This window comes from Paenibacillus zeirhizosphaerae, from assembly GCF_030705605.1.
Classification (GTDB): Bacteria; Bacillota; Bacilli; order Paenibacillales; family Paenibacillaceae; genus Paenibacillus; species Paenibacillus zeirhizosphaerae.
In genome coordinates, this window is record NZ_JAPCKK010000017.1 from 56038 (window position 1) to 169388 (window position 113351).

A 113351-nucleotide genomic window follows, 5' to 3' on the forward strand; every position below is an offset into this window, starting at 1 on the left:
TGCCAATACGGATACAACTACGATTATCGGCGTTAGCCTGTCCAACGGACTTGTGGCGCTGTCGGGTGCGTTTATCGCCCAGCAGTCGGGTTTTGCCGACATTACGATGGGTATCGGCATGATTGTGATCGGTTTGGCCTCGGTTATTATCGGGGAAGCGATCTTTGGGGCGCGCACGGTATTCCGTGCCACGCTGGCCGTTATCCTGGGCTCGATCGTATACCGTATCGTTGTTACCTTTGCCCTGCGCATTGACTGGTTTGAAACGTCTGATCTGAAGCTGATTACCGCCATTATCGTCATTATCGCGCTCGTATTCCCTACGGTGCGGCGTGTGCTGAAGCAGAAAAGCATGGCGAAGAAGCGCTCGGCGGAGCTGCTTGGATCGGCCAATCCTAACACGGGAGGCGGACGCTGATGCTGGATATTAAAAATGTGTCCAAGCTGTTCAACCCCGGCACGGTGGATGAGAAAATCGCGCTCATTGGTGCCAATCTGCAGTTGAAGCCTGGTGATTTTGTCACGGTTATTGGCAGTAACGGGGCGGGCAAGTCCACGCTGATGAACATTATTTCAGGTGTGATGAAGCCGGATACCGGTGAGGTCCGCATCGACGGCCAAAATATCAGCCAACTGCCCGAATTCAAGCGCAGCCGCTGGATCGGACGGGTATTCCAGGACCCGATGGCCGGCACTGCACCGACCATGTCCATCGAAGAAAATCTGGCGATGGCCTACATGCGCGGCAAGTCTCGTGGCTTCGGCTTTGGCATCACCGCCGGGAAGCGCACGCTGTTCAAGGAGCAACTGCAGCGTCTTGGCATCGGTCTGGAGAATAGGCTTGGTGCCAAGGTGGGGCTGCTTTCGGGCGGCGAACGGCAGGCGCTGAGTCTACTGATGGCCACGTTCACACGGCCACAGATTCTGCTGCTGGATGAGCATACGGCCGCGCTGGACCCAGCCCGTGCAGAGCTAATCACCACGCTGACGGAGAGCATCGTGCGCGAGATGGAACTGACAACGCTGATGGTCACGCACAATATGGAACAGGCAATTCGCCTCGGCAACCGGCTGATCATGATGGATAAAGGACGCATTATTCTCGATGTGAACGAGGTTCAGAAAAAGGATCTGACCGTGGAGCGGCTGCTCGGCGAGTTCGAGCGGATCAGCGGCGAAAAGCTGGCCGATGACCGAATCGTGCTGGGGTAGATATCAAAATAATAAGATCTAAACCAACCATCGAGAATATAGTGGCATTAGCAGACCCTGGTAAAAGCGCGGTCATACACATGTGGTATGCATTTTGAATCTCATGGTTGGATTTTAAAGTCGATTTTTGCATGATTTAATCATGTAGAGATCGACTTTTTTTCTTTTCAGATTATTATCGACAAGTCACTGCGTAAACTAGGGAACCGCCGTATACCGGACGGTACGTACGGTGGTGTGAAGGTCGGCTATCCAACTAATGGATAGCCTCCTATCCGATTTGGTGGGGGTTAAACACTTGCTTTTGTTATCATCATCATTTTATGGCTAACCGGGTGCTCGATAAGAAAGAAGATAGCATGCTGATCGTATGGGGAGTAAATAAAAAAATATCAAAAATCTACCGGACAGATGGAAAGATTCAAGATTCCTATCCAGCACAAGGAACAGCAACTAAGATCGAAATAGATAGGCATTCGGATCAAGTTAATGAATAAAACGGAGGAGCACATCTATCTGGAGAATACCGGCCGTAACCCGCTGTCTGATGAAGAGCTGGCAAGGCTGCTCGGAGAACGGTTTGATCGGGAAGGAAGAATTTGATCGTTAGACATGCATATGCACGCAGCAGCGGAGAGAACGAAGCAATTCCGGAAAAGCGGAGCGGTCACCTTTGGCCCGGAGGGTCAACAGTGATTGCAGGAATGCTTCGTTCTCGGAGCGCCCTCAGAACATGAAAAATGCAACCCCCCAGTCAATGGTGTCCTGGCATTTGCTATTTTGGTTCCATGAATAGCTGATAGAAATGCACATCATGCCACTCCCCGAACTTCAATCCAACTTCTTTGAAAGCTCCTATGTAGGAAAAGCCGAATTTCTCATGCAACCTCCGGCTCGCCTCATTGCCGCCGACCAGCCCGCTGATGACCGTATGATAGCCGAGAGCCGATGCGCGTTCCAGAATGTCGGTCATCAGAGTGCTGCCGATTCTGCGGCCGCGAAAGCCGGAATCGATATAGATGGATAATTCCGTGGAATAGACGTAAGCCGGTTTGGCCCTGAACGGGCTCAGGCAGGCGTAACCGGCGACCTTGCCGTCCGCCTCAGCCACAATCAACGGATGCTTGTCCCCGTATTTATGAAACCAGACGGTCCGCTCCTCCAGTGTCTGTGCCTCTAGGTCAAAGGTGGCTGTAGAATTCAATACGGCCTCATTGTAAATTGCGAGCATTTCAGGCAAGTCCTGCAGTGCAGCCTCCCGAAGAGTGATCATACGATTTCCTCCAATACGAATAAGTGTCTAGGCTTCGGCTTTGGACAGGGCCAGCAGCGCGTCGATATCCAGCAGCGGAATCATGCTTTCCCCAGATGCCGCAAGGGTTGGAAACACGGCTGTATCCAGCGCTTGCTCCCCGTCATTCTCCCGGATGTCCGTTTCCTCCACCATCAGGGTGTCATCAAACTCCTCGGCCAGAATCGCCACTTTATGCCGGCTCAGCAGTATCATTTTATCCTGCTCGGGCACATCCAGCAGCGACAGATTGAGCATCCTGCGGATATTCAGCACCGTGTACAGCGATCCCCTAACTGTAATCATACCCTCATGCCACGGCTCTGCAAAGGGCATAGGGGTTCCCTTCTTCGCATGCTGAATTTCTTCGATTTCTTGGAAATTTACTCCGTATGGCTTACCAGCCAGCTTAACCACAAGATAAGGTGTCAATGAAAGCACACTCCTTTGTAAAATTTTAATAGGATGCCCTAGGGGCTTGTCTCCAGGTGCTATCGACTGTATATACTACTATTCTATATATCGGCATTTCATCGCTTTCAGTTGATCCTGATTTGATGTTATGATAACAGAGAAACCCAATCCATGTTACAGGAGAGTGAAGGATCATGGCTCGCACCAAAACTCAAAAAGCCATAACCAAAGCAGAGCGTGCGGGAAAGCGCAGCTTTGCGGACAACCGGAGAACGAATGAACAGTACGGCGCGCTGTCGCAGCACGAGCGGACCACCCCAACCAAGCTGGAAAAACTGCATAAGATCAAGCATAAAAAGCGGATCGGAGACGATGGCGCTTTTTTTATTTTTGGGGAAAAGCAAGGGGCATAAAACGCGGAGGGTTTCGTCACTTTCGGGAGAATGTTTGGTCCTGAGCTTGTCCTGAGAAAAAATTTGCTGTAACGCTCCTATAGCAGGGCGGAAAGATGGTATCCTTAATATAATTCATACTGTACAGGAGTGAGTGCTCATGACATTAGCCCGCACCGGGGAGATGATTCCCAGAGAGAAAGTGGTCCTGGACAAAAGATACCCTATTTATATCGCAGATACCATCGGCGTCAGCTCTCCTTACCAGAAGCTGCACTGGCATGACGTGTTGGAGATCAATTATATTAAATCAGGTTCTGGATATTACATTATTAACGGCAAGAGATTTGAATTCCAGCAGGGGGACATTTTGCTGATTAACTCGAATGATCTGCATTGTGCCTATGAGGTGCAGGATCTGGTCATGCAGGTCATTGAATTTGATATGTCCTGGTTTCTCAGCAGCCTGCGCTATGATCCGGAAATCCTTTCGCCTTATAAGGATATGGGCATCCATTTCACCAACCTGCTTGACCGCACCTCGCCGCATATTGAGGAGATGCGCGCGCTTTTGCTTGAGCTGCAGCAAGAACATGAGCAGGCCCTGCCGTCGTATATTTCCATGGTTCATGCCCATCTGCTGCGCTTTCTGTCTTGTGTGAACCGCTATTTCCGCCTGGAGGATGCAAGGCTGATCAGCGCGGGCGTCAGCTCCCAGCAGCTTGAGAAAATGCGTCAGGTCATACACGCCATGGAAGAAAATCTTTCTTACCCATGGACGCTGGAGGAGCTCGCTGCAATTGTATACCTGAGTCCGTCCAGATTCAGCGATATCTTCCGCCGGTCTGTCGGGACATCCCCTCTGGAATACCTGATTCAGCTTCGTTTAGAGCATGCGCTGATGCTGCTGGAGCAAACGCAGATGAAGGTCATGGATATCGCTATGGAATGCGGCTTCCGCAGTCTATCCAATTTCAATCATTTGTTCAAAAAGCACGTCGGCCAATCCCCGAAGCATGCCAGAACACGGCAGAATTAACACACCCTTCACTTCAAAATAAGCATACCTTAATAAAACATCACTCATAGTTAACATATAGAGATAGAATATGCCCCTTTGGGTTCATAACTTTTGAAACTCCAGTAAAATAACGTAACTTTACAGACGTTTAACAGGAGAAAAGAACTGTTTTCGCCCTGTAAAATAGGAAAAAAAGACAGGTTACTTAACGCGGTTGTGACAAGCTGAAGCCGCCGCGAAGTTCCTGTTAAAGGGGGGGACGTTCCTGCAAAGCAGTGTCCGTACAGAGCAGCCATTGGTGGTCGACCCGGAAAGCGAGTCCTATCATAAACCGAGCCTGCTGCTTAGATTCGCTCGGCAGTGGGAAATTCAGTTGATGGTTGTGCCTGCGCTGCTCTTCATTATTGTGTTCAGCTACGTCCCGATGTACGGGGTGCTGATGGCCTTTCAGGATTACAACATTTTCAAGGGTTTTCTGGCAAGTCCATGGGTAGGGTTCAAGCATTTCGAAATGTTCTTCCATGCGCCCGAGTTTTGGAATGTCATGAGGAACACCATCGTCATTAGTTTGCTGAAGCTGCTGATTGGCTTCCCTGCGCCAATTATTTTAGCACTTATGCTGAATGAGATCCGCAGTCGGGTATTCAAGAGGACGATCCAGACCATCAGCTATCTTCCCCATTTTCTGTCCTGGGTCATCGTCTCTGGCTTTGTCGTCTCCTTGCTGTCTACAGATAACGGCAGCCTTAACATTGTGTTGATGAAATTGAATCTGATTGAAGCTCCAATCAATTTCCTGTCGTTGCCCGAATATTTCTGGACCATCCTGGTGACCACCGGAGTCTGGAAGGAGATCGGCTTTGCCTCCATCGTCTATCTGGCCGCGATTGCGGGTGTAAATCCGCAACTGTATGAAGCCGCAGCCATGGATGGGGCAAGCCGTATCCGGCAAATCTTTTCGATTACGATTCCGTCGATTATGCCGGTGATTATCGTATTCATGATTTTGGCCATCGGCAATCTGCTGAATGCAGGCTTTGACGATATCCTGCTCCTTGGCGCCAATCCGGTGCTGCGGGATGTGGGAGATGTAATTGATACTTACGTGTACCGGGTGGGGATTCAGAATTCGCGTTATTCATACGCCACCGGTGTTGGATTATTCAAGGCCTTGATCAGTGTCGGTCTGCTGGCAGCCGCCAACTATGCCGCCCGCAAATCCGGCAACAGTCTGTGGTAATCCGGGAATGGTGCAGGAGAGCCGACAGAGAGGAGGAGATGGATGAAGCTGACCTTAGGAGATAAAGTGATGACGCTTGTCATCTATGTATTATTGACATTGCTCGGGTTTGCCGCTTTTTATCCGTTTTGGAACGCTGCGGTCATCTCGTTTAATGACGGGAACGATACACTGCGGGGAGGAGTTACCTTTTGGCCAAGAGCCTTTACGCTGGAGAACTATGCGGTGGTGTTCAAGGATAAGCGGCTGATTGACGGGTTTATCATTTCGGTGCTGCGGACCGTGATCGGGACGGTACTTTCCATCCTGGCCACTGCAGTTTTCGCCTACGGCATGACCAGGCGAGAGTTGATGGGGCGCAAATTGTATATGATCCTCTGTATCATTACCATGTACTTCAGCGGAGGGCTTATTCCGACCTACCTGCTCATCCGCGAGCTGCAGCTTATCGATACGTTCTGGGTCATGATCATTCCCGGTCTCATCAGCGTATGGAACATGATTATTTTCAGGACGTTCTTTATGGGCATGCCTGACGGTCTCGATGAATCAGCCCGTATTGACGGTTGCTCGCAATGGGGGGTATTCTTTCGGATTATTCTGCCGCTGTCCGGGCCGGTTATGGCGACTTTGTCCTTGTTTACCGCGGTCTATCATTGGAATGACTGGTTCGCCCCTAGCATTTATATCTCCAATCTGGACCTGCTGCCGATTCAGACCAAGCTGCAGCAGATTCTCAACTCGAACATTATGACAGAGCAGATGTCCCAGATGGATTCTGCGGCTGCAAGCCACTTGAGCAAGATGAAGAGTGTGACCACCAAGTCGCTTTCGATGGCTACGATGATGGTGGCCACAGTACCGATCCTGCTGGTGTATCCGTTTGTGCAGAAATATTTCGTTAAAGGGGTCATGATCGGATCATTGAAGGAGTAGCCTGCTCCATCGACGGCGCTTCATTCGGTCTCTGCAAGTGCATACAAGGGGGAAGGTACCATGAACTATTGGAAAAAGAAAACAATGCTGTCTTCTTTGTCAGTTCTGCTTGTCATGATACTCGGTTTAACCGGATGTTCGGGCTCGGGCGGAGGCGAGGAAAGCTCCTCAACCGCTGAAGGTGAACCGGTTACACTGGGGACGGATCCATTGAACTTCTCGTTCTACGGTCATTACGACTGGTACACGATGCCTGTGTGGGGCGAGGATCTGGCGTCCAAGTGGATTCAGGAGAACAAGAAGGTAACCGTTGAGCCGATCAGCTCGGGAGGCAATGCCAAACAAAAGCTGAGCACGATGATCGTCTCGGGTGAGCTGCCTGATGTGATCTGGCTGGAGCGGGGCGCTGATGTTGAGAAGCTGCGCGCAGCCGGCATGCTGGTTCCGCTCGATGATTATCTCGATAAATATCCCAACCTGAAGAAATGGGCGGGCGAATCCACATTGGATATGCTGCGTTCCTCGGACGGCAAGCTGTATCAGTTTCCGAACTGGTATACGACGCAGCCGAACGGCAACGCCGGGTATGTGGTGAACAAGAAAATTTACGAGGATCTCGGCTCGCCTTCGTTGGAAACGACAGATGATTTCTACGCCTATCTAAAGCTGGTTAAAGAAAAATATCCTGATGTCGTGCCATTCGAGGTCGGTGAGAAAGCGGATGGGGTTGATATTCTGATCACCGCCTTTGCTGAAAATCGCCCGTATTTATTTAACACCATGATGGCTGTGCCCAACGGGGACCAACTGACATCTATTTTCAAAGACCCTGCTTTCCGTGAAGGGCTGCAGCTTGCGAACAAGCTGTACCAGGAAGGTCTGATCACCCAGGATGCGTTCACCCAGAAGCCGGAGCAGATTGAGCAGAAGATCCGAAACGGCCAGGTGGCGGTGTATGCCGCATCGAGCCCGACGGAAGACGGAGCTATCGGCAATGCGATCCTGTCGGCTGAGGACCCGGGTGCAGGTTATTTCATGGTCTGGCCGATTCATAAGCAAGGCCTCGACAAGAATAAAGTGTATCCCGGTGATTATAAGCAGCAGGGCTGGAACGTAAGCGTCATCACCCAATCGGCTAAAAACCCGGAAGCCATCTTCGCCTTCCTGGATTGGATGACAGGGCCTGAAGGGCAGCGAATCATTATGTGGGGGCCGGAAGGCACCTTCTGGGATGGTGTTGACGAGGACGAGGCTCCATTGTTTACGGAGAAATACCTCACAGATACCAAGGCGCGTGACGAGTTCATGCACTCGACCGTGGATTTGCAGTGGGTCGGCAATACGGTGTATGTAGATAAGTCGAAGATGAAATTCGAATCGACACTGCCGCCGGAAAAGCAAAACTGGGAGTCTCGCTGGCAGTCTGAGATTACATGGAAGACACAGTACAATGCAACGGAATTTACCAACCTTGATCCTGCTGGGGATTCAGATGAAGGCATTGTAGCGCAAAGCGTACTGGATATTTATGAGAAAGCCTTTGCTTCGGCAGTCATGTCCGCCAAATCCGCAGATGAAGTGCTTGCGGTTCTCGACAAGGCGGAAGCGGACGCTCAGCAGGTCGGATATGACCGGTTGCTGAAATACAAGACAGACAGATGGCAGGAGAATCTAAGTAAGCTGAAATAGGAGAGAGTGCTTTGAACTATTACTTGGGTGTAGACGGCGGTGGCAGCAAGACCCTGGCTGTCGTGTCAGATGAGCAGGGACAGATTGTGGGCAGAGGGATGAGCGGATGCGGCAACCATCAGGTTGGAGTTGAGCTCGCCCGCCGCAGCATCCGTGAATCGGTCACGGAAGCCCTGTCACAGGCAGGGCTGGTGAAGGAGCAAATAGAGTATGCCATGTTCGGGCTTGCAGGAGCGGACCGCGAAGCGGACTTCCGCATCCTCAGACCGATGATGGCCGAGATGAACTTTCCGGCCTACGATATCGTATGTGATACGGTGATTGGTCTTCGGGCCGGAACGCGGCAGCCGGATGGTGTGGTCGTCGTATGCGGCAGCGGTACGAACTGTTTTGGAGTTAATAAGCATGGAGAATCGCTGCAGTGCGGCGGATTCGGTTATACGTACGGCGACTTTGGGGGAGGTGGTGGCCTCGCGGTTGAGGTGTTCCGTACCGTCATCCGGGCCTGGGAAGGCAGGGAGGAGCCCACATTGCTGACTGGAGCAGTGTTGAAGATGCTGGGGTATCCTTCAGTGGAGCGCATGTTCCATGATTTTCTGGACCATGGCAAAGACATACCGAGGCATCTGACCAAGCTGCTGTTCCAGGTAGCGGAGCATGACGAAGCGGCACGGCGTATCCTGCAGCGGCAAGGGGAAGAACTGGGCATCGCGGCTGCTGCGGTTATTCATAAGCTGGATATGATGCAGGACAGCTTTGATCTGGTGCTTGTCGGCAGTGTGCTCACTCGTGGTGATAGCCGGTTCGTAATTCCTTATATCGAAAAAATTGTGAAGACAGCCGCACCAGGCTGCAGTCTGCGCAGATTGGCAATGGAGCCGGCGGCCGGGGCCGTTCTGCTCGCCATGGAGAGAGCGGGGCGCCAGGTGGCCGAGACGGTATATGAACGTCTGGACGACGGTTTGTCGGTGGAGGAGGTTGGAGCATGAACGAACAGTTAAAAATTGCAGTGATTGGCGGCGGATCATCTTACACACCGGAGCTGATTGAAGGATTTATACTTAATTATGAAACGCTCCCTGTGACGGAGATTGTACTGGTGGATATTCCGGAGGGCTTTCATAAACTGACCATTGTCGGACAGCTTGCTGAACGAATGATTGCAGCATCCGGTCTGCCGATCAAGCTCAGAATGACCATGGACCGCCGTTCGGCGCTAGAAGGAGCCACCTTTGTCTCCACACAGATGAGGGTGGGCTTGCTCGACGCCCGTGCCCGGGATGAATCCATTCCGCTCAAGTATGGCATGATTGGACAGGAAACGACTGGGCCGGGCGGCATGATGAAAGCGCTGCGTACGATTCCGATTTTGCTGGATCTCTGCAAGGAGATGGAAGAGGTATGTCCGGATGCCTGGCTGTTGAACTTTACCAATCCGGCCGGAATGGTAACGGAAGCCATACGCAAGCACTCAAGCATCCGCTCGGTAGGCCTATGCAACTCGCCGATAGGAGCTTACAAGTGGCTGTCGTCGCTCTACAATGTCCCAATCAGCCGTATTCACTGTGAATTTGTCGGATTGAACCATCTGCACTGGATCAGTAAGATTACGGTAGACGGCCAATCGAAGCTGGCAGAGCTGCTGGACAACCGTGAGGGCTACTCGGCGAAGAATGTTCCGCAGTTTGCGTGGAACGGTACGTTGCTGCAGTCGATTGGGGCGATTCCTTCCTATTATCTGAAATACTTCTATCTACAGCGTGAAATGCTTGCAGAGCAGATGGAAGCGGCTGCGAAAGGAGAGAGTCGGGCCGAAACGGTGAAGCGTCTGGAGAGCGAGCTGTTCGAGATTTATCAGAATCCGGATTTGAAAGAGAAGCCTAAGCAGTTGGAACAGCGTGGCGGAGCTTACTACTCGGAAGCTGCTGTGCATTTAATGAATTCTTTGTATAATGATGCCGGAGACACTCAAACGTTAAATGTTTCCAATCAAGGAATATTAGACTTTCTGCCAGACGACGCCTGTATTGAAGTGAATTGCACGGTAACGAAGGATGGACCCATTCCTCAACCGCTTACAGTTATTCCGAATGCGGTTAAAGGATTGATCATGGCGGTCAAAACCTATGAGCAGCTTGCTATTGAGGCCGCTGTGACCGGGGACCGGGGACTGGCGCTTTCAGCGCTGGCCCATCATCCTCTGACCAGTTCCGTCAATGACGCCGAACGGATGCTTGAAGACATGTTGGAGCAAAATCAGCAGCATCTCCCGAACTTTTTTCAGAAAATCCATTAAGAAACGGAGTTGTTCGTTATGAAAAAGGGCAAAATTCACCAGAGAATACGCAAAGGATTGGCAGGGGTGTTGGCTTGCAGCAGTCTGCTGCTGGCTGTGCCGGCATCCGCGGCGGGTGCATTTAATGAACCTTTGAATGCAGTGAATGATGATCGCTTTTACACATCGGACGGCTGGGGAAATGGTGATGATTTTGGCGTCTTCTGGCAGGCGGATAATATCGAATTTAGCAATGGCATTATGGCGCTCAGACTGGACAAAACGGGCTGCCCTGCGGGCTGTGACGGAAAGCCCTATGCTTCCGGCGAGTATGCCACGAATGAGGATACCTACGGTTACGGGCGCGTGGAAGCGCGCATGAAGGTGGCCAAAGGAACGGGACTTGTGACTTCACTGTTCACTTATTCTGATCCGACTGGACAAGGCCTGAACGACGAGATTGACATTGAAATCCTGGGCAAGGACACAACGAAGCTGGAGACCAACTATTATACGAACGGTGTGGGAGAGCATAGTACGGTGATTGATTTGGGGTTCGATGCATCGCTTGCTTTCCATACGTATGCGTTTGAGTGGTCTCCGACCTCGATCAAATGGTATGTGGATGGCAAGCTGGTTCATACCGAGAACGGATCACGCGGCAAGCTCCCTTCCAGACCAGGCCATATTATGGTGAATTTCTGGGCTGGTGCGAATGATGCGGCTAAATACTGGACCGGGGACTTCGTTTATCCGGGCTCTCCTGTACGTGCATACTACGACTATATCAAATTTACCCCGGCACCATAATATAATGTGAAGCCTTGTTCAGATTGGACATTGGGAACTGCCCTCCGCGCATCAATAAGACGCGGGGGGCAGTTTTTGTGGGGACGGCTTATGCCGCTGCAATCATCGATCTAGGAGTTTTTGTATCCGGTATGCTAAAATGAATTCATGGGCAAATGAGCATTCATATTGAAATAGCATTGCTCATCGGCTTAATAAACAGCTTTTCGCTTGCGGGATATGGAGGGAATCACATGCAGTTAATCGATCAGGAGCAGATACAGCTTAGGATTGACGCTTTAAAGGATCAGGACATATATCTACATCTTGAAATGACCATGGGAGCGTATGCTTCTCATCTGGACAGCACCAAACATCCTGCAGCCAATTTTATTTCCAACGCCAAAATCCGTTATTCCAACGGAACTATAGCGGGAAGCCGGCCTTTCCGTGTCGGATTGAAGATCGCTGAAGGCTGGGTGTATGCGGAGGGGTTAACCCACTGGGATGAGCAGGAGACCGAGCGGCTTATTTTGGCCGGCCATGATGCCCAGGGTAAGCTGGTTGTCGCACTGCAGTTGAGCAGAACGCCGTTTTGAGAGCAAAGGAGATGAAGCATTCGATGAATCAGCGCATTCTGGTTATACTTCCTCATCCGGATGATGAGGCTTTTGGTCTGGCAGGAACGCTGGCCAAGCGGGTTGATGAGGGCTATCAGGTGACGTATGCTTGCCTGACCTTGGGAGAAATGGGCCGTAATATGGGCAACCCTCCTTTTGCCAACAGAGTAACACTTCCGCAGATCCGCAAACTGGAGCTTGAGGAATCCGCCCGTGCTATTGGCATTCAGGACCTGCGCATGCTCGGTTTTCATGATAAGACGATTGAATTCGAGGACCAGGAGCGGCTGGACGGCGTGATTCGTGGTCTGCTGGAGGAGCTGCAGCCTTCGCTGGTGGTTACCTTTTATCCGGGGTACAGCGTTCATCCGGATCATGATGCGACAGGTGCAGCCGTCATCCGCACGATTCAGGGCTTGCCTGCAGAGCAGCGGCCGGTCGTGCATTGCCTGGCATTTTCGAAAAACTGCCAGCAGGTGCTCGGTCCGCCTGACGTAACTGACGATGTCAATGATTATCTGGAGCCCAAGATGAAGTCTATTCAAGCCCACCGTTCCCAGTTCCAGATCGCCGAGATGCTTGGCGGCAAGAACCCGACTCATGAGGAGATCCAGGCTCGTTTTGGAACAGAGCACTTTTGGACTTACAAATTTGATGTTTAATTAGCGTAGATTGTACACGGCCGGAATGGCCGAAAAGAGGAGCGTATCAGGTCCATTGACCTGGCGCTCCTTTGTTTAATATGTTAATCAACCGACGTTGTGGCATTTATAAGTATCTGGCTTAAAACCAAAAACTCTGGGCCAGGCTACTTTTCGTTCAAGATGGTGGTCGCCCGGACTGCCGCCTCCAGCCGCCGCATTGCTTCCTCTACAGTAGCACGCGTGCAGCCGAGATTCATCCGCATAAATCCGTTCCCGTCTGTACCGAAGGAATCACCGTTGTTCAAACCAAGCTTGGCTTCCGCGATAAGGAACGTGCTGAGCTCCTTTCCTTCCAGGCCGAGGGCGCGGAAATCCATCCACAGCAAATAAGTTCCTTCAGGACGCCATGCCTTTACCTCAGGCAAATGCTGCTGACAAAAATCGCGCACATAATCCATATTTCCCCGTACATGCACCAGAAGGGCATCAAGCCATTCGGCTCCCTCGCGGTAGGCTGCTTCTGCAGCGGCCAAACCGAGGGGTGTAGCGGCACCCAGTGCATGCTTTTCCAGCGCTTGGCTGAACTTGGCACGGAGCTCCTCGTTTGGAATGACCATGTTGGCAGTGTTCAAGCCGGCGATGTTGAATGTTTTGCTCGGGGCGGTACAAATAATGCTGCGCTGCGCCGCATCCTCCGATAAGGATGCGAACGGAATATGGCTCCCGGGCTCAAAAACCAGATCGGCATGTATTTCATCCGATACGACCAGCACATTCCACTTGGCGCATACTTCAGCCAGTTGCTGCAGCTCCTGCTTTGTCCACACACGTCCTACAGGGTTATGGGGACTGCACAGAATCAGCAGCTTGACTTTGCCGCCGGACATCTTATTTTCCATATCTTCAAAATCCATGCTGTACCGTCCGTCCTGCTCCAATAACGGGTTACGCACAAGCTCCCGCCCATGGCTTTCGACGACATGGTAGAATGGCGGATACACCGGGGTTTGAATCATGACCTGATCTCCCGGCTCCGTAAATTCTTCGACAATTAGACTGAGTGCCGGAACGACACCGGGACAGAGCTTAATCCATTCCTGCTCAATGCTCCAATTGTGACGGGTCCGCATCCAGTTGATGATCGATTCATAGTAAGCTGGCGAAGGATAGGTATATCCGAATACGCCGTGTTCCACTCGTTCGCGTATGGCGCGGATTACAGCCGGGGGTGCCTGAAAATCCATATCCGCTACCCACATAGGCAGAACGTCCTCTGTTCCAAATATAGCCTCCCGGTTATCCCACTTATAGGAAGCGGTGCGGGTGCGGTCAATATGCAGATTAAAATCCATGTCTATTCCTCCAGTATTAATGTATGCAGGTTCTGCTTTGTTGAGTGTACTGTACCAGTATAAAGGATTACGGAGGCATTAGGAAAATGGAGAGCAAAAAAATTCTTTACACCATCCCGGGTTTTTCATACAATAGGCATATAACATACTAATCGGGTAGGAATTATTGAAAATCAAAGTTCTCACCGTACAGACGGAGGAACTCCTGAGGCTGCACCGGGCTGGCACGATCCTAGAGATCGGTCGGGATCGTCGTGCTGTCATCAGGATTCTTGCGTCTTTTTTCTGCCTGTACGCAGCAAAATGGGTTCTCTGCAATCAATCAGAGTAACTGGGGGAGAGATTTGTATGAAAAAGAGGTATAAACAAAGCATTTTAATCAGTTTATCGGTCGTAGTAACAGCTTTATTGGCCGCTTGCGGAGGCAATGCAGCGAAAAATGATGCGGCGGCGTCCCCAGAAGGGGCAAGCGGTGCAGCATCTGCAGAAGTAGAGCTGTTAAATGTATCTTATGATCCCACACGTGAGCTTTATGAAGCCTATAATAAAGCTTTTGCAGCCCATTGGGAGCAGGAGGAAGGACAGAAGGTTACTATTAAACAGTCGCACGGCGGTTCAGGCAAACAGAGCCGCTCTGTCCTCGACGGTCTTGAGGCGGATGTAGTCACCCTGGCGTTAGGATATGATATCGACGCGCTTCAGCAGAAGGGGATTATTCAGGAAGGATGGCAGAGTAAGTACGAGCATAACAGCTCGCCCTACACATCAACCATTGTGCTGCTGGTGCGGGAAGGGAATCCGAAAGGCATCAAGGATTGGAATGATCTAATCAAGGATGGTGTCGAGGTGATTACCCCGAATCCGAAAACCTCAGGAGGAGCCCGTTGGAACTATCTTGCCGCCTGGGGCTACGCGTTGAAGCAGAACAACAATGATGAAGCCAAGGCCCAGGCATTTGTAAAGGAGCTCTTTACGCATGTGCCTGTTCTGGACAGTGGCGCGCGCGGCGCGACGACCACCTTCGTGGAAAGGGGAATCGGGGATGTGCTGATTGCCTGGGAGAATGAAGCGCTGCTATCGGTGCAGGAGCTAGGAGACGACAAATTTGATATTGTCTATCCGTCTGTCAGCATTTTGGCGGAACCGCCGGTAGCCGTAGTGGATAAGGTTGTTGATAAAAAGGGCACACGCAACGTGGCGGAGGCGTATTTGAAATACTTGTACAGCGAGGAAGGACAGACGATTGCCGCCGAAAATTACTATCGTCCTACACTGGACAGCGTAGCTGAACGGTTCAAGGACAGCTTCCCGCAGCTTGAATTATTCACGCTGCAGGATGTATTCGGCACATGGCAGGAAACACAGGAAAAGCATTTTAACGACGGGGGCATTTTTGACCAGATCTATGTGCCTCAGTAAAGGCATGCAGTACCGTAAAGGAGTGTTTCCAGAATGAGAGGAGCACACGCTTCCCGCAAAAAGGTGCTGCCAGGCTTCGGTCTCACGTTGGGATACAGTGTGTTGTATCTCAGTCTGGTCGTATTGCTTCCCCTGTCGGCGCTGCTGCTGAATTCAACGGGGCTGACATGGACCGGGTTCTGGGAGGCCGCCCTGGATCCGCGTGTGATTGCATCCTATAAAGTCAGCTTTCTGTGCTCGGCGGCAGCCGCTTTTGCCAACCTGTTTCTTGGCCTGCTGCTGGCATGGGTGCTCGTACGTTATGAATTTCCCGGGAAAAGAGTATTTGACGCTATTATTGATTTGCCGTTTGCGCTGCCCACCGCCGTGGCGGGAGTAGCGCTTACCGCGCTCTATTCACAGAACGGATGGATCGGCTCCATTTTTGAACCGCTCGGCATCAGATTGGCTTTTTCACAGATTGGCATTACGCTGGCGTTAATGTTCATTGGTATTCCTTTTGTAGTACGCACCGTGCAGCCGGTGCTGGAGGAGCTGGAAGCGGACACGGAGGAGGCGGCGGCCACGCTTGGGGCCGGAAGATGGCGCACCTTTCGCAGCGTGATTCTGCCGGAGCTGATCCCTGCGCTGATTACCGGATTTGCGCTGGCCTTTGCCAGAGGGATTGGGGAATACGGTTCAGTCGTATTTATATCCGGCAATATGCCGATGAAAACGGAGATTGCGCCGCTGCTGATCATGTCCAAGCTGGAACAGTATGATTATGCCGGTGCTACAGCCGTTGCGCTGATGCTGCTGGGAATATCCTTCCTCCTGCTGCTCTGCATCAATATGGTTCAGCGGCTCTCCAGGAAACGGATGGTCTAAGGAAAGAGGAGGCTTAAATCCATATGACAGATTCCGCTCAGGTGCTGCCTGGCTCGCAGATCCCGTCGAGGCCGTACGGGAGAAGCGCAACCACCGAGGCCTTATGGGTCAAGTGGGTACTGATTGGAGCTGCCTTTGTGGTGCTCTTGTGGCTGCTTGTGCTCCCGCTTGCGGTCGTGATGTCTGAAGCATTGAAGCAGGGGTGGGAGGTATATGCGGCGGCGCTCCGTGACCCGGACGCGCTGTCTGCGCTGCGGCTGACTCTGCTCGTGGCGGTAATTACGGTTCCGCTGAATACGGTCTTCGGCGTAGCGGCTGCCTGGCTGGTGACCAAATTCAAGTTTCGTGGTAAGGGCATTCTTGTTACACTGATCGACCTGCCTTTTGCCATTTCACCGGTGGTCGGGGGAATGATTTATGTGCTTATTTTCGGAGCGCAGGGCTGGTTCGGTCCGTGGCTGGAGGAGCATGATATCAAAATTATTTTTGCGGTTCCCGGTATCGTCCTTGCCACCTTATTTATTACGTTCCCCTTTGTAGCACGGGAGCTGATTCCGTTGATGGAGGACCAGGGAACTCATGAAGAAGAAGCGGCCGTCACACTCGGAGCTGGGGGATGGCAGGTGTTCTGGAGAGTTACGCTGCCCAATATCAAATGGGGACTGCTGTACGGGATCATCCTGTGCAATGCGAGGGCCATGGGTGAATTTGGTGCGGTATCGGTTGTTTCCGGCCATATCCGCGGTGAAACGAATACGCTGCCGCTTCATGTCGAGATTTTGTATAATGAATATCAATTTTCCGCTTCCTTTGCGGTGGCTTCGCTGCTGCTGCTGTTGGCCCTAGCCACCCTTGTGTTGAAAAGCTGGCTTCAGCGCAAAAAACTCCAGTCCTAAGGCTTGGACACCATTGACACCTGATTTTGCAGCATGTTAAATTATAAACCAAGTATATGGGTTGGATAACAATGTTTTATATAATAAGCAATGAAGGAGGCGGCCGTATGGCAAAACCGCTGAAGGTGAACCAGATTTGGATGAACCGTATTGCTGAGCTGCTGGATGATATGGAATTCGGTTCGCTTCATATTGTTGTCCATGAGGGACAGATCGTCCAGATGGAACGGACGGAACGCAAACGTTTTGGAAACACGGGCCCGGAAGCGTCAAAGCAGGTTCCTGAGCGTACTTCCCCTCGGCCGCTCCGTAAATCAGGCTTGGAATAGCAATCAAACAAGGGTGCCTTGGCAGCGTTTTGGCTGCAGGCACCCTTGTGTTTTTTTCGATTAATTCATTTTTAAATTACAACCAGAACGTACGGCTGATGATAACCAGCAGGATGAACAGAACCAAAATGACACCTGTGGAAGTCCACAATCCACCACATCCTCTACTAACTGCGCTCATTTGTCCTCCTCCTTCCCGTGGGTAATGAGACAGACGGATCAATCATTTCTGCAGGGCATCTCCAACATGCTAGAGAAATGATATGACCAGCAGATGAATGAGTTCAACCAGTGCTCCATTGAAGGTCCAAGGGCCGCAGTCACAACTGACCCAATCCCTTTATTGGCGACCTCTTTATGTGTGGCAAATGCTTAATTCAAAAACAGTATATTCATACGGTGCAAATGCGGAAATCAGCAGGAGTCTATTTTGCGCTGACAAAGATTAAATAGGCGTTCGTGTACTGTTTTGAGGCTGTTCATTTCAGCTTTATCCATTCCCGGCTTAGCCGCATTCTCGAGACGGTCGAAAGGGCATTAATCGTTCATTCGGAAAGGGTTTGACAAGAATGTACGACAGGATTAGGATAAATGCAGCATGAAAGTGAAGGAGAGCATGAATATGACCGTTCCCAAAACATTAACGATTGCAGGCTCCGATACGAGTGGAGGAGCCGGCATACAGGCCGATCTGAAGACCTTTCAGGAGTTCGGCGTTTATGGTATGACTGTTTTAACTACAATTGTAGCGATGGAGCCCAAGACCTGGGACCATCTTGTATACCCGGTAGCCCTGGATGTGGTGGAAGCCCAGTTGAAAACCGTACTTGATGGTATCGGATTTGATGCCATGAAGACCGGCATGCTTGGCTCCGTTGAGATTATAGAGCTGGTAGCTGCATATTTAAAGAAGCATGATCTGAAGCGGATCGTGATTGATCCTGTTATGGTATGCAAAGGCACGGATGAGGTGCTGCAGCCAGAGAATACGGAAGCGATGCTGGATTTGCTTATCCCGGGCGCGGATCTCGTCACACCGAATCTGTTTGAAGCTTCTCAGCTTGCCAAGACAGGACCGATCCGCTCGATCGAGCAGATGCAGGAGGCTGCCGCCATGATTCATGAACGCGGCGCCAAGCACGTGCTGATTAAAGACCGGGGCAAGATCAAGGAAGGCAAAGCGATGGATCTGCTCTATGACGGGCAAACCTTTGAATGGTTTGAAACGGACAGTGTAAATACGAGCTTTACCCATGGAGCGGGCTGCACCTCATCTGCTGCCGTTACTGCCGGGTTGGCCCAGGGCCTTTCGGTACGTGAAGCTGTGGAACAGGCCAAGCAATTTATTACCCAGGCAATTGCCGGCGGGTTCCGTCTGAATGAATTTGTCGGGCCAACGCTGCATGCGGCCCATCGCCTGCAGCAATCTTAAGACGAACGACTTATATGAAGTGCTAGACAGCCACCGGCAAGTTGCCTATGGCTGTCTTTTTTGCGATGGATTTCTATAGCGGATTTTCTCCCATAGCGGCAGGTGTGATAAAATAAAATTTGTTGTTTTGACGAATGGTGGCAATTTTTACTATAGGTTTGACGAAAGAATGGAGGATCTGTTTCCTATGAAAGGATCGACGAGAATGGAAGGCCACGGTAATGGGTTGTCCGGTCAGGAAAAGAGCTTGCTTTATGAGCGAGGGTTATCCTTTATGCGTTACTTTGTGCTGCTGCTTCTGTGTGTGGCCTTATTTGCAGGGAGTAGTAGCCACACTGTGCTGGCACAGTCTGGAGCCATCACGGTGACGGTGGATGGAGCCGAGCAACATTGGAATACGAAGCCTTATATCGCTTACGGAACTACATACGTCCCACTTCGGGAGGCCGCTGGGGCGTTGGGAGCTATTGTACGTTGGAATGCAGGTACGAGTAGTGCCATTGTCCAACTGAACGGTGATGTGATCACGTACAAGCTAGGATCGACGACGGTGGATGTGAACGGTTATGCCTGGCAGCAATCCTCGCCGCTGCGCTATGTGAAGGGCGTATTGACTGTGCCTCTGCGGGGGGTGATCGAGCCGCTGCGCGCCACGGTAAAGCCTGCTAAAACAGCCGAAGGTACGCTGCTAGAGATTCAAAGTGACGGTGAGACCGTGCTGAACAGCACCATGAAGTCGGTGGATGCTTACCTGCGTGGTGAATCTTTCTCCGGTCTGGCTTTGGTAGCGAAGGACGGACAGGTTTTGCTCCGCAAAGGATATGGTCCGGCAGGCGACGGTAAGTTTAACCGTCCTGATATGACGACGCGGATTGCATCGCTGTCCAAGTCGTTCACGGCCGCTGCAGTACTGAAGCTGTCGGAGGCTGGATCGCTGGATCTGCAGGACCCGGTATCTCAATATATTCCCGATTTCCCGCGTGGAGATGAGATCACCCTGCATATGCTGCTGTCGCATACAGGCGGGTTAAGAGCCAACTTTACTCGCACTGAGGGAATGACGCTGCAGGACGCAGTCCATGAAATCAAGCAACTGACAATTCAATGGGAGCCGGGTACGCGTTTTCAATACAGCAACTGCGGATACGTGGTACTCGCTTATATTATTGAGCAGGCGAGCGGTATGAGCTATGGGGATTATCTGGAGAAGAATGTGCTGGGCCCGCTGGGGCTGAAGCATACAGGTCAGGCGACCCCTGCCACCCCAACGATTAAAGGCCACACCTACAACAATGATGTGATGACTGAGGCGCCTTATTATGTATCCGTGGAGGGAACAGGCACGCTGTACTCCACGCTTGATGATATACTGATCTGGAACAGTGAGAACGGATTGGATAAGCTGCTGAGAAGCGAGTCTCTGACACAGATGCTGACCCCATATTCCGAGAAAAATTACGGATACGGCGTGTTGATTCGCCAGGATGAATCCGGCCAGGGTATGACTATTTACCACAATGGAAGCGGGACGGGTTACAAGACTGGCATGATGCGGGATACCGGTACAGGCTTGACCGTTATCCTGCTGGGCAACCGCGACGGGCTTGATACGGTCCCAATGATGGACGAGATCATGACCCGCGCCCATGCTTCCGGACTTTAACAAATACTAAAGGTCAAGAACCGGGAATTTGCTCCGTTTCTTGACCTTTTCTTTGTTTAGTAGTTGGAATACGCACGCAGCAGCGATTGTGGGAATGATTCGTTCTCGGAGCGTCTTAGGACCACATTGCATGCTTAAAAGGCTGGTATATTATAGGAGGCGGGATGTATAATAAATAGCATATTGGGAAAAGGGAGGCCGCGCATATGGTGAAGTTCAGTGAAATGAAATACGAAAGACCGGACATGCCCGAATTTGAGCAGCGGTTTAAAAATCTGTTGGAGCAGTTCCAAAATGCCGAGCAGCCTGAGCAGGGGAAAGCGGTCATTCAGGAGATCAACAGGTTGCGCAGCTATGTGGATACCAACTGCCAACTGGTGGAAATCAGACATTCGATTGATACGACAGATGAGTTTTATAAAAAAGAGAAAGAATACGTGGATGAAATCAAACCCGTCATCCTGGAATACATAACCGACTATTTCCGGGCGCTTGCGGATTCGCCTTTGCGAGGAGAGCTGGAGAAGGAGTGGGGCAGTCAACTATTCAGGCTGGCTGAAGTGTCACTTAAAGCGTTTGATCCGGCAATTATAGAAGACATGCAGCAGGAGAACAAGCTTGGCACGGAATATATGTCGCTGATTGCATCCGCCAAAATTCTCTTTGAGGGTGAAGAGCGCACGCTCCCGCAATTAACCCCATTCCTGCAGTCCACGGACCGCAGCATCCGGCGCATGGCCGCGGAAGCCCAGAGAGAGTTTATGGCTTCTCATGAGGAGCAGTTTGACCGCATTTATGACGATCTGGTAAAAGTCCGTACCCGGATGGCCCGCAAGCTGGGATATGCCAACTTTGTAGAACTCGGTTATGCGCGTATGAATCGGACGGATTATGATGCAGCGATGGTTGCGAACTTCCGCAATCAAGTGGCTGAACATATCGTACCGTCTGCTTCCCGTCTTAAGGAGCGGCAGCGGCAACGAATCGGTGTAGAGACACTTTATTATTATGACGAGAGCTTTAGCTTTCCGACCGGCAATCCTGTGCCTAAAGGCGGACCCGACTGGATCATAGAAAACGGAGCACGCATGTATAAAGAGCTGTCCCCCGAAATGAATGAATTTTTTACCTTTATGATTGATAACGGGCTGATGGATCTGGTCAGCAAAAAAGGCAAGCAGAGTGGGGGTTACTGTACATTTCTTAATGATTACGGCGCCCCATTCATATTTTCGAATTTCAACGGCACCTCCGGAGACATCGACGTACTGACCCATGAGGCGGGTCATGCGTTTCAGGTATATGAGAGCAGACATTTCGATATCCCTGAATATTTCTGGTCAACCTACGAAGCTGCGGAGATTCATTCTATGAGCATGGAGTTTTTTACCTGGCCGTGGATGAAGCTGTTCTTCGAGGAGGAGACGGAAAAATACCATTTTGATCACCTTTCGTCAGCACTGCTATTCATTCCATATGGAGTAGCCGTGGATGAATTTCAGCATGCTGTATACGAAAATCCGGATTGGACTCCGGCGGAGCGGAAGCAAGCATGGCGGTCCATTGAGCGTAAATATCTGCCACATAAAAACTATGAAGAAAATGATTATCTGGAGGGCGGCGGCTTCTGGCATAAGCAGGCGCATATCTTCCAGTCACCGTTCTACTATATTGACTATACGCTTGCACAAATCTGTGCCTTCCAGTTCTGGAAGCGGATGAACGAAGACTGGCAGTCGGCGTGGGACGACTATCTTCGTCTATGCCGTGCCGGCGGAAGCCGGTCCTTCACAGGTCTGGTTGAGCTGGCGGGTCTGAAATCTCCGTTTGAAGCGGGATGCGTCACATCCGTAATCGGTGATATTGAAGCCTGGCTGGACGGTGTGGACGACCGGAAGCTCTAGGCCGTAGATGGATGTCTCAGAATAATCAATAACGGGACTTCCTATTCAAATGGAAGTCCCGTTATTGATTATGATATATAGTGCACTCTGTTATTTTTTTGTATTCAGCGGCTTTAGATTGGCCTCAATATACTCGCGGCGTTCTTCAAGAAATGGTGGGAGGGCAAGCGACTCGCCAAGGTGCTCTGGCTCTTCGTCGGCTGCGAAGCCGGGACCGTCGGTAGCCAGCTCAAACAGTATACCGTTGGGCTCCCTGAAATACAGAGAGCGGAAGTAGAAGCGATCCACGAATCCCGAGTTGCCGATTTGCAGGTCGCGGATACGATCCACCCATTGGCGCAGCTCCTCTTCATCACTTACGCGGAACGCTACATGGTGAACACCTCCGCGTCCAAGCCGTTCTTCTGGAAGATCGGTTCGTTCTTCCAGGTGCACTTGGGCCCCATTCCCGCCTTCAGCCACTTCATAGATAACAATATCCGGTTGTCCTGCGACAGGAGAAGGATACGATCCCGCTTTGCGGAAGCCCATCACTTTCTCCAGAATCAGATCGGTAGCCTCGGCTGCGGGAACAGTCAGCTTGACCGGTCCGAGACCGATAATGCCGTACTCCGCCGGGACGGGGCTTTTGCTCCATGGGTTGCCTGCCCGTACGCCTTGATCATGCTCGTCGGAAATCAGATAGAAGCGCTGTCCTTCAAAATCTTCAAATGGCAGTATCTGATGTCCGCCTTGTTCCGTAATGTCTTCATGCTGTACATTAAACTCCGTAAACCGGTTTTTCCAGTAGGTCAGGGCTTTATCGTTCGGAACGCGCAGGGACAGGGAGGAGATACTGTTATTCCCTCTGCGGTTCTGACCAGCATTCGGGATCTCGAAGAAGGTGAGCTCGGTGCCGGGAGTTCCCACCTCATCACCGTAGAACAAGTGATACACACGGATATCATCCTGGTTGACGGTTTTTTTGATCAGGCGCATGCCGAGCACCTCTGTGTAAAATGCAAAGTTTTTGTCTGCAGCGGCTGTGAGAGCCGATACGTGATGCAGTCCGAGTAATTTCATGATAAGTCCTCCTTGAGTGATTGTTTTATGTTTTGGAAAGGGGGTGAAATTTATTATTTATCTTAACTTAAAGATATATTGTTTTGTGATAATTGTCAATAGCTTAAAATAAAGAAAGTTGTAGTTGCGGAAATTACCGTTGATCTTGAAGAAGCCAGCTTGAATGGGCTGCAAGGATACGATACGATAAACCTGTACATATAACGGGGATTTCACGATGGTAGAAACGATAGGGAGGAGAACGAATTATGAAGAAAAACCGACTCGGATCTTCCGATCTCATGGTCAGCGAAATTGGCTTTGGCTGCATGACGATAGGCACGGAGGGACAAAAGGGTGTCCATCTTATTCATGAAGCGCTTGAAAAGGGGATTAATTTTCTGGATACTTCCGATTTGTATGACAGCGGCCGAAATGAAGAGCTGGTCGGAAAGGCGGTACAGGGACGACGCCAAGACGTTATTATTGCTACCAAGGTTGGCAATCGCCGTGTTCCGGGGCAGGAAGGCTGGGTATGGGACCCGTCGAAAGCCTATATCCTGGAAGCTGTTAAAGCAAGCCTGAGACGCCTTGGCACAGATTATATCGATCTGTATCAACTGCACGGCGGCACGCTTGATGATCCGATCGACGAGACCATAGAGGCGTTTGAGCAGTTAAAACGAGAAGGAGTCATTCGCTGGTACGGTATTTCATCCATCCGGCCGAATGTCATTCGAGAATATGTGAAACGCTCAGCAATCGTAAGTGTCATGAACCAATACAGTCTTCTGGACCGGCGGGCGGAGGAAGAAGTCCTTCCTCTGCTGGAGAAGGAAGGAATCAGCCTGATAGCGCGAGGGCCCGTAGCGAGCGGAGTGCTTGCTGAAGGGGGCGCGTCTAAGGCGGCGAAAGGTTATCTGAATTATGAGGAAGCGGAGCTGCTGAAAGTACGCGAACGCCTGGCTGCGTTCACTGGTGATCAGCGAAGCATGGAGCAGTTGGCGATCCGTTACAGCCTTGCCCATCCAGCCGTGGCGACTGCTATTCCTGGGGCCAGTTCATCAGAGCAATTGCAGCATAACGTGGGCGCCGCTGCTGCCCAGCCGTTGACGGAGCAGGAAATCAGCGAGCTGAGAAGCTTTACCCAAGCCAACCGCTACATACAGCATCGGTAACCCTCGGAGGGAATGAAGCAGTTCCGAAAAAGTGGGGCGTATGTCTTTGTGCGGCAATTGTGGGAATGGTTCGTTCTCGGAGAATTTCAACTTGTAGTCGGCACGGTTTGCAAATGAAGTGATATTGATTAGAATGTAATAATAAGTATACAGTAGGAGGGATGGACGATGGAGCGCATTGAATCACAGCGACAATACGAGGACTTGATCCGAAAAGGGGAACTAACGGTTATTAAATTTGATGCAAGCTGGTGTCCAGATTGCAGGACGCTGGATAGATTTATCGGTGGAGTCATCGAAGAGCATCCCGATAAAGAATTTTATGCAATGGATGCAGAACAGTTTCAATCGATAGCGGAGGAACATCAGGTTCGTGGTATTCCGAGTCTGTTAGTATTCCGCCGCGGGGAGAAGATTGCCCATCTTCACAGCAAATTCGCCAAAACCCCGTCACAGATTTCCGAATACCTGGAGACACTGGAATCGAAGATATAAGCTTGCTGGAACACAATTGGACAAGCGGATCAAAAAAAGGTCAAGAACAGGGGATTGCTCCTGTTCTTGACCTTTTTGTCTTATCAGAGATCATCGCAAGTGTGTTAGCAACGTTCTTCTTACAGAATAATAAAGAAAAATACGGCGGCCAGCACGAAACGGTAGATGGCAAACGAGGTGAGGCTGAACCGCTTCAGCAAACCAAGGAACGTCTTGATAGCCAGCATCGCTACAATAAAGGCGGTAACAAAACCCGCGGCAAATACAGGGAAATCGCCAGAGGACAATTGGTCTATGCTGCTGTACATATCTACAACCGTAGCCCCTAGCATAATCGGCACAGATACCAAGAAGGTGAATTCGGCTGCAGCCGTGCTGCTTACTCTCGCAAACAAGCCTCCGGAAATGGTGGAGCCTGAACGGGAGAAGCCGGGCCACAGGGCAAGAATTTGAAATATTCCAATGATAAAGGCCTGTCTGTATGTAATTTCATCCACTGTTTCCGCGGTTGCCCGCGGATGGAATTTTTCAGCCGCAATCATCAGCAGGCCTCCGGCAACCAGACTGTATACCACCGTTTGAGGACCGAATAAATATTGCTTGATGACATCACGCAGCAGTACGCCCAGCAACGAAGCCGGGATCATAGCGATGATGATATGTAACAGATTGAGACGAGGTCTTAAGGATCGAAGCGTCTGTCTCCGGAAATCGAACATGCCCAGAAACTTTCGGAAATACAATACGACGACCGCAAGCACCGCACCTAGCTGTACGATGACTTCAAACGTCTTGACTGATTCACTGTCCGTGTTAAGATCCAGCAGATGGGCCGTCAAAATCATGTGCCCGGTTGATGAGACAGGCAGAAATTCGGTCAATCCTTCAATAATACCCATAATAATTGCAGACAAAAAGTCCATGTACGTTTCTCTCCTCCCCACACATGAATACAGGGCAACACGGCCAAGCCGGATGCCCTGTCATCTATTTTACACATCTGTGCAGAACGAAGTAAAGTGTACAATGTTTTGCGTTGAATTTCAAACTTAGTCTGTTGCTTCTTGTTCGCTGAGCGACGTTTCCTCGATGATGACCTCAACACGTCTGACACGATTTTTGCCCATTTCGCGTATGATAACCTTCACGTTGCCTTCGATATACTCTTTGCCTACCTTTGGCTCGGGAATACGGCTGTATACCCAGCCTCCCACCGTATCGACGTCTTCCTCTTCCATGTCGAGGCCAGTCATATCGCTGAAGTCGGACAGAATGACTTTACCATCCACCAGATAGCTGTTGTCGGACAGCTTCTCGACTTCCTTGCGCTCGTCTTTATCGAATTCGTCGCGGATTTCACCGACGATCTCCTCCAGGATATCTTCAATCGTGATAATACCGGATGTTCCGCCATACTCATCCACCAGCAGGGCGATATGAACCTGTTCCTTTTGCATTCGTTTCAGCAGGTCATTAACCGGGATCACTTCCGGCACTGTAAGGATCGGGTGGATCAAGGATTTGAAATCCAGATCCGGATTGCGGTCATGCTCCAGAAAGAACTGCTTCGTATTGATCATACCGATAATTTGGTCCTTGCTATCCGTTGCTACCGGGAAACGAGTATACTGCTCCTCGTGAATGGTTTGCATGTTTTCTATTAAGGTACGGTTGGTGAACAAACAAACCATGTCGGTACGCGGGACCATAATTTCTTTGGCCACGGTTTCGTCAAAGGCAAAGATCCGGTTCACGTATCCGTATTCTGTATTGTTAATTTTTCCGCTCTCTACGCTTTCCGACAAGATGATTTGAATCTCTTCCTGGGAGTGCGCTTCCTCATGTTCCGACGCGGGCTTCAATCCGAATACACGGACCAGTCTGTTGGCAGAGCCGTTCAAAAGCCAGATGAAGGGGTACATGATGCGGTTAAACCAGATAATCGGAGGAGAGGTTAACAGACTGACCTCTTCCGCTTTGCGGATCGCCAGTGTCTTAGGAGCCAGTTCCCCCATAACAACGTGCAGGTAAGTCACAATAATAAAAGAGATAATGAAAGCCAGAATATGTCCGAAATCACCCGTGATGCCTAGCTTTTGGAATACAGGCTCCAAAATTTTGACCACAGTCGGTTCACCGAGCCAGCCAAGTCCAAGCGCCGTTATTGTGATGCCAAGCTGGCAGGCGGATAAGTATCCGTCCAGATTGCTGACTACCTTCCGCAAGGCCTTAGCATTTTTGCGGTTCTCCACCACCAGTTGATCCACACGGCTCGAACGAACTTTGATGATGGCGAATTCCGTAGCCACAAAGAAACCACTTAGCACAATTAACAACGCAAACAAGAGTAGACTGACACCTATGTCCATATAATTTTCACTCATCCCTTTTCATTTTAATTTAGGTTCATATGAACTTATTTTAAGAACTTAAAAGAAAAAATACAACTGTTAAAATGAAAGCTGTTAACCCCCTGAGCTCCGAATTTGTTCGAAATAGAGGCAGAATAGACCCCGCTCGCCAGCTTGCTCGTTTTCTTCCTTCTTCCTCTTTACAAGCTCCAGCCTTCGGCGTATGATGAGTTCGCATGAACTTGAAAATGCGATACCAAAGCTTAAGGAGGAAGGCAAATGGAGTCCTTTACCATGACACGCAGCGACATGGCCCATTTGCTGCTCGCGCTTGATAACTGTCAGAGCCAGCAGCCATTGGCTGTACTTCAGGAGGCTTGGAGAAAGAACCACCAGGATCGGCTTCGTGCCAGCAGCACGCTGCCTGCCTTTTTGAGCACTGAAGTGACCCCCGTACTGGAGAAAATTATAAAGGGAAGACAGATCGCAGCCTTTTCCTTACAGGAGATTGCGTCACTAGGCCAGTTGATCGAGTACAGCCATGTCTCGCTGACTTCCATGCAGAACTGGGTGAAGCGGGATTTCAAGGATTTTCTGGGGTCGCCGAAGGTAGGGAAGAAATATTCCATCAATCAGGCAGCTCTTCTGCTTATTATAGAGGATCTCAAATCCAGTCTTGATTTCGAATCGATCCGCAGGTTGTTCCATATCCTGTTTGGCCAGCCTGGGGACGACAGCGACGATCTGATGCAGCCGATGCATCTTTATGCTGCCTACTCGACCCTGTTCGAAGAACTGGACGCCAATGGTGACGGGATGTTTGATATTACCGGTGCCGGATCTGCATCCTCTTTAAAGGATGGCCTTACAGAGGAGATGCTTTTACGAGCAGCAGGCAGGTATACGGATAGTCTTGTCCATCTAAGTCCGAACCAGCGGGAAGCGCTCAGGAATGCCATGCTGGTGGCGGCTGTGTCGATACAAAATTCATATTTCCTGTCCATGGCCCGCAGATATGTTAATGCAACTCTGTTTCTGGACTTTTGACAAGCATGTAAGAGGAATGGTTATAAGCCATTTCTCTTTTTTTAGTTATAAGTTTTCATATGTACGAAAAAGTATACAAAAGTGGTATGTACACTCAAATGATGTCGAAGATAAAATAGAAGTATACAATCCAACAATTGGAAAATAATGCAAGCGAAACGGATATGATTTTTAGGAGGAGATCACGGCATGTCGGATGTCTCTATCATCATTTGTACCCGGAACCGGATTGAAGATTTGACACGCTGTATTCAATCCATTGCCGGGCAGCAGGACATCAAGCATACGGCAATTGAATTGCTGATTGTCGATGACGGCGATATTCCGGTGCACAAGCTGGAAGAGTACCGGGAAATGATCTCTAAGCTGCCGGACGGAGAATTGAAGTACTATAAGAAGGAGCAGCCAGGCGTGTGGTTATCCCGTTATCAGGCCCTGTCCATGGTGAAAAACGAAATTGTGATTTATTTTGATGATGACGCGGAATTGGATGATCGGTTGTACCTCAGACGACTGCTGGATACGTATAAGCAGGATGAAAGTATAGTAGGTGTTGGCGGTGTAGCCAAAGGGCTGAGTACGAGCCGGGCAGGCAAGCTGCTGGGCGTTTTGACATGTCAAATGTCCTCCTCTCCGGGTAAGCTGTCCCCGAGCGGTCTGGCAGGCTCGCTGCTGCAATGGGGAGAGGCCAAGTCGGTATTCCCTACTGAATTTTTTCACGGCTGTAATATGTCCTTCCGCCGTTTTGCATTAAATGAGATGAAGCCCTATCCCTGGATGACCAGCTATGCGGTCGCGGACGATCTTTACATGTGCTATCTTGCAAGCCGCTACGGCAAGCTGGTCATCGATCCGAATCTCAGGATCATACATCACGAGTCCCCAAGCTCGCGGGATAAGGCTGGAAAGGTAGCTAAAGCCACGGCCGTGAATCATTACTATTTCCTGCTCCTGAAACAAGCGGGGATGTGGAATTACATAGCGCTGCTCTGGACACTTTTCTATTCGATGATCAAGCATGCGCTCAAAAGAAACTTTAACGCAGTGTCTGGATATGCACAGGGAATTCTGTTTGTCCTAAATCCGCGCAAGCAGAAATATCATGAATATACGGCCTCCTTGCCCATCGGCGGGAAAGGCCTGACTTAACTGAAGGAGGAAGCCGATGATTGCTTTGTCCATTGCGATATGCACGCGCAACCGGGAGGATGACCTGAAGCGGTGTATTTCCTCCATAGCACAATCCACGCTGCCGGCCTCCGGTCTGCAGGTCGAGGTGTTGATTGTCGATGACGGAGCGCTGACGGATCAGTTCTTGAAGGAGCAGGAGCAAATACTGAAGCCGACAGGAATGGAGCTGCGCTACCACCGCAAAAAACAGCCGGGACTGTGGTTATCCAGAGTAGAGACGCTTGAGGTCGCCAGCGGTGACATCATTCTGTTCCTGGATGACGATGTTGAGCTTCCCGTCGATTATATTCAGAATTTAATGCACACATATGAGGAATATCCCCAGGCTGCAGGGGTAGGCGGGGTCGCGATAGGTATGAGCAACAGCTTCTTCGGCACGATCCGTTGCCTATTGTCCTTTCAGCAGTCGCTCTTTAAAGGAAAGCTGTCTCTCAGCGGGCAATCAGGCTCCATGTATAACTGGCATAAAGCGCGCAAGACGTTCAAAACCGAATTTTTTCACGGCTGCAACATGTCCTTCCGCAAGGAAGCGATTCGCGGGTTGAAGCCGGTTCCCTGGCTGCAGAGCTACAGTGTTGGTGAAGACCTGCTCCTGTCCCGTTTTGCGTTGAAGAGCGGACCGTTATATATTAATCCATTGTTAAAGCTGTTTCATCATGAATCCCCGTCCTCCCGCGATAATATGGAGCATGTAGCTTACATGCGCGTGATGAATCATATTCATCTGCTGAGGGATGAGCAATCCGGTCCGATCAAATACGCGGCACTTTGGTGGACCACGATGTATTTCATGCTCAGGGAGAGACCCAAGAAAAATAACTCTGCTATCAAGGGATATAAAAAGGCGTTAAAAGCGATGTTTTCTAATGAGGTTGCCGGTTAGGTGGCTGATGGGAATGAAGGCTGGAATAGAAGCAGAGCAGGGATGTGAGTGAGATGAGCGCTTGGACGGCGGCCAAAAAAGTCTTTACAGGTGATAGCCTGGCCAAAACCATTATGCGGACTAGTTTTAACAATTTCTTCGTGCTAATCGTCACGACGCTTACTTCGATATTAACCGCGCGAATGCTTGGGGTTGAGGGAAAGGGCGAACTGGCGGCCGTTATTTTCTGGCCAGCGCTGATCGGCAGTGTCCTAAGCTTCGGTCTGCCCACCTCCCTGATCTACAACGTCAAAAAGAAGACAGGCAGCATTGAAGATTTGATCGGATTATCTCTATGGATACAACTCCCCGCATGTCTGTTGGCTGGCGGGATTGCCTGGCTGTTCATGCCGGTCTGGCTGAACGGATATTCACCGGACATTATTCAGCTATCCAGGTTGTACTGTCTGACCGCCATTCCATTGGCGGTGCTCACGGCATTGACGACGGCACTGTCCCAGAGCCTGGAGAAATTCAACATCTATAACGGGTTGCTCTTCCTGTATCCGTTTATCAATTTTGTGGGACTGACTGTGGTATGGCTGCTTGGCTATCTGAATGTGTCTGTTGCGGCGGCCATCAACTTCGCAGCCAGTTTGGCCGCACTGCTGTGGACCTTTTACAAGCTGAGCCAGTCGGTGCAGGTTCGCCGATTTCGTTGGTTTATGGATAAGAAAGTGGTCCGTCCCTACTACAGCTATGGAGCGCGGGTCTACGGCATGGAGCTGATGGGCACGCTGTCCACGCAGACGGACAAAATTGTGATTGTAGCTTTGCTGGCTCCGCGTGATTTCGGATTGTACTCCGTTGTATATGCATTATCCAGAGTGTTCAATGTTGTGCAGAATGCGGTGACCAATGTAACCTTTCCGCGTGTAGCGGGCTTGTCCCAACCGAAAATCATTGAAACTGTCGGCAGAGCCTTCCGCATATCCATGGCGATTATGCTCGTTGTCATTATTCCGAGTCTGTTCATCGGCCGGTATATGCTGGGACTGCTGTACGGGTCCGCTTTTCTGGAGGCGGATGTAACCTTTTATCTGCTCTCACTGGAATGCATCATCGGCGGGGGTTCATGGATTTTGGCTTCCGCATTTAATGCTCTCGGCCGCCCGGGACTGGTGCTCATCCGCCAGATCGCAGCTTATGCGATCACGGTCGCCATGTTCTTCATATTTACACCACTGCTCGGACTGGAAGGGATTGCGCTGGCACTGCTTGCCGGGGCTTGCGTTCGTCTTGCCTTTTCCGTGTTCTCTTTTCCGGTGTTCTTCAAGGTTCCGCTGCGGCGGATCGTGTTCGACAGGGAGGATATGACCTTCCTGATACAGGTCATACAAAAGAAGCGAAAGAAGGGAGATCTGAACGATGGCGAACTTGCATCCAATGGATGAGCTGAAGGAGAAGCTTAAGGCAATTCTTGAGGTGGTGCCTCAGGGCTCGGAAATCATTTATGTGGATTACCCCGTATATAACAACGGCGGGGACGTGCTGATCATGAAGGGAACGGAGGCTTTCTTCCGTGATTACAATATCAAAGTCCGTGCCCGCTACAGTGCGATGGACTTTCCCAAGAAGCTGAGCATTCCGGACAACTGGATTATTGTATGTCATGGCGGAGGGAACTTTGGCGATCTATACGCCAATCACCAGGGTCTCCGGGAGAGAGTTGTACGCGACTTTCCATCTCACCGTATTGTTGTGATGCCGCAGACCATTCATTTTGAAAGTGAGCGCAAGGCAGACATGGCCGCTGCCCTCTTCAACAACCATCCTGATCTGCATATCTTCGTGCGGGATGCGCGCTCCTATGATTTCGCAACGGCGAAGTTCCATAAATGCAAGATCCGCATGTGCCCGGATATGGCGCATCAGCTTTGGCCGCTGAAGCCGACAGCCCGGCCACGGAAGGACGTGCTCTATTTTCTGCGTACAGATATTGAGACGGTTGCTGGACAGCAGCAGTTTGACCGAGAGGCGGATGACAGCAATCGGCTGGATTGGGATACGATGTTTACCCCGATGGAAGTCCGTGGTATTGTCTATTTCCAGAAATTTTACCGTTTGGACAAGAAGCTTGGCGGCCCGCTGCCAACCCGAACCTTCTGGTATAAATATACCGATTATTTGATGAATAAAGCGATCAACCTGTTCAGCTCCTACAAGGAGGTCCGCACCTCTAGACTGCATGGTCATATATTGTCCTGTCTGCTGGATATGCCGAGTGTAGTTATAGATAACTCATATGGTAAAAATTCTCAATATTATGAAGCCTGGACTGCAGGGAATCCTAAAGCCAGCCTGCATGGTGCCTCCGAAAGCAAATTGGAGCAGCCATCCTGACCCCTTCAATTTCTGTTATGCTTTCCATGCGGGCAGTTCCTCATTCGGAGCTGCCCGTTTATTCATAGGAACAGCAGAATGGTCTTCTTATTGCATGTGTCATCCTACCAGATACTTTGACAAACTTACTGAGTCGTCGATATAATTTTACGCAAGGTGAAAAGGTAACTTTTCACAGTCACATCCATATATTTTAGCAGGAAGTTGAGGCAAAAAGGAATGAATAATCTGCCGGTTCCCGAGATGCTTTTAATGAATGATATTGTACGGGAAGGAGACCCTATCCTGCGGCAGCGTGTAGAGTCTGTGCCTTTGCCCCCAAGTGAGGGGGACCGCCGCTGGATGGAGCTGATGCTGGACTATCTCAAGAACAGCCAGCATCAAGAGAAGGCTACCGAATACGGTCTGCGGGCCGGTGTTGGCTTATCCGCCAATCAGATCGGCCTTAACAAGCGAATGTGCGCGATTTATATCCAATCCGGGGAGGCAACGGCTGTGTGCGAGCTGTACAACCCGAAAATTATCAGCCATTCGGCCGCCATGATTTATCTCGAATCCGGGGAAGGCTGCCTTTCGGTTGACCGGTATGTGCCTGGTTATGTGCCGCGTTACGCCAAAATCAAGGTCAAGGCGGCGGATGCGCAAGGGAAAGAGCAAATTTATACGTTTAAAGGCTACACGGCGATCGTGGTTCAGCATGAGCTGGATCATCTGGACGGAGTCATGTTTTACGACCGGATCGCTAAAGACAATCCATATGCGCTTCCACAGGATGTGTTTATAGAGCCTATCTAGAAGTGAACAATTGATATGTATTGCCGGACCTCCTTAATGACGAAATTAAACAGAGATTTGAGACCATTTATGTACTCCTCTGATACGTTTGGTCACTAAGGAGGTTTTTTGGATTATGGCAAAAAGGCTCTGTGCTTTAAGAATTATGAAAGCGCTTATAAAATGGGGGCAGCATTTGTGGGGAGAGTACCGTCCATCATCAACAATATCCGAATGAGGAACAAGCTGCTGTTTTCTTACGTGGTGATCGTGATGATTCCCGTACTGCTGGTCGGGGGAGCCGTGATCGTCTATCTGCGGGAACAGGCGCTGCAAAGCGCAATTGCACAGACCGTCAACAATGTGGAAAAGATCAAGGCGCAGACGGGCAATCTGCTGCGCGTGCCTACGGACATATCCAATCTGCTGATGTTTGACAGCAAATTGAACGCGGTTGTCAACCGGCGTTATGATGGCATGCTGGATTTAACGAAGGCCTACCATGAATTCGATGACTTCAAGGAGTACAGGGAGCAGTACCGGGAAATCGAAAGTTTGCGCTTCTATTCCTTTAATCCTACACTGGTCAACAATCTGGAGTTCATTCCAGTGGATGCCGACACGCAAAATGCCTTATGGTTCAAGGAGGCGCTCACCGGGACGGAGATTCACTGGTACTATATCCGCAATGAAGCAGGCCCTATGCCCAATCTACTGAGCTTGGTCAGACAAGTTCCGTTCCCGGAGCACCGTACAAGCGGTGTGCTTGTTATGGGTATCAATCAGGGGGAATTGAATGCCATGCTTAGCAAGGAGCCTTTTAACACGATGATTGCCGATGAGCAGGGGATCGTGGTTGCCGCCAAAGACCCTGATATGGTGGGCAGGACGCTGCAAGAGCTGGAGCTGGGCTTTGATGTTCATAATAGAGGCAAGGGAACCTACAAAGCTGAGGTCAACGGGGAGTCCGCTAACATTATTGTGGATGAACTGCTGCCGGAGTCCAGCATAAGCGGGCTGACGGTCATATCCATCTTTTCCACGGCTGACATTGTAAGCGGCGCTAATCGTATCAGTTTGATCGGCTTTGTCTGCATTTTGATGGTGCTGGTTACGGCGCTTATATTGGTGACGATGATATCACTGCTGATTACAAAGCGTCTGCAGCGGCTGAGCGAAGATTTGAATGCGGTTGCACGCGGAGATTTAAATGTCGTTACCAGGGTGGATGGCGGCGATGAAATCGGCGATTTATCGCGCCAGTTCAATCGGATGGTGGAGAGCATCAACGAGCTGATGCGGCAGGTGTATGATACGAGTGAGAAAAACAGCAGGCTAGAGCTGGCCCAGAAGGATATTAAGCTGAAAATGATGGCAAGCCAGATCAATCCTCATTTTTTGTTTAATGCGTTGGAATCGATCCGGATGAAGGCTCATATTAGGGGGGAGACGGAGATTGCAAGAGTTGTGAGGCTGCTGGGAAAGCTGATGCGGAAAAATATTGAAATCGGCGGGGGATATACGACACTGCAGGAGGAGCTGGTGATGGTCCGCTCCTATCTGGAAATTCAGAAATTCCGCTATGGAGAGCGTTTGCAATATGAGGTGGCCGTGGATGAGGCCGCGTTGATGGCTCGTATTCCGCCGCTCATCATTCAACCGCTAGTGGAGAACGCCGTTGTGCACGGTCTTGAAAACAAGGAGGAGCCGGTTAGCGTGAAGGTGACCGTCTCTCTGCATGACGGCAGTCTCCATACTGAGGTTGAGGATAACGGCAACGGGATGGAGGCTGCCAGGCTGGAACAGGTGAAGGCGTCCTTCAAAGGAGAAGAAGGGGCGGAAGTGGGGCGGATCGGCATGCGGAATGTGCATCAGCGCCTAACTCTGATGTATGGGGAGCATCACGGAATTCGGATGGACAGCAAGGTGGGAGAAGGAACGAAGGTCCGTTTTACTTTGCCTGTGGAGGAGGAGACCCATTGTATAATGTAATGATTGTGGATGATGAACCGGCGATTCGGGAAGGATTGACTACCATCATGGATTGGGGAGCTCTTGGCTTCAAGGTTGCAGATACGGCTGGCAGCGGCAGGGAAGCTTTGGCAAAGCTGGAGCGCGTACAGCCTGATCTGATCATTATGGACATTCGGCTGCCCGGCATGAACGGGCTGGATGTCATCCGGAAAATACAGGAGGAAACAGCAGGCCTACCGCTCCATTTTCTGATATTGAGCGGATATGCCGATTTCGAGTATGCGCGACAGGCCATCGTCGTCGGAGCGGACGGATATTTGCTCAAGCCTGTCGATGAAGAGGAGATGGCTGAAGAGCTGCAGCGTATATACCGTGTGCTGGAGAGCCAGAGGGCGGCCAATAGAGAGAATGGGGCAAGTGTAGAACAAAGGCGCAGCGATTACCTGGAGCGCTTACTGCTGAATACCTACAAAGGCGGGAACGCAGAGCTCGAATATATTCCCCCGGAACTGCAATGGCCCTCTTACCAGGTGATGCTGCTGGATATTCACCTTCCCGGTGCGGACCAGATGGGCAGAATGGCGGCGGCCAGGGAGCGGTTGTCGGAAATATGCAGTGAGCGGGGCTACGGCTTTGTTTTTACAGCCGGCGCTCATACCGGCATATTGCTGCGACGATCCTTGAAGAGACCGACACAGGCGTCGGAGCTTCTGGAAGAAATCCGTGGGGCCTTGTCCTCCTACGTTGCAGCCGTATATGCTGCGGCAGGTAAGGAAGTGGCTGCACTGGGTCAGCTCAAAGCATCCTGTGATGCAGCGAGTCGTCTTCTCGAACGACGCTTTTTGTTCCGGGGAGACAGGGTATTGCTGGATTCCGACTGGCCAGTCCAGGCATGGGAAGAGCCAAAGAGCTGCGAGCCTGCTGTCCTGGAAGGTGTAGATCAAATGCCGGTGCGGGAATTGGCAGACCGTCTCTATTATGCGCTGGAGGTAGCCAACAAGGAAGCGGTGGAGCGGCTTCTGCAGGACATGGGGAGGGCGTGTTTGTCCCGTGAAAGCAGCGAGCTTACTATAAAAGAGGAATTTGCGCGAATTCTGACACTTGCTTTGAATAAATTTATGGCTGGACATGAACTGGGCAGTTCGTCGTTCGAGCCATCCTCTCTGATTGCGGAAGTCTATGCACAGCGCTCACTTCCTGAGCTGGTAGGGAGCGTGCATCTGAGGCTGAAGCAGCTTATGGCAAGTCTGTGCGCAAGCAGTAAAGAGACGGTTATGAAGCAGATCGTAGATTTCATTCATGCTCACTACCGGGAAAATCTCAAGCTGGAACTGCTGGCGGAAGCTTTCAATTATAACAGTGCCTATCTGGGGAAGTTGTTTAAGAGTTACACGGGTGAATCCTTTAACCTTTATCTGGATAAAGTGAGGATCGAGAGTGCCAAAGAGCTGCTTGTCCAGGGAATGAAAGTTCACAGGGTTGCGAAGCATCTAGGCTATGCCAATGCGGACTACTTCCACGCAAAGTTCAAAAAATATGTGGGCTGTTCTCCTTCCGCCTACCGGAGCTTCAGCCTGAAGAAGGATCAGCCGCGATAGGGGCTGGTGCAAAAGGTCAAGAACAGAGGGGAGTTGCTTCCCTAACGTTCTTGACCTTTTGCGTTGACGAGAGAGGGAATATCTAATTTTGACCGGATTTTTGCTCTAATAAAGCAGGTACAAAATTATAAATGTAAGCGGTATCATTTGAGTAGTATAAAAAGAAGGGGGACAGCTATGAACACGTTAACTCAACCCGCTCCACATAACAAGAGAGAGTCTGGTAACACCTCCAAGAACAAAGCCAAGTCCAAACGGCACAAGGCTGCTTTCTGGAGAACTGTTGTCCAGCAGAAGTATCTGTACCTGATGTCACTTCCTTTTGTCATATGGGTGTTTGTGTTCAGTTACCTTCCACTATGGGGATGGACGATGGCGTTTCAGGATTACAAGCCGGCTCGTTCATTCACCGAGCAGAAGTGGGTAGGCTTTAAGCATTTCGCAGAGCTTTTTCAGGACGAACGCTTTTACCTGGTGCTGCGGAACACGCTGGCCATGAGCGGACTCGGTATTATTTTTGGTTTTGCTGTGCCCATCCTGTTCGCCGTTCTGTTGAATGAGCTGAGGGGAATGGTGTTCAAACGCTTTGTGCAGACCGTCTCTTATCTTCCCCACTTTGTATCCTGGGTAGTAGTTGCAGGTATAGTGACCAAAATGCTGTCGATTGACGGCGGTGTTATCAATGACGTGCTCATGGGACTGCACTTGATTAATGAGCCGATTCAGTTCATGGCAAAGGGCAGTTGGTTCTGGTATATTGTAACCGCTTCCGATGTGTGGAAGGAAACCGGGTGGAACACGATTATCTACCTGGCGGCCATTACGGGCATCGACCAGGAGCAATATGAGGCGGCCCGGGTGGACGGAGCCAGCCGGATCCGGCAGATCTGGCATATTACACTGCCTGGTATCCGGTCCACCATTGCGGTGCTGTTCATTATGTCCATCGGTCACCTGATCAGCATCGGCTTTGAAAAACAATTTTTGCTGGGCAACAGCCTAGTCACGGATTACTCGGAGGTACTCGACCTGTACGCCCTGAATTATGGTCTGAATATGGGCAGGTTCTCCTACGGTACGGCTATCGGCATATTCAACTCGATTGTCAGCATTATTCTGCTGTTCGCGGCGAATGGTCTGTTCAAGAAATTTACGAAAGAAAGCATTATGTAGAGGAGGAGCAACGTTGACAAATAAAGCCTTTAACGCGACGAAATCGGAGAAGCTGTTTGATGTCTTCAATATTTTGTTCATGATGCTGGTGCTGGTCATTACGCTGTATCCTTTTCTTAACGTGCTTGCCATTTCACTGAACAACTCGATGGACACCGTCCGCGGCGGTATTTATATTTGGCCCCGTCAATTTACGCTGGAGAACTACAAGACCATTTTTCAGTATGAAGGACTTATCCAGGGGCTCCAAATTTCAATCCTGCGTACGCTGGTAGGGACGCTGCTTGGTTTACTCAGCGCATCGATGCTGGCGTACACCCTGAGCAGAGTGGATTTTCAAGGTCGAAGATTTATCTCTGTATTTCTGGCCTTGACTATGTACTTCTCCGGTGGCTTGATTCCGGTCTATATTCTGATGCGGGATCTGCACCTGATCGGCACCTTCTGGGTCTATGTTTTACCTGGGATTGTAAGCGCATTTAATGTGTTCGTCGTACGTTCGTTTATTGACGGTCTTCCCTATGCGCTGCAGGAATCGGCCAAGCTGGACGGAGCCAATGACTTTACGGTCTATTGGAGGATTATTCTTCCGCTCTGCAAGCCGGTGTTGGCTACAATCGCCCTTTTTCTGGCTGTCGGACAATGGAATGCATGGTTTGACACGTATTTGTACAACGGTTCAAAAGAACACCTGACCACGCTGCAGTATGAGCTGATGAAGGTGCTTCAGAGCACCCAGCAGGGTGGCAGCGGTGCGGTCAGAAACGCCAACGACATGGCTCAGCAAATGACACAGATTTCGCCGGAATCCATCAAGATGGCCATTACCATTGTTGTTACCGTGCCGATCCTGCTGGTGTATCCTTTTCTGCAAAAATATTTTGTCGGAGGCATGACGCTTGGTGCGGTCAAGTCCTGAAAGCATACTTTGATTTCTGGGAGGAACTAACATAATGCGACAAAAGCTTACCAAATTCGCGGTCGTTCCACTTTTGGCTCTTTCTTTGCTCGCAGGCTGTGGGGGCGGGGCAGAGCCGGATACATCCAGCAGTGGAACCGACCCAGTTACGTTTACCTTTTTCGGTGCCGACTCCAGCCCGCAGTGGAATAACATGAAGGATGAGGTCGGACAGGAAATCATTAAACGAACGGGGGTTACCCTTGATGCGGAATTTGCAATCAGCGACGGCGGTAAAGACCGTATTTCTCTCATGGCCGCCAGCGGCGAATATCCGGATCTGGTGTCGGCCAAAGCGGAAGTGGCCAAGCTGGTGGACGCCGGTGCTATGATCGATTTGACGGATCTGATCAATGAACACGCGCCGAATCTGAAGAAGCTGTATGGCCCCTACATGAACCGTTTGAAATACAGTCTTGAGGATCCCTCTATTTATGTGATTCCTTCCTATGCCGGAATTGATCAGACCTACTTTGATGCTTTAGGGGGATTCGAGATTCAGCACAGGGTGCTGAAGGAGCTCGGATATCCGGAGGTGAGGACACTCGAAGATTTTGAAAACGTCCTGAAAACCTATAAAGAGAAACACCCGACGATTGACGGACAGCCCACGATCCCGCTTACACTGGATGCGGATGACTGGAGAATCATGATTACGGTGACCAATCCGGCGTTTCTGGCGACAGGGGCCCCGGATGACGGGGAGTATTACATTGATCCTGAAACCCATGAGGCCAAGCTGCACTACAAGCGGCCGGAAGAAAAGGAATATTTCCGCTGGTTGAACAAATTGTACAACGAAGGATTGCTTGATAAGGAAAGCTTTGTCCAAAAAAGCGACCAGTACAAATCCAAAATCGCGAGCGGCCGGGTACTTGGCTTGATTGACCAGGAATGGGCTTACCAGGATGCGGAAAATGCATTGAAAACCGCAGGCAAAGCGGATGCTACGTATGCCCATTTCCCGGTCACTCTGTCCGAACAATATAAAGATCGCTCTTTCCAGGATACAGGTTTTACTTCAGGCTACGGTGTGGGCATCACGACCTCCTGCGAAGACCCGGTGCGGGCCATTAAATTCCTTGATTTCCTTGCTTCCGAAGAAGGTCAAGTGCTGCTCAATTGGGGGATCGAGGGCAAGCATTACGAGGTGAAGGACGGCAAGCGGGTCATCCCGGAGGATGTGCAGAACGAGAAGAACAACAATGCCACCAGCTTCCAAAAAAATACCGGCATCGATCTGTATACGTTGATGAGCGGGCATTACGGCGATGGAGTTAAAGATTCCACAGGCAATTACTATACAACCAAGTTTCCGGAGCAAATTATCGCATCCTATTCCGAGCCTGAGAAAGAAACGCTGAAAGCATATGGGGTCAACACCTGGAAGGAGCTGTTCCCGGCTAAGGAGGAATTTCCAGTCAAGCCGTGGGGAGCCGCCTACAATCTGACCGTTGAGACAGGCTCCAATTACCACGTTACCTTCGAAAAAACACAGGATATTATCCGCAAACGCATCCCGGAAGCCATCCTGAGCTCACCTGAAAGCTTTGATGCAGTATACGACGGGATGCTTGCAGAGCTTGACGCGGCAGGTGCGGTTAAAATGGAACAGGAGTACACGAAGCTGATCAAGGATCGAGTTCAATTGTGGAACGGTCACTCTTGACCGGTGGACTTCCTTAGTAATTCTTCTGATAAGGAATTTTTCTATTTTTCTTTCTTCGGGTAAAAAAGGCCGAGAATAGGGTGTACTAACTCCTATTCTCGGCCTTTTTTACTAATTCATGTAATCCAACAAGTTCCTTTTGATTTGGTGATTTCTTTGATTGGGAGAAGCACGGAGCAGCGGAGAGGACGAAGCAATTCCGGAAAAGCGGAGCGTTCGTCTTTACCCCCGAATTTCATCCTCTAAAAATAAAATAGAAATTCGGGGGTATCAGCGATTGAAGGAATGCTTCGTTCTCGGAGCGTCTCAGTATAGGAAAAAGCGGAGCCACCGATCAATGGACTTTTATGATCCATCCCTTTCTTTTGTTTAGTGAGGCTCGCTTTATGTTTAATAAGCGTTACATGGTTTCCATGCTTTTGCGGGATACTTATCAGGTATCGTCGATTTAGAAATGAGCTTCGGAAGGAGGGCTTGTTATGTCTTATAAAACTCAGCCGATTAATAAAGTGGAAACGAAGGACAAACGTATGAAGCAGTCCGTATCGGTCATGACTTCCTTTTTCTGGGTGGCATTAATCATAGGTTTGGTCACAATCATTGTCAACCTGAGCTTCTTTAGTGACCGCAACTTAGGGCTCATGATCGGTATCGGTTTTGTGGTCGGAAGTATATTTATTTACTTTTTGGGGAAATATATGGGTGCTGTGCGCAAAAGGGAAGAGCAGGAGGAAGGCAGCGACCTTCGCTAGAAGATAGAGGTATCCGTAAATTTGTTTTTCATGAATTTTGAAAAGATCTTCGGTGAGCGGAACCGCTGCGTCGGAGGTCTTTTTTAAGATTATAGAATGCATCAGTTTGCAGCAAAGCTGAGCTTTTTCATTACAGAATTTCAAACATAATCCAGAGGTAATTTGCAAGAGAAAAATATTTTTTTGAGATCAAATTCACAAAATCAAAAGAAATATCGACAAATTTGTTAACAACGCAAAAAAACGAGTGATTTTCTGCTATCTTATATAAGGACAGATTGTAATGGGTGCGTAGTTCGAGCACATTTTAAGGAGAGGGGAACATCATGAACAAAAAACCAAAAGCTATTATTGCATTGGTTTTGACCGTGCTCACGGTAGCCTTGATCATTTGGACGTGTTTTTTCTCGGGCGGAAGCTACTGGGTTTTCGATCCACAGGGACCAATTGGCCAAGCGCAAAAAGAGCTGATCATTATCACTACCGTTCTGGCTGCGGTAGTCATTCTCCCGGTTATGATCATGACCTTCGTGATTATCTGGCGCTACCGTGACAGACCGGACAGCAAGGCGAAATACAAGCCGCATTGGGATGACAGCGTGAAGCTGGAAACCATCTGGTGGGGGATTCCGATCATTGTTATTATCGTGATTGCAGTGATCACTGCAAGATATACGTACGATCTGGAGCCTTCCAAGCCTTTAGCTTCTGCAGAGAAGCCGATAACCATTCAGGTTACCTCCTTGGACTGGAAATGGTTGTTTATGTATCCCGATGAAGGCATTGCGACTGTGAACACACTGACTATTCCCGAGGATGTGCCGGTTCGTTTCGAATTGACATCCGATGCACCGATGAACTCCTTCTGGATTCCTCAGCTCGGCGGTCAGATCTATACGATGTCCGGCATGGCTATGACCCTGCATCTGCAGGCAGATCAGCAAGGGACTTATTACGGTTCCGGTGCCAACTTCAGCGGCGAGCATTTTGCGCAAATGAGATTTGACGTGAATGCTGTATCTCGCGAGCAATACGACCAATGGGTGAATGAAGCGAAGCAGGAGAACAACCCGCTTACGGAAGAAGGTTATGCTGCTCTCGCACAACCGGGCGTAGGACAGAAGTCAACTTATTCGGCATTCCCTGAAGGCTTGTTCCAAGAGATTGTTACGAAATACGTTGTAGAAGGTTCCGAAAACCCTCATGGAGGCCACGGAGCGCATGCACCGTCCGAAACGGATACTTCTTCTGAGGAAGCGTCGGTCGACACAGCGTCAGCTTCCGGCAGTGAAGAGGCCCAAGCAAGTCAATCTCATTCAGGACATTAAATGATCTCGGGAAAGGAGGCCCCCAATGCTTGATAGACTGATCGAGTTTGCACAATTCTTTTTCGTTACCGGCGATCCTCTGATTTACGGGGCGATGGTATCAATCGCACTTGCCACAATTGCGATTTTATTCGTGCTTACTTACTTTAAAAAATGGGGCTGGCTCTGGAAAAACTGGTTAACAACGGTTGACCATAAGAAAGTCGGTATAATGTACATCCTGGCATCGATTCTGATGCTGTTCCGCGGCGGTGTGGATGCCCTCATGATGCGTGCTCAAATCGCGCTTCCTGATATTCACTTCCTGCACCCCGAGCATTATAACCAGGTATTTACGACACATGGTACGATCATGATCCTCTTCATGGCGATGCCGTTGATGTTTGGTCTTTTCAATATCGCGGTTCCTCTGCAAATCGGGGCACGCGACGTTGCTTTTCCATTTCTGAACGCCCTCAGCTTCTGGCTGTTCTTTATGGGCGCCATGCTGTTCAACCTGTCCTTCATCATCGGCGGTTCGCCGGATGCGGGCTGGCTGAGCTATCCGCCTCTGTCGGAGCTGTCGCATAGTCCGGGCGTGGGACAGAACTTCTATATCTGGGGTATTCAGATCTCGGGTATCGGTTCCCTGGCAACAGGGATCAACTTTATTGTGACGATTATCAAAATGCGTGCTCCAGGCATGACCTGGATGAAAATGCCGATGTTCACATGGTCGGTTTTCGCATCTTGTGTCATTATCATTTTTGCATTCCCTATTCTGACGGTTACGCTTGCCTTACTGTTCCTGGACCGTTTCGGCGGCGGGCATTTCTTCACGCTTGATCTGGGCGGTAACCCGATGATGTATATCAACTTGATCTGGATGTGGGGTCACCCTGAGGTTTATATCGTGGTGCTTCCTGCTTTCGGTATTTATTCGGACGTTATCAGTACGTTTGCGAAAAAGAGACTTTTCGGTTACAAATCGATGGTGTTCGCGATGCTGATCATCAGCGTGCTGTCCTTCTTCACTTGGGCTCACCACTTCTTCACAATGGGCTCGGGCGCGGATGTGAACGCCTTCTTTGCGATAAGCACGATGGCGATCGCGATTCCGACAGGAGTTAAAGTATTTAACTGGCTGTTTACGATGTACCGCGGTAAGCTGAGCTTCCCGACACCAATGATGTGGGCGATCGCGTTCATCCCGAACTTCCTGATCGCAGGTCTGACAGGGGTTATGCTCGCTGTGGCACCAGCAGACTTCCAGTTCCATAACAGCTACTTCCTGATCGCTCACTTCCACTCCGCTCTGATCGGCGGTGTTGTGTTCGGTTATTTTGCAGGCCTGTATTACTGGTGGCCTAAAATGTTCGGCTTCACTTTGCCTGAAAATCTGGGCAAATGGGCGTTCTGGTTCTGGAATATCGGCTTCTATGTCTGCTTCCTGCCGCAATATTCGCTGGGTCTGATGGGCATGACCCGCCGGATCAGCACGTACGGCTGGGATACAGGCTGGGCCCCGCTCAACTTTGTGTCCACGATCGGTGCGTTCTTGATGGGGATTGCTTTCCTCTTCCAGGTTGCGCAAATCGGCGTTGGCATCAAGAATTACCGCAAGCTGAAGGCATCTGGCGATCCTTGGGATGCACGGACGCTGGAATGGTCCATCCCATCCCCTGCACCTGAGTATAACTTTGCTACCATTCCGCAGGTTACAGACCGCGACGACTGGTGGGAAGAGAAGGAACGCCGCAAACAGGGAATTTACAAGGAAGAACAGCCAATTGAACCGATCCATATGCCGAAAAACTCGGCCATTCCGTTCATTATGTCGGTATGCTGGTTTGTTGCGGGCTTCGGCTTCGTATTCGGCTGGTTGATCTTTATCATTCCAGGCTTGCTCGGTGTTGCGGCTTGTATGATCGCCCGCTCCTTCTACTCGTACGACGCGGATTACTACATCCCTGTGGATGAAGTTAAACGCACTGAAGCGGCTATAAGAGGAGGGTCGGTATAATGGCGCAAGCAACATCACATCATGGCCACGGCCATGACCATGGGCATCACGATCCTCAGGAACTGAAAATGCTCGGCTTCTGGATTTTCCTGGTTACCGACGTTATTTTGTTCAGTACGCTGTTCGCTACGTTCGCCGTGCTGCGGAATAATACGGCCGGAGGACCGGGACCGGAACTATTTAATATGACAGGTGTCATTCTCGAAACATTCCTCCTGCTCACGAGCAGTTTCACGAGCGGTCTGGCCGTACTGGCCATGAATAAAGGCAACCTGAAGCAGCTTCTCGCTTGGCTGGTTGTCACAGTATTGCTCGGCCTTGGCTTCCTGGGGCTTGAAATTTACGAGTTTGTTGAAATGGTTCATGAAGGGGCAACCTTCATGACCAGCGCTTATCTGTCTGCATTCTTTACCCTGGTAGGTACGCACGGTCTGCACGTTACCGTGGGGATCTGCTGGATGATTGGCCTTATGATTCAGTTGAAGCAGCGGGGCATTACCGATGTAACAAGAGGCAAAATCTCCGCGATCAGCTTGTATTGGCACTTTTTGGATGCCGTATGGATTTTCGTACTTTCGATTGTGTATCTGATGGGGGTGATGTAGATGGCACAGCACCACACTGGCGCCGAATCTCATGGGCATGAAGACCACGGCTCCGTGAAATCCTACGTTATCGGATTTATTCTGTCCATCGTTCTGACCATCATTCCGCTGGTTGTTGTTTTAAATGATATGATGGGCCGGACCGGAACCATGGTTATTATTCTGATTACCGCCGTCCTGCAATTTGTCGTACAGCTCTTCTTCTTCATGCATATCCGTGAGGGAAAAGGACCACGCTGGAATGTGATGACCTTGATTCTGGGCATTGTCATTCTCTTGACGATTGTGGGCGGATCGATCTGGATCATGACTTACAATGCGGTAGCTCATTAAGGTTTTTATGCATTCCTAAAGGGGCACCCCAAAGCGATTCTGCTGAGGGGTGCCCCTTTTTTTATATGGAAATCACCGGAGCGGATACGGGAGTATAAATGAATCGAAAGCTTAATACGCTATAGGAGAAAGGCCGCTTCATATATTAGTAAGCGCTTACCTATAACTCTCTTTATTAGTGAGCCGGATCGAAAGGAAGGTGTGTCCATGGAATACGATTTGGGTAAGGGAGAGATGGCAATAAGCAGTGAATCTGTGCCCTTGCTGGTGGAGCTTGCCCAGAGAGGCGTCATAAGCAAAACGGACGCATTGCTCCAGTATTTCCTGGAGGATGTGGTCCGGCAGCATGCAGGCAAAATCTTATTTCAAGCGTCTCATGAAAATACAGCGTTGGACACACTGTTGGGTTGGTGTGACGAATTTCGAGAGCGGCGGCTCCGGTTGAATGCCAATTGGAAAAGCAGGATGCTTTTGCAGAGGAGTAGGGCTGACGGGCTTTGTCTCTTCAATGGGGAGCTGCGACAGGAAGAAAAGATAGCCGGTGTGCTTGAGGCTTATACGTCGGCCAATGACCCGGAGGAGCAGCGTTTGTTGTCTGGGCGGATCATCAGCAGGCTTGAGCACATGTATGAGTATTGGTTTGAGTATATGAAAGGGCAACCGGTGACCGTGGCTCTGGCTTTTGAGTCAAGCGCATCTCCCTATAAGGATGCTTTTCTTGATCATCAGTTGGAAGCTGTCATGCGTGCGGCGCTTACGGCAATGGAGAACGGATGGGAGCCGAGGACCGAGATTGTGATCACGAATCCGGCAGAAGCGGCGGGGTTTAGAATGCTGCGCGAATGGATAGATACGGTGGCCGAGCAGACGCTTTGGGCTTATTTCCGCAGTGTGCCTTACCGCGTCGGCGCGCTGCTGTCTGCTGACAGGGCGTCATCTGCTGCTGCAGGCGAGCTCGCGTATCATACCGATTTGCTCTTTATTGATTACACACAAAGCTTTCCGGATCATGTTATAAAATATTTGCTTGAGCTCGAAGATATAATAACATCTGTACGCAGCATCAGGCCAGAGATGGAGGTATGGGTCATTTTCAGCCATATGGAAGATCATATGGAGTCCGTTTTTCAGGCTGGCGTTACGGGGATTGTCTGTCCTCCCTCCGAGGCGGCACTGTTTAAACTTAGAGATGCACAGAAGATACTGCGTCAGAATCATGATAAATGATTTAATGAAGGAATCTGCCCCGGGCAGGTTCCTTTTTTTATAGATAAATGCTGATTTTTCATTCTGCATATTTACATATTCCGGATGAAGAAGATATAATATAAATAAAGTTGTGTTAACGCAAAAGAATTGTATTATTGCAAAAATGATTATCATTCTCATTGATACATGCTGCTTCGCCTATATGGTGAAGCAGCATGTGTCATTTTTAGGGCATTAACAATGGATTTCATTCTCAATTAGAAAAGGGACGTGATGAAAATGCAGGCAATCAACAATGCTTTTCCCCAATCTGCCACAGCACTAAAGCCGAAAACAGGCAACCAGGGGCCGAGTCGCAAACGCCGGTTTCCGCTAGGCAGCATGCTTAAAAATAAAGAGATACAAACTGCGGCGGGAAGCGGTATTCTGATGCTGACAGCTTGGGGAGTATCCCATTGGTCAGAATGGTTGTCTATCGTGCTGTATGTTCTGTCCTATACGCTGGGCGGGTGGACCAAGGCGCGGGAAGGCATGGAGACACTGGTGAAAGAGCGTGATCTGGACGTCAATCTGCTTATGATTGCAGCGTCGCTCGGAGCCGCCGCAATCGGTTACTGGAATGAAGGAGCCATGCTGATCTTCATATTTGCGCTTAGCGGCGCGCTGGAGAGCTATACGAATGAGCGCAGCAGCAAGGATATCTCGGAGCTGATGGCGTTAAAACCCGAGACAGCCCTTCGCCTTAACGGTACTCATATGGAAAAAGTGAACATAGAGGAGTTAGTTCCGGGCGATCTGCTGATCGTCAAGCCGGGAGAATTGATTCCTGCTGACGGGTGCGTTACCAGGGGGTACTCTGCAGTCAATCAGGCTTCCATTACGGGGGAGTCGGTGCCTGTGGACAAAACGGCAGGAGATGAAGTCTACGCGGGTACTTTGAATGGAGAAGGTGTGCTGTACGTTGAGGTAACGAAAAATACCGAGGAAACGCTCTTCGCTAAAATGATCAGACTTGTTGAGGAAGCGCAGACGGTTGTCCCGGACTCACAGCGTTTTATCAAACGCTTCGAATCGATGTATGCACGGATTGTGGTAGTCGTTACCCTTCTGCTTATCGCTGGCGCTCCGCTGCTGCTGGGGTGGGGCTGGGAGCAAGCTTTCTATAAAGCGATGGTATTTCTGGTCGTAGCGTCTCCCTGTGCTTTGGTGTCCTCCATCATGCCGGCGGTACTGTCAACGATTTCTAACAGAGCACGCAAAGGGATTCTATTTAAGGGCGGAGCGCATGTTGAAAATATGGCTTTGGCATCCGTGGTGGCATTCGACAAGACCGGTACGCTGACCGTAGGTTCTCCGCTGATCACAGACTGGGTGACTGCCGAGGGCATTGATGCGGATGAGATGCTTTCAGCGGTTGCTGCTATTGAAGGGTTCTCCATGCACCCGCTGGCAAGGGCGGTAGTGAGCAAAGCGGCTGAACGGGGGCTTGTCCTACCGGAGGCATCAAATGTGCAATCGCTGACGGGCTGGGGCATGGAAGGAGAAGTCGATGGAGTACGTTGGAAAATCGGACGGACCGACATCCTTGACCGTGAGGAGACTGCTGCACAATGGAGAGAACTGCGCAATCAATTCGAGAAGGAAGGAAAGACGGTATCCGTCATTTTGCAGGAAGGACAGGTGGCAGGCCTGCTTGCTATGCGTGATGAGTTGCGTCCGCAGGCGCCCGAAGCGGTGCAGCGTCTGCGTAGTATGGGAATCAAGGTGGTCATGCTGACAGGGGACCGGCGTGAAACGGCATCGGTGATTGCAGCCAAAGCTGGGGTAGACCAGGTGTACGCGGGACTTACCCCCGAAGACAAGGTCAATCATGTCAGAGATTTGCGTGAGCGTTACGGGCATGTCGTCATGATCGGAGACGGGGTGAATGACGCACCAGCTCTTGGTGCGGCAACGGTAGGCTTGGGTATGGGAATGAACGGAAGCGGCGCGGCGCTTGAGGTGGCCGATGTGGTTCTCATGAATGACAGTATCGAAGAAATCGCGCCAACGATTGCGTTGGCCCGTAGGACTCAACGAATTATCAAGCAGAACATGATCTTTGCGATTACCGTTATTTTGCTGCTGATCGCGGGAAACTTTCTGGAGAACATTGCGCTCCCACTCGGGGTTGTAGGGCATGAAGGCAGCACACTGCTTGTAATCCTGAACGGGCTGCGTCTGCTTCGCTCCTGAATTTCCGCGTGAACACAACCGATGATCACGGCTGCTTGCAGCGCAAAAGGAGCGTCTCCGCCAAACTGTTCAGTCAGATGGCAGAGCCGCTCCTTTTTTAGTGAACTAAAACGATTCTGTCAAACCGATCATGGTAAGCAGGCCGAGCAAAAAGGATAAGGTTGCTGTACGCTGATTGCCGTCCCCGTGGCTTTCGGGAATCAATTCCTTGTAGACGATGAACATCATCGCACCTGCGGCAAAGGCTAGTCCGTAAGGCACTAGTCCGGAAACAAAGGAGCTCAGGTAGAATCCGAGCAAGCTGGTGACGATTTCGACCGCTCCTGTCAGTGTCGCAATGCCAAGCGCCTTGAGGCGTCCTATATTCTGGTTGACAAGAAACAGGGCAACGAGGAATCCTTCAGGAGCATTTTGCAAACCGATGGAGAAAGCAATCAGATTGCCCAGGCTCTGGTCTTCGCTTGCGTAGCTGACCCCTACCGATAACCCCTCGGGCAGATTGTGTAGCGTAATCGCCGTAACAATCAGAAATGCTCTGGCCTCGATGGGGAAAAGCGGGCTTTGATCGGAATTCTCCAAGTCAATATGAGGGATGTTCATTTCCAGCACAAGCAGTACGAGCGCGCCCAGCAGCAGCCCGGCAGTCAGCACAAAGAGGTTGGATTGGCCCAACGCTTCGGGGATCAGATTATACATGGAGGCCGAGGTCATGATGCCGGCTGCGTACGCAAGCAGGATATCGCGAAGTCGGTGGGTTACATTTTTTCTCATAAATAGAATCGGCATAGCGCCGATTCCGGTAGACATAGCAGAAATAAAACTGCCGATCAATACGTCGTTCATTGCCGTTAATTCCTCCACTTGTGAACAGCCTTCATTCATGAAAACTTCATTTGACTCTTTTCAGGCAGTACAGCATAATGAAATTAATTTAGAATCATTATAAGTGTATGTGTTCCGCAGGGTTTAGCGCTTAAGATCAAGCTTGAGGCGGCGGATATTCCGACTTTTTTTAAATGTATGCCTTTGTCTGGACAGTTGATGCCAAGCCTGATCTCATTATTTTGTATGAATGCCAAAAAAGCAACTCTTATCCTGCATCAGAAACGATAGTTGAATCCTGGAGGTTGAATATTATGTATAAATCCATTATTGTCGGAACCGGTCCTGCCGGACTTACAGCGGCCATCTATCTGGCAAGAGCCAATATGAGCCCGCTTATCATCGAAGGTCCACAGCCTGGAGGTCAGCTTACAACAACAACCGAAGTTGAGAACTTTCCTGGCTTTGCTGAAGGAATCATGGGACCTGAACTGATGGATAATATGCGCAAGCAAGCTGAACGCTTCGGCGCGGAATTTCGGACTGGCTGGGTCAACAGCGTAGATACCAGCAGCCGCCCATTTAAGCTTGAGGTGGATGGAATCGGTGAGCTTGTTACCGAAACGCTGATCATTTCTACAGGCGCTACGGCTAAATACCTGGGGATTCCGGGAGAGCAGGATAACGTTGGACGGGGCGTGAGCACTTGTGCTACATGTGACGGTTTCTTCTTCCGCAATAAGGAGATCATTGTGGTTGGAGGTGGAGACTCGGCTCTCGAAGAAGCGAACTTCCTGACCCGCTTTGCTTCGAAGGTGACCCTGGTACACCGCCGTGAGGAGCTTCGTGCCTCCAAGATTATGCAGGATCGTGCTCGCGGAAATGAAAAAATTGAATGGGCTCTGGACCGTACTCCGCTGGAAGTGGTTGCTTCCGAACAAGGAGTTACCGGGCTGAAAGTGCGAAACAACGCAACTGGCGAAGAAGAGCTGATCGAAGCGAGCGGTGTGTTTGTCGCCATCGGGCATCACCCGAATACAGGCTTCTTGAACGGACAGATCACAACGGATGCGAATGGTTACATCGTAACGACTCCGGGCACCTCCGAGACCAATATCGCTGGTATTTTTGCCTGTGGAGATGTACAGGATACACGTTACAAACAGGCTATTACGGCTGCAGGCAGCGGATGTATGGCCGCGATGGATGCGGAAAAGTTCATCGAAAGTCTGGAACACAGCTCGGTTGCGCTGTAAAATAGTAAGTGTACGCTGTATATAATCTAATTGAGGTGATTGAACATGGAAAAAGCGATCGTGTATACATCTACAAATTGCCCGCATTGCAAACAGGTGAAAAGCTACCTGACAGAACAGGGGATAGAATTCGAAGAGCGCAACATTGAAACGAATGATGCCTATGCGCAGGAAGTATGGGATATGGGCGTCCGCGCAGTTCCGCTGACACTGATTGGTGATGCACGTATTTCGGGCATGAACAAAACACAATTTGCCAAAGTTTTGAATAAATAAGCTCCTGTAAAAGGTATCCATCAGATAAATAATAGAAGCCAATGCCTTAAATAAGGTAGTGGCTTCTTTTGGTTTATTTGAGGCAAATCGATTGACCACTGTAAAAATTAAACATATACTCTTGGTATATTCAATTATGGTTTGCAAATTAGGGGTGTCATCGATAGCGATTGTTCAGCCTACAGGGGGTGTTAACTTGGAGCATAACACCACGATTCGTACACAACTTGAAGAGCATATTAGACGTGAAAGACAGACACTTCAGAGCTTTGCAGATGCATCCGGTGTTAACAGAGGGACGCTCAGCGGCATCATTAACGGGAATCCTCCGAGACTGATTTCGCCTGGCCAGCTTGATCTCATCACCGCAGGGATGGGCTTGCCTGAGGGAGCCCTGTATGAAATGTACGCGGATGAATGCTTCCGCGAGACGGCCGCCCACTGGAGGCGTCTTCGTCCGTTTTTGCTTCGCTGTGCGCAGTTAAAGAAGCTTATCTGTATCAACAAGGTGTTGGATCGCCTGGCGGATAATTTATCGCATATCCCTGACATTTTCGATACGGCAGAAATCATGTACGAAGAGAACTGGCATGAAGCGGCTTTGCTTCTATACGAACGTGTAATTGAGAGCGAAAAGTACAGTCATTCCGAACGGCTTGCTATCAGTCATCTCCGTCTTTTTCAAATCCACGAAAAGGATGAGCGCAGGAATCTAGAAGCTGCACTGCGTTTTCATTCATATCGCTGGCGTCTCCCTGAGGCCTTGAGTCTTGACGGGCTGCATATGCTTGCTGAATTTTTTGCGGTCAAAAAGCAATGGGATAAGGTGGAGTTTTATGCGGATGAGCTGCGTGAACTGACCGACGGACTATGCCGGACGCGCCAACGTGACTGGGACACGGACAGCTATACGCTTCGGCGCCCGCTGGTGTTTTATTACGGTAAAAGCCGCCTTCTCAAAGCCAGTGCTTATGAATTTACGGGAAAGTATGAAGAATCCAAGCGGTTTATTGCCGAGTATGCGGAGCTGGGCTGGTTCCGTGATCTGGATGAGACAGGGCAGCATTATGTGGAGCTTTTCCGGCTGTTCGCCAAGGCTAATACGATGTGTGTAGACGTTAAAATGGGAAGTAAGCGGGCAGTTGCACCCTACGTGGAATTGCTGCTGGAGCAGCCTGAGGAGATTCTTGAGGGAGTAAACACGTTATTGGAATCTGCTAATAAGTATGGTTACTTTATCGATGCAGAGCTGGGTCTCTTCGCCGACCAACTTAACTACTACAGTACCACGGACCCCGGCCAATGGGAGAACCAATACAAAGAAGAGTTTAATGTTGATCGACTTGCTACATATTACAGACATCTTGCCGTTTATTATTTCAGAAAAGAGCGTTTTGAGGAAGGAATCAAAAAAATTCTGGACAGCTTCCATCTTTCAGTTCAAATGAGTCAGCAGGACAATATAATTAAATGTATGACTTTATTTGAACAATACCGCAATTATGCTACGGTTCGGCTGCAGTATCTGTATGCCTATATTTGCGGAAAGGTGGTTAGTGATGAGGTTCAGGAAAACAGTCATCATGCTGTCAGTCCAGGCGTTTACGGTTAGCCTTTCGATGGCCGAAAGTATTGAATATTGGGGCCATGGGATAGGTTTGAATTGATATATGTCGGCATCGTCATCTTTCTGCTGGAGGTGGCGCTATACCCGGCCTGTGCTAACAGCCCCGCTGCGGATGCTCGGGGCTGTTAGCCTATCTTGTACACTCGTTACACAGACACACGGACATGCCCCAGATAAGCGGAGATCGCAGAATAGGCGGAGCCGAGCAGGGTGGAGCGACTGCCCAGTTGCGAGAAACGGACATTGAGCTCTCTCCTGTGGTACGGGAGCGTGCGCTCCGCGACCTTGCTTTGCAGCGACGGCTCAAGCCAGCGCCTTGCTTCGGACAGATGCCCTCCGATGATGACAAGCTCCGGGTTAAAGCTGTTGACGATATTGGTAATGCCAATGCCGAGATACGTACCGATTTCTTCATACAAGCTGTGGACTGCTCCGTCTCCTTGACGGGCAAGCTCAAGTAACTGCGTTGTGCTGTGGGATGGCAGGCGGTAAGCCGCATGGTCGTAGGCTCGTTCGGAAGCGTAGAGCTCCCAGCACCCCCGGCTGCCGCAGGAGCAGTGAAGTCCGTCCCAGTTGATGGACATATGCCCGGTCTCGCCCGCATAGCCCCTTGAGCCTTTGTACGGCTTGCCGTCCATGATGATGCCGGATCCGATCCCTGAACCCACACTGATATAGACGAGATGGCGTGGCCTTTCCTGGTCATCGCCGGTCATGCCGTAATGGAGCTCGCCCAGTGCACCGGCATTCGCCTCATTGTCCAGCGCAACAGGCATGCCGAATTCACTCTCAAGCGGCTGTCGCAGCTCTGCGTTGTCCCAGCCAAGGTTGGGAGCGAACAGAACGGTGCCTTTGGCATCGACCATCCCCGGCACACCAATGCCGATGCCGACGATACCATGAGGGGAGGGAGGGGCTGCCTGAATAAGCTGGCTGATCATATCTCGCATCCTCTCAAGCACGAACGCAACATCCGTAGCCTCCAGCGCAGAACTCCGCTCCTCCACGATGTGACCTCCCAGGTCGGTTAAAATTCCTTTTACATAACTGACACTTAACTCCAATCCGACGGCATAACCGGCTGTGCGGTTAAACAGCAGCATCAGCGGCTTTCTTCCTCCGCTTGATTCCCCTAGCCCCGTTTCGCGGACCAATTGGTCAGTCATTAATTCGGAGACCAGATTGGATACCGTGGCTTTGTTCAGGCCGGTGCGTGTGGACACCTGTGCGCGGGATAGCGGGGCATGGAGCCGGATTGTATCGAGCACAATCGATCTGTTCAGCTTTTTGACGAGCGCCTGATCACCTGTGACGTTCATGGAACCCACTTCCTATTCTCGGTCGAGTAGTCTTTGGAGCCGTGCTCCGCATCTGAGTATTATCTTAAAAAAAATACTTTGTTTAGGCAATAGACAAAGTTCTGCGGACTGTGTTAGTATAGCGGTGTAAACGAATTCCGAAAGAAATGAGATCGGATTGGACCTAATATTATACTGGGAGGCGTAATCAAATGGCTTACTTTGAAAGCGTTTCAAAAATTAGTTATGAAGGCAACAACTCTACGAATCCGTATGCGTTCAAATGGTATAACCCGGATGAGGTTGTCGCCGGGAAAACAATGGCGGAGCATTTTAAATTTAGTATGGCTTATTGGCATACATTAACTGCTGGCGGATCTGACCCGTTCGGTGTGAATACGGCTGTCCGGGCATGGGATCACCTTAATGGCCTGGATCTGGCCAAAGCGCGTGTGGAGGCGGCCTTCGAACTGATGGATAAGCTGAACCTTCCCTATTTTGCGTTTCATGATGTAGATATTGCTCCGGAAGGCTCCAGTCTGAAGGAGTTCTATGCGAACCTGGACACGATTGTGGACCTGATTGAGGAACAGATGAAAGCGACGGGCAAAAAGCTGCTCTGGAATACGGCCAATATGTTTACGAATCCGCGTTATATGCACGGAGCCGCGACGACCTGCAATGCCGATGTCTACGCACATGCTGCTGCCCAAATCAAGAAAGGGCTGGAGATCGGCAAACGCCTCGGTGGTGAAAACTATGTGTTCTGGGGCGGCCGTGAAGGCTATGAAACTTTGCTCAATACGGACATGCAGTTGGAGCAGGATAACCTGGCGCGCATGTTCCAAATGGCCATCGACTATGCCCGTGAAATCGGCTTTGAGGCCCAATTCCTGATCGAACCGAAACCCAAAGAGCCGACGAAGCACCAGTATGACTTCGATGCAGCCACGACGATCGCTTTCCTGCAGAAATACGGTTTGGATAAGCACTTCAAGCTCAATCTGGAGGCGAACCATGCAACGCTGGCCGGGCATACGTTTAATCATGAGCTGCGTGTGGCCCGCATGAATGGCATGCTCGGATCGCTGGATGCGAACCAAGGCGATATGCTGATTGGTTGGGATACGGATGAGTTTCCGGTCGATATTTACGATGCCACTCTTACGATGTACGAAGTGCTGCAAAACGGCGGACTTGGCAAAGGGGGCGTGAACTTTGACGCGAAGGTCAGACGCGCCTCCTTTGAGCCGGAGGATCTGTTCCTGGCGCATATTGCCGGTATGGACACGTATGCCAAGGGGCTCAAGGTAGCGGCAAAGTTGATCGAAGACCGCGTATTTGAGGATTTCATCGACAAACGTTACAGCAGCTTTAAAGAAGGCATCGGACAGGAGATTGTAGCGGGTAAGGCTACCCTCGCTTCTCTTGCAGAGTATGCGTTGAATAACGATACGCCACGCAAAAACGAATCCGGACGCCAGGAATGGCTGAAGGCGACGCTTAACCAGTACATTTTGGCTGAATAAAAGCCTGTGCTTGTCGATTGGATAAAGCATAATCTTACCGCTGGCGGGGCGTCAGCGGTAAGTGTGTCTCATACGAGTAACCGTAAGGGGATGTGAATATGGAGCGTTATGTGATTGGGGTCGATCTGGGGACCAGCGCAGTGAAGACGGTACTGGTTACCCGTGAAGGAAAGGTAGCTTTTGAAGCATCGGAGTCTTATCCGCTGCATCAGCCCAAGCCGGGGTACAGTGAGCAGGACCCGGAGGATTGGGTTGAGGGCACCGTAGCTTCGCTGCGCAAGCTGGTTGCAGAGGCTGGTATTCAGACTGATCGTGTGGATGGAATCAGCTTTTCCGGTCAGATGCATGGGCTTGTGCTTACAGATGCAATGGGTCAGGTGCTGAGAAGAGCTATACTATGGAATGATACCCGCACGACAGAGCAGTGTCGCAGAATCGAGGCTACTCTTGGACCAAAGCTGCTGGATATTGCTCGTAACCGCGCGCTGGAAGGCTTCACGCTGCCCAAGCTTTTGTGGGTGCAGGAGCATGAGCCTGAACTGCTGAAGCAGGCGGCACATTTTATGCTGCCGAAGGACTATGTACGCTACAGGCTAACGGGGGAGCTGGCATCAGAGTATTCCGACGCGGCGGGAACGCTGCTGCTTGACGTGACGGGAAAGAACTGGAGCGAAGAGATAGCGGCAGCGTTTGATCTGCCGCTATCGCTGTGTCCCCCGCTGGTGGAATCCTTCGATCAGACCGGAGGTCTCCTGCCGGAAATGGCTGCACGGACAGGGCTTGCCGAAGGAACGCCTATATACGCAGGTGGAGCGGACAACGCATGCGGTGCAATCGGTGCCGGTATTCTGAGCGAGGGCCAGACCATGTGCAGCATTGGCACGTCCGGTGTCGTGCTGTCTTATGAGGAACGCAAGAACCTGGACATCGAAGGCAGAGCGCACTTTTTCAATCATGGTGAGAAGGATGCCTACTATATTATGGGGGTTACGCTGGCGGCGGGCTATAGCCTCACATGGTTCAGGGAGACGTTTGCTTCAGGCCAGCCGTTCGAGGAACTGCTGGCGCAAGCAGAGGGTGTCCGGCCCGGCAGCGGAGGTCTGCTTTTTACCCCTTATATCGTAGGGGAGCGTACACCTCATCCGGATTCGCAAATCCGCGGAAGCTTTATCGGTATGGACGCGAGCCATAAGCTGCCTCATTTTACACGTGCTGTGCTGGAGGGGATTACTTTCTCGTTGAGAGAATCCATCGATATTTTATGGAGCACCGGCAAGGAGGTAACCGAAGTCGTCTCGATCGGCGGCGGAGCCCGCAGCGAGCTCTGGCTGCAAATGCAGGCGGATGTATTTAACGCCACTGTGATTAAGCTGGAAAGCGAACAGGGACCCGCATTGGGAGCTGCTATGCTGGCGGCATATGGATGTGGGTGGTTTGATTCTCTCCAGTCCTGTGCGCAAGTGTTCATCCGGCCGGCCAAGCGGTATATTCCGAGCGAGGAGGCTGTTCGGCAGTACGAAGGCCTATTCAGCTTATATCGTGAGGTATATCATGCAACACGCAGTTTAAATGACCAATTGTCCGAATACAGATAGGTACTAAGAAATAGAAAAACAGAAGACTCCGGCTCCACTTCGACAGTGGTGCTGGAGTCTTTTTTTGTCTGAATCTTGGGACTGAAATGTTTCGCTTCATTCTTTTGTGACAGCCTTATTCGAAGAAAATCGGCAAAATTCGTAAAAAAATGAAAGATATTTGTATAGCCTTAAATTTTTTTATGGTAAAATGGTTGTAATTTCCTGTAGGAATTTTGTTCTATTATAGGTACAGAGGAGGATAGATTGAAATCGGATAGCGAATTGTATCGATTATCTAGCCTTGTTCATAAATTGCTAAGAAAGGCAGGAGCTCCTCATGAAGAAGATCATTGGCTCCAAAGTGTCCAAGCTGCTGGTTGCAGGTTCTCTTCTCACGATTATGGTTCCGCAGGCTATGGATTGGAATCACATGTATGCTGCGGAATCCACTACGCCCCCTACTGTATCGGCTGATCAGCTCCGGCAAAAGCTGGCTGATGCGATGCTAACCAGAGACGAAGCGATATCTTTTACGTACACAGGCAATGTGAAGGAGCTCAAAAGCAAGCTTCAGACCGCAATTGATGAAGCCATGAAAATTGACCCTTATATTAACTATACGATCAAGAGCTATGAGTTCAGTTATAAAGGGACTGTAACCTCCGCTGATGTAACCGTAAAACTGAACTACCGGGAGACCAAGGAGCAGACAGCTTATGTGGATAGTGCGGTAAAAACGGCGCTTGCCCAAATGATAACCCCAGGCATGACCAACCATGAAAAGGCTAAGGTCATACATGACTGGATTGTGAAACGGCTGAAGTACGATGAAACCCTGCAGAAATACACGGCCTATGACGGACTTAGTACAGGCAGTACAGTTTGTCAGGGTTACGCCCTGCTGGCGTATAAAATGCTCAAGCAGGCGGGAATCACCAATCAGATTATAGAAGGCAGAGCAGGCGGACAGCTTCATGCCTGGAATTTGGTGCAACTGGACGGGAATTGGTACCATATGGATACCACCTGGGACGATCCGACGCCGGACCGCCCGAATGAAGTGAGCACCGCGTATTATATGCTGACAGATACGGAAATCCGGCAGGATCACACCTGGACGAAGCAATATCCGGCTGCCAGCACGTCCTATCGCGGCACACTGAACAGTCTGATCGCAAAAGGCGGAGCTGCCGCCAAGACGTATAAGCAACTTTACCAATCCCTTGAATATAGTTTAACCCAGAACGGGAATACGCTAAGCTCTGCCACTGACATTAAGACATTAGCCAGCAAAGCGATGAAGGGTGGTTCGCGCTGAAAATATTCCGGCCGCAGATATACTGCGGCTTTTTTGCTGCTGTTATGAAAATCATACAAGCAGTCCGTTGTTCTGCTGGAGACGGGCTGTTTTTGTTTTTTTATAGTCTCAAGGTCATGATCTGTTTTTCCTAAGTTTAATTCCTTGATTTATAGAGTCCTCCTTTTTAAGCAGGAGAAATTACATTTTTTCAGAGAAAAATCAGACATTTTGCAGAATATTAAGGTATAATTGAGATAAGAATCCAATAGGCGCAAAAATATTATGCAAATGGAACTATATATTTTTCCGCTCATAGTAAAAATGTGAGTTCCATGCATCTAGCTTTTTTGGGTTTTTAGTACTATATTCGAATTGGGAGAAAACTCCCGGGGAGGGTATCAGCTTTGGGGATTACTTTGGTTAAAGGGCAGAAGATTGATTTAACAAAGGGAAGCTCCGGTCTCTCATTTCTTACGGTAGGTTTGGGATGGGACCCAGTTCAGGAAAAAGGCTTTTTTGGGAGAAAGAGAGGTGTGAATATTGATTGTGACGCCTCCGCTATTCTGTTGAATGGACAAGGAAAGCTTGTTAAAGATTCCAACCTGGTTTGTTTCTATAACCAAGTTAGCGGATGCGGCTCTGTCAGACACTCTGGTGACAACTTAACCGGTGATGGCGATGGAGATGACGAACAAATTATGATCGATTTGAAAAAGGTCCCGGCTGATGTCGAGAAGATTTTGATGGTCGTGAATATCTATCAGTGCGTAGAACGTGGCCAGGATTTTGGGATGATTAATTCAGCTTATATTCGGGTTGTGAATTCGCAGAATAATCAGGAGCTTGTCCGCTTTAATCTTACGGATAACTATGGCGGTTATACAGCTCTGCTGGCTGGGGAAATCTATCGTCAAGGCGGCGAGTGGAAGTTTAACGCTGTAGGCGAGGGTGCTTACGCTGCCCATATCGATATTTTGGCGGAGCGTTTCCAATAATTCGTAAATTTCAGTATTACATAGGGAACAACCAGCGGATTTCAGCTTGATTTCGAATGATTCACTTAAGTGAATGACAACAATTGGAGGTTGACCATATGTCGGGTACTTTGAACACTTTTCAAGGATGGCTGTCTCGTACAAAAGGAACCCTTTCAGAAAATGTGAGAAAGTTTAAAAACAAGGATTTACTTGAAGCGATTGTTGCAGGATGTGCCGTTGTATCAGTGGCGGATGGAACAATTGATGCTTCAGAAAAGCAAAAGATGGCTGGGTATTTGGGTCGAAGTGAGGAACTAAAGGTTTTTAACATGAGCGAAGTGATCGAGCGCTTCAATCATTATGCTGGTAATATGGATTTTGATGTGATGGTTGGTAAACAGGAAGCACTGAGAGTCATTGCTAAATTCAAATCGAAACCTGAAGTTGGAAGAATCATTGTAGGAGTATGCTGCGCAGTTGGAGCGGCTGATGGTAGCTTTGATGATTTAGAAAAACAATCCGTTAGAGAGATTTGCGGGGTGCTGCATATAGCCCCAGGCGACTTTGGTCTTTGATAGACCGGGAGAAAGCTATTGTTATGGCGACGAGTGGAAGTTTAACACTATAGGGAATGTTTCTAATAATTCATTAAACAATCAATTAAAACTACAAAAGGGGAAATTAGACATGGCTATCAGTTTATCTAAAGGACAAAAAATCGATCTGACAAAAACAAATCCAGGGCTTGCGAAAGTGGTAGTAGGCTTGGGCTGGGATACCAATAAATACGACGGTGGTGCTGATTTTGACCTGGATGCATCTGTATTTTGCTTAAATGGAGCTGGAAAAGCTCAGACAGAATCAGACTTCATCTTCTACAATAATCCTCAAAACGCAAACGGATCTGTTGTACATACCGGTGATAACCGTACAGGTGCAGGTGACGGAGATGACGAGCAAATCAAGGTGGATTTGGCAGCCGTTCCTGCAGATATTGAGAAGGTTTCTTTCTGTATCACGATTCATGAGGGTGCCGAACGTAACCAAAACTTTGGACAAGTATCCAACGCTTTTGCACGAATTATAAATGAAGCAACTGGCGAAGAACTGATCCGTTACGATCTTGGCGAAGATTTCTCTGTAGAAACGGCGATCGTTGTTGGCGAATTGTACCGTCATAGCGGCGAATGGAAATTCAGCGCTGTCGGCAGCGGCTATCAAGACGGTCTGGCTGGATTGATTCGTGATTTTGGACTTTCTTCCTGAGAAAAAGTTTAACAAATATAAAAGAAAAGGGGACTCACCTGTGGCGGTTAACCTCTCAAAAGGACAAAAAGTAGATTTAACAAAAACGAATCCTGGCCTCACCAAGATTAAAGTTGGCTTAGGGTGGGACCTCAATAAATATGACGGAGGAAGCGATTTTGACCTGGATGCATCTACCTTTCTTCTGAATGCAGTAGGCAAGGTGAACTCCGATCTTGATTTCATCTTTTATAATAATCCGTCTAACAGCAATAATTCCATAGCCATTTCTGGGGATAACCGTACCGGTGAAGGGACAGGTGACGACGAGTCGGTCATGATCGACTTGGGCAATGTGCCTGCAGATGTTCATAAAATTGCTTTCTGTATTACGATTCATGAAGCAAAAGAGAGAAATCAGAATTTTGGACAAGTGGTCAACTCTTATGTTCGTGTAGTTAACGAAGCAACGAATGAAGAATTGATTCGTTATGATCTTGGTGAAGACTTTTCGATTGAAACGGCTATCACGGTAGGAGAACTGTACCGGCATAGTGGAGAATGGAAGTTTAGTGCGGTTGGCAGCGGATTCCAGGATGGACTCGCCGGACTGTGCCGGGATTACGGAGTAACCGTTTAATTAGAGGATGATTTACAGGCTTAGACGCTCAGTAATATCCGAGCCGGATGCGGGGGTATCAGCATCCGGCTTAAATGAAAGGCTGGTATAGATGACGATTACATTGATTAAAGGCCAAAAAGTTGATCTCACCAAAACAAACCCCCTCTTGAAAAGTGTGATTGTCGGCATGGGATGGGAAGCCGTTCCTGACGTGGACATCGATTTTTCTTCCTTTCTGCTGGCGGGCAATGCTAAGGTCACCCAAGATTCGGATCTGATCTTTTACGGTAATCCTGCGGGTCCCAACCAGTGTGTATCCGTCCGGTCACAAGCTGTAAATTTAGCCGGGATATTGGATAAAGCGCAACTCGAGATCCATTTTAAAAACATACCGGATCAGTACGAAAGAATTTCCTTCTCTCTCACCATTTATGATGGAGAACAGCGTTCACAAAGTTTTGCAAAGGTTCGAAATACATATATTCGAATCATGGATCCAGCAAGCAACCAAGAGATCATCCGCTTTAATATCGATACCCCTTTTAGCGTGGAAACGGCCATTGTTGTAGGTGAGATTTATAAGCACCAAGGTGAATGGAAGTTCAATTCCATTGCTTCAGGCTTTTCCGGCGGGCTTGAAGCCCTTTGTAGCAGCTACGGCATTGAAGTCCAAGAAGAATCCGTGTCTTCGCCTACTCCTGAGCCGCCCAAGAGCACGCCTTTACCTCCAACACCTGCTCCCCCACCTGTCAATCTATCGAAGATTGAACTTAAAAAGCGTGGGGACAAGATTAACCTCCAAAAGGGAGCAGGCCCGCTGGGTGAAATAGTAGTCAATCTAAATTGGAGCCAGGGCAAAAAAGATCTTTTCGGTTCTGCAAAAAGAATAGACCTGGATCTCGGATGCCTCTTTGAATTACAGGATGGTTATAAAGGTGTTATTCAAGCTCTGGGAAAACGGTTTGGCTCATTAGATTATGAACCATATATCGCGCTGGATGGGGATGATCGGACAGGGTTGGTAAAGACGGGTGAAAATCTCCGCATCAACGGCAAGTATCTTTCGGAAATTAAACGTATACTGGTCTTCGCCTATATCTACGATGGAGTCGCGAATTGGGCACAGGCTGATGGTGTGGTCACCATTAAGCAAAGCGGAGGACCAGATATCGAGGTTCGTTTGGACGAGCATAATGACAGACAGGTGATGTGTGGGATTGCACTAATTACCAATGAAAACAACCAAACCTTTAGTGTAGAAAAATTGATCCATTACACTTCAGGACATAAGGAGCTCGACAGAGCATTTGACTGGAATATGCGGTGGACAACAGCATCGAAATAGGTCCTGAATTTTAAGGGGGAAAGTAAGTGAGTGATTTTTTCCAGAGTCTAGCAGATAATTTTTCTACATTTTTTAACTGGCCGCATATGGCACAGGTTTTAAGCGAGCCGGCAAGCTGGGGCATTATATTCTCATTAATCATCATAGAAGGATTGCTCTCAGCGGATAATGCCTTGGTGCTGGCTGTGCTTGTTAAACATTTACCTAAAGAACAGCAAAAGAAAGCATTATTTTATGGTCTCTTGGGTGCATATGTCTTTAGGTTCATTGCTATTGGCATAGGTACATTCCTTGTTAAAATCACATGGGTTAAAGTCGTCGGTGGTCTTTATCTGCTGTGGATCGCGTGTAGTCACCTGTTTAAGCTGGAAATTAAGTTTTATGGCATTCTTCCCTATATTCGCCGTCAGTCGGCCGCTGAGGAAGGGGAAGAAGAGGTCCAAAATAAAGGTAAAGGTTTCTGGCAAACGGTACTTGCTGTAGAGGCTATGGATATTGCTTTCAGTATCGACAGCGTAATCGCAGCCTTTGGCGTAAGCAACGAAGTTTGGGTTCTGTTCCTCGGAGGTATTCTGGGCGTGCTGATGATGAGGGGGGTTGCTCAGGTATTCCTGAAGTTGATAGACAAGTATCCGGAGCTTGAGCAAGCGGCGTTTATCCTTATCATTATTATCGGCGCTAAAATGCTTGCAGCGGTAGCGGGATTTGAAATGTCTCATTATCTTTTCTTTGCCATATTAATAGCTGTATTTGTTGGAACGATCATTTTCAGCTCTATCCGCAAAAAATCCAGCTCTGTAACCAAATCTGCATAATCCAAATTCTGGGTCCCTCCTTCCACTGGGAGGGATTTTTTTTACACCTTGGAAACTCACATTTTTATTTGTAGGTGCCGCAAGTTGGGGAAACCCAGCATGGCAAGGAGGAGCGAACGTGCGCTATTTTAATTACTTGCAGCCGGAAGAGGAATCCAGAATATTTCATATCGCCCCGTCTCATTTTACAAATCGGACTCCAAAAGAGGTCCTGGCTTTTGCTGTAGGCGCTGCACTGTATATGCCGGCTACAAGGGCGTCTATTGTAGGAGACATTATGGATAGTAAAATCAAAGGTCTTACCTCCATGGTCATAGACCTTGAAGATGCGGTCGGTGATCATCAAGTTGAACAGGCGGAAGCCTCCATGCTTGATCAAATCTATCGTCTCTACTCCATGATGAAGCTAGGTGCAATCCAGGAAGAGAGCATTCCGCTGATTTTTATCCGGGTACGGTCGCCGCAGCAGCTCAAACGCATTATAACGATTTTTGAAGAAACGACTGAAATGATTACAGGCTTTATGCTGCCGAAGTTCTCACTTTCCAATGGACAACAATATCTTGAAATCATTCAAGGCTACAACCATACCAAGCGTCTCTCATCTCCAACATTATATGGCCTGCCTATTCTTGAATCCGCGGAGGTCATCTATAAAGAGGAAAGATACCAGACGTTATCGGGACTCAGACAACTCATTACACAATATCAAGATTACATATTGAACATCCGGATTGGAGCGACTGACTTTTCAAGTCTATTTGGCTTGCGCAGAAGTCCTGACATGACGATCTATGATATCTCTGTGATCCGGGATTGTATTACCGATATTATCAATTTCTTTGGGCGTGCGGAGGACGGGCATGTCATTTCCGGGCCTGTATGGGAGTATTTCAAGTCAGACCGAGTGCTTAAACCTCAACTGAGACAAACGTTATTTGAAGAAACTGCCGGTAGAGTGGGCAGAAAACGCAGAATGGAAATTTTGAATGTGTACGTTGATGGATTGATCCGTGAGGTAGCTATGGACAAGGAGAATGGAATTATAGGCAAGACCATCATCCATCCAACCCACATTCTGCCGGTGCAATCCATGTATGTAGTGACACATGAGGAATATATGGATGCCTTATCTATTATCGACAATAACACCGGGATGCTGGGCGTATTCAAAAGCAAATATTCCAATAAAATGAATGAAATCAAACCCCATCTCAACTGGGCTCAGCGGATGATGGCACGGTCACAGGTCTATGGCGTCCTTCATGAAAATATCAATTTCACCACTCTACTCCTTGGAGACAAAGAACATGAACAAATACTCATTTAAAGTACTGGATCAATTAAACCTAGATATTCAAATTACAAGCAATCCCTATCAAATTCCGTTACAGGATCTCTTTGCCATGGCAGCACGCATCAATAAGAAAAGAAGCTTTTTATTTGTAAGCAAAATTCTCGGCAAGCATATTCCTGTTGATCCGCATATCGGCTTACTGGGGGCATTCACCTTAGGGCTGCTGCTTCATGCTAAGAATGAGGTTACGATGTCGGTCGAAATGGATCAGATTGTACGGGGATTTAGTGATAGCTCAGAAGCCTTCAAGCTCTGTGAGAGGTTAAAGCAGCAGCGTCTTCCTGTCCCTGAGCCCATGATATTCATTGGCTTTGCGGAAACGGCGACTGCTTTGGGGCATGGCATGTTTGATCTGTTTACCGGTCCGGCAAGGTTTATTCATACGACGAGAGAGAGCATTCATGACACCAGCCCTCGTTTGAGCTTCGAGGAGGAACACTCCCATGCTACAGCCCACCGTTGTTATGCGGCTGATCCTGATTTTTTCAGTGGTGAGGATACGGTTGTTTTGGTCGATGATGAAATCACAACTGGCAAAACAGCCTTGAATATAATTCAAGACATACAGCAAAAGCATCCCAGAAAGCACTATGTGCTGGCAAGCCTCCTGGATTGGCGGTCTGATGAACAAAAAGAACAATTTACCCAGGTGGAGCAAAGCTTGGGCATTACGATTGATTGCATTTCTCTGGTACAAGGGAAAATTAGCGTTAACGGAGCACCGCCAGAGGTTCAAGCAGAACTGCCTGATCTACCGGTTCATGATGCTGCAGAGCAGCATATCGGCATCATCTCGTTATCCGAATATTTTGATCATCTTTCCTATTCCTCCACGAATTCTGTTGGTGATGTCAACAAAGAGCCGTTTCTGAAGTTTACGGGACGTTTTGGTATGAATGCTCAAGAAAGCTATGTATTGGATGCTTCTATTTCAAAAGCGTCAGCGTATTTAAAGCAGCACAGAACAGGAAAGAAAACCCTTTGTCTGGGAACAGGCGAATTTATGTACATTCCAATGAGGATTGCCGCTGAAATGGGGGATGGCATCTATTATCAGTCGAGTACAAGGAGCCCTATCCACCCTTCTGATCACAAGGATTATGCTGTTCGAAATAAATTTCCCTTTCATTCCCCGGACGACCCGGCGATTCCTTATTATTTCTATAACGTTCCCGAGGGAGTATACGAGGAAGTCTTTGTTTTTATGGAACGGCCGCACCAGCCCGAAACTTTTCAATCTTATGAAAAGGCTCTTCTGTCTACAGGCATCCCCCAAATCAATGTTGTCTTTTGTTAAGAATAGGAGTGTACGATATGATACCAGACACCAGACTGATGTCTCCACCGTTAATAGGTAGTTATAAGGCGGAAGATGTGGTTTTTCTGCTGAAAGATATTAGCGACGCCAAGCTGGAGGTGCCAACAGAAGACCGGGAAGAAGCGATCCAGGCGGGAAGGCATTATTCGGAAATGCTTCCGGTAGAATACCAGCCTACGCAGGACTACCTTGATTTATTTCACAGAACCCTGCAAAGCAGCGCTAAAAAAGTAGCTTTGGCGGCAGGAGTAGTTGCAGAGCTTATTATTAAAAAAAGAGGATGTAACGTTGTACTGGCATCCCTGGCCCGTGCTGGAACACCTATTGGAATACTGATCAAACGTTATGTTGAAAAAACCTATGGTATAACCTTGCCGCACTATAGTATCTCGATTATCAGAGGCAAAGGGATCGATGAAAATGCGATTCTTTATATGCTGCAGAATCATCCTTCCAGTGAGATTCAGTTTGTAGATGGCTGGACAGGCAAGGGAGCGATTCGCAAAGTCCTGATAGAGGCTAGTAAGATATTTCACGAGAAACATCATGTCTTATTAAATGATGACTTAGCCGTTCTTGCAGATCCAGGACATTGCTCCCAAACCTTCGGGACTCGTGAAGATTTTCTGATCCCGAGCGCTGCTCTAAATTCTACAGTCTCCGGACTGGTGAGCCGCACCGTTTTACGCCCAGACCTCATTGGCCCCAATGATTTTCATGGTGCGAAATTTTACCGCGAATGGCTGGCCGAAGACGTTTCGAATGTATTTGTTGACCAGGTGTCAGCCCATTTCGATGAGATTATGGACCAGGCGAAGCTGCAAGCCGAACAACTGTATCTGCATCCAGAAGAGGAGTCGTGGAAAGGAATGCAGGATATTACACGTATCCAGAACGACTTCGAAATTCGTGATGTTAATTTGGTGAAACCAGGTGTTGGGGAAACCACCCGGGTGCTGCTGAGAAGAGTGCCTTGGAAAATACTTGTGGACCGGGAAGACAATCCGAATCTGGAGCATATTCGTTTGCTGGTAAAGGACCGAAATGTGCCTATTGAGGTTTATCCTGATTTAAGCTACTCGTGCTGTGGAATCATTCGTCCCGCGAAAGGAGAGAAATCATGATTTTTGCAAGCGATTTGGACAGGACGTTGATTTATTCCAGAAAATCTATGGGCACGGTTCCGGAGAATGAGCTCGTTCCGGTAGAGCTTTACCAGGGGGACTATATTTCCTATATGACGCAAACCTCCATTGAGCTGCTGCAAAAGCTTGCCGGCCATGCGATGTTTATTCCAGTCACGACCAGAACGGAAGAGCAGTATAAGCGGATTTTTTTTATTGAAGAGCACCTGCAGCCTAAATATGCAGTTACTAGTAACGGCGGCAAGATACTGATTGACGGGATTCTGGATCAAGCATGGTCAGCCCATATCCAGCATTCTTTGAAAGAAAGTGCCGCTCCGGAGGAAGTAAGCAGCGCGTTTGCTCAGATCAGTTCGCCGGAATGGGTCCGGAAAATCGAGTTTTCGGATGAGCTGTTTTTTAGTGTTATGCTGTATCCCGAGCGTGCGCCGATCCCTGTGATTGAAGAATTCAGGCATCGTTTAGCGGCCATGGGCTGGCATGTGTCATTTCAAGGAAGAAAGCTGTATTTAGTGCCTGCTGGAATTAACAAAGGGGATGCGGTGCTGTATATCCGTGATGTTGTTGGCGCCCGCTACATTGCTTCAGCCGGGGATTCCCTGCTGGATGAAAGCCTGCTGAACATCTCCGATTTGGCCTTATCGCCAAGACATGGCGAGCTATATGCCCGCAAGCCCGACAAGGCGGGGGTACGATATACCCGGCTGTCAGGGATCAAGGCGGCGGAAGAACTCATTGCGGAAATTACTACCTATTTTCTAAGCATACAGCAGCAGGTTCCCACTATTTCATAATGAAGGAGCAACCACTTTTATGAGCTTACGTATTTGGTATAATCGTACTTTTTCAACGGCAAGTCACTATGTTGAAATGATTCGTCGTAATGCGGACCAAAGGCAGTTCGAGATTTATGTGACTCATCCCAAAACACATTCCTTGATGTTACAGATCGCAGATTATGCCGAGCCTGAGCCTACATTGCCTCTTTATGAGTATCCTGGGTATTGCCTCGATTTTTGCAAAAAACATAATATTGATATTTTCATCCCTCATTTTGGCATGTCCGAAATTGTAAAGTATCGCTCGGAATTCGCCAAAATCGGGACGAAGTTATTGGCAGCCGGAGATGCTGAGCTTATCGGCTTGGTGTTGGATAAAGGCAAACTATTTTCGGAGCTTTCCACTTTAAAGAGCATTGAGTTGCCTGATTACTATGTTGTATCGACTGTTGATGAGTTTAAGGAAGCCTATCACCAACTGAAAGAGAGAGGGCATCGGGTGTGCTTTAAACCGGCGAGCGGAGAGGGAGGAGCTGGTTTTCGCATCATCAAGGAAACACTGCCTTCGATCCAGAGTCTTTACGATCCTTGCGGACCAGGCATCCTTTTGGATGAAGCCATTCGTATGCTTTCAAGTGTTCCTGAGTTTCCGCCTCTCATGGTAATGGAATTCATGAGCGGACATGAATACAGTATTGATTGTCTTGCTTCATCATCATCGTTATTAGCAGCTGTGCCTCGTAAAAAGGTAGAGGGCCGGGTGCGCTTACTGGAGGAGAACGAGTTATTGATTGAGTGGGCTCATGAAATTCATAAAGTGATACCGCTCCAATACAACTTCAATATCCAGGTGATATACCAGAAGGGCAAACCGAAGCTGCTTGAGATTAACCCGAGAACGTCGGGTGGGCTTTATACATCTTGCCTGACAGGCATCAATTTTCCTTATCTTGCCGTCAAATTGCTGCTGGGTGACCAGGTAGTTGTGCCTGAACCTGAATTCGGAATTGTGGCAACCCATATCGAAAAAGAGATGATCATGCATCGAAGCTTCCAATAAAAGAGACTGTGAATCTATCAAGAATAACACCTTGCGGTCAATTTCAAGGTGCCGCCTGCGCTTTTTGCTTATAGTAAAAGGTCAAGAACCGGAGTAATTCTCCGCTCTTGACCTTTTTTTTGTTTATCCCGCGAGATTCTGGGGAAATATAAATAGCATTCGGCCTCTTAACTCTGCATATCCTAGTTAAAAAAAGGAGAGAGTGTTGTATGCTGGGACTCGTCTCGTGTGGAATCTTGATTGTTTACCTGTTGATAGCCGCTGCATCCGAGAGAACAAAAGAAATAGTAGAAGCAGATTAACACAAAGACTGTCCCGGGGCAGAGGTTCTGTCTATCGGGACGTTTTTTGTGTTAGTGCTCTGTTCTCGTTCCTGTATCAAGATCGACCTCGTGCAGAGGGATGACATGTGTACGGCGAACGAGGTTATAGCCAAACCACAACAGCAGGAACAGGGGAACCCCCAGATAGACGGCTGTCAACCCGGCCCAGTCGATCTGCGCGCTGATGAAGGCGTCTGCGCCCTGTCCGATGATCACGATGATGCAGAGCACAAAGGCAAAAAGCGGGCCGAACGGGAACCAGCGGGCTCGGAAGGGCAGCTCGTTCAGGCTGCGCCCCTGTGCCATAAAGGCTCTGCGGAACCGGTAATGGCTGACGGCGATGCCGACCCAGGTGATAAAACCGCACATGCCGGAGGCATTCAGCAGCCAGGTGTAGACGACTCCGTCGCCCAACAAAGAACCGAGGAACGCCAGCAAGCCAACGGAAGCCGTCATGAGCAGCGCATTCATCGGAATGCCGCGCCGGTTCAGCCTACCGAGGAAACGGGGAGCCTTGCCCTCCTTAGCGAGTACAAACAGTACACGTGTCGCCGCATACATACCCGAATTACCGGCAGACAGCACAGAGGTCAGAATGACTGCATTCATGACGGAGGCTGCTATGACGAGTCCTGCCTTTTCGAACACCAGCGTAAACGGACTGATGCTGATATCCGTAATGTCACTCCGCAGCAAATCCGGATTGGTATACGGAATCAGGGCACCGATGACGATGATGGCCAAAATGTAAAAGAATAGAATGCGCCAGAAAATTTGCCGCACAGCGCGGGGAACGTTCTGGCGGGGATTCTCGCTTTCGCCGGCCGCAACACCGATCAGCTCGGTGCCCTGGAAAGAGAATCCAGCCGCCATGAAGACGCCGAGGATGGATAAGAACCCGCCTGGAAACGGCGCGTCACCGGCTGTGAAATTGCTAAATCCGGGGGTCTCCCCGTTCAGAATGCCGAAGATCATCAGCACACCCACGATAAGAAAGACGATCACGGTAATGATTTTAATCATGGCAAACCAGTATTCCGACTCGCCGTAGCCTTTGACTGAAAGAGCGTTCAGTGCGAAGATCAGGGCCAGGAACAGCAGGCTCCACCAGCCTGAATGGCTGTCCGGGAACCAGTACTTAATCAGCAATGTGGCCGCAGCCAGCTCGGCGGCGATTGTCACCGCCCAGTTGAACCAGAAATTCCAGCCCATCGCAAAGCCAAAAGCCGGATCGACAAAGCGGCCGGCATACGTATTGAATGAGCCGGATTCCGGCATATAGGTCGCCATCTCACCTAGGCTCGTCATCAGAAAGTAGACCATAATGCCGACGGCTGCGTAAGCGAGCAGCGCTCCGCCTGGCCCTGCCTGCGCAACAGCTCCTCCGCTGGCCAGGAACAAGCCTGTCCCGATCGATCCGCCGAGGGCGATCATCGTCATATGTCTTGCCTTAAGCCCCTTCTTCAAGGAAGCCGGGGGTGTGTCGTTGTACTGCATGAAATGAACACTCCTTTGTAAAATGGCAACATGTCATGTCCAGGCCCGAGCAGGAAGGGGATATCGGTGAAAACACAAAAAGACCGCAGGAAACAGCCTGCGGTCTTGATCTATAATACTCCGCATCATACCTTCCAGGATTAAAGATAGCTCAACACAACGCCCGGTACACGGGCGGTTGTGACAGTTCTGCACCTTTCGGTGTGCAGCCCCAGCAGCCGGGACGCTTGCAAGGAGTCGGTCCCCGGGCACTTCGGCGGATGGGCCTTTCGGCCGGAATCATGGACGGCTCCTGTCGTCTCCTCCGGCTTACTGATCACATCCGCGACCTCTACCTCATCATGGTTTGGTTGATGAGGTTTGTGACATGAATATGTTATTTATTTTTTTAGAACAGGGACCAGTATATCTTTTTGTTCCCTAATAATCAATGATTATTTGATGGGGAAAATTCATCTCTAGGAATTCCGCTTCGCCATCTGCTGCCATACTGTGCCGGCAGCTTGCTCTCCGGATTCGATTCGTTCCAGCGCCATTTTGGCCTGCAGGCTCACTTCAAACTCGGGATCCTCCACCGCTTGCTCCAGCGCATCCCGGGCATCCTCGGTTCCGACCTCGTACAGGAAACGTGCCGCCCGCCAGCGTACAAGCTTGCTGCTGTCCTTCAGCGCTTCAATCATAGGATTGGTAGCGGCAGGATCACCGATGTCGGAAAGGGTATCACCTGCCGTCCGCCGCACGGATGCTGAAGAGTCACGCAACGCCTCGTATAACAGCTCCATCGCCTCAGGAGTCCGCACATCGCCAAGGTAGACGACGGCGAGCCGTCGCACCTGCATTTTCTCATCACGCAGCGCGCGCATGATGAGCGGCAGGCGCTCAGGCGTTGGCTCCATGGCATCAATGGCTGCGTACCGCACGCGCCAATCCTCGCTGCCCAGCGCTTCATCCACCTCAGTGTCGGTGTATTCGCGGCGCTGCTCTACGAATTCGCTGCTGTCCACGCCGTGGGCGATTGCCTGCTCCACCACCTTGGACAGGCGCTCAGGCGGATAAGCGGCTTCGAGCTCCTGCTCCACCTCACGCACGATATCCGCCAGCTCGCCATAACGGATGCCGTAATCAACAAGCTTCCGCTCCTTGATCAGGGTAGCGCTGGCCACCTCTGTTACGGCGCTGACAAAACGGTCCGAGAGGGAGATGCGTTCTTCCTGTCCGCCTGCCTTCACGCGAATCTGCATTGGCACGCCACGGAAGAACTGCACGAATACGTGGGCTTCCCCGAAAGCTTCAGCAGTTCCTTCCCCCGGAATATCCCAGTTTGTGTCCGCTGCATCCGCGCCAAACTGCTCACGTACCTCCCCGAGAATGGCGGCCCAATCGGCATTGCCCTTGCGGTCCAGCGCGACAAAAGCGGCGGTGTGAAATACGCTCTTCACCCCATCGATCCGCAGCATGCGGCGAATGAAAGGAGGCGCAGAACGTTCTGTTTCCAGTGTATATGTTTTGCGAATGCCCGGCTCCAGCGACTCATCCAGATGAAGCATCATCGTATTGGGACTTGGAGTCGGTTCGATAGATGTAATTTTCATGATTTTCAGCCAGCCTCCTTACAGCAAAATATTTAAAATTTCTTGTATTCTATTGTACATCATTTGTCTGGAGCTTCCAAAGTATGACGATTCCCGTGGCTGTTCGTTTCTCAGGAAGGATAAGGATACTACAGCCTTTTTTCCTTTTGCTCTGGTTTGATTTATACTAACAATATGTAAAAAGCTGCATCGGATGCATCCGCCGCTTGAATATACTGATTCTCGGACGGACGCCATCATGGAGAGGAGGCTATCGGATTAAATGCCCAAATTACGCTTCAACAACATTGATAATGTAAGCACAGATAAAACACTCAAACAATTCAGGCAGTGGCGTGAAGAGCGTCGCCGCAAGATAAAAGATTATTCCTTTACTATTCCCTTCCATACTGCGAACCTGGAGTTTCTTCACGGTAACAGGGAAGAGACGACGGTAACCTGGATCGGACATTCCACGTTTTTCATCCAGTACCTGGGATTAAATATCGTGACTGACCCGGTATGGGCTGAACGCATGGCTTTGAACCGCCGCCTCACGCGTCCGGGTATTCCGATTCAGGATGTTCCACCGCTCGACGTGATTCTTGTGTCGCACTCCCACTATGATCATATGCATATCAATTCCCTGCGTAAATTGTACAGTGCGAAGACGCTCTTGATCGTGCCTTGCGGATTAAAATCCAAAATGATTAGAAAAGGGTTCCACAACTGTGTGGAGCTGAATTGGTGGGAACATGTCACGGTTGGTGGGGTGCGGATCAGCTTTGTCCCGGCGCAGCATTGGACACGCCGGACGCTTACGGATACCAACACTTCGCACTGGGGCGGATATGTGCTGGAATCCGAAAAGCATCTGCCCGGCCATGGGGGAATCCCGTATAATGAAGGAGCAGGCATGGACGACACCATGGGTGTTCAGGAGCCTGTGCCGCCTACACTGTATTTTGTTGGAGATACTGGATATTTCCGCGGCTTTAAGGATATCGGGGAACGGTTTGATATCGATGTGACTCTGATGCCGATTGGTGCGTATGAGCCGGAATGGTTCATGACCTCGCAGCATGTCACACCGGAAGAAGCGCTGCAAGGGTTTCTGGAGACAGGGTCCGAGCTGATGGTGCCGATGCATTACGGGACGTTCAAGCTGGCGGACGATACACCGAAGGAAGCGCTGGACCGGCTGGAAGCCGAGCGCAAGCGACTTGGAATTGCCAAGGAGCGCATCCGGGTGCTGGGGCATGGGGAGATGCTGCGCATTGAAAACCGGAAGGATTAGACCAAAAGCAACGAAAACAAGGGCGGAAGGTTCAAATCCGCCTTCGTTCTGTGTTATAATGCATAGCTAGGATACGGTTTAACCAAAATGAATAAAGGACGGTAATGCATATATGATCAGTACAAGCGGCGTAACGCTTCGTTATGGCAAACGCCCACTTTTTGAAGATGTAAATATCAAATTTACACCAGGTAACTGTTATGGATTGATTGGTGCAAACGGAGCCGGCAAATCGACGTTTCTGAAAATATTGTCCGGGGAAATCGAGCCTAACAGCGGTGATGTCCATATGACACCGGGCGAACGCTTGGCCGTACTGAAGCAGAACCATTACGAATATGATGAGTTTCCGGTACTGGAGACAGTCATTGTGGGGCACACCCGGCTTTACGAGATTATGAAGGAGAAGGACGCGTTGTATGCGAAGGCCGATTTCTCTGAAGAAGACGGACTGCGTGCAGGCGAGCTTGAAGGGGAATTTGCGGAGCTTAACGGCTGGGACGCAGAGCCCGACGCAGCGGCTCTTCTGATTGGTCTTGGCATTCCGCGCGAGCTTCATGACAAGAAGGTGGCCGAGCTGAGCGGTAATGAGAAGGTACGCGTACTGCTTGCGCAGGCATTGTTTGGACGCCCTAACAATTTGCTGCTTGACGAGCCTACGAACCATTTGGACCTGGAGTCGATTCAGTGGCTGGAGAATTTCCTGATGGACTATGAAGGCACCGTTATCGTGGTATCCCATGACCGTCACTTCCTGAACAAGGTCTGCACGCATATTGCGGACATCGATTTTGGTAAAATCCAGATGTATGTCGGCAACTACGACTTCTGGTACGAGTCCAGTCAGCTTGCATTGCAATTGACCCGTGACGCGAACAAGAAGAAGGAAGAGAAAATTAAAGAGCTGCAGGCGTTTATCCAGCGCTTCTCAGCCAATGCTTCCAAATCCAAACAGGCGACATCCCGCAAAAAGCAGTTGGATAAAATTACGCTGGATGATATTAGGCCGTCCAACCGGAAATATCCTTTCATCAACTTCAAGCCTGAACGTGAAGCCGGCAAGCAACTGCTGACGGTAGACCGCATGAGCAAGTCAATTGAAGGAGAACAGGTGCTGAACGAATTCAGCATCGTGGTGAACAAAGGCGACAAAATCGCGTTTGTCGGTCCGAACGGATTGCCCAAGTCTACTCTGTTCGAAATCCTCATGAACGAGAAGCAGGCGGATTCCGGAGAATTCACGTGGGGGGTTACGACATCCCAGGCTTATTTCCCGAAAGACAACTCCAAGTACTTCGATGGGGTGGAGTTGAATCTTGTAGAATGGCTGCGCCAGTACTCCAAGGATCAGGATGAGACCTTCCTGCGCGGTTTCTTGGGACGTATGCTGTTCTCAGGCGAGGAAGCGTTGAAGAAGGCCAGCGTTTTGTCCGGGGGCGAGAAAGTTCGCTGCATGCTGGCTAAAATGATGCTGAACGGTGCTAATGTGCTGCTGCTTGACGAGCCTACGAACCATTTGGATCTCGAATCCATTACAGCGCTGAATAACGGCTTGATTGACTTTGACGGTACTATGCTGTTTACTTCCCATGACCATCAGTTTATTCAAACGATAGCAAATCGTATCGTGGAAATTACACCGAACGGCGTCATCGACCGCGTGATGAGCTACGACGAGTATCTGGAGAGTGAAGAAGTCAAACAGTTGCGTGAGCGCATGTACCCTGTAGAAATTTCTTAAGCCCTTCTGCCAGCAGCTCCATATAACAAAATAAAGGGAGCCCCAAAAGGTCTGTTGACCTGGTGGGGCTCCCCTTTTTCATGTTCTAAGCTGCTGCGTGTTCTTCTTCGCGTAAACTTGCAAAAACATTCCTTGAACAGGCGAAGCGTTCAAGATGAACCCCCTGCCCAAGTGTCCGGAATTGTTCTGGAGAAGTGAAGCGCGCGTAAGAACAATCGGGGCACAACAACCTGGACACGATTAGGAGCCTCCGGTACGGCGGCGCTGATTATTCGGTTTTTTCGTATTTTGACTTTTAAGCGCCTTGGTTTGTCCGCCATTGAAGCCGCCGCCCTGAGGGTTATTTCCCTGCTGTTTTTTCTGGGCAAGCTTCTGCCGGACGGCTTCCGCCAAATCAATTTTACGGGGTTCCTGATTATCCTGATTATCGGTCATTATAGATTCCTCCTGATGCCGCCAAGGTTGGGTCCTCATGGAAACTGCAGTGCGGGGCATCTGAACTCATTTTATACGTTTTTAAAAGGCCGGACAAGGGCAATATGAATAAAGCGGCTAGGGCTAGCGGATGAATTTTGCATGGGAGAAAAAGAATTTCTTTTATACTACACGGATGAGCATGAGCAATATTTTTTCATTGCCACTACAGCCATGCAGACAAGAAACAGTGTTTCTCTAGACCCACTAGAGTTTTGTCTGTTACCATGAGTGAATTGATTCGATCTATTCTGGAACTGCTGAGGAGTGTCTTATATTGCCGGATGTGTACGAAGAAATACGTAAAGGTGAAAAAGGGGCCTGGATCAGCATAGTCACTTATCTGGTTCTTTCGGCGTTTAAAATCATATGCGGCTATTTATTGTTCTCAAGCGCTCTGCTTGCAGACGGATTTAATAACCTGACAGATATTATGGCCTCCGTTGCGGTGCTGATCGGTCTGCGTATTTCCCAAAAACCGCCGGATTCCGATCATGCATACGGGCATTTCCGCGCAGAGACGGTAGCCGCTTTGGTCGCATCCTTTATTATGGCTGCGGTGGGTCTGCAGGTGCTGATAGAGGCTGTCCGTTCCATATTCGAAGGCAACAAGCAGGAACCCCATGTGATGGGGGTGGCGGTTGCGGTGATCAGTGCGGTGGTCATGCTGGGCGTGTATCAGTACAACCGCAGGCTGGCCCGCGAGATCAATAACCAGGCGCTTATGGCAGCCGCGAAGGATAACCTGTCCGACGCTATGGTGAGTATCGGGGCTGCGATAGGCATTATCGGTTCACAGTTCGGTCTGCCTTGGCTGGATACGGTGGCGGCGATTCTTGTAGGCTTGCTGATATGCAGAACCGCCTGGGAAATTTTCAGAGATTCGACGCACACGCTGACGGACGGCTTTGATGAACACCAGTTGTCCGATCTGCGCAGCACCATTGCCAGAACACCGGGTGTGGAAGGAATACGGGATGTAAAAGCGCGTGTCCATGGCAATTATGTGCTTGTCGATGTCGTGATTGAGGTCAATCCGGATTTGTCGCTCATTGAAGGCCATCGAATCAGCGATAAGATTGAGGAGCGGATGAAGAAGGCGCATAATATTATGCATGTGCATGTCCACGTAGAACCAAGCGGTGTGAAGTAAGCGATGGCAAAGGATTTTCTCATGAGCGGGATGAGGAAATCCTTTTTTTGGTGTCAGTGATTGAAAGATGGAGGGCTATCTCCCGAGTCCCAGCTTCATGGCCATGCTGTAGCCTGATGGGCCGAAATTATACTTTTTGCGCAGCTCAATCAGATTGGGACCGAAGGTCTGCTCCAGCGTTGCGCGGTGCGCCTGCATCATCTCATAAATATACAGGTCATGAATGATGACCTCGGTGATCGGCATGACAAGACCAGGGTGCATGGTCCAGGCCGCTCGGCTGTCCGTACCCAGAGAAACGATACCGGCCACCACTTCACGATCGTCCACACTTGCTACAATCCAGCGCCCGCCGTATTCCCGTGTAATCTCTTCACTCGAATCGTGCGGGTATACCTGCGCAAAATCGAATTTCAATTCTCCGTAAACGACAATTAGAACCTCGACGCCTCGTTCCGCCGCTCTGCGCAGTTCGAGTTCAAGCTGCTGTGCTTCTTCGGTCCAGATCTCCAGCAAAATACGTCCGGACGCCCGGTTGATCGCTTCCGCCGTTCGGCTCAATATCGCCTCGTATCCGGTGATGTTCCATATATTTTCCCGATTTAAAGAGACATAGGAGTAGTTGGCAAGCGCAGCTTCGGCAGCTTCGAAGGAGGATTCCAGCCTGCTTTTTTTCATACGGATTAGCTCCTGTGGCGGCAGGGGCGTATACAACGAAGGATCTTCGTGGCTGACCATAATTTCCCCGCGCTCGACCAGCCCGCTCAGCACCTCGTAGATTTTGGAACGGGGTACGCCTGAATTCAAAGAAATCGCATATCCCGATAAAGGGGATTTATCAAGCAGTGCCAAATATGCTTTGGCTTCATACTCGGTAAAATTCAAATCCTGCAGCATTTTAATGATTTCTGATTTCATCTTCGAACCTCCTGATTCTCGGTTTGCTCAATAGCTCGTTTCGTTCGCTTATTCGATATCCTCCATTATTACACTTGACAGGCAATAGTGCCAATGCTATACCTTTTATATAGTGGCTACATAAGTAGCTACTATATTTGAGCGTTTAGAATACCTTGGAGGGCTGAGCATGGATACTGTAAATGAAATCCGAAAGGCACGAATAGTAAAAGCGCGAAACAGCAGAGGTTTTTACCTGATCGCTGTAATTACTGCTGTTGTGATATGGAGTACCTCGTTTGTAGGTACCAAGATCGCTTACCAATCGTTTCCGCCTCTTACACTGGGAGCTGCTCGTTTCGTCATTGCTTCGGTCATTTTGGGAGCGATTATGCTGGCTAGAAAAGAATTTGTAAGACCGGCTCCGCGGGATATGGGCTGGATGGCGCTGAGCGGAATATTGGGCACAACGCTTTACTTTGCTATGGAAAATATCGGACTTGAGTTGACCACAGCGTCAAGCGCCGCATTGATTGTTGCCTCATACCCGGCCATTGCGGCACTGCTCGAATTCATTTTTTATCGTGTGAAAATTTCCTGGCTGAAAGGGCTTGGGATTGTAATGGCCGTTGCCGGGGTGTACCAGATTTCGGGAGGCAGCTCGGGGGAGAGTTCAGGACAGTTAACAGGCAACCTGATCCTGATCCTTGCAGGTGTTGTGTTTGCAGCTTATAACTTTACTACACGCAAAGTGGTCAATCATTATTCGATGGTAACCGTTTCGTTTTACCAGACCATTGCAGGGACAATCGCTTTTATTCCACTTGCGCTGCTTGAGCGGTCCAGGTGGCAGGTGCCTGATGAGGAGTCTCTCTGGATGCTGCTGTATCTTGGCATCTTCTGCTCGGTAGCCGCCTTTATGTTGTATAATTACGGACTGCGGAGCCTCAGCTCCGGCAGTGCCGTGGCGCTGATGAACCTGGTTCCTCTCTTCGGGGTACTGTTCTCAACGGTGTTTTTGCACGAGGTTGTGCATATATACGATGGGATCGGTGGAGTGATCATCATTATCGGGGTTATGTTGAGCGTGAGGGAAAAGCAGGCGTCCTAGCTTCTTAATAGGCAATATGTACTATGTTGATCTAACCTGTGCTTTATTATAATGGTAGCAATGATGTTGAAATTTAGAAAATAAGCTGCAGAAGCATGGAGGGAATGCATGAAAAAACGCGCTTTAAACCTGCTGCTGGCTTCCGCGATGTTATGCACTGTGTCGGATGCCGTATTCTCCAGTGCAGCCTCGGCAGCCTCGACGGCCATTTTGCCCGGGCAGAAGGCGGTCATTCAATCCGCTGTGCGTTTGAGAACGGCACCGTCAACGGATAGCGAAACTGCTGCTTTCCTGAAGCAGGGGGAGACGGTTACGGTGCTGGCGCAAGCGGGCAGCTATTGGTACAAGGTGAAGACAATCACCGGGTTAACAGGATATGCAAGCAGCTCCTCCCAATACATAAAGATGAATGCAAGTCCCGCGGCGGTGGTCCAAAGCGTATCTACTGCTGTGCTTCCTTTGGAGCAGGCACCTGTGTACTCCGCTTCCGGACAGGCGGCATCGGACGCTGACGTTGTGCCATTAGCCGGACAAGCCAATGGGACGGGAACGATTCAGACGGCGGTCAATTTGCGGGAACAACCGTCCACACAAGCTGCTGTCCTTGGCGTGCTCGGAATGGGTGAGGTGGTCTCCATCGTTGATACAAGCGACCCTTATTGGTATAAAGTGACAACCTTTGGTGGATTAAGCGGTTATGTGAGCTCGTCGGAAAGGTTTCTGAAGAAGGGCGGTATCCTTGGGTCCACTCCGGCTCCTCAAGCAGCTTCGGCCGCTGCTTCCCCCTGGAGCGGAACGGTTTCTCCCACTCCGCAGGTGATGCAGATCGAGCCGGCATACACCGGGACAGATGTATCCGAGGCGATCGAGCAGGTCATCGCGACCGGGATGACTTATTTGGGAACACCGTATGAATTTGGCTCCGACCGGAATACGACGGATACATTTGACTGCTCGGATTTTATTCGTCAGATATTTCTGGAAGGGCTAGGCTATCAGCTTCCAGCGGACTCGCGCCAGCAGGGGAGCTGGGTGCAGCAGAATAGTAACCCGGTTTACGATATGTCCGAGCTGAAGCGCGGGGATCTGGTATTCTTCGACTATGCGAGCTCAAGGGCGGAAGCCGAAGCGGGACTGGGGCAGTCGAATTCCACCATTACCCATGTAGCAATTTACCTGGGCAACAATCAGCTTTTACATACGTTCTCGGCCGCAGCCGGAGGGGTGAAGGTCACGGATTTCAGTAAGTCCTGGCAGGAGCACTTCCTGTTCGGGGGCAGCGCGGCAGACCGGATTTATGCCGATTGACATGGTTTCGTACAAATCCAATGTATAACGATTAAGCTCTGATTTTGGCGTGCATGTGGGCGTCTGGATCAGAGCTTTTTTTGTGCATGCGTTTTTTTCGTAAAAGGACCTGCACTCCTAGGCATCAGCCCGCATATCGTTTGTTTCGTGTACTAGTGGAAGGGGTAACTAAGCAGTACAAGGGACCCCAGATAACAGCGACAGGAAAGCGAGGTTAGGCTATGCTAGCGCAAATCAGTATTTTTATTATCGCACTTGCCTTTGCAGTACTTGTCTTTTTTCTGGTTAGGACTCTCCGCTCGGCGTCAACGTCATTGGAGAAGGTAACGGATACGCTGTTGGAGGTGCAAAAAACGATTGATGAACTAAGCTATGAGGTCAAACAGATGCTACGTCATGCGAACGACATTACGATAGACGTGGAACATAAAATGAAGCAAATTGAGCCAGTCGTGACTACGGTGAAAAATTTGGGTGACGTCCTGGCAGAGATTACGGCAGCGGGCAAACAGCTATCGACTACGTTCATGTCCAAGCTGAACAAGGCTAAACCAGCGCAGGCCGCGGCCAAGGCAACAGTTGCTGCAGAACCGGCGCAGCCGTCCGACAGCACGTTTCAAGCCTACGATGCTGTGCACAGCAAATCCAGCCGAGCAAGTAACTGGCTGGCCTATGTGGATATCGCTGCCGGTGCATGGAGTAAGATCCGGAGCAGATAGCGCAGTCGGCAGATCCGCTTAACCGGCAACCAAGAATCCATTGAAAGGGTGAGCAGAATGATGATCGCACAGCTGTTGATGCTTGCAGGTTTGCTTTCTCCTTTTCCCGGAACGAGTGCGGATCCGGCGGCTGCTTCACCGCAAGTAACCGGCAATGTGGCGCAGGCGGTGGCAGGAGTGCGGGAGCAGTCGCCTGCCATTACCCAGTTTACTTCCCTGAATGGCATCTCACTTGATGACCGGAAAGAAGATGTCCTTCGTAAAAAAGGAAAACCGAGGGAGGTCTCCGAAGACTGGCTTCTGCATTCCACGGAATATCATTACGCTGACGCTGTGGTAGGGATCCGGGATGGTTATGTTTATTACGTGCATGTGGACCCTGGGGCGATGCGTGTACAAGTGAACGATCAGTGGCTGCCGCTGGATCGGCGCACGCTGGAGCAGAAGCTGGGGGGGACCCAGTTTACTGCTGAAGATGGTGATGTATATGTACGAGGCCATAAAGCCATCAAGGTCTACACCAACCCGGCGACCGGAGGACTGCGGGCTGTGGAGTTATTTGATGAAAGCTCGCAGTGATTGTTTCAAAAAGATGGGGGCTGGTTAATGATACAGCGTGCTGGGGCTGGCCCAAACACGAAACCTGAATACAGTTAAGGAGAGTGAGAACGATGAATTCGACGAATGCTCAAGCTTATGCAAAAGTGGTGGAGAACGGAGTGCAGGCCGTGGAGACGGTGAAGGAGCTGCGCAGTACTGGCTACCGTTATGAAGACGTATTTGTGCTGGCGCATAACCAGGATCGTACGGACCGTATCGCCGGGACAGCGGCTGCAAAAGAAATTGGCATAAAGGAAGAAGGCATGTTTGACTCTCTGGCGAACCTGTTCCGTTCACGCGGTGACGAGCTGCGGGCGAAAATCGTGTCGATGGGTTTTACCGATGCCGAAGCGGCATTTTATGAGAAAGAGCTCGATCTTGGTAAAGTACTCGTGATTGCTAAAACCTCCTAATTCAACCGTCTGCTTGCCGGTTGATCATGCATCATCCGTGAACACAGATAAGGAATGGGACGCTCTCATGGCCCATTCCTTATCTATGTTTATGAAGATTTTAGAAAGTGGTAGGGCTTCTTGACATAGAAGTTTTTCGACAAAAAAGTTATAGTAGGATACGTAGGTTGTTCATATTTTAAGCCAAAAAAACACCTGTTGTATTGTTAGCTGAAGCTTATATTCTCAGATAAAGAGGGAGAGAAATATGAGAATTTTAATTGTAGACGACAATCCGACGAATGTCATCATTATTCGCGAAATATTAAAAAAGGAAAATTACAGGGATGTAGTGTCCGCCGCGTCCGCCGCGGAAATGTTCGAGCATCTGGGGCTGGGAGACCGTTCGGTGGAGATCAGACCCCGCCCTTCCGATATTGATCTGATCCTGCTGGATATGATGATGCCTGAAATGGATGGAATCGAAGCCTGCAGTATCGTACAGGAATACGAGCATTTGAGGGACATCCCGATCATTATGGTGACAGCGGTCGGTGATTCCAAAAAGCTGGCCGAGGCGCTGGATGAAGGGGCCATGGACTATGTAACCAAGCCGATCAATAAAGTGGAGCTGATGGCAAGAATCCGACTGGCCCTGCGTCTGAAGCAGGAGAAGGACTGGCATAAGGAGAGGGACCAGCGGATTCAAGATGAGCTCAAGCTGGCCGCGATGGTGCAGCAGGCCGTGCTTAGCCCGTCCATACAGGATCCGATGCTGCACATCCATGCTTTGTATCAGCCATCGTTTGAGCTGGCTGGAGATCTATACTCCTGGTATCCGCTTGGGGACGGGCGTTATGCTGTCATTCTGCTCGATATGATGGGACACGGTATTTCCTCCTCCCTGTTCTGTATGTTTATCGCTTCGGTACTCAAAGACACCGTTACCACTTATGTGGATCCCGAGAAAGTTATACAGGAGCTGAATCGCCGCTTTAATCAGCTTGATCTAGGCAAGCAGCTTGTTCAATACTACTTTACTGCCATTTATATGGTGATTGATACGCGGATGAAACGTATCGACTACGTTAACGCAGGGCATCCTCCAGGGTTATTGATCGGGAAGGACGGAGGTGTCACCAAGCTGGACAGTGTATGCTATCCGGTAGGACTTTTCGACAGAATGGAAGTTCAGGCTGAAACCCTCTACTATGACGGGAATGAGCAAATTGCACTGTATACGGATGGACTGCTCGAAGCGGTCGAAGGGGATCATGACCGGCAACTGGAGTATCTCATCGGGCATTTGCGTGAAAGTCAGGAATGGGAAGAGGACGTCATGCGGAAAGCCTTTTTTGAGGTGGAAGTACCACTGGAACGCGATGACGATAAATGCCTGGTGTGGATTTCATTGAAAGAAGGAGAGGCTTCTGCATGAAAATCAGAACTAAGCTGCTTGTTGGATTCGGGGTGCTGATGGGGATCATGATCATGCTGACCGTGATCGGTTATGACCGGTTGGGCAGTATGAACAGCCAGTTGGATAATGTATATGAAGACCGGTATTTGGAGGTCCGTCAGACCGCTGTAATCCGCGCTCAGGTTAATGATATGGCCAAGGTCATGGCCAACCTGCTGTTGAATCCCGGCGCTTCCGTTGCCGAAGGCAAGGAGCAGTTGGAACAGATGATTACAACCGGGGATATTACGCTCAAAGCTATTCAAGGCAGCCCTTCCGCCGCCGCTGAACAGATACTTGTAAAAAGCGTGGAAACTTCCTGGGGAAATTTTAAAGAGTATGAATCCCATCTGATAGAGCTTCTTGAGCAGGGACAGTTCGATCAAGCCAACGCCTACAGGAATAGTACCGGATTGCCTGCACAAGAAACCGTGCTGGAACGAATCAACACCCTCTCCAATTATCAGGATACTGAGGTGGATAACGAGATCGCGGCCTCCAGAGAAGTATTCCGCGAGGCGGTGAGGACCTCAACCATCGTTATGTCCGCTGGGCTGCTGATGTCGCTGGCGATCATTCTTTGGGTGCTCCCGAGCATTACGCGAGGCCTTGGCACTGTTTCTTTGATGATTACGGGCTTCGGCAAAGGACGATTTAGAGCGATTCAGCGATTGCGCGTAACCTCAAAGGACGAAATCGGCCAAATAGCCCAGGTGTTTAAAGAAATGGCTGAGGATTTGGAGGAGAAACGGCGACTGGAGCAAGCTATTATTCAATCGCAGCAGGAGCAGACATGGCTCAGCAACAATACGGCGCGTGTCATGGAGCTGCTGCGGGGCGTGAATTCCCGGGAACAAATCGCTCAGATGTTTATTAGCGAATTCACGCCCATTCTTGGCGCCAGCTACGGTTCCATTTATTTGCTAGCTGAGGACAAGCGCCCTGACACCTTGTTGGCATTCGGTTCATACGCAGGCACCGGTAAAGCCGTGCTGTACAAGGAAGAGTTCAGGATTGGAGAGGGCTTGATCGGCCAAAGTGCAATGGATCGGCAGCCTGTCATTCTGGATGACTTGCCTCCAGGATACTTGTCGATCACTTCTTCGCTTGGGTCGGCGCAGCCGTCAGGTGTAATGATATATCCTATCGTATTCGAGGATGAGCTGCTGGGGGTAGCCGAGCTGGCTGCGTTCAATAAATTTGGCGAGCTTGAGCAGAAGCTGTTCTCGCAGTTAGTGATGAACCTTGGCGTCATTCTTAACAATGTGCAGCGCCGTATGCGTGTGGAGCAACTGCTGCGGGAATCTCAGGCACTCACGGAAGAGCTGCAGTGCCAGTCGGAAGAGTTGCAGTCACAGCAGGAGGAGCTGAAGCGCTCCAACGAGAATCTGGAGCAGCAGACCGAGGAGTTGAAGCGTTCTGAAGAGCTGCTACAGCGCCAGCAGGAGGAGCTTGAGCATTACAATACAGAGCTGATGGCCAAGACAAGAGCGCTGGAAGAACAGGTTCGGGAAGTGGAAGAGAAGAACCTGGAGATCGAGAAGGCCCGCTCCCAGTTGGAGCAGCAGGCGATGCAGCTTGCCGTGACCAGCAAATACAAATCGGAGTTCCTTGCCAACATGTCACATGAGCTGCGTACACCGCTGAACAGCTTGCTGATTCTGTCGCAGCTTCTGTCCGAGAACAAAGACGGCAACTTGAATCCGAAGCAGGTGGAGTACGCTCACACCATTTATATGTCAGGGGCCGATCTGCTTAAAATGATTGATGAAATACTGGATCTCTCCAAGGTAGACGCAGGCAAAATGGAAATCAATTATGAATCCGTCAGCCTGGAGGGGCTGGAGAGATTTATAGAGCAGCATTTTGCGCCTGTTGCGGCCCAAAAAGAGCTGCGGCTGGTAACCCGGATGAGTGATGGGCTTCCGAAGGCCATCATCAGCGACGGGTACCGTTTGAAGCAAATCTTACGCAACCTGCTGTCCAATGCCTTCAAATTTACGGCTTCAGGATCGGTGGAATTTACGATCGCAGCGGCTACGAAGGAGAAGCTCCCTTCCTATTTGAATGAGAACCAGCCGTATTTGATGCTGTCTGTCCGTGATACCGGCATCGGCATTGCTCCGGACAAAACCGATCTGATCTTCGAAGCGTTCCAACAGGTGGACGGGACGACGAGCCGCAAATACGGCGGCACCGGTCTTGGATTGTCTATCAGCCGCGAGCTGTCACGCTTGCTTGGCGGTGGAATCGAGCTCGAAACGGTTCAAGGGGAAGGAAGCTGTTTTACGCTGTATCTTCCTGCGGAGGCTGCACCGGAGGTGCCGGAGGAGGCTGGAAATGGATACGCTGCAAGAGCGTATGCGAGCCGTGAAGCAGCTCCGATGCTGGACCCTGATATGCAAAGAATCAGAGACGGGCGCTTCCCTGCCGTGGTGGAAAGAAAGCTGGAATCGGAACCCTACGCACTGGAGGCACCCAAGCTGGACGATGACCGGGACCGGATCGGCCCGAAAGATAAGGTGCTGCTGATTATTGAGGATGACATACATTTCGCCAATATCCTGATTGAAATGGCCAGAAGCCGCGGTTATAAAGCGTTGTCAGCACTGCAGGGAGACACAGGGCTTGAAATGGCAAAGACCTATCTTCCTGACGCCATTATTCTCGATATTCAGTTGCCGGTCTTGGACGGCTGGTCCATCCTGGGTGAACTGAAGAGCAGCGCTGCCACGCGGCACATCCCGGTGCATGTCATTTCTGTGATTGATGATATCAAGCAGGGATTGATGATGGGTGCGATTGCCTATTTGAAGAAGCCTTCTACCAAAGAAAGCCTGGACAAAGCATTCGTCCAAATCTCTTCTTATACGGACAGCAAAATGAAACGGCTGTTGATCGTTGAAGATAACGATACACAACGCCAATCCATCATTGAACTTATCGAGCATGATGATGTCGCCATTACTGCGGTATCTACGGGAAAGGAAGCCTTGGCTGAGCTGGGAGACCAGCACTACGACTGCATGGTGCTTGATCTGATGCTCGCGGATATGACCGGCTTTGATCTGCTGGACCGTATTCGGGATGATGACAATCTGAACGATCTGCCCATTATTATCTACACAGGCAAGGAACTGGACAGCAAGGAAGAAATGCGTCTGCGCAAGTATGCCGAGTCCATCATTATCAAAGACGTCAAATCCCCGGAGCGCCTGCTGGATGAGACGACACTGTTCCTGCATCGTGTGGAAGCCAATTTGCCGGAGGACAAGCGCCGTATCTTGCAAAAGCTGTACAACAAAGAGGAACTGTTCGAGGGCAAACACATTCTGCTCGTCGATGACGACATCCGCAACGTATTCGCCTTATCGAGTGTTCTGGAGGACTATCGCATGAACGTCACCTTTGCCGAGAACGGAAAGGAAGCTCTGGAGCTGCTTCAAGGGGCAACGACATTTGATCTGGTTCTCATGGATATGATGATGCCTGAAATGGACGGATACGAGACGATGCGCCATATCCGGGACATGCCGCAATACGAGAAGCTGCCTATTATTGCCCTCACAGCGAAGGCGATGAAGGATGATCGGGCGAAGTGCATCGAGGCGGGAGCTTCCGATTATGTCAAAAAACCGATCCAGACGGATCAGCTTTTATCATTAATGAGGGTATGGCTGTATTCGTAACCGTATTATTGGGGTAATAGAGATAAGGACAGAACTGCGAGAACTGGTAACTTGCATAACCTTTAAGGAATTGGAGCGAGACTATGACAGCGAAAGATCTGGCGGAAGGCAAGTCTGAAGAGGAATGGAGCATAGATACAGATGAGCGGGAACGGATTGAGCTGGAGCTGCTGATGGAGGGAGTACACCGTTTGTACGGGTATGATTTCAGAAATTATGCGCTTCCCTCGCTGAGGCGGCGAGTTCATCACAGCGCCCAGTCCGAAAATGTAAAATCCATATCGGGATTGCAGGAGAAGGTTCTGCACGACCGTGCCTGCTTTGACAGATTGGTGCAGAGCCTATCCATTCCGGTTACGGAGATGTTCCGGGACCCGCTGCTTTTCCGCACCTTTCGTGAGGAAATCATCCCTGTTTTGCGGACCTACCCGTATATCAGAATCTGGCATGCGGGCTGTTCGACCGGTGAAGAGGTCTACTCGATGGCGATCATGCTGCATGAAGAGGGGCTTTATGACAAGGCGCGTATTTATGCGACCGACATGAATGCCAAGTCGCTGCAGCAAGCCAAAGAAGGGGTGTACGGTATCGACAAAATGAAGCTGTACACCAAGAACTATCTGGACTCCGGTGGAACCCAGTCGTTCTCGGAATATTACACAGCAAGATATAACTCGGTCATGTTTCAACCTTTCCTGCGCAAAAATATAATCTTTGCGGAGCATAATCTGGCTACGGACCGGTCCTTCAATGAATTCAACGTTATTTTCTGCCGCAACGTCATGATCTACTTTAATGATGAGCTGCGGAATCAGGTGCACGGTTTATTTCATGAAAGCTTGAGCCGTTTTGGTGTGCTTGTACTGGGGGCGAAGGAATCCATCCAATTTACAGATTACAGCGGCTTTTACGAGCCGCTTGGCCGGGGAGAAAAGATATACCGGAAGATTAAATAGAGATGCTTAGGAGGGTCCCATGGTGGGGTTGCATGAATCGATTCATATACTGCTGGTAGATGACCGACCGGAGAACCTGCTTGCACTGGAAGCAGTTCTTGAGAGCGAACAATATAATCTCGTCAAGGCGACTTCCGGTGAAGAGGCCTTGCGCTGTTTGCTGAGAGATGATTTTGCCGTGATTGTGCTCGATGTCCAAATGCCGGGTATGGATGGTATCGAAACCGCCAAGCTAATTAAAGCCAGGGAGAAAACGAAGGATATCCCTATTATTTTCATTTCAGCAAACAGTAAGGAAGCGGAGCATCTGTTTGCCGGCTATTCCGCGGGTGGGATCGATTATATGGTGAAGCCTTTTATTCCGCAAATTTTGAAGTCAAAAATCGAAGGCTTCGTGCAGATGTATCTGACCAATAAACGTTTGAAAACCCAATCCATGCTGCTGCAGCAAAAGACGCTGGAGCTGGAAAAAATAAACCAGGAGCTGATCGCTGCCAAGGAAGTGGCGGAGGTCGCAGCGAAGGCCAAAACCGAATTTCTGGCGATGATGAGCCATGAAATCCGTACACCGATGAATGGGGTCATCGGCATGATCGACCTGCTGATGGAAACCGAGCTGAAGGATGAACAGCGGGAGTACGGCGATATTATACGTCGCAGTGCAGATGCGCTGGTTACTGTCATTAATGATATTCTCGATTTCACCAAGCTGGAATCCGGCAAGATGGTGCTTGAAGAGCATCCCTTTGAGCTGCATGCATGTATCCGGGAGGTATTCAGCCTCTTCTCCATGGATGCCAGCAAGAAGAATCTGGAGCTGGATTTCGATGTGAGGCCCGATGTTCCAGATGTAGTGTTCGGCGACATGGCGCGCTTGCGGCAGGTGCTGATTAATCTGATATCCAACTCCATTAAATTTACCGACCAGGGAGGCGTGTATTTAGTGGTATCTGCCGGGAGATCAGGGACAGGCAAGGTAACCCTGGAATTCGCCGTGCAGGATACCGGGATCGGCATATCGCCAGACAAGGCGGATAAGCTGTTTCAGCCCTTCTCGCAACTGGATTCCTCGATGACGCGCAAATATGGCGGTACGGGTCTCGGCCTCGCGATCTGCAGAAACCTCGTGCAAATGATGGGGGGCGACATCCGGCTGGATACCTCCGTGGAGCAAGGGGCTGCTTTTCTATTCTCTGTGCAAATGAGCTTGCCGCAAGGGTTGCTTCCGAAAGACGAGCAGCGGGAGGAATGGAGTCCCTATGCACCGGGGGGAGAACGCCGCAATGCCGTATTAATCGTGGACGATCATCCGATTAATCAAAAGCTGATGGTGAACATGATGGATAGGCTGGGACTGGCGGCAGAAGCTGCCTATGACGGGAAACAGGCGCTTGATATGATCCTGGCCGGCCGACACTATGATTATATTTTTATGGATCTGCAGATGCCTGTCATGGATGGACTTGAATGTACCACTTTAATCCGCAGCAGTCTGCGAGACAGGACGCAGCCCGCGATCATCGCGATGACGGCGAATGTCATGGATGGAATCCATGCACGGTGTCTTGCTGCGGGAATGAATGATTATATTAGTAAGCCGGTCAAAATCAACAGTGTAAAGCAGGTGCTGCAGCGTCATGCCAGAGAGCTGCTGCTGATAGAGGAAGCTGGATCACGTCTCGATCAAGCTGAATGACAAAATGTGGAAATTGGCAGTGTGTTGTTTTTTGTTTCAGAAACAGCCACAACGGGTTATGAATACAGAAACCATTTTTCAGGGGAGACGCCTATATGAATACAAATAAAAATAATAAGTTTAACGCCAAAACCGAGTTACATGACGGAGCAAATACCGTCTATTTGAGCGGTGAGCTGGACTTGTCGGTAGCGCCTGATTTCCGCCTGGTCATGGAACCGCTGGTAGGGGAGTCCGGACAGGATTTAATCATTAACATGAAGGATTTAAAATATATTGACAGTACGGGGATTGGCATTCTGCTGTCTGTTTTAAAGGCAAGGAACGGTATGGAATCCCGCTTTATGGTTGAAGAGGTACCGGTACAAATTCAAAAGCTCTTCGATATGACGGGCATCGCCAAGTTTTTTGCCCCACAGGAGAATTCCCAATAGGAAAGGATCGAAAAAAGGATGAATGGTCAAGTTCAGAAAGTAGTGTTAAATTTGCCGGCGACCGCTGATTTTGTAGATATTGTTAGATTGAATCTGTATGGAATTGCCTCCAAAATGGGGTTCTCCTATGAAGAAATAGAGGATATGAAAGTAGCCGTATCCGAAGCATGCAATAACTCTGTATTGTACGCCTATGGTCAAGAAGGAGGGTTTGTTGAAGTAGCTTTTGAGTTTGACGATACTGCCCTCAGCATCCGCGTCAAAGACGAAGGGGAGAGCTTTGAACGGATGGAAGATGCGGGCACAGGAGCCACGCTTCATGATAAAGAGCTGGATGACGCTCAAATCGGCGGATTAGGCTTCTATCTTATGCAGGCACTTATGGATGACGTCAACGTGATCAACAAGGCAGGGCAGGGCACGGAGGTCATCCTTGTAAAACGTATGACAAGAAGCGAGGAGAAGGTATGAATGAAAAGGTAACTCCCCCAGAATCCATGGATGAAGCCGTTGGTTTGATCTGGGAGTACCAACAAACCAAGGACAATGAGATTGCTACCGTGTTGATCAAGAAATATGAACCTATGGTCAAAATGGCGGCAGGCAAAATCGCCCGCAACCGGCCCGATCTGTATGAGGATTTGTATCAGACAGGCCAAATGGCTCTGGTGCGTCTTTTGCAGCAGTATGATATCAGTCTGGGTATTCCTTTTGAGCCTTACGCCATGAAGAGCATGATCGGGCACATGAAAAATTTTCTCCGTGATAAGTCGTGGTACATTCAGGTTCCACGCCGGATCAAGGAGAAGGGAGCACTCGTACAGCACGCCATTGATGAGCTGACCGTCAAGCTTGAGCGTTCTCCGGATGTTAAGGAAATTGCCGAATATCTGGACCTCTCTGTAGAGGAAACAATTGAGGTGCTCGCCGGACGTGAATGTTATCATTACGTTTCGCTAGACTCTCCGCTGTCGCAGGATGAAAGCGCGGCCACACTCGGCGAATTGATCAGCTCGGACGCCGATGATTTCGATGCGGTCGAGAAGCGTATGGATCTTCAGCAGGCCTTACGTCAGTTGAAGGATCAGGAGCAGAAGGTGCTGTTGCTCGCTTTTCAGGATGGACAGTCTCAACGGGCGATTGCTCAGAAACTCGGTGTGTCCCAGATGAGTGTTTCGCGGATTCAAAAAAGGGCGACTGAGAAGCTAAAGCAGATCATGTCCAATTCTTCCTTATGAAGCGGAATGCTTTTTGCTGCCATCGCCATATCAGGTTAACATAAAAGGGCACCCATTTATGAACGAATGATGGGGTGTCCTTTTTGGATGAATAGTACGGGTTACATAAGGAGGGGCCTCAGTGAGCAAGGCAGTGCCGGAAATGAATAAATACGTGTTCAATCAAGGAGAATGGGAATGGTGGGACCTTGAAGCTCCTGAGTGGTCAAGCTCGAACCTGACCAGGCTGGAAGAAGAGCTGCCCGAGACCGGGATATGGCTGAAGGTGATTAAAGAAGTGGAGTCCAACTATTTATCGGTTCGCTATCCGGATGGCAGACATCCATTGCTCTTCGGTACGCTGCAGTATTCGGTCAAAGAGACTCTGACCAGCAATCATAATGCGAATGTCTTTCATTTTTTTGTTCATGGCAGCCGGCTGGTGACGATCAATCTGGACGAGAGGACAAGAATGATCATGTGCTCGGAAGAAAGAACTCGTATGCTTCACGAGTGCAGCAGCGGGGCGGATGGACTTTTTATTCTGGTACGGCTCCTGCTGCATTATTTTCAGAATGGCATGGATCATTTCGAGCTGAACCTGAGGCCTCTCGAAGAGAGCATGGAGAAGAACAACGCCAGAACGTTAATGGACAAAATATTGAATTCTCGTTTTGAGCTGCTCTATTGGAGCAATATGTTCGTGCCTTTTCAGGAGCTGATTTCGGCTTCGCGTGAAGCGTATCTGGATACGCTGGACAATAACCCTTTCTTCCAGCGGATGCTGTACAGAATTGAGCGCATACAGCGCCTATTCGAGCATTATGAGCGCGAGATTGACACGCTGATCTCTATCGATAACGCGATTTCAGGCTTTCGGGGCAATGAGATTACGAAGACCCTGACGATTGTGACGGCTGTTTTTACACCGGCAACGGTAGTCGGGGCTGTGTGGGGGATGAATTTTGAAAATCTGATTTGGACCAAGGCACCATGGGGCTTCACCGTTGTCATGATTGCGACCTTGATCAGTATGGCAGGCATGTACATATGGATGAGGAAGAAAGGCTTCACAGGAGATTTGCTGCGGGCAAGCAAAAAGGAGAGGAACATTTGAGTCGGACACTGAACACTGAACACTGCTTTCGTATGTGGGGAGACGCTCCGAGAACGAAGCATTCCTGCAATCGTTGTTGACCCTTCGAGCCAAAGGCGAACACTGCGCTTTTCCGGAATTGCTTCGTCCTCTCCGCTGCTGTGTGCATATCCAACAAAAAAGAAAGGAGTTCATCCGAAAAATAACTGTCGTGAGGTCACTGTATATCATTTAGCTGTTTCTGGCCGCGTCCACGTATTTCAGCAGCTCGGCCAGAAAGCTGCCGATGCCCGGAAGGTTCAACTGCACCAGCAAGGACAGCAGCCACCCCAATAAAGCGATAATCAAGATGGTGCCGAGAGACAAGCCCAACCCTCTCGCGATGCCTGCCGTCAAATTGCTGATAATCCGTTTTTTAGGATTGGAGTAATTTTCGATGATATCGCGAAACTGGGATTTTTCGAGAGTGTCTGCCAGTTGATCCAGCCGGGTATTGAGCCTCTTGACTTCATGGCGCAGCTCGAAGGGATGTTCATCCACTTCATAGGCTGGCATGCGTTCTTCGCTGATTTTGCTCATGAGATATCCCCGCTTTCTATGTTCATCGTTTCTAAAAAACAGCCAGCTTCTCAAGGTAGCTGGCTGTTGCGAATTCGGCGCAAGATTAAGGGCGTGAAGCCGTGTTTAGCTCCTCGTTGGTTTCTTGAACCGCCCTGGTTGCTGCATCCATAACCTCTTTATCCGCTTTTGCAGCTTCCTCCATGACTTCTTCAGAAGCCTGCTTCGCGCTTGAGAGCACAGTGGCTTTGCTCTCGGATACGGTTTTGGCCAGATCCGTTGCCTTGCTGCCTGCCACGGCAGCTACATCCTTGGTCTTGGAGCCTATTACTGCTGCATAGTCTTTGGTTTTATCTGTAACGGCCGTCACCTTGTCGGACAAATCGCTGCGCAGCTCGCGGCCCGGCTTGGGGGCGAACAGCAGCGCCGCAGCCGCCCCCAAGAGACCGCCGATGAACATCCCCTTGGCAAATGTGGACCCGTTTTGTACCGGGTATTGATTCTCAGCTTTATTCATCTCTGATCACTCCTCTTCAAGGTTTGATAGCATAATGCAACAGCCTATAGCATCATGCCCATGTCCCGCATGAAAAAAATCCCTATTCTGCCAGTACTGAGATGATTCGTTACGCTTACTTCGTATTAAACGTAGGGCTGTCGGCTGAAACAATAATAGGGCTGGCATGCTGCGACAAACCTATCATTTTCCTGGATCACGGCTGTTCTTAATCCATGCATACATAGGTGGAAGTGTGAAGCACAGCCATAGGGCACCCGCAATATATCCGCCTGCGACATCGCTTGGATAATGAACTCCAAGATAGATGCGGCTCAACCCGATCAGTAATATCAATAAAGCTCCTGTCAGCAGAGGGAAAACAACGGAACGACCACGAATACGGTTGTGAATAGTCCAGATTGCAAAGAGCAGACCGTAAAAGCCCATAGCGATCATGGCATGTCCGCTCGGAAAGCTGTAGCCTGCCGCTTCCGTCAAATGCTGGAGACTCGGGCGATCACGCTGAAGCAGCGCCTTGACCGCTAGGTTCAGAAGCCACATGGCTGCAAAGCTGACGAGAATGGAAACCGCGATGAATTTGTTTCTTCGTCTGATCCAGAACCATAAGGCTGAAGCTAGTGCCGCAAGCAGAGTGATCCAGAAGGAACCCAGCGTGGTAATCAGGAGTGCTGCCGGCAGCAGACGGTAGAGAGTATCACCGGAGATCGGAAATATCAAGGACTGGAGTCGCACATCCAGACGGAACAATGGTTCTATTCCGATAATCCAGGCGAGATACCCCATGATTAACAGAATAAAAGGGATGAGGATCACCGCAACGGCAATGTGGAGAAGATAACGGGTAAATGGGGTGCTTTGACGATACATGCTACTGAAGGCCTCCTATCTCTCAGTACAACATACAAAAGGAGGCCCAGGGTCGATGGACCTTCTAGGAGCCTCCTTTGTACTGCAATCCGGCAACTCAGGAGCTGCGCAGCCGGCCCAGCTCCGATGCAATCGCCTCCACCTCGGAGATGCTGAGACTCGGCTTGTTCATCACCATTTCATAAATGTCATGAAGGTCTTCATACTGCTCCACCGAAAAAGCGGAGGACTGCATAGCGGCACCGCTGGCCATGCGCAGCTTGTTCTTGATGGCTTCGATCATATATTCGATATTGGCCTGAGATTTTTGTGATAAATCCATCGGTAGGTATTCATCCTTTCACAAGGTTAGTTTGGAAGTATTGTATCATGCTTTGCGGAGGAACCACCAATTATTTTGCCCGGACCACCAGGTATACGATAGAATCAGAGTAAATATCTCGTAGGATGGAGGAGGACTTAGAAGGTGTTGAGAGGATCGCCGGAAGGTGGACGGAAGGGCCCAGCTGTGATGAAACGGGTACCGGGCAGTGAGCTTTCAGCATTTTTCAGCCGCATCCATGAGCGGTTTGGGGCTGATGAGGTGACCTTTGTTTGTATTGGAACGGACAGGTCTACAGGGGATGCTCTCGGACCGCTGACCGGTACGCTCCTGAAGGAGAAGGGCTTCCCGCATGTGATCGGCACGCTGGCTGCGCCGTGTGATGCGGTTACCCTGGAAGCGGAGATCGGCCGTATTCCCGCGGAACGGCAGGTTATAGCGATTGATGCTTGCCTCGGCCAGCCGGGATCGATGGGGCTATTCCTCGTTTCAGAGGCTCCGCTTGCGCCTGCGCGATCCATGGGAATCCAGCTTCCGCCTATCGGACACTACAGTGTCGCAGGCGTAGTCAATCTTATGGGACCCAAACCGTACTGGACCCTGCAAACGACGTCTCTGCACCAGGTCATGATCATGGCCGCCGATATCGCGGATGGCGCAGTCGCGGGCTTCGGGCTTTCCTAGCAGAAATGTACCATACAACAAAGACGGCCGCCTGGCTGCTAACAAAATGACAAGGAGAGAGGGAGATAGACATGAATAAAAAGCTGTGTGGAGAAACGACCATTCATTATGCGGATGAAGGACAAGGCGACAAGGTGATTGTGCTGCTGCACGGTTTTTGCGGAAGCTCATCCTATTGGGATGATGTAATACCTCTACTGTCTCCTCATTACCGCTGCATCGTGCCGGATTTGCGAGGACATGGACAGTCGGATGCACCCAAAGGGGCTTACTCTATGGAAGATATGGCGGATGATGTGCTGAAGCTCCTGGAGGAGCTTGGGATTCCGAAGGTCGTATTGTTAGGCCATTCCATGGGAGGTTACATTGCCTTATCCGCTGTCCAGCGGCATCCTGAACGTTTCAGCGCATTCGGTCTGATCCATTCGACGGCTCATGCAGATACGGAGGAAGCCAAAGAAAAGCGCCTCAAAGCCGTGTCCACGATTGAAACCGCAGGCATTACGGCTTTTGTTGACGGGCTGGTTCCGGGATTGTTTGCCCCGCAGCATTTGGATAGCATGGCAGACAAGGTGAATAAGACAAGGGGCATTGGCTACACGACTCCACCGCAGGGAGCTGCCGGAGCGGCGCTGGCTATGCGTGGCCGTCCAGACCGGCGTGATGTGTTGACCGCAGCTCCTCTGCCAGTGCTTCTGGTGGCGGGGGAAAATGACCAGGTGATTCCTATTGAGCGCACATTTACAGCGGATCAGCCGAACATCCAGCGGAGCATCATCAGCGGGGCGGGGCATATGAGCATGATGGAAGCTCCTCAAGAGCTGGCAGAAGTGATGAAGGGCTTTTTGGAGGGCTTTGTCGAATAAAGCTGAAAACGGATGCACCGTATGGCCGGGAAGCGCTCATCTTCCCGGCTTTCCCTTTTTCCCGGGACTGAGAGCCATTTGGCTTTTGCTCCGGATTGATCTACAATAAGAAAAACTTCTATCGACAGGTGCGAAAGGACGGGATTCAGTTGTGTTCAGAAGAGATTATTTGCTTCGCATGATGGAAGAAATGACAGAAGCTGTGGGTGCGGCCTTCGGCTTGAGGCAGCAGAATCGTCATGCAGAAGCGCTCGCGAAGCTTGATGAGCTGCTGAAAAACCAGTTCCGACTGCCTCTGCCGCTACTGGAATCACTGCCCCCTGAACAGATCATCGAGTTATTTCGGATGGGCGGTGCGGTGGAAGTGGACAAGCTGCAGCAGGCAGCCAGGCTGTTGGAGGAAGCGGGAAGGATCAGACAGGACATGGGAGAGCTGGATCAGGGGCTGCAGATACTGATGAAGGCTCTTTATTTGTATGTATACAGCGCTTTGAATGGTGCTTCCAGGGAGCTGCAGATGCTGCCCGACCGGATAGCGGCCACTCATGAGCAAGTGAAGGAATATCGTTTCCCCCTGGAGCTGGACCAGCTTTTAGCTGCTTATTTTGAGCATGAAGGCATGTATGCCCAGGCGGATGAAATATGGTTCGATCTTGGCGTCAAACAGAAGTCGCTGTTTCATGAAGCGGTGGCGTTTTATAACCGGCTTCTGATGCGGCCGGATGATGAACTTGAACGTGGCGGCCTTGCCCGCGCGGAAGCGGAGCAGGGAAGGGAAGAACTGTTGCAGCTAGAATAGGCCTTATGAGGCAGAAAGCGGGTTGTAGTTTTGGAATCACTGCGCAATCTTATTAACGAGCGGCTGACGGAGGGCTCGCTGATCACAGCAACGCTCAGTCAGCTTCGCAAGAAGGAGCAGGCCTCCTTTACCAAAGTGCAAATCAAACCGGTTGAATTGAAGAAGAGCTTGTACTATCAATTCGCCTATTATTATAGCAATAAGGTGACCCATGAAAATCTGACTGTGTCTGAAGCGACCGGGCGTATGATCGCTTTGTTCGAAGAAACGTTCCGCCAAGGGCTGCTGTGCACGGCTGAAGCGGACTATCAGGTGCTGGTCAGCAAGAAGTTTAAAGTTTCGATTTTAACGAAATCGCCCTCCAAAACTGCGGTCGATCTAACCCATAACCGCAAAAAGCACTATGTGCTTGAGGAAGGCGAGCCCGTCCCATTTCTCGTTGAGCTGGGCATTATGAATGAAGAGGGGAAGGTGCTGGCCCGCAAATACGATAAATTCAAGCAGATTAACCGTTTCCTCGAAATGGTACAGGATGTGCTTCCTCATCTGCCGGTGGGCCGTCCTCTGACGATTGTCGATTTCGGCTGCGGCAAATCTTATCTGACCTTTGCTCTGTATCATTATCTGTCGGTTCAGCAGCGCAGGCCTCTGAACGTTGTAGGCCTCGATTTGAAAGCGGACGTGATAGAAACCTGCAATATCCTGGCCGAGAAGCTGCAGTACCACAATCTGAAATTCCTCGTCGGGGACATTGCGGATTATAACGAGCTGGAGCAGGTCGATATGGTTGTGACGCTGCATGCCTGTGATACCGCCACGGATGCAGCGCTTGAAAAGGCGGTCCGCTGGGACGCCTCGGTCATTCTGTCCGTTCCATGCTGCCAGCATGAGCTCTTCAATCAGATTGCCAATGAAGTGATGGAGCCGATGCTGTCGCACGGCATATTGAAGGAGCGCTTCTCGGCTCTGGCCACAGACGGAATACGGGCCAAGTTGCTGGATATTCTTGGTTATCGTACGCAGATGCTGGAGTTTATCGATCTGGAGCATACACCTAAAAATCTGCTGATCCGGGCAGTCAAAGGACAGCAGGAAGACCGCTCCAGACTTTGGAGTGAATATACGGCGTTCCGTGACTTTTTGCATGCGGATCCTTATCTGGAACGGGCATGCGCCGATCTGCTGCCGGAAGGGGCCCTATCGTCGCGGGTAAATTAAATAAGCGATGCAAGAGCGGTGCCGGCACATGGCGCCGCTCTCTGTTGCTTACCCGCCGTAAGAGCTTCGGAACGCGGCGCATAATACGGATTTTTCCACCTGCCACAGCTCGGCAAGCTCGGGTCCGACCTCCTCGTCCCACCAATCGCACAGCAGCTTGCGGTTGCTGCTGTTCTCCGTGATCCAGAGCAGATTTGCTGCTACCTTGCGGCAGTACAGATTTTCTCCCTTGCTTACCAAATCCGGCTGGATATAGGTCTTGAGGCGTTTGCAGGTGCGGTACAGCTCTTTGCTGCAGGCCCGGCGTATCCCGCGTGCCGTGGGCAGAGCGGATTGGCCCTGCGTGTGCTTAGGTAAATGATCGGCAGGCATTGGTCATCCCCCTTTCGAGACATTTTAAGATATGCGGGCAGACACAGGACCGCTACTTAGCCGCTCCAGTAGTTTGCTAGCGGTCCGCTCTGCCGCTGTGATAGAATAAACGCTGAATGGGAGAGAGAAAGGGAGCGGACTAACATGGACTTCATTCCAAATATGATCCAGCATATCTTCGAGTGGATTCGTGATTTGGGTTATATGGGGATTGCACTCGGGCTGATGATTGAGGTGATTCCCAGTGAAATCGTACTGGCTTATGGAGGATTCCTGGTTTACAGTCATCAGGTGAGCTTTATACCGGCAGTGATCTTCGCTACGGTGGGAGGTGTGTTTGCCCAGTTGTTCATCTATTGGATTGGGCGTTATGGCGGCCGCCCTGTGATTGAGAAATACGGGAAGTACTTATTAATCAACAGAAAGCATATGGATCATGCGGAGGACTGGTTTAACAAATACGGTACGGGTGTTATTTTTACGGCCCGCTTTATCCCGGTGGTCAGACACGCCATTTCCATACCGGCGGGAATCTCGCGCATGAATATTTGGCGATTTATCATTTTAACGACCTTGGCTGTTATTCCGTGGAGTGTTTTGTTTATTTATTTAGGAATGCTTCTCGGCAACCAATGGGAGCAAATTGATGAAAAAGCGGCCCCTTATGTAACACCGATCCTGGTGGCTGCTGTTGTTCTCTTGGCTGTATATTTTCTTGTTAAATGGATTGTCTCCAAAAAGAAGAAAGGAAGTGTCTAATATGGCCCGCAGCAATGTTTCCCAATATTTCGGCAAAGGTCTGACGGCTGAGCAATTTATGGACAGTATGACAAAGAACAAGGAGGCCTTCCGCTCCTGGTATGACCAGTTTGAATGGACGGACGAAAGCGACCGTGAATTTTTTGAAAGCCTGAATCACCGCGATGATCTGCGTGTCCTGATTCTTGCGGCCGATTGGTGCGGCGATGTAGTGCGTTGTGTCCCGGTTGTGTTCCGCGCCCTGGAGAACAGCGGTGTACCTACGGAAGTGCTCATTCTGGAAAATCATGAAGCTCTGATGGATGATTTCCTGACCATGGGCAGTCGTTCTATTCCTATCGTTATTTTTGCGGATACGGGCGGACATGTGCTTGATCATTGGGGGCCTCGTCCAGTGCACGTTCAAGAGGCTATGGTTCAGTTTAAAAAAGAAAATCCCGATCGCGAAGCACCGGATTACCAGGATAAATTGACGGTTGCGCGTGCGGAGATCCGTGCAAGATACGGAGAGGGAACCGGGATTCACGGCGTCATTGTGAAAGAGCTGCGCGAGCTCATCTCGGGACTGTAAGCCATGACGCTGGCTATCCGTACATTCAGCCTCGGTCCCTTGCAGACGAACGCCTACCTGCTGCAGGACGCGGATACGGGGCGGGGTATAATTGTCGATCCGGGGATGAATCCTGGTTCCCTGGTTCGCGCTATTGAAGGCATGACGATTGAAGCAATTTTACTTACGCATGCGCATTTCGACCATATGGCGGGAGTGGACGAGGTGCGTCGGGTCGCCGATTGTCCGGTATATCTTCATCCGCTTGAGCAGGATTGGATGACCTCTCCCAAGCTAAACGGCTCTCTGATGTGGCCTCAGGTGACTCAGCCTGTTACGGCTGCTCCGGCCGAGTATGACCTTGGTGAGGGCCAGGTGCTGGAATTGATCGGTCACCGTTTCCTTGTCTACCATACCCCGGGACATTCACCGGGCAGCGTTAGCTTCCACTGCGGCAGTGACCTATTTGGAGGGGATGTGCTGTTCCGAATGGGAGTAGGACGCACCGATCTGCCCGGCGGCAGAGAAAGAGACCTTATTGATTCCGTACACCGATTATATCGGCTGGATGACCAGGTGACGGTTTATCCGGGACATGGTCCCAAAACCACGATTGGTTATGAAAAAGAAAACAACCCGTACATCCGTTGACAGGATAAAAGTAAAGATTTCGTCAAAACCCGCCGTTTTTTTCAAAAACCTGCTGGACAAGGGGAGAACGGTTTGCTAATATATCCTTTAGAAGCTACATAACAATCCGCGAAGCACGCAGACTGAGGAGCCATTCCCGGTTTGCGTTCTTTTTTTGTCTTTTTTTAGGAGGGGAAGCTTTTGAAAAGGAAGGTCCCGCTTACCGCGGAACAAATCAGAATATCGATATGCCCACATCATTCGCAGAACATAACTGCGGGCAACGATACGAATCAAGCCGGTCAGGAGATTCCGGTGGGCTGGATGCATGTAAAGAAGCGTGAAGGATGGATCGATCAGCGTTGGTACCACAGGCTTATGGTGTATAATTCTGGACGTTAACACATAGATTCTGAAGTGGAACATTCGCTTGGAATCAATTGAATTTGCTCATAGACATTTTGATCGTTTTTTAGTAGACTAAACAGATAACTAAGACAGCCAGGAGGTAGACGATGTATCGTTTAGGGGAAAAAATAATGATCGTCTCGGATGCCTTTGAGCAGAATCTTCCTGTGGGGGAACATGGTTATATCATCGCCTACGACCGGAATCCGGATAATGCCTTTGATTATGTTATCCGAGTGCCGAAGGTCAACCGGAATTTTTTTGTTCCATCCGGAGACGTGGAACTCATGACACAAATGTTGAAGAGGGAAGCTGAACGGATTGAACGCGAAGCGTTGATAGATTACGCCCTTGCTACTCACAATGAGCGATTGTTCCGCAGTGTAATGAACGGTGGAGTGGACAATAAGGAAGAAGAACCCGCAGCGGAATCATTATCACAATCGGATTTTATCAAGCAGGTTAATTTACGCGCATGGATTTAAATTAACTGCCGGCTCAGGTCGGTTCTAAGGCTGTCGGATCAGATCCGGCAGCCTTTTTTTGGATATCAGAAAGGTGAACCTGGAAATCAACTTTTCACCAGTAACATTGAATTGTAAAACGTTCTAACCTATAATTAAAACGTTATTTTAAAGCAACGGAGGAACTTCCCCAATTTGATAAATAAGCGGACAGGGATGCCTCAGCGGGTTTACCATCATTCCTGATTTTAGTGCTTTACATACACAAAGGAGGCAAAGAGCGCATGAACATTTCTTTGGAAAACGTACGTCACGTGGCCAAGCTGTCGCGATTGAACCTGACCTCTGGAGAAGAGGAGCTCATGACCGAGCAATTAAATGCGATCCTGCACTATGCGGAGAAGCTGAATGAACTCAATACGGACGATGTGGAGCCGACGACTCATGTGCTGCATGTGAGCAATGTCATGCGGGAAGACGAGGTGCGCCCAAGTCTGACGCCGGAGCAGGTGATGCGCAACGCTCCCGAAGAGGAAGACGGACAGTTTAAGGTTCCTGCGATACTGGAATAGCCCCGAAGGCCAAAAGGAGGATGCTCGAGTTGAGTTTGTTTGATAACACACTGCCGCAATTACATAACAGGCTGAACAACAAGGAGATTTCGGTTACGGATCTGGTTGACGAGGCTGTTAAGAAAATTGGAGCCCATGATGATAAGGTTAAGGCTTACCTCACTATCGATGAGGAGGGAGCACGGACGTCCGCCCGCAATCTGGATGACCGCCTCGCTTCAGGAGGAGAACGCGGTTTGTTGTTTGGCCTTCCGGCCGGAATTAAGGACAACATTGTGACGGAAGGGCTCCGTACCACCTGTGCCAGCCAGTTTTTGAGCAATTTCAATCCGGTATATGACGCAACCGTAGTGAAGAAGCTCCGTGCCGCGGACGTAGTCACACTGGGTAAAATGAATATGGACGAGTTTGCCATGGGCGGCTCCAACGAGAACTCCAGCTATTACCCGACCCGGAACCCGTGGGATCTGGAACGTGTTCCCGGTGGCTCAAGCGGAGGCTCAGCCGCCGCAGTTGCCGCAGGTGAAGCCTACTTTACGTTGGGCTCGGATACCGGCGGTTCCATCCGGCAGCCAGCCTCTTACTGTGGTGTGGTCGGCCTGAAGCCTACTTACGGTCTGGTATCACGTTTTGGGCTCGTCGCTTTCGCTTCCTCCCTCGACCAGATCGGACCAATTACGAAGAATGTCGAGGACTCTGCATATGTGCTTCAAGCCATTGCAGGGTATGATGCCATGGATTCCACGTCTGCCAAGGTTGACGTGCCGGACTACCTTTCCTCCCTGACTGGGGAAGTGAAAGGACTACGCATCGCCGTGCCGAAGGAATATCTAGGTGACGGTGTTGACCCGCAGGTGAAAGAAAGCGTGCTTGCAGCACTGAAGACGCTCGAAGGTATGGGAGCGGTGTGGGAGGAAGTTTCGCTGCCGCACACAGAATATGCTGTGGCCACCTATTATTTGCTCGCTTCCTCGGAGGCAGCCTCCAACCTGGCCCGCTTTGACGGAGTTCGTTATGGCGTGCGGGCTGACAACCCTGAGAATCTGCTTGACCTATATCACCAATCCAGAACACAGGGCTTTGGACCGGAAGTGAAACGGAGAATCATGCTCGGCACATATGCGCTCAGCTCAGGCTATTATGATGCGTATTATTTGAAAGCACAGAAGGTGCGCACGCTGATCAAGCGTGATTTTGATCAAGTGTTCGAGAACTATGATGTTATTATCGGGCCGACTGCGCCAACCACGGCCTTCAAGCTGGGCTCACAGGTGGATGACCCGTTAACGATGTACCTGAACGATATTTTGACGATTCCAGTTAGCCTTGCTGGTGTTCCTGCGATGAGTATTCCTTGCGGTTTTGCGGAAGGGATGCCTGTCGGTTTGCAAATTATCGGAAAGCCTTTTGATGAGGCGCAAATTTTGCGGGTGGCGCATGCCTTTGAACAAAATACGGAATTTCATAAGCAGCGTCCGCAACTGTAATCCGGAGAAAAGGGGGTTAACCTGATATGTCTACAACATCCAAATATGAAACGGTCATCGGTCTGGAAGTTCATGTGGAGCTCCATACCCAATCGAAAATTTTCTGCGGATGCTCGACCGAGTTCGGAGCTCCGCCGAATTCGCACACCTGTCCGATTTGTCTCGGTCATCCGGGAGTGCTCCCGGTGTTGAACCGGCAGGCTGTGGATTACGCGATGAAAGCAGCCATGGCATTGAACTGTACGATCGGTGATGTGAGTAAATTTGACCGCAAAAACTATTTCTATCCCGATTCGCCCAAGGCCTACCAAATCTCGCAATATGATCAGCCGATTGGAGAGAACGGCTGGATTGATATTGAAGTTAACGGTGCTACCAAGCGAATCGGCATCACTCGTTTGCACTTGGAAGAGGATGCGGGCAAGCTGACGCATGTTGACGGTGGGTACGCATCGCTGGTTGACTTTAACCGTGTTGGAACACCTTTGGTTGAAATCGTGTCTGAGCCGGATATTTCCTCGCCTGAAGAGGCGCGTGTCTATCTGGAGAAGCTGCGCTCGATTATGCAGTACTGTGAAGTGTCCGATGTGAAGATGGAGGAAGGCTCGCTGCGCTGTGATGCCAACATCAGCCTGCGTCCGCATGGACAGGAGAAGCTGGGCACACGGGCTGAGCTTAAGAACATGAACTCCTTCCGCGGGGTTCAGCGCGGACTGGAGTATGAGCAATTCCGTCAGGAGCAAATCCTCGAAGAAGGAGGCTCCGTCGTTCAAGAGACGAGACGATGGGACGAAGCGCAAGGCAAGACGATTTCCATGCGAGGCAAGGAAGAATCGCATGATTACCGCTACTTCCCTGACCCTGACCTGGTTACCCTTCACATTGATGCGGAATGGAAGGAGCGTATCCGTGCTTCCATCCCAGAGCTTCCAGATCAGCGCAAGGTCCGATATACCTCGGAATACAGCCTTCCTGAGTATGACGCGGCCGTCATCACGTCCTCCAAAGCGCTGGCGGATCTGTTCGAGAGCAGCCTGCAGTATACGAAGGATGCCAAATCTGTCTCCAACTGGATCATGGGAGACCTCCTTGGCTACCTGAACAGCATGAATGTTGAGCTGTCCGATGTTAAGCTGACCGGACAGGGGCTTGGCGAAATGATCGGCCTGTTGGAGAAAGGGACGATCAACAGCAAAATTGCCAAAACGGTCTTCAAGGAAATGCTGGAGAGCGGCAAGCTTCCGCAGCAGATTGTGGAAGAGAAGGGTCTGGTGCAGATTAGTGACGAGGGTGCCATTATGGCCATTGTCGAGCAGGTGGTTGCCGCCAACCCGCAATCCGTGGAGGATTATAAGGCCGGCAAGCAAAAAGCGATTGGCTTCCTGGTAGGGCAGGTAATGAAAGAAAGCAAGGGGAAAGCGAATCCTGGGCTTGTAAACAAGCTGCTTGCTGAAGTGCTGAATCGTTAATTTATATCAGGACGGGTTTGTCATTGGGACAAACCCGTTTTGTATATAAAATGTCGAACCCCGATATAAGGAGGGATTTCATGATCACAGCTTTATCCCTGCAGGATGATTATACGCTTGAACAACTGTGGCATCTCCAGCACGTGGCTTATCGTCTGGAAGCGGAGAAAATCGGATTTGATAAAATCCCCCCATTGATGGACACGCTGGAAACTCTTCGCGCCTGTGGTGAACAATTTTACGGAGCCATTGGCGAAGATGGCGAGATTATCGGTGCGATTGCAACCGAGACGGAGCAACCCGGCTCGCTCATCATTACCAGAATGATGGTTCATCCCGGACATTTCAGAAGAGGGCTCGCGGGCTCGCTGATTGAACATGTAGTTGAATCGCACCGGGAGGTTCCTCTGTTTATGGTTTCAACCGGCACCTTGAATACTCCTGCGGTTTCCCTGTACCAGAAATACGGATTTCGTCCTGTAGCTGTGCAGGAAATTGCCCCGGGAGTGGAATTAACGACGTTTCATCTGAATAATATGAATTTGCATATCTGAACGGAACCAGTTGGTTTCCGATTCCGTCACATTTTACACACCAGGCGAGGGGGGCAGGAATTGGGAGATCCGTGGGTTATCGATAATTCACATATTATGATTAGGTTATTACTTGCGGTGTTGCTCGGAGGGTTGATCGGCTTTGAACGGGAGCGGTCCAATCACGCGGCTGGCTTAAGGACTCATATTTTGGTCTGTCTCGGATCTTCATTAATTATGATGCTGTCGATATACGGTTTTGCAGCTTTTGTGAGGGAGCCTAGTGTCCGAATTGATCCGGCTCGTCTGGCCACCGCCGTGATAACGGGGGTAGGCTTTCTCGGGGCAGGAACGATTTTGTTTACAGGGAAGAGCATAACGGGTTTGACGACAGCGGCTTCTATTTGGGTGGTGGCTGCCATCGGCTTGGGAACGGGAGCCGGGTTCTATTTTGCTTCTGTGGCTTCTACTGTGCTTGTATTGCTTACTCTGTGGACGCTTAACAAGCTGGAGCAGCGTTATCTGCGTGGGCAAAAACCTCATCAGATCACGCTATATGGCTTGTCATCACCAGGCTTGCTGGATCAGGTATCCACCTTCCTGGAGCAGGAAGAGATCAAGGTGAAGAAAGTGTCCGTCAAAGAGCATGACAACATTCCCTTTCGTGAGCTTCACCCGGAGGGGCGGAACGTGGAAGTATCATTAGAAGTATTGGCGCGCCCTGGATTTGATCCCCTTCGTATCTCGGCCGCATTGCGGCAGTGGGAAGACATATCTGCCGTAATCGTAGAGTAGCACAGTCGCATCAACCTATGATCCCGCAGGAGCGGGGTCTTTTTTTTATTATCCCAGATTTTTTCCAGTTACTTGCATGTAGGAATAGGGTAGTATTTTAAAGTATGTTTATAGTATGAGCTTGAACCCAGGAGGTTGCTATGAATCCCGAGATTTCACGGAATCACACACGCCGAACGAGGAAGCTGCGGCCGCGTTTGCGGAAGTTTGCTGCTGTCCTGCTGGCTGCCATGCTTCCGGGTGCGGGTCATCTTTTTATAGGGCTATTTATCAGAGGTATGACATTTATGCTGCTGCTGCTGCTGGATATTTCGGCCATGCTGTACGTATCCTCTGAGGTGATGCGGATCAATGTACCATTGCTGGTTCTATTGGGCGTGTTCATCCCTGTTCTTTATTTTTATAACGTTTATGATGTATTGCAGTCATCCGATTATATTATCCTGCACAAACGCAAGCCTCAGCGGGTTACGATTCACAGTCAGCCAGGTCAGGAACGGAGCCGTTACGATGCATGGGAGACAGGGATCCTGTTTTCCTTGCTGCTTGTGGCGGGCGGAGCTTTAATGATTCTTTTCCGTGTGAGACCCCGCTGGCTGGAGTATTTTTTTGCGGACTACGGATTTTATTTGTTAGCCTTTTTGCTGGTGATAATTGGACTTCTATTGTTTCTACGTGAGCTTGGCGTATCCGTTCGGAAGGGCAGTACTTCCCGGAAAGGAGGGAAATAACGGCATGCATCGTAAAGTCAGAGTAGGCCGGTATACTGCTTCCTTGCTGCTGCTTTTCGTGGGAATCTTGTTGTGTATAGACCTGGTGCAGGATACTGACTATATGATGGGATTGCTCACATGGTGGCCTTTGCTCTTTGTGGGCTTGGGGCTGGAGTATTTCCTTTTTAGCTGGCTATATTTGCGCAGGTCGGGAGCTTCAAAAGGGAGACGGCTGTTCAGAGCGGATTTAAAGGGATTATTGATGTCTGTGCTCTTATGTGCCTCTGTTTTTATCATTACCCAGCAGGAGCACTACATGTATTTATGGAACAGAGTCAGCCTTAATCTGACAACTGCGTCTATGGACTTCAGTGAGGAGGAAGGCAACCGCATTAATAAAGGCAGCGTGCTCGTGCCTGTCGGCATGCAGACGTCGGAGCTACTGGTCGAAGGGGTTAATGGGGATATTACTGTGCGGAGAGCAGCGGTCCAGGATGTAGAAATTCATACGACAATGTGGATTGATCAAGTGACTGTGGAGGAAGCGAAGTCGATTGCTGAAGCCTCTTCACTGGAAGCGTCAAACGGGAATACGATTCGTATTTGGACGTCCGCCCAGAGCTATGGGGCTTCAGGTAAAAGGCAGCCGCGAATGAATATGGAGATCGTTCTGCCGGAAGACCGCCGTGTTGATATGGATATCCGTACGTCAAACGGGGAGATTTCGTTAACCGGGGTGGATGCGATCCATTCCATATCTCTGCAAAGCGGGAATGGCAATCTTGCGGTTAGCGGCGTAATAGGGGATGTACGGGGAACAACCCTGAACGGAACGATTGATGTTCATGGAGTTACGGGAAATGTAGAGATGAATACCAATCGCGGCAATGTGTTGGCGGGAGATATTTCGGGCTCAACCGTTCTGAATACGTTGGTTGGCAGCATTCAAGTTGCGAGAACAGAAGGGGATGTCACGGCTGACACCAAAAACGGAAATATCGGCATCAATAATGCTTCGTGGAATGTGAATGCAAGCTCACTGAACGGGGGTATCGCAGTTCAATCCAATAGTATTGGAGGAAACTGGAATATATATAGCGCTGTTGGTAATATTACACTTCGTCTGCCTGTTCTCGGAAGCTTCAGGCTGGAGGGATCCAGCAGCTATGGGGACATAAATGCCGATGCTCCTTTTGAGGTAGATGGCAAGAATGTATCCGGACAGGTCGGAGATGGTCTGTACAGCTTGCTCGTAGAGGGCAACAGCGACCTGACGGTGCATTCCTCGGAGCTGACGCAGTCAGAGGAGGAAACGGGAACACCGCGTTGACAAAGATCTTAAATTCACCTTACAATGTCCTTAGCATAAGGATCAGGACTAATTAAGGCGGTGGGCAGTGATGGCAACTCGCGTCGAGCATGCGTTGCAACAATTGAAAATGACCGGTGTACGCATAACGCCCCAACGCCATGCGATATTGAATTACTTGATGGAATCCATGGGGCACCCCACGGCTGACGAGATTTATCGCGCGCTGGAGCCTCAGTTTCCAAGCATGAGCGTTGCAACAGTATATAACAATTTGAAGGTCTTCCTCGAAGCAGGCATGGTGCATGAATTAACGTATGGAGATAATTCCAGCCGTTATGATGCCAATGTATCGGACCATTATCATATTGTGTGTGAGAAATGCGGCAAAATTGAGGATTTCAGTTACCCGTCCCTGCTGGAAGTAGAGAAGTTTGCAGCGGAGGAAACAGGCTTTGAAGTTCATGGACACAGGCTGGAGCTGTATGGACTCTGCAAATCTTGCAGGTAGACACTAGATTCCCTTAGAATGAAACGTGTGGAAATTCAGAATTGAATTTCGCGCGTTTTTTTTGTTTACTCAAAATGTGATTAGATGGGGGTTTATTTTGTCTAGAGTGAAACGAAAGCAAGGGCAGAAGCGGCGCGGGTTTAAAAAAACGATTGGCTTGCTGCTGGTTGTCGCAGGTGCCGGTATAACAGCGGTATTATTGTGGGGAAATCCACTGCACGAAAAACCGCAATGGCAGTCGGACAAACCTATTTTTATTCAGGGAAAAGTGACGGATTATTCAGCGGAGGGCACGGGGGAGGACCTGATGCTGCCGCTTTCGTTTATAGAAGAATATGTTGATGACGCTGTGCGTTACGAAGCAAAGACGCAATCGGTAATCATGGCTACCCGCGAGCAGGTTCTTTACCTGTCGGAGAATAAGGAGAACGGGGAGCTGAATGGGGAGGCTTATGCTGGGGAGAAGACGTTAGCTGAAATCAACAACGAGGTTTATGTCCCGTACGAGTCGATTGAGCATATTTACGGCACCGAAGTGCAGGAGGATACGAAGACCGGGGCAGTTATGCTTATGAGAGCGGGGGAAAGCGTCACGCATGGCAAAGTGAAGTTGGACGACCGCGGATCCAGTGTCGCTCTTCGATCAAGGCCTTCCAACTACTCTCCTATCGTGAAGGATATGGCCGAAGGGGAGACTGTGAGGCTGTGGGGACAAGAAAACGGCTGGTACTACATCCAGTTGGATAACGGATATACAGGATATATACAACCGGCAAATGTTATCCTGAACGGTACACTGAAGGTGAAGGCTCAGGCAGAGAACCTGTCAGCTTCGGAAAAAGAGTGGAAGGGCAGGGCTGTGAATTTGGCATGGGAGGCCGTATATTCGCGAAATCCCGACACTTCGAGCATGGGTACACTTCCGGGAGTGAATGTGGTGAGCCCGACCTGGTTCAGTATCGTAAGTGAAGAAGGTACGATTGAAGACAAAGCAGACCCGGGTTACGTGCAATGGGCGCATGGACGAGGCATGGAGGTGTGGGGACTGCTCAGCAACAGTTTTGATCCAGATCTCACCTCCGGCGCCTTGTCCACTTACGAACGGCGCATGCAGATTATCAGGAAGATTATTACTTTATCCAAGCAATATAACCTGGACGGCATCAATATCGATTTTGAAAATGTATACACTGAGGATGGCGCCAACGTTACCCAATTCATGAGGGAGCTAAAACCGCTGGCCCGCGCAAATGATCTGATTTTGTCGATAGATGTAACACCCAAATCAGATAGCGAGATGTGGTCGGTGTTCTTGGATCGTGCCTCATTAGGGGGAATCACGGATTATATGATGGTTATGGCGTACGATGAGCATTGGGCTTCAAGTCCCGAGGCAGGGTCGGTAGCTTCGCTTCCATGGACTGAATCCTCTGTTAAACGGATTATGGATGAGGATGGCGTGCCACCTGAGAAACTGGTGCTGGGTATTCCGCTGTATACGCGGGTTTGGTCGGAAGAAGAGAAGAACGGGGAAATGAAAGTGAGCTCCAAAGCCATCGGAATGGAGAGCGCTGCTGATATTTTGAAGGAGCGTAAGCTCAAACCGAAGTTTCTGGAACAAGAAAAACAGAACTATGTTGAATATGAAGTAAACGGTGTGCTCAATAAAATCTGGTTGGAGGATGGAGCCTCATTGAAGGCAAGAGTGAAGTTGGCTCAATCTCTTCAACTGGGCGGTATTGGAGTTTGGAACCGCAGTTTTGCAAGTGACGAGGCTTGGGACGTGTTGAAAACATTTAAGTAAGAAATGCAATGGAGGTGAAAGAAATTTCACATCCTGCCGAAATTAAGTCTTCCTGATTAAGAAGGAACTCAAATCATCATGTAGAAATATTATATTAAATATTTTATATAGCGGTGTACCCGCTTCATTGTTATGGAGGGTGACGTGCAGTTAACTAGTTTAGACTTGCTGTCCGTTGATTTGTTAGATAGTAATGCCATCGGTGCCATAGCATATCGAAAAGCTGGGAATCATTTTGTTGGGTCCATCATTCATGATTTTGAAGCATTAATATTAATTGTTTGTGATTCTGAAAGGCAGGAGCGTCTGTTCAAGCACGTAAAGATCGGGGAGCTGCGATGCCAGGTCATTTACGCTCCTTTATCGAGTTTATGGCGTTGGCTGATTGCGGGGGAACAGCGCAATTTGGTGTATTACCTGCTGGAAGGTGATATTATCTGGGAATCTGGTCGTAAAATTCGGCTCCTGCGTGAGGAAATCAAGGGATTTGACGGTCAAATGCGGGAACAGAAGCTTTTTCATGAATTTGCCCGTTTTCTTAATAATTATGTGAATGCCAAAAGGTATCTTAAGGAAGGCTCCGCGCTGGATGCTTATCACAGCGTCCTTAACGCTCTTCATCATTGGGCGAGTATAGAGGTGATCGAACGCGGAGGCATGCCGTCCCAAAAGGTGTTGAGTCAGGTCCGCTCAATGGATAAGTCGGTATACAAGCTGTATGAAGAACTGACCATTAGTGCTGAAACGGTGGAGCAGCGGGTTGAGCTTGTTTTGCTGGCCTGTGAGTTTTCAGTCATGTCCAAAATGGCGGATTGCTCTGTTCTGCTCTTTAGAATACTCCGAAGTCGCAACGAACCGTGGTCTATCCATGAACTGTTTAATCACCCTGAGCTCAAGCATGTTCAGTACGAGCTTCCTTTGGTTCTGCGTAAACTGGTTTACCGTTCTTATATTAAAGAATCGACAGCACGGAAATCGTTTTCTAATGATTACGTAAGAGAATTGTGTTATTCAGTGAATTAGCTTTCCGGTGATGTCATGGAGCAAACTAATACGAATTACAGAGAGAGTACGGCTGCTGGGGACGTGCTCTCTTTTGTTTTTTTGAGGGAATGAAAAAAGGTTGACGTCTCGGTAGAACCCATGTTAAATTAATAATCGCCTTTGTGCATAAGGGATCATGATTTTCAGCAACTTAAGAACTTAAGAAAATAAACACAAAAAAGTTGTTGACGTAATGCAATAAGCTATGATATATTATAAAAGTCGCCGCTGAGATGTGGTGGTGAGAGAAAGCAAGTGTTTGATCTTTGAAAACTGAACAACGAGTGAGTAGATTTCACGAAGTGAAATCGCCCCGTGAAGGTTTTTTGGTACATGTCTATGACAGTATAAAAACCGGAACGGATCATTGAGATATTTTATCTCGTCAGATTCAAAATGAGCTTATCGCTCTTACAATGGATCATCTTTGGATGGTCTTTCATGGAGAGTTTGATCCTGGCTCAGGACGAACGCTGGCGGCGTGCCTAATACATGCAAGTCGAGCGGACGGATGAAGAAGCTTGCTTCTTCAGAAGTTAGCGGCGGACGGGTGAGT

109 protein-coding genes, 1 rRNA gene and 1 riboswitch (1 of these 111 running past the window's edge) are annotated in these 113351 nt (G+C 49.8%); of the genes, 92 read left to right on the forward strand and 18 right to left on the reverse strand.

Translation table 11 applies throughout. The features are described from left to right. Positions 1-418 carry the 3' portion of an ABC transporter permease gene (locus OIN60_RS14625; RefSeq protein WP_305755720.1) on the forward strand. It extends 524 nt beyond the left edge of the window, so the window shows 418 of its 942 coding nt (coding positions 525-942); its start codon lies beyond the left edge, outside the window; it ends in the stop codon at positions 416-418. Beyond that, complete coding sequence (locus OIN60_RS14630; RefSeq protein WP_305755617.1) at positions 418-1212, forward strand: ABC transporter ATP-binding protein; 795 nt, start codon at positions 418-420, stop codon at positions 1210-1212. The genes OIN60_RS14625 and OIN60_RS14630 overlap by 1 nt, the downstream gene beginning before the upstream one ends. Before the next feature lie 775 nt (positions 1213-1987). Here OIN60_RS14630 and OIN60_RS14635 read toward each other — a convergent pair. Next, positions 1988-2485: a GNAT family N-acetyltransferase gene (locus OIN60_RS14635; RefSeq protein WP_305755618.1), complete on the reverse strand. Its 498-nt coding sequence runs from the start codon at positions 2483-2485 to the stop codon at positions 1988-1990. 27 nt (positions 2486-2512) lie between these two features. After that, positions 2513-2935: a chemotaxis protein CheW gene (locus OIN60_RS14640; RefSeq protein WP_305755619.1), complete on the reverse strand. Its 423-nt coding sequence runs from the start codon at positions 2933-2935 to the stop codon at positions 2513-2515. A gap of 176 nt (positions 2936-3111) precedes the next feature. Here OIN60_RS14640 and brfA point away from each other — a divergent pair, with 176 nt between their 5' ends. The 10 genes from brfA to bshB2 all read left to right on the forward strand — a co-directional run bounded on the left by brfA (position 3112) and on the right by bshB2 (position 12541). Then, complete coding sequence (brfA, locus tag OIN60_RS14645; protein ID WP_305755620.1) at positions 3112-3330, forward strand: ribosome rescue factor BrfA; 219 nt, start codon at positions 3112-3114, stop codon at positions 3328-3330. A gap of 139 nt (positions 3331-3469) precedes the next feature. Next, positions 3470-4348, forward strand: a complete 879-nt coding sequence (locus tag OIN60_RS14650) for an AraC family transcriptional regulator (RefSeq protein ID WP_305755621.1) — start codon at positions 3470-3472, stop codon at positions 4346-4348. Positions 4349-4706: 358 nt separating this feature from the next. Beyond that, positions 4707-5570 carry an ABC transporter permease gene (locus OIN60_RS14655; RefSeq protein WP_305755721.1) on the forward strand — a complete coding sequence of 288 codons (864 nt, stop codon included), beginning with the start codon at positions 4707-4709 and terminating at the stop codon, positions 5568-5570. 42 nt (positions 5571-5612) lie between these two features. Then, a complete protein-coding gene (locus tag OIN60_RS14660; RefSeq protein ID WP_305755622.1) occupies positions 5613-6506 on the forward strand; it encodes a carbohydrate ABC transporter permease in 894 nt (297 codons plus the stop codon). A gap of 60 nt (positions 6507-6566) precedes the next feature. Beyond that, positions 6567-8195 carry an extracellular solute-binding protein gene (locus OIN60_RS14665; protein WP_305755623.1) on the forward strand — a complete coding sequence of 543 codons (1629 nt, stop codon included), beginning with the start codon at positions 6567-6569 and terminating at the stop codon, positions 8193-8195. Positions 8196-8206: 11 nt separating this feature from the next. Further along, positions 8207-9184 carry an N-acetylglucosamine kinase gene (locus OIN60_RS14670; protein WP_305755624.1) on the forward strand — a complete coding sequence of 326 codons (978 nt, stop codon included), beginning with the start codon at positions 8207-8209 and terminating at the stop codon, positions 9182-9184. Next, on the forward strand, positions 9181-10491 hold the full coding sequence (locus tag OIN60_RS14675) for a 6-phospho-beta-glucosidase (RefSeq protein ID WP_305755625.1): 1311 nt from the start codon (positions 9181-9183) through the stop codon (positions 10489-10491). The genes OIN60_RS14670 and OIN60_RS14675 overlap by 4 nt, the downstream gene beginning before the upstream one ends. Positions 10492-10509: 18 nt before the next feature. Next, on the forward strand, positions 10510-11280 hold the full coding sequence (bglS, locus tag OIN60_RS14680; RefSeq protein ID WP_305755626.1) for a beta-glucanase: 771 nt from the start codon (positions 10510-10512) through the stop codon (positions 11278-11280). Between the two features lie 233 nt (positions 11281-11513). Further along, on the forward strand, positions 11514-11858 hold the full coding sequence (locus tag OIN60_RS14685) for a YojF family protein (protein ID WP_305755627.1): 345 nt from the start codon (positions 11514-11516) through the stop codon (positions 11856-11858). Positions 11859-11881: 23 nt separating this feature from the next. Beyond that, positions 11882-12541 carry a bacillithiol biosynthesis deacetylase BshB2 gene (gene bshB2 / locus OIN60_RS14690; RefSeq protein WP_305755628.1) on the forward strand — a complete coding sequence of 220 codons (660 nt, stop codon included), beginning with the start codon at positions 11882-11884 and terminating at the stop codon, positions 12539-12541. A 146-nt stretch (positions 12542-12687) separates the two neighbouring features. Here the strand turns inward: bshB2 and OIN60_RS14695 are convergent, their stop codons facing one another. Further along, positions 12688-13875: a MalY/PatB family protein gene (locus OIN60_RS14695; protein ID WP_305755629.1), complete on the reverse strand. Its 1188-nt coding sequence runs from the start codon at positions 13873-13875 to the stop codon at positions 12688-12690. A 348-nt stretch (positions 13876-14223) separates the two neighbouring features. Between OIN60_RS14695 and OIN60_RS14700 the strand changes: the two genes are divergently transcribed. The 4 genes from OIN60_RS14700 to OIN60_RS14715 all read left to right on the forward strand — a co-directional run bounded on the left by OIN60_RS14700 (position 14224) and on the right by OIN60_RS14715 (position 17386). Then, positions 14224-15294, forward strand: coding sequence for a sulfate ABC transporter substrate-binding protein (locus OIN60_RS14700; protein ID WP_305755630.1), 1071 nt, complete (start codon positions 14224-14226; stop codon positions 15292-15294). Positions 15295-15327: 33 nt separating this feature from the next. Beyond that, positions 15328-16161 (forward strand): sulfate ABC transporter permease subunit CysT, encoded by an 834-nt coding sequence (gene cysT / locus OIN60_RS14705; RefSeq protein WP_305755631.1) that lies wholly within the window; start codon positions 15328-15330, stop codon positions 16159-16161. A gap of 23 nt (positions 16162-16184) precedes the next feature. After that, entirely contained in the window at positions 16185-17057 is an 873-nt protein-coding gene (gene cysW, locus OIN60_RS14710) for a sulfate ABC transporter permease subunit CysW (RefSeq protein WP_305755632.1), read from the forward strand. A 107-nt stretch (positions 17058-17164) separates the two neighbouring features. Next, complete coding sequence (locus OIN60_RS14715; RefSeq protein WP_305755633.1) at positions 17165-17386, forward strand: YezD family protein; 222 nt, start codon at positions 17165-17167, stop codon at positions 17384-17386. Positions 17387-17462: 76 nt separating this feature from the next. Here OIN60_RS14715 and OIN60_RS14720 read toward each other — a convergent pair whose 3' ends face one another. Further along, complete coding sequence (locus OIN60_RS14720) at positions 17463-17567, reverse strand: sporulation protein YjcZ (protein WP_305755634.1); 105 nt, start codon at positions 17565-17567, stop codon at positions 17463-17465. 441 nt (positions 17568-18008) lie between these two features. Between OIN60_RS14720 and pdxK the strand changes: the two genes are divergently transcribed. The 3 genes from pdxK (at position 18009) to OIN60_RS14735 (ending at position 22385) form a co-directional block, all read left to right on the forward strand. Then, complete coding sequence (pdxK, locus tag OIN60_RS14725; protein WP_305755722.1) at positions 18009-18818, forward strand: pyridoxine/pyridoxal/pyridoxamine kinase; 810 nt, start codon at positions 18009-18011, stop codon at positions 18816-18818. A 187-nt stretch (positions 18819-19005) separates the two neighbouring features. Further along, entirely contained in the window at positions 19006-20481 is a 1476-nt protein-coding gene (locus tag OIN60_RS14730) for a serine hydrolase (RefSeq protein WP_305755635.1), read from the forward strand. Positions 20482-20687: 206 nt separating this feature from the next. Next, a complete protein-coding gene (locus tag OIN60_RS14735) occupies positions 20688-22385 on the forward strand; it encodes a M3 family oligoendopeptidase (RefSeq protein WP_305755636.1) in 1698 nt (565 codons plus the stop codon). Between the two features lie 90 nt (positions 22386-22475). Here OIN60_RS14735 and OIN60_RS14740 read toward each other — a convergent pair whose 3' ends face one another. Beyond that, on the reverse strand, positions 22476-23447 hold the full coding sequence (locus OIN60_RS14740; protein WP_305755637.1) for a ring-cleaving dioxygenase: 972 nt from the start codon (positions 23445-23447) through the stop codon (positions 22476-22478). Positions 23448-23695: 248 nt separating this feature from the next. Between OIN60_RS14740 and OIN60_RS14745 the strand changes: the two genes are divergently transcribed. Beyond that, positions 23696-24604, forward strand: a complete 909-nt coding sequence (locus OIN60_RS14745) for an aldo/keto reductase (protein WP_305755638.1) — start codon at positions 23696-23698, stop codon at positions 24602-24604. 168 nt (positions 24605-24772) lie between these two features. Next, the gene (locus tag OIN60_RS14750) at positions 24773-25099 is read left to right on the forward strand and encodes a thioredoxin family protein (protein WP_305755639.1); all 327 of its coding nucleotides are present in this window, start codon (positions 24773-24775) and stop codon (positions 25097-25099) included. Between the two features lie 119 nt (positions 25100-25218). Here OIN60_RS14750 and bacA read toward each other — a convergent pair whose 3' ends face one another. Together bacA and OIN60_RS14760 are read right to left on the reverse strand one after the other, a co-directional pair. Further along, complete coding sequence (gene bacA, locus OIN60_RS14755) at positions 25219-26022, reverse strand: undecaprenyl-diphosphate phosphatase (RefSeq protein WP_305755640.1); 804 nt, start codon at positions 26020-26022, stop codon at positions 25219-25221. A 126-nt stretch (positions 26023-26148) separates the two neighbouring features. Beyond that, positions 26149-27468: a hemolysin family protein gene (locus tag OIN60_RS14760; protein WP_305755723.1), complete on the reverse strand. Its 1320-nt coding sequence runs from the start codon at positions 27466-27468 to the stop codon at positions 26149-26151. 261 nt (positions 27469-27729) lie between these two features. Here OIN60_RS14760 and OIN60_RS14765 point away from each other — a divergent pair, with 261 nt between their 5' ends. The 18 genes from OIN60_RS14765 to OIN60_RS14850 all read left to right on the forward strand — a co-directional run bounded on the left by OIN60_RS14765 (position 27730) and on the right by OIN60_RS14850 (position 49563). After that, the gene (locus tag OIN60_RS14765) at positions 27730-28497 is read left to right on the forward strand and encodes a DUF1836 domain-containing protein (protein ID WP_305755641.1); all 768 of its coding nucleotides are present in this window, start codon (positions 27730-27732) and stop codon (positions 28495-28497) included. Positions 28498-28686: 189 nt separating this feature from the next. Continuing rightward, positions 28687-29646 (forward strand): glycosyltransferase family 2 protein, encoded by a 960-nt coding sequence (locus OIN60_RS14770; RefSeq protein WP_305755642.1) that lies wholly within the window; start codon positions 28687-28689, stop codon positions 29644-29646. A 16-nt stretch (positions 29647-29662) separates the two neighbouring features. Then, the gene (locus tag OIN60_RS14775) at positions 29663-30571 is read left to right on the forward strand and encodes a glycosyltransferase family A protein (protein WP_305755643.1); all 909 of its coding nucleotides are present in this window, start codon (positions 29663-29665) and stop codon (positions 30569-30571) included. Positions 30572-30624: 53 nt separating this feature from the next. Beyond that, a complete protein-coding gene (locus tag OIN60_RS14780; RefSeq protein WP_305755644.1) occupies positions 30625-32004 on the forward strand; it encodes a lipopolysaccharide biosynthesis protein in 1380 nt (459 codons plus the stop codon). After that, the gene (locus tag OIN60_RS14785; protein WP_305755645.1) at positions 31979-32953 is read left to right on the forward strand and encodes a polysaccharide pyruvyl transferase family protein; all 975 of its coding nucleotides are present in this window, start codon (positions 31979-31981) and stop codon (positions 32951-32953) included. The genes OIN60_RS14780 and OIN60_RS14785 overlap by 26 nt, the downstream gene beginning before the upstream one ends. Positions 32954-33172: 219 nt before the next feature. Continuing rightward, positions 33173-33748 (forward strand): peptide deformylase, encoded by a 576-nt coding sequence (gene def, locus OIN60_RS14790; protein ID WP_305755646.1) that lies wholly within the window; start codon positions 33173-33175, stop codon positions 33746-33748. 162 nt (positions 33749-33910) lie between these two features. Then, positions 33911-35719: a cache domain-containing sensor histidine kinase gene (locus tag OIN60_RS14795; RefSeq protein WP_305755724.1), complete on the forward strand. Its 1809-nt coding sequence runs from the start codon at positions 33911-33913 to the stop codon at positions 35717-35719. Next, positions 35707-37299, forward strand: coding sequence for a response regulator transcription factor (locus OIN60_RS14800; RefSeq protein ID WP_305755647.1), 1593 nt, complete (start codon positions 35707-35709; stop codon positions 37297-37299). Before OIN60_RS14795 ends, OIN60_RS14800 begins: the two co-directional genes overlap by 13 nt. A gap of 177 nt (positions 37300-37476) precedes the next feature. Continuing rightward, positions 37477-38472 carry an ABC transporter permease gene (locus tag OIN60_RS14805; protein ID WP_305755648.1) on the forward strand — a complete coding sequence of 332 codons (996 nt, stop codon included), beginning with the start codon at positions 37477-37479 and terminating at the stop codon, positions 38470-38472. Positions 38473-38485: 13 nt separating this feature from the next. Further along, positions 38486-39391 (forward strand): carbohydrate ABC transporter permease, encoded by a 906-nt coding sequence (locus tag OIN60_RS14810; RefSeq protein ID WP_305755649.1) that lies wholly within the window; start codon positions 38486-38488, stop codon positions 39389-39391. Positions 39392-39425: 34 nt separating this feature from the next. After that, the gene (locus OIN60_RS14815; protein WP_305755650.1) at positions 39426-41099 is read left to right on the forward strand and encodes an ABC transporter substrate-binding protein; all 1674 of its coding nucleotides are present in this window, start codon (positions 39426-39428) and stop codon (positions 41097-41099) included. A 479-nt stretch (positions 41100-41578) separates the two neighbouring features. After that, positions 41579-41851 carry a hypothetical protein gene (locus OIN60_RS14820; RefSeq protein ID WP_305755651.1) on the forward strand — a complete coding sequence of 91 codons (273 nt, stop codon included), beginning with the start codon at positions 41579-41581 and terminating at the stop codon, positions 41849-41851. Positions 41852-42177: 326 nt separating this feature from the next. Further along, positions 42178-43179 carry a ubiquinol oxidase subunit II gene (gene cyoA / locus OIN60_RS14825; RefSeq protein WP_305755652.1) on the forward strand — a complete coding sequence of 334 codons (1002 nt, stop codon included), beginning with the start codon at positions 42178-42180 and terminating at the stop codon, positions 43177-43179. 25 nt (positions 43180-43204) lie between these two features. Beyond that, positions 43205-45181, forward strand: a complete 1977-nt coding sequence (locus OIN60_RS14830; RefSeq protein ID WP_305755653.1) for a cbb3-type cytochrome c oxidase subunit I — start codon at positions 43205-43207, stop codon at positions 45179-45181. Next, on the forward strand, positions 45181-45786 hold the full coding sequence (gene cyoC / locus OIN60_RS14835; RefSeq protein ID WP_305755654.1) for a cytochrome o ubiquinol oxidase subunit III: 606 nt from the start codon (positions 45181-45183) through the stop codon (positions 45784-45786). The genes OIN60_RS14830 and cyoC overlap by 1 nt, the downstream gene beginning before the upstream one ends. Continuing rightward, the gene (gene cyoD, locus OIN60_RS14840; protein ID WP_305755655.1) at positions 45787-46119 is read left to right on the forward strand and encodes a cytochrome o ubiquinol oxidase subunit IV; all 333 of its coding nucleotides are present in this window, start codon (positions 45787-45789) and stop codon (positions 46117-46119) included. A 207-nt stretch (positions 46120-46326) separates the two neighbouring features. Continuing rightward, positions 46327-47346: a hypothetical protein gene (locus OIN60_RS14845; protein ID WP_305755656.1), complete on the forward strand. Its 1020-nt coding sequence runs from the start codon at positions 46327-46329 to the stop codon at positions 47344-47346. Between the two features lie 261 nt (positions 47347-47607). Next, complete coding sequence (locus OIN60_RS14850) at positions 47608-49563, forward strand: heavy metal translocating P-type ATPase (RefSeq protein WP_305755725.1); 1956 nt, start codon at positions 47608-47610, stop codon at positions 49561-49563. A gap of 105 nt (positions 49564-49668) precedes the next feature. Here OIN60_RS14850 and OIN60_RS14855 read toward each other — a convergent pair whose 3' ends face one another. Further along, a complete protein-coding gene (locus OIN60_RS14855; protein ID WP_305755657.1) occupies positions 49669-50406 on the reverse strand; it encodes a ZIP family metal transporter in 738 nt (245 codons plus the stop codon). Between the two features lie 293 nt (positions 50407-50699). Between OIN60_RS14855 and trxB the strand changes: the two genes are divergently transcribed. The 3 genes from trxB to OIN60_RS14870 all read left to right on the forward strand — a co-directional run bounded on the left by trxB (position 50700) and on the right by OIN60_RS14870 (position 53529). Next, positions 50700-51641: a thioredoxin-disulfide reductase gene (trxB, locus tag OIN60_RS14860; protein WP_305755658.1), complete on the forward strand. Its 942-nt coding sequence runs from the start codon at positions 50700-50702 to the stop codon at positions 51639-51641. Between the two features lie 45 nt (positions 51642-51686). Continuing rightward, the gene (locus OIN60_RS14865; protein WP_305755659.1) at positions 51687-51917 is read left to right on the forward strand and encodes a glutaredoxin family protein; all 231 of its coding nucleotides are present in this window, start codon (positions 51687-51689) and stop codon (positions 51915-51917) included. A 196-nt stretch (positions 51918-52113) separates the two neighbouring features. After that, positions 52114-53529 carry a DNA-binding protein gene (locus OIN60_RS14870; protein ID WP_305755660.1) on the forward strand — a complete coding sequence of 472 codons (1416 nt, stop codon included), beginning with the start codon at positions 52114-52116 and terminating at the stop codon, positions 53527-53529. 161 nt (positions 53530-53690) lie between these two features. Here OIN60_RS14870 and OIN60_RS14875 read toward each other — a convergent pair whose 3' ends face one another. After that, a complete protein-coding gene (locus OIN60_RS14875; protein ID WP_305755661.1) occupies positions 53691-54863 on the reverse strand; it encodes an ROK family transcriptional regulator in 1173 nt (390 codons plus the stop codon). A 191-nt stretch (positions 54864-55054) separates the two neighbouring features. On the opposite strand from OIN60_RS14875, the gene xylA reads away from it, so the two are divergent. From xylA to OIN60_RS14945, 14 genes are all read left to right on the forward strand, one after another. After that, a complete protein-coding gene (xylA, locus tag OIN60_RS14880) occupies positions 55055-56371 on the forward strand; it encodes a xylose isomerase (protein ID WP_305755662.1) in 1317 nt (438 codons plus the stop codon). Positions 56372-56469: 98 nt separating this feature from the next. Beyond that, the gene (gene xylB / locus OIN60_RS14885) at positions 56470-57966 is read left to right on the forward strand and encodes a xylulokinase (RefSeq protein WP_305755663.1); all 1497 of its coding nucleotides are present in this window, start codon (positions 56470-56472) and stop codon (positions 57964-57966) included. A gap of 319 nt (positions 57967-58285) precedes the next feature. After that, the gene (locus tag OIN60_RS14890) at positions 58286-59266 is read left to right on the forward strand and encodes a transglutaminase domain-containing protein (RefSeq protein ID WP_305755664.1); all 981 of its coding nucleotides are present in this window, start codon (positions 58286-58288) and stop codon (positions 59264-59266) included. Between the two features lie 386 nt (positions 59267-59652). Further along, positions 59653-60243: a TerD family protein gene (locus OIN60_RS14895; RefSeq protein ID WP_305755665.1), complete on the forward strand. Its 591-nt coding sequence runs from the start codon at positions 59653-59655 to the stop codon at positions 60241-60243. Between the two features lie 110 nt (positions 60244-60353). Next, positions 60354-60800, forward strand: a complete 447-nt coding sequence (locus OIN60_RS14900) for a tellurite resistance TerB family protein (protein ID WP_370872502.1) — start codon at positions 60354-60356, stop codon at positions 60798-60800. Positions 60801-60912: 112 nt separating this feature from the next. Continuing rightward, positions 60913-61491 (forward strand): TerD family protein, encoded by a 579-nt coding sequence (locus tag OIN60_RS14905; protein ID WP_305755667.1) that lies wholly within the window; start codon positions 60913-60915, stop codon positions 61489-61491. A gap of 40 nt (positions 61492-61531) precedes the next feature. Continuing rightward, the gene (locus OIN60_RS14910) at positions 61532-62110 is read left to right on the forward strand and encodes a TerD family protein (RefSeq protein WP_305755668.1); all 579 of its coding nucleotides are present in this window, start codon (positions 61532-61534) and stop codon (positions 62108-62110) included. 91 nt (positions 62111-62201) lie between these two features. Continuing rightward, on the forward strand, positions 62202-63437 hold the full coding sequence (locus OIN60_RS14915) for a TerD family protein (RefSeq protein ID WP_305755669.1): 1236 nt from the start codon (positions 62202-62204) through the stop codon (positions 63435-63437). Positions 63438-63523: 86 nt separating this feature from the next. Continuing rightward, complete coding sequence (locus OIN60_RS14920) at positions 63524-64252, forward strand: TerC family protein (RefSeq protein WP_305755726.1); 729 nt, start codon at positions 63524-63526, stop codon at positions 64250-64252. 118 nt (positions 64253-64370) lie between these two features. Next, the gene (locus OIN60_RS14925) at positions 64371-65582 is read left to right on the forward strand and encodes an HpcH/HpaI aldolase/citrate lyase family protein (protein WP_305755670.1); all 1212 of its coding nucleotides are present in this window, start codon (positions 64371-64373) and stop codon (positions 65580-65582) included. Continuing rightward, positions 65563-66906 carry a phosphoribosyltransferase family protein gene (locus tag OIN60_RS14930; protein WP_305755671.1) on the forward strand — a complete coding sequence of 448 codons (1344 nt, stop codon included), beginning with the start codon at positions 65563-65565 and terminating at the stop codon, positions 66904-66906. The genes OIN60_RS14925 and OIN60_RS14930 overlap by 20 nt, the downstream gene beginning before the upstream one ends. Positions 66907-66923: 17 nt before the next feature. After that, positions 66924-68051, forward strand: coding sequence for a cysteine protease StiP family protein (locus OIN60_RS14935; protein WP_305755672.1), 1128 nt, complete (start codon positions 66924-66926; stop codon positions 68049-68051). Next, the gene (locus OIN60_RS14940) at positions 68048-68866 is read left to right on the forward strand and encodes an HAD family hydrolase (protein WP_305755673.1); all 819 of its coding nucleotides are present in this window, start codon (positions 68048-68050) and stop codon (positions 68864-68866) included. The genes OIN60_RS14935 and OIN60_RS14940 overlap by 4 nt, the downstream gene beginning before the upstream one ends. Positions 68867-68885: 19 nt before the next feature. Continuing rightward, positions 68886-69911 (forward strand): ATP-grasp domain-containing protein, encoded by a 1026-nt coding sequence (locus tag OIN60_RS14945; RefSeq protein WP_305755674.1) that lies wholly within the window; start codon positions 68886-68888, stop codon positions 69909-69911. Positions 69912-70264: 353 nt separating this feature from the next. Here the strand turns inward: OIN60_RS14945 and OIN60_RS14950 are convergent, their stop codons facing one another. Next, positions 70265-71731, reverse strand: a complete 1467-nt coding sequence (locus tag OIN60_RS14950) for an amino acid permease (protein WP_305755675.1) — start codon at positions 71729-71731, stop codon at positions 70265-70267. Between the two features lie 139 nt (positions 71732-71870). Continuing rightward, a riboswitch (Lysine riboswitch) is annotated at positions 71871-72073 on the reverse strand. Between the two features lie 116 nt (positions 72074-72189). Beyond that, the gene (locus OIN60_RS14955; protein WP_305755676.1) at positions 72190-73323 is read right to left on the reverse strand and encodes a virulence factor; all 1134 of its coding nucleotides are present in this window, start codon (positions 73321-73323) and stop codon (positions 72190-72192) included. 262 nt (positions 73324-73585) lie between these two features. On the opposite strand from OIN60_RS14955, the gene OIN60_RS14960 reads away from it, so the two are divergent. Both OIN60_RS14960 and OIN60_RS14965 read left to right on the forward strand, forming a co-directional pair. Next, positions 73586-74599: an MBL fold metallo-hydrolase gene (locus OIN60_RS14960; protein WP_305755677.1), complete on the forward strand. Its 1014-nt coding sequence runs from the start codon at positions 73586-73588 to the stop codon at positions 74597-74599. Between the two features lie 112 nt (positions 74600-74711). Continuing rightward, complete coding sequence (locus OIN60_RS14965; protein ID WP_305755678.1) at positions 74712-76340, forward strand: ABC-F family ATP-binding cassette domain-containing protein; 1629 nt, start codon at positions 74712-74714, stop codon at positions 76338-76340. 240 nt (positions 76341-76580) lie between these two features. Here OIN60_RS14965 and OIN60_RS14970 read toward each other — a convergent pair whose 3' ends face one another. Further along, a complete protein-coding gene (locus tag OIN60_RS14970; RefSeq protein WP_305755679.1) occupies positions 76581-76775 on the reverse strand; it encodes a hypothetical protein in 195 nt (64 codons plus the stop codon). A 316-nt stretch (positions 76776-77091) separates the two neighbouring features. Between OIN60_RS14970 and OIN60_RS14975 the strand changes: the two genes are divergently transcribed. Continuing rightward, positions 77092-77967, forward strand: coding sequence for a cation diffusion facilitator family transporter (locus OIN60_RS14975; RefSeq protein ID WP_305755680.1), 876 nt, complete (start codon positions 77092-77094; stop codon positions 77965-77967). 75 nt (positions 77968-78042) lie between these two features. On the opposite strand, the gene OIN60_RS14980 is transcribed toward OIN60_RS14975, so the two are convergent. After that, on the reverse strand, positions 78043-78885 hold the full coding sequence (locus OIN60_RS14980) for a TrmB family transcriptional regulator (protein ID WP_305755681.1): 843 nt from the start codon (positions 78883-78885) through the stop codon (positions 78043-78045). 169 nt (positions 78886-79054) lie between these two features. Here OIN60_RS14980 and OIN60_RS14985 point away from each other — a divergent pair, with 169 nt between their 5' ends. The 13 genes from OIN60_RS14985 to OIN60_RS15045 all read left to right on the forward strand — a co-directional run bounded on the left by OIN60_RS14985 (position 79055) and on the right by OIN60_RS15045 (position 93562). Beyond that, positions 79055-79975 carry a DMT family transporter gene (locus OIN60_RS14985; RefSeq protein WP_305755682.1) on the forward strand — a complete coding sequence of 307 codons (921 nt, stop codon included), beginning with the start codon at positions 79055-79057 and terminating at the stop codon, positions 79973-79975. 108 nt (positions 79976-80083) lie between these two features. Then, the gene (locus tag OIN60_RS14990) at positions 80084-81283 is read left to right on the forward strand and encodes a C40 family peptidase (protein WP_305755683.1); all 1200 of its coding nucleotides are present in this window, start codon (positions 80084-80086) and stop codon (positions 81281-81283) included. A gap of 221 nt (positions 81284-81504) precedes the next feature. Next, entirely contained in the window at positions 81505-82002 is a 498-nt protein-coding gene (locus tag OIN60_RS14995) for a DUF948 domain-containing protein (RefSeq protein ID WP_305755684.1), read from the forward strand. Positions 82003-82059: 57 nt separating this feature from the next. Next, positions 82060-82581, forward strand: a complete 522-nt coding sequence (locus OIN60_RS15000; RefSeq protein ID WP_305755685.1) for a hypothetical protein — start codon at positions 82060-82062, stop codon at positions 82579-82581. A gap of 92 nt (positions 82582-82673) precedes the next feature. Continuing rightward, complete coding sequence (locus OIN60_RS15005) at positions 82674-83015, forward strand: YflT domain-containing protein (RefSeq protein WP_305755686.1); 342 nt, start codon at positions 82674-82676, stop codon at positions 83013-83015. A 247-nt stretch (positions 83016-83262) separates the two neighbouring features. Continuing rightward, the gene (locus OIN60_RS15010; protein WP_305755687.1) at positions 83263-84432 is read left to right on the forward strand and encodes a PP2C family protein-serine/threonine phosphatase; all 1170 of its coding nucleotides are present in this window, start codon (positions 83263-83265) and stop codon (positions 84430-84432) included. Further along, the gene (locus OIN60_RS15015) at positions 84429-88142 is read left to right on the forward strand and encodes a response regulator (RefSeq protein WP_305755688.1); all 3714 of its coding nucleotides are present in this window, start codon (positions 84429-84431) and stop codon (positions 88140-88142) included. The genes OIN60_RS15010 and OIN60_RS15015 overlap by 4 nt, the downstream gene beginning before the upstream one ends. 83 nt (positions 88143-88225) lie before the next feature. Further along, positions 88226-89098 (forward strand): CheR family methyltransferase, encoded by an 873-nt coding sequence (locus OIN60_RS15020; RefSeq protein WP_305755689.1) that lies wholly within the window; start codon positions 88226-88228, stop codon positions 89096-89098. Between the two features lie 22 nt (positions 89099-89120). After that, positions 89121-90794, forward strand: coding sequence for a hybrid sensor histidine kinase/response regulator (locus tag OIN60_RS15025; RefSeq protein ID WP_305755727.1), 1674 nt, complete (start codon positions 89121-89123; stop codon positions 90792-90794). Between the two features lie 95 nt (positions 90795-90889). Further along, complete coding sequence (locus OIN60_RS15030; protein ID WP_305755690.1) at positions 90890-91228, forward strand: STAS domain-containing protein; 339 nt, start codon at positions 90890-90892, stop codon at positions 91226-91228. Positions 91229-91246: 18 nt separating this feature from the next. Further along, the gene (gene rsbW, locus OIN60_RS15035) at positions 91247-91699 is read left to right on the forward strand and encodes an anti-sigma B factor RsbW (protein ID WP_305755691.1); all 453 of its coding nucleotides are present in this window, start codon (positions 91247-91249) and stop codon (positions 91697-91699) included. Continuing rightward, positions 91696-92466, forward strand: coding sequence for a sigma-70 family RNA polymerase sigma factor (locus OIN60_RS15040; protein WP_305755692.1), 771 nt, complete (start codon positions 91696-91698; stop codon positions 92464-92466). Before rsbW ends, OIN60_RS15040 begins: the two co-directional genes overlap by 4 nt. Positions 92467-92608: 142 nt before the next feature. Then, positions 92609-93562 carry a magnesium transporter CorA family protein gene (locus tag OIN60_RS15045; RefSeq protein WP_370872503.1) on the forward strand — a complete coding sequence of 318 codons (954 nt, stop codon included), beginning with the start codon at positions 92609-92611 and terminating at the stop codon, positions 93560-93562. A 210-nt stretch (positions 93563-93772) separates the two neighbouring features. Here OIN60_RS15045 and OIN60_RS15050 read toward each other — a convergent pair whose 3' ends face one another. The 4 genes from OIN60_RS15050 to OIN60_RS15065 form a co-directional block, all read right to left on the reverse strand. Then, complete coding sequence (locus OIN60_RS15050) at positions 93773-94120, reverse strand: DUF5665 domain-containing protein (RefSeq protein WP_305755694.1); 348 nt, start codon at positions 94118-94120, stop codon at positions 93773-93775. 85 nt (positions 94121-94205) lie between these two features. After that, positions 94206-94616, reverse strand: a complete 411-nt coding sequence (locus OIN60_RS15055) for a YtxH domain-containing protein (protein ID WP_305755695.1) — start codon at positions 94614-94616, stop codon at positions 94206-94208. Between the two features lie 183 nt (positions 94617-94799). Continuing rightward, positions 94800-95486 (reverse strand): phosphatase PAP2 family protein, encoded by a 687-nt coding sequence (locus tag OIN60_RS15060; protein WP_305755696.1) that lies wholly within the window; start codon positions 95484-95486, stop codon positions 94800-94802. A gap of 97 nt (positions 95487-95583) precedes the next feature. Continuing rightward, a complete protein-coding gene (locus OIN60_RS15065; protein WP_305755697.1) occupies positions 95584-95808 on the reverse strand; it encodes a DUF1128 domain-containing protein in 225 nt (74 codons plus the stop codon). A gap of 189 nt (positions 95809-95997) precedes the next feature. Between OIN60_RS15065 and yyaC the strand changes: the two genes are divergently transcribed. From yyaC to OIN60_RS15085, 4 genes are all read left to right on the forward strand, one after another. Further along, positions 95998-96492: a spore protease YyaC gene (gene yyaC, locus OIN60_RS15070; RefSeq protein WP_305755728.1), complete on the forward strand. Its 495-nt coding sequence runs from the start codon at positions 95998-96000 to the stop codon at positions 96490-96492. Between the two features lie 71 nt (positions 96493-96563). Further along, complete coding sequence (locus tag OIN60_RS15075) at positions 96564-97358, forward strand: alpha/beta fold hydrolase (protein ID WP_305755698.1); 795 nt, start codon at positions 96564-96566, stop codon at positions 97356-97358. A gap of 151 nt (positions 97359-97509) precedes the next feature. Beyond that, positions 97510-98157 carry a DUF6483 family protein gene (locus OIN60_RS15080; RefSeq protein WP_305755699.1) on the forward strand — a complete coding sequence of 216 codons (648 nt, stop codon included), beginning with the start codon at positions 97510-97512 and terminating at the stop codon, positions 98155-98157. 30 nt (positions 98158-98187) lie between these two features. Next, positions 98188-99375, forward strand: a complete 1188-nt coding sequence (locus OIN60_RS15085; protein ID WP_305755700.1) for a class I SAM-dependent methyltransferase — start codon at positions 98188-98190, stop codon at positions 99373-99375. Between the two features lie 48 nt (positions 99376-99423). Here the strand turns inward: OIN60_RS15085 and OIN60_RS15090 are convergent, their stop codons facing one another. Next, on the reverse strand, positions 99424-99747 hold the full coding sequence (locus OIN60_RS15090; protein ID WP_305755701.1) for a dehydrogenase: 324 nt from the start codon (positions 99745-99747) through the stop codon (positions 99424-99426). A 144-nt stretch (positions 99748-99891) separates the two neighbouring features. Between OIN60_RS15090 and uptA the strand changes: the two genes are divergently transcribed. The 16 genes from uptA to OIN60_RS15170 all read left to right on the forward strand — a co-directional run. Then, positions 99892-100506: an undecaprenyl phosphate transporter UptA gene (uptA, locus tag OIN60_RS15095; protein WP_305755702.1), complete on the forward strand. Its 615-nt coding sequence runs from the start codon at positions 99892-99894 to the stop codon at positions 100504-100506. Between the two features lies 1 nt (position 100507). After that, the gene (locus tag OIN60_RS15100; RefSeq protein WP_305755703.1) at positions 100508-101077 is read left to right on the forward strand and encodes a thioredoxin family protein; all 570 of its coding nucleotides are present in this window, start codon (positions 100508-100510) and stop codon (positions 101075-101077) included. Between the two features lie 3 nt (positions 101078-101080). Then, positions 101081-101707, forward strand: coding sequence for an MBL fold metallo-hydrolase (locus OIN60_RS15105; RefSeq protein WP_305755704.1), 627 nt, complete (start codon positions 101081-101083; stop codon positions 101705-101707). A gap of 180 nt (positions 101708-101887) precedes the next feature. Further along, positions 101888-102088, forward strand: coding sequence for a hypothetical protein (locus tag OIN60_RS15110; RefSeq protein WP_305755705.1), 201 nt, complete (start codon positions 101888-101890; stop codon positions 102086-102088). Positions 102089-102201: 113 nt separating this feature from the next. Continuing rightward, entirely contained in the window at positions 102202-102579 is a 378-nt protein-coding gene (locus OIN60_RS15115; protein ID WP_305755706.1) for an ATPase, read from the forward strand. A gap of 263 nt (positions 102580-102842) precedes the next feature. After that, the gene (gene gatC, locus OIN60_RS15120) at positions 102843-103130 is read left to right on the forward strand and encodes an Asp-tRNA(Asn)/Glu-tRNA(Gln) amidotransferase subunit GatC (protein ID WP_305755707.1); all 288 of its coding nucleotides are present in this window, start codon (positions 102843-102845) and stop codon (positions 103128-103130) included. Positions 103131-103159: 29 nt separating this feature from the next. Further along, positions 103160-104617 carry an Asp-tRNA(Asn)/Glu-tRNA(Gln) amidotransferase subunit GatA gene (gene gatA, locus OIN60_RS15125; RefSeq protein ID WP_305755708.1) on the forward strand — a complete coding sequence of 486 codons (1458 nt, stop codon included), beginning with the start codon at positions 103160-103162 and terminating at the stop codon, positions 104615-104617. 26 nt (positions 104618-104643) lie between these two features. Beyond that, entirely contained in the window at positions 104644-106086 is a 1443-nt protein-coding gene (gene gatB, locus OIN60_RS15130; RefSeq protein WP_305755709.1) for an Asp-tRNA(Asn)/Glu-tRNA(Gln) amidotransferase subunit GatB, read from the forward strand. 80 nt (positions 106087-106166) lie between these two features. Beyond that, positions 106167-106640 (forward strand): GNAT family N-acetyltransferase, encoded by a 474-nt coding sequence (locus OIN60_RS15135; protein WP_305755710.1) that lies wholly within the window; start codon positions 106167-106169, stop codon positions 106638-106640. Positions 106641-106700: 60 nt separating this feature from the next. After that, positions 106701-107414: an MgtC/SapB family protein gene (locus OIN60_RS15140; protein ID WP_305755711.1), complete on the forward strand. Its 714-nt coding sequence runs from the start codon at positions 106701-106703 to the stop codon at positions 107412-107414. A gap of 140 nt (positions 107415-107554) precedes the next feature. After that, entirely contained in the window at positions 107555-108145 is a 591-nt protein-coding gene (locus OIN60_RS15145; RefSeq protein ID WP_305755712.1) for a hypothetical protein, read from the forward strand. 4 nt (positions 108146-108149) lie between these two features. Next, positions 108150-109457 (forward strand): DUF4097 family beta strand repeat-containing protein, encoded by a 1308-nt coding sequence (locus OIN60_RS15150; protein WP_305755713.1) that lies wholly within the window; start codon positions 108150-108152, stop codon positions 109455-109457. Between the two features lie 70 nt (positions 109458-109527). Next, positions 109528-109947 (forward strand): peroxide-responsive transcriptional repressor PerR, encoded by a 420-nt coding sequence (perR, locus tag OIN60_RS15155; protein ID WP_305755714.1) that lies wholly within the window; start codon positions 109528-109530, stop codon positions 109945-109947. A gap of 97 nt (positions 109948-110044) precedes the next feature. Beyond that, complete coding sequence (locus tag OIN60_RS15160; protein ID WP_305755715.1) at positions 110045-111751, forward strand: glycosyl hydrolase family 18 protein; 1707 nt, start codon at positions 110045-110047, stop codon at positions 111749-111751. 144 nt (positions 111752-111895) lie between these two features. Next, a complete protein-coding gene (locus OIN60_RS15165) occupies positions 111896-112774 on the forward strand; it encodes a nucleotidyltransferase-like protein (RefSeq protein WP_305755716.1) in 879 nt (292 codons plus the stop codon). A 459-nt stretch (positions 112775-113233) separates the two neighbouring features. Further along, positions 113234-113351, forward strand: a 16S ribosomal RNA gene (locus OIN60_RS15170); the annotation flags it as partial.

Coding starts and splice junctions, on each gene's coding strand:
- OIN60_RS14630 (WP_305755617.1), top strand. CDS start 418: ATGCTGGATATTAAAAATGTGTCCAAGCTGTTCAACCCCGGCACGGTG.
- OIN60_RS14635 (WP_305755618.1), bottom strand. CDS start 2,485: ATGATCACTCTTCGGGAGGCTGCACTGCAGGACTTGCCTGAAATGCTC.
- brfA (WP_305755620.1), top strand. CDS start 3,112: ATGGCTCGCACCAAAACTCAAAAAGCCATAACCAAAGCAGAGCGTGCG.
- OIN60_RS14650 (WP_305755621.1), top strand. CDS start 3,470: ATGACATTAGCCCGCACCGGGGAGATGATTCCCAGAGAGAAAGTGGTC.
- OIN60_RS14655 (WP_305755721.1), top strand. CDS start 4,707: ATGGTTGTGCCTGCGCTGCTCTTCATTATTGTGTTCAGCTACGTCCCG.
- OIN60_RS14660 (WP_305755622.1), top strand. CDS start 5,613: ATGAAGCTGACCTTAGGAGATAAAGTGATGACGCTTGTCATCTATGTA.
- OIN60_RS14665 (WP_305755623.1), top strand. CDS start 6,567: ATGAACTATTGGAAAAAGAAAACAATGCTGTCTTCTTTGTCAGTTCTG.
- OIN60_RS14675 (WP_305755625.1), top strand. CDS start 9,181: ATGAACGAACAGTTAAAAATTGCAGTGATTGGCGGCGGATCATCTTAC.
- bglS (WP_305755626.1), top strand. CDS start 10,510: ATGAAAAAGGGCAAAATTCACCAGAGAATACGCAAAGGATTGGCAGGG.
- OIN60_RS14685 (WP_305755627.1), top strand. CDS start 11,514: ATGCAGTTAATCGATCAGGAGCAGATACAGCTTAGGATTGACGCTTTA.
- bshB2 (WP_305755628.1), top strand. CDS start 11,882: ATGAATCAGCGCATTCTGGTTATACTTCCTCATCCGGATGATGAGGCT.
- OIN60_RS14695 (WP_305755629.1), bottom strand. CDS start 13,875: ATGGATTTTAATCTGCATATTGACCGCACCCGCACCGCTTCCTATAAG.
- OIN60_RS14700 (WP_305755630.1), top strand. CDS start 14,224: ATGAAAAAGAGGTATAAACAAAGCATTTTAATCAGTTTATCGGTCGTA.
- cysT (WP_305755631.1), top strand. CDS start 15,328: ATGAGAGGAGCACACGCTTCCCGCAAAAAGGTGCTGCCAGGCTTCGGT.
- cysW (WP_305755632.1), top strand. CDS start 16,185: ATGACAGATTCCGCTCAGGTGCTGCCTGGCTCGCAGATCCCGTCGAGG.
- OIN60_RS14715 (WP_305755633.1), top strand. CDS start 17,165: ATGGCAAAACCGCTGAAGGTGAACCAGATTTGGATGAACCGTATTGCT.
- OIN60_RS14720 (WP_305755634.1), bottom strand. CDS start 17,567: ATGAGCGCAGTTAGTAGAGGATGTGGTGGATTGTGGACTTCCACAGGT.
- pdxK (WP_305755722.1), top strand. CDS start 18,009: ATGACCGTTCCCAAAACATTAACGATTGCAGGCTCCGATACGAGTGGA.
- OIN60_RS14730 (WP_305755635.1), top strand. CDS start 19,006: ATGAAAGGATCGACGAGAATGGAAGGCCACGGTAATGGGTTGTCCGGT.
- OIN60_RS14735 (WP_305755636.1), top strand. CDS start 20,688: ATGGTGAAGTTCAGTGAAATGAAATACGAAAGACCGGACATGCCCGAA.
- OIN60_RS14740 (WP_305755637.1), bottom strand. CDS start 23,447: ATGAAATTACTCGGACTGCATCACGTATCGGCTCTCACAGCCGCTGCA.
- OIN60_RS14745 (WP_305755638.1), top strand. CDS start 23,696: ATGAAGAAAAACCGACTCGGATCTTCCGATCTCATGGTCAGCGAAATT.
- OIN60_RS14750 (WP_305755639.1), top strand. CDS start 24,773: ATGGAGCGCATTGAATCACAGCGACAATACGAGGACTTGATCCGAAAA.
- bacA (WP_305755640.1), bottom strand. CDS start 26,022: ATGGACTTTTTGTCTGCAATTATTATGGGTATTATTGAAGGATTGACC.
- OIN60_RS14760 (WP_305755723.1), bottom strand. CDS start 27,468: ATGGACATAGGTGTCAGTCTACTCTTGTTTGCGTTGTTAATTGTGCTA.
- OIN60_RS14765 (WP_305755641.1), top strand. CDS start 27,730: ATGGAGTCCTTTACCATGACACGCAGCGACATGGCCCATTTGCTGCTC.
- OIN60_RS14770 (WP_305755642.1), top strand. CDS start 28,687: ATGTCGGATGTCTCTATCATCATTTGTACCCGGAACCGGATTGAAGAT.
- OIN60_RS14775 (WP_305755643.1), top strand. CDS start 29,663: ATGATTGCTTTGTCCATTGCGATATGCACGCGCAACCGGGAGGATGAC.
- OIN60_RS14780 (WP_305755644.1), top strand. CDS start 30,625: ATGAGCGCTTGGACGGCGGCCAAAAAAGTCTTTACAGGTGATAGCCTG.
- OIN60_RS14785 (WP_305755645.1), top strand. CDS start 31,979: ATGGCGAACTTGCATCCAATGGATGAGCTGAAGGAGAAGCTTAAGGCA.
- def (WP_305755646.1), top strand. CDS start 33,173: ATGAATAATCTGCCGGTTCCCGAGATGCTTTTAATGAATGATATTGTA.
- OIN60_RS14795 (WP_305755724.1), top strand. CDS start 33,911: ATGGGGGCAGCATTTGTGGGGAGAGTACCGTCCATCATCAACAATATC.
- OIN60_RS14805 (WP_305755648.1), top strand. CDS start 37,477: ATGAACACGTTAACTCAACCCGCTCCACATAACAAGAGAGAGTCTGGT.
- OIN60_RS14815 (WP_305755650.1), top strand. CDS start 39,426: ATGCGACAAAAGCTTACCAAATTCGCGGTCGTTCCACTTTTGGCTCTT.
- OIN60_RS14820 (WP_305755651.1), top strand. CDS start 41,579: ATGTCTTATAAAACTCAGCCGATTAATAAAGTGGAAACGAAGGACAAA.
- cyoA (WP_305755652.1), top strand. CDS start 42,178: ATGAACAAAAAACCAAAAGCTATTATTGCATTGGTTTTGACCGTGCTC.
- OIN60_RS14830 (WP_305755653.1), top strand. CDS start 43,205: ATGCTTGATAGACTGATCGAGTTTGCACAATTCTTTTTCGTTACCGGC.
- cyoC (WP_305755654.1), top strand. CDS start 45,181: ATGGCGCAAGCAACATCACATCATGGCCACGGCCATGACCATGGGCAT.
- cyoD (WP_305755655.1), top strand. CDS start 45,787: ATGGCACAGCACCACACTGGCGCCGAATCTCATGGGCATGAAGACCAC.
- OIN60_RS14845 (WP_305755656.1), top strand. CDS start 46,327: ATGGAATACGATTTGGGTAAGGGAGAGATGGCAATAAGCAGTGAATCT.
- OIN60_RS14850 (WP_305755725.1), top strand. CDS start 47,608: ATGCAGGCAATCAACAATGCTTTTCCCCAATCTGCCACAGCACTAAAG.
- OIN60_RS14855 (WP_305755657.1), bottom strand. CDS start 50,406: ATGAACGACGTATTGATCGGCAGTTTTATTTCTGCTATGTCTACCGGA.
- trxB (WP_305755658.1), top strand. CDS start 50,700: ATGTATAAATCCATTATTGTCGGAACCGGTCCTGCCGGACTTACAGCG.
- OIN60_RS14865 (WP_305755659.1), top strand. CDS start 51,687: ATGGAAAAAGCGATCGTGTATACATCTACAAATTGCCCGCATTGCAAA.
- OIN60_RS14875 (WP_305755661.1), bottom strand. CDS start 54,863: ATGAACGTCACAGGTGATCAGGCGCTCGTCAAAAAGCTGAACAGATCG.
- xylA (WP_305755662.1), top strand. CDS start 55,055: ATGGCTTACTTTGAAAGCGTTTCAAAAATTAGTTATGAAGGCAACAAC.
- xylB (WP_305755663.1), top strand. CDS start 56,470: ATGGAGCGTTATGTGATTGGGGTCGATCTGGGGACCAGCGCAGTGAAG.
- OIN60_RS14890 (WP_305755664.1), top strand. CDS start 58,286: ATGAAGAAGATCATTGGCTCCAAAGTGTCCAAGCTGCTGGTTGCAGGT.
- OIN60_RS14905 (WP_305755667.1), top strand. CDS start 60,913: ATGGCTATCAGTTTATCTAAAGGACAAAAAATCGATCTGACAAAAACA.
- OIN60_RS14915 (WP_305755669.1), top strand. CDS start 62,202: ATGACGATTACATTGATTAAAGGCCAAAAAGTTGATCTCACCAAAACA.
- OIN60_RS14920 (WP_305755726.1), top strand. CDS start 63,524: ATGGCACAGGTTTTAAGCGAGCCGGCAAGCTGGGGCATTATATTCTCA.
- OIN60_RS14930 (WP_305755671.1), top strand. CDS start 65,563: ATGAACAAATACTCATTTAAAGTACTGGATCAATTAAACCTAGATATT.
- OIN60_RS14935 (WP_305755672.1), top strand. CDS start 66,924: ATGATACCAGACACCAGACTGATGTCTCCACCGTTAATAGGTAGTTAT.
- OIN60_RS14940 (WP_305755673.1), top strand. CDS start 68,048: ATGATTTTTGCAAGCGATTTGGACAGGACGTTGATTTATTCCAGAAAA.
- OIN60_RS14945 (WP_305755674.1), top strand. CDS start 68,886: ATGAGCTTACGTATTTGGTATAATCGTACTTTTTCAACGGCAAGTCAC.
- OIN60_RS14950 (WP_305755675.1), bottom strand. CDS start 71,731: ATGCAGTACAACGACACACCCCCGGCTTCCTTGAAGAAGGGGCTTAAG.
- OIN60_RS14955 (WP_305755676.1), bottom strand. CDS start 73,323: ATGAAAATTACATCTATCGAACCGACTCCAAGTCCCAATACGATGATG.
- OIN60_RS14960 (WP_305755677.1), top strand. CDS start 73,586: ATGCCCAAATTACGCTTCAACAACATTGATAATGTAAGCACAGATAAA.
- OIN60_RS14965 (WP_305755678.1), top strand. CDS start 74,712: ATGATCAGTACAAGCGGCGTAACGCTTCGTTATGGCAAACGCCCACTT.
- OIN60_RS14970 (WP_305755679.1), bottom strand. CDS start 76,775: ATGACCGATAATCAGGATAATCAGGAACCCCGTAAAATTGATTTGGCG.
- OIN60_RS14980 (WP_305755681.1), bottom strand. CDS start 78,885: ATGAAATCAGAAATCATTAAAATGCTGCAGGATTTGAATTTTACCGAG.
- OIN60_RS14985 (WP_305755682.1), top strand. CDS start 79,055: ATGGATACTGTAAATGAAATCCGAAAGGCACGAATAGTAAAAGCGCGA.
- OIN60_RS14990 (WP_305755683.1), top strand. CDS start 80,084: ATGAAAAAACGCGCTTTAAACCTGCTGCTGGCTTCCGCGATGTTATGC.
- OIN60_RS14995 (WP_305755684.1), top strand. CDS start 81,505: ATGCTAGCGCAAATCAGTATTTTTATTATCGCACTTGCCTTTGCAGTA.
- OIN60_RS15000 (WP_305755685.1), top strand. CDS start 82,060: ATGATGATCGCACAGCTGTTGATGCTTGCAGGTTTGCTTTCTCCTTTT.
- OIN60_RS15005 (WP_305755686.1), top strand. CDS start 82,674: ATGAATTCGACGAATGCTCAAGCTTATGCAAAAGTGGTGGAGAACGGA.
- OIN60_RS15010 (WP_305755687.1), top strand. CDS start 83,263: ATGAGAATTTTAATTGTAGACGACAATCCGACGAATGTCATCATTATT.
- OIN60_RS15015 (WP_305755688.1), top strand. CDS start 84,429: ATGAAAATCAGAACTAAGCTGCTTGTTGGATTCGGGGTGCTGATGGGG.
- OIN60_RS15020 (WP_305755689.1), top strand. CDS start 88,226: ATGACAGCGAAAGATCTGGCGGAAGGCAAGTCTGAAGAGGAATGGAGC.
- OIN60_RS15030 (WP_305755690.1), top strand. CDS start 90,890: ATGAATACAAATAAAAATAATAAGTTTAACGCCAAAACCGAGTTACAT.
- rsbW (WP_305755691.1), top strand. CDS start 91,247: ATGAATGGTCAAGTTCAGAAAGTAGTGTTAAATTTGCCGGCGACCGCT.
- OIN60_RS15040 (WP_305755692.1), top strand. CDS start 91,696: ATGAATGAAAAGGTAACTCCCCCAGAATCCATGGATGAAGCCGTTGGT.
- OIN60_RS15045 (WP_370872503.1), top strand. CDS start 92,609: ATGAATAAATACGTGTTCAATCAAGGAGAATGGGAATGGTGGGACCTT.
- OIN60_RS15050 (WP_305755694.1), bottom strand. CDS start 94,120: ATGAGCAAAATCAGCGAAGAACGCATGCCAGCCTATGAAGTGGATGAA.
- OIN60_RS15055 (WP_305755695.1), bottom strand. CDS start 94,616: ATGAATAAAGCTGAGAATCAATACCCGGTACAAAACGGGTCCACATTT.
- OIN60_RS15060 (WP_305755696.1), bottom strand. CDS start 95,486: ATGTATCGTCAAAGCACCCCATTTACCCGTTATCTTCTCCACATTGCC.
- OIN60_RS15065 (WP_305755697.1), bottom strand. CDS start 95,808: ATGGATTTATCACAAAAATCTCAGGCCAATATCGAATATATGATCGAA.
- yyaC (WP_305755728.1), top strand. CDS start 95,998: ATGAAACGGGTACCGGGCAGTGAGCTTTCAGCATTTTTCAGCCGCATC.
- OIN60_RS15075 (WP_305755698.1), top strand. CDS start 96,564: ATGAATAAAAAGCTGTGTGGAGAAACGACCATTCATTATGCGGATGAA.
- OIN60_RS15090 (WP_305755701.1), bottom strand. CDS start 99,747: ATGCCTGCCGATCATTTACCTAAGCACACGCAGGGCCAATCCGCTCTG.
- uptA (WP_305755702.1), top strand. CDS start 99,892: ATGGACTTCATTCCAAATATGATCCAGCATATCTTCGAGTGGATTCGT.
- OIN60_RS15100 (WP_305755703.1), top strand. CDS start 100,508: ATGGCCCGCAGCAATGTTTCCCAATATTTCGGCAAAGGTCTGACGGCT.
- OIN60_RS15105 (WP_305755704.1), top strand. CDS start 101,081: ATGACGCTGGCTATCCGTACATTCAGCCTCGGTCCCTTGCAGACGAAC.
- OIN60_RS15115 (WP_305755706.1), top strand. CDS start 102,202: ATGTATCGTTTAGGGGAAAAAATAATGATCGTCTCGGATGCCTTTGAG.
- gatC (WP_305755707.1), top strand. CDS start 102,843: ATGAACATTTCTTTGGAAAACGTACGTCACGTGGCCAAGCTGTCGCGA.
- gatB (WP_305755709.1), top strand. CDS start 104,644: ATGTCTACAACATCCAAATATGAAACGGTCATCGGTCTGGAAGTTCAT.
- OIN60_RS15135 (WP_305755710.1), top strand. CDS start 106,167: ATGATCACAGCTTTATCCCTGCAGGATGATTATACGCTTGAACAACTG.
- OIN60_RS15145 (WP_305755712.1), top strand. CDS start 107,555: ATGAATCCCGAGATTTCACGGAATCACACACGCCGAACGAGGAAGCTG.
- OIN60_RS15150 (WP_305755713.1), top strand. CDS start 108,150: ATGCATCGTAAAGTCAGAGTAGGCCGGTATACTGCTTCCTTGCTGCTG.
- perR (WP_305755714.1), top strand. CDS start 109,528: ATGGCAACTCGCGTCGAGCATGCGTTGCAACAATTGAAAATGACCGGT.